Raw genomic sequence first — 114476 nt, 5'->3', positions numbered from 1 at the left:
CGCGCCCGGCGCCGGGTACTGGATTTGATACGTGTGCGGCGGAAAGCCCGAATAATCGTAGATCATGCCCGGCTTGGGGCTGGCCGAGACGAGAAATTGCGGCCCTTCCCAGTGCGCCGTGACCACCAGCACGGCTTTCGGGCGCGCGCCGATCTGGCGCGGGATGTCCTGCAGCGACGCTTCCAGCACGTCGTAGCGGCCGCCGAACTGCTCCTTCATGAAGGGCCACGGGCCGCCGCCGTGCGACAGGAAATAGGTGGGGAAGGTGTGCTCTTGCATGGCGGCTCCGGAGTGGAATGACTGATGCTATCGATGATAGTCATGCGCGCTCAGTTGATCAAGATCGCTATTATTGATATATCATTTCCATTTTGTTGATGATCGGATAAGCATGGATACCTTGCGCAGCATGCGCGTGTTTCGCGCCGTGGTGGAACTGGACAGTTTCGTGCGGGCCAGCGAGCGCCTCGATCTGTCGCCGGCCATGGTCAGCAAGCACGTGATGCACCTGGAACGCCACTTGGGCGCGCGCCTGCTGAACCGCAGCAGCCGCCACCTGAGCCTGACGGAAATCGGCAAGGTGTACTTCGAACAGTGCCGCGAGATGCTCGACAACCTCGACGAAGTGGAAGCGACGGTAGGCCGCACGACGGTGGTGCCGCGCGGCATGCTGCGCCTGAGCGCCCCCGTCTGGTTCGCCAACGCCATCTTTACGCGCACCCTGGTGGCTTACCGCAAGCGCTTCCCGGAAGTCACGTTCGACATCGATTTGAGCGGAAGAGTGGTCAACCTGGTGGAAGAAGGTTTCGACCTGGCCCTGCGCGTGAGCCAGGCGCCGTCGCCGGCCCTGATCGCGCGGCCCATCGGCAGCATCGCCTTTCACCTGGTGGCCGCGCCCGCCTACCTGGCGCGCGCGGGCCGGCCGCAGCTGCCGCAAGACCTCACGCAGCACGCCATGATCAGCTATTCCTTGTTGGCGAACGGCAATGAGCTGGCCTTCGACGGGCCGCAGGGACGCGAGACGGTGACGTTTACGCCCGTGCTGCAATGCAATAACGAAAGCCTGCTGCACGCGGCCGCGCTCGACGGCATGGGCATCGCCCTGCTGCCGTCGTGGCAAACGGATGACGACCTGGCGGCGGGGCGGCTGGTGCGCCTCTTCGACGATTTCAAGCTGGCGGGCGGCAAGGTGTACGCCGTCTATACGAGCCGCCGCTACCTGTCCTCGAAGGTGCGCACCTTCATCGACTTCCTGGCCGATGAAGGGCGCCTGGGGGCCTGACTAGGCGATTGAACGCCTGACGTCGATCAGCGCGAACAGGCGCGCGCTGCGCATCCACGCCAGCGCCAGCGCCGCCAGCTGCGTGACCAGCAAGCCGGCCGCGATGGCCAGCGGACCGGGGCCGGCCAGGTTCAGCCGTGCCACGCCCAGCAGCGCATACAGGGCCAGTCCCAGCACGGTGATGACGAGGTAGATGGCCAGGCAGGCCAGCGGACGCCGGCGCAGCATGCCGAGCCCGCGCCACCAGGCCTTGACGGCCGAGGTGCGGCGCCGGTCGACGGCCAGCGCCGCGCGGCCCGCGTCGAGCGTGGCGCAGGCCAGCAGGAACAGCACGCCCGCGAGCAGCAAGGCCAGGTGACGGGCCAGGTCGGCGTCGGCTTCCAGGATGGCTGTCGCCGCATGCTTGTCGGCCAGTTTCAGCGCGCCGGCGCCGATCGCCAGCGCCACGCCCAGCGGTACGATGCTCCACAACAGCATGCGCAGCATGCGGCCGTATTCGCTGAAGGCGCCCGTCAGCAGGGCACCGAAGCCGGGCGGCGCAGGGGCGCGCGCGGCCGTCACCACCAGGCCGCTCAGCAGCGGCGACAGCAGCAGGGTCAGGACGATGGCGGCGATGGCGGCCTGGCTGATGGCGGCCCCGTTGCGGCTGGCATTGGCGGCCAGGTCGGCCAACGTCATCAGGTCGAGCCGCTGTGCCAGCGCTGCCGCATGCACGGCCTGGTCGAGGCTGGCGCTCAAGGTGCGCCAGACGGGAATGACGGCAACGATGGTCGGGATCAGCAGCAGGCCGGCCCACAGCAGCAGCAAGCGCCATTGCAGGGCGGCGCGGCTGGCGCGCGTGGTCAGGGTCAGGCCGCTGGCCCGTGGCGTGGAAGTGGCGCTCATACGATGGCGATCAGGGAAAGCAGGTATTGGAAGGCGGCGGCGATATCGAGGCTCCAGCGCCGCGCGGCGGACGTATCGGCTTTCAGGGTGCGGCTGTCATCGAGCTTGTTGACGTCGAGGTAGTGCACGCGGTCGGGATCGAGTTCGGCCGAGACGGCCTTCACGGGCTTGCTCCAGGTGTAGCGCTGCCACAGCTGCTCGTTGTCCCACACCACGCGTTCGGAACTGCCGTCGGCGAATTTCACCAGCAGTACCTGCGGCACGGGCGCGCCGCGGCGGCGCAGCACCACGCTGGTCAGATAGGGATACGGTCCCGTGCCGGGCTTGGCGTCCGGGTGCGCCTTGTCCCATGCCGCGCGCACCTTGTCCTCTTCTTTTTCCAGCGCCTCGGGCGTGCGTTCCACGCGCTTGCCGTTCACCAGCGCCAGGCCGGCCAGCGGCGTCTGCTCTTCGCTAGTGAAGCTGCCGATGCGGTCGTCGATATTCGCGCTGGCATGGACTTGCTGCGCGAAGACCTGTTCCACGATGCGCCGCTGGCCCGTCGCCTCGGCCAGCGCTTCGCGCAGGTCGGCCACGCTGGGGTGGCGGAATTTCCACTGTTCGTAATAGGCCTTGAAGCCCCGTTCCATGGCCTTGCTGCCGATGCGCGCTTCCAGGTCGCGCAAGGTGGTGGCCGTGCGGCTGTAGACAGGCCCCACGCCCTGCAGGCGGTCCCACGCATTCTGGCCCAGCGGGTCGGCCGCATCCTCGCGTGGCGCGGCCATGCGTTCGGCCTCGAAGACCTTGAAGGCGGGAGCGAAGCCCAGGCGCTTGAGCAGGGGCGTGGTGGCGTGGATGTCCTGGCCGCGCGCGCGCAGCATGCGCTGGTCCCAGTACTCGTTCAAGCCTTCGTCGAGGATCGGTTCCTCGAATTCGTTCGAGGCCAGGATGCCGTAGAAATAGCCATGGCCGAATTCGTGGATGGTGACGAAGTCGAGGCCGAATCCGGCCAGGGTCTTCGGCTGCAGGCTGGCGAAGCTCGAGGCCGTGATGAAGGTCGGGTATTCCATGCCCCCCGCTTCGGCCGCATTGAACGGCGGGATCACCACCGTCAGGGTCTTGTACGGATACGGTCCCAGGGTACGCGAGAAATATGTCAGCGAGTCTTTCGCCGCCTGCAGCGCGGGGGCCGCGTTCGACGCATACTCGGGCGGGTACAGCACCTTGATGACCACGGGCGGGCTGCCAGGGCCGCTCCAGCTGCCCGTCAATGGCGCTGCGCTGCGCTTGTCGGCCGTCCAGGCGAAATCGTGCACGTCGCCCTGCACATAGTGGTGCGTGAGCATGCCGTTTTTCTCCTGCGGCGCGCCCTGCAATTCACCGGTGGCGCCCACCGTGTACTCCCTGGGCACGGTCAGCTTCACGTCGTAGCGGCCGAAGTCGGCGTAGAACTCCGAATTGAGGTGAAATTCATGCGCGTTCCAGCGCGGCGCGGTGGCGCCCCGTTCGCCGGGCAGTTCCAGCACGGCGATCTTCGGGAACCACTGGCCCACCAGGTGGAAGCTGCCGAAATAGCCGGTGCGCGCGATGACGCGCGGCAGCTGGTCGAAGAAGCGCATGTCGAGCGTCGTCTCGGCGCCTGGCGCGACGGCCTGCGGCAAGTCGACGCGCACCACGGTGCGGTCGGTGGCCGGGCCGTTGTCGGGCTGGACGAAATGCCAGGGCGCCGTGGCTCCGTTCTGCGTCACGCTGCGCAGTTCCATGTAGCCCCACTCGCCGTCGCGCGTGCCGACGCCCGAGCGAAAGCCCGTATCGAACTTGCGCTTCTCGGTAAAGAAGGTCGAATGCTCGCCCTCGAACGCGTTCAGGTACAGGTGCAGGTACACGCTGCTGACGGCTTGCGCGCTGCGGTTGCGCCAGCGCAGTTTCTGCCGGCCGTCTATCGTGTGCTTGACGGGATCGAGCGTCGCTTCGATCTGGTAGTCGACCACGCGGTCCGACAGGGGCGCTTGCGCGCCCGTGCGTGCGCCGCCCCAGGCGTGGCTGGCGCTGGGCGTGGTGACGGCGGCCGCATGCGGCGAAGCGAGGGCGATGCCGTCGGCCGACGGCGCCGGCGGCATGGGCGCGCTGGCCGGCTTGCCCTGGTCCGGCTGGGCGAACAGATCGGCCTGCAGGGCCAGGCCGGCCAGCAGCAGGGCGGCGATGGCAAGGGCTTTGAACTTGCCCGGGAGGGGGACAATGCGGCGGCGCGGCGTGCTACGACTTTCCATGCGTGACTCCCACAGTGACTTGTTGATTTTCAAATGCGGTCGGCTGCGCCCAGGATCGCCGGACGCTCTCGTTAATATACCTGTAAAAATTACAAATAAGCAATGAATTATGCTGGCAGCCCAGCCCGCTGTTGCGGCGCCGCGCGCCGTGCGTATAATGATTCGCTTTTGCCATCCTCCTACTACCGTGCGTTCGCGCCCAGGTAGCGCACCCAGCTTTCCGCCATGATGCCTGCCCCTTCCGCCCTGACCATCGCCGCGCGCATCTTGCTCTTGTGCGCCCTGGCCATGCCTGCGTGCGCGCAGGACGGCGCGGATGGTGGCGCGGCCGGCGTCACGCACGGCGACTTGTCCGCCGAACTGGCGCAGGGCGGCCAGCACAGCATGCGCGGCGCCCTGTCGCGCGACCAGGGCGGCATGTCGCTCGACGTGGCCATCGATGGCCTGCGCAATGGCAATTACCGCGATGGCAGCGTGTTTCACCAGCGCGGCTTCAACGGCGGCGCGGAATGGAAGCTGCGCCAGGGCCGCTTCGGCTTCAGCGCCGACCAGCTGAACCAGGACACCCGCTATCCCGCGCCCGAAGCGCCGTTCCTGGCCTTGCTGGCGGCCCGCCCGGAAGACCTGTACCGCTATGAGGTGCGGCGCGCCAGCACCTTCGTGCAGCGCTATGTGGGCAGTTTCGAGCTGGGCGTGGAACTGTCGCAGCGGGAAAAGCGCGCCACGGCCCACTATGCGGGCGAGGACGGCAGCATCGAATCGACGTACAGCAGCCGCCGCCGCCAGCTGGCGCCGCGCCTGCGCCATTACGGCAAGGTGGCTGGCGTGGGCACGGACACGGAAGTGGGCCTGGACCTGATGCAGTGGCAGCGGCGCTCGGGACGCGCGGGCGATGCGCAGCGCCGCCAGTACTCGCGCGCGCTGTTGCTGCGCGAAGAGCTGGCCTTCGGCGGCCTGTATGCGCCGCGCCTGCTGCTGGGGCTGCGGCATGAACAGTTCCAGCTCGACCCGGCCGACATGCCCGCCAGCGGCAGCGACTGGGAAAACCAGAATGCGTGGGACTTGCAGGGCAGCCTGCAGCTGCGCCCGCAGCTGAGCGTGTACGCCAGGGCCGCGCGCAGCTACCGCATCGATGACGATGGCTATACCCGCGCCGGCTACCGTCCCCTGGCGGGGCAGCTGCGGCGCGAAATGGAAGTGGGTGCCACCTTCGGCGACGCGGCGCGCAGCGCTTCCGTGCGCGTGTTCAGCGAGCGCCTGAGCAACCAGATCGTCTTCGACCAGAACCTGGGCCAGCTGGGCTTTGCGGGCAACCTCGACCCCTCGCGCCGCGCAGGCATCGCCATCGAGGCCGGCATGGCGCTGGCGCGCGACTGGCGCCTCGACGCTCAGCTGCGCCAGGTGCATGCGCGCTATGACGATTACGCCTATGACGGCCCGGACATCGCCCTCGTGCCGAAAACCCTGGCCAGCCTGCGCCTGTACTGGACGGGGCAGCGCGGCGCCAGTGCCGACGTGGGCGTGCAATGGCTGCGTGCCCTGCGTTACGGCCCCGATTTCGCCGGCAGCTGCCTGGCGCAAGTGCCTGCGTTTGCCACCGTGGACGGGCGTTACGTGCGCAAGCTGGGCGCGTGGGAGCTGGAGCTGGCCGGCAGCAACCTGGCCAACCGCCGCCATTACGGCGATGCGCCGGGCTGCCGCTCCAGCATTTACCTCAACGATGCGCGCCAGTTGCGCGTGGCCGCGCGCTACCATTTCTGAGGCACGGGCACGGCGGCGCTTAAGAGCGGCTTAATCGGGCGCAAACGGAGCGCGCAAAAGCGCCTTTTTTCCGCCCGGGCTTCATCGCCCGGCGCAAAAAGTGGTAATCTCGCCCCGTTCACGACCACTTATGATGAAGGATTATTATGCGTTTTCTGCGTTTCTTGCGTCCCCTGCTTGCCGCCGTCACCCTGGTGGCGGCCACCGGCGGCGCCATGGCGGCCGATACCGGCTTTACCACGCTCCCGACGCCAGTGCGCACGGACACGGGCAAGAAGGTGGAAGTGGTCGAGTACTTCATGTACTCGTGCCCGCATTGCTACGCGCTCGATCCGCTGATGCACGACTGGGTCAAGAAGCAGGGCGACAAGATCGCCTTCCGCCGCATCCACCTGGCCTTCTCCGGCCCGAAGGATCCGCAGGCGCACGCCTATGCCACCCTGGAAGCGATGGGCCAGCTGGACCAGTTCCACGACAAGATCTTCCGCGCCATCCACGTCGAGCGCAACCGCCTGAACCGCGATGACGCCATCCTCGACCTGCTGGTGAAGAACGGCATCGACAAGGCGAAATACCTGGACATGTTCAATTCGTTCGGCGTGCAGACCAAGCTGAAACGCAACGAGCAGCTGATCGCGGCCAGCAAGATCGACAGCGCGCCGACCATCGTCATCGACGGCCGTTTCGTGACGTCGCCGGCGCAGTTGTCGCGTCCGGGCCAGTCCGAGCCGCAGACCCAGGCGGCGACCTTGCGCGTGATGGATGAACTGGTGGCGCGCGTCCTGAAAGAGCGCGCTCCCGCGCCAGCGAAGAAGTAACACTGGAGAACACCATGAAACAGCTGCCCTGGACCCTGTGCGTGCTGGCCCTCGCCCTCGTGGCGTGGTTGTCGATTGCCATCGTCAACGTGGAAAACCAGCGCAATGCGCTGGCCAGCAAGGCTTGCGTGGACCCCGCGTTCAAGAACGAGGTCGATGCGAAATGCCTGGCGTCCGTGCAGACGCGCGATCACTGGTGGCAGCACCTGACTTACGCCATGACGCATTTCCGAAATTGAATGCGCCTGCCAGAAAAACCCGCCTTGCGCGGGTTTTTTTTCGTCCGCGTATGATGATGTGACAACCACCAAGGAGGGACAATGAAGGAAGTGATCCTGATTACGGGCAGCAGCCGCGGCATCGGTGCGGCGACGGCGCTGCTGGCGGCGCGCCAGGGCTATGCCGTCTGCGTCAACTATGTGCGCGATGCGCAGGCGGCCGGGGAACTGTGCGCGCGCATCGTGGCGGAGGGCGGCGAGGCCATCGCCGTGCAGGCCGACGTCAGCGAGGAAGCGGACGTGGCGCGCCTGTTCGATGAAGTCGATGCGCGCCTGGGCACGCTCACGGCGCTGGTCAACAATGTGGGCGTGCTGGAGCAGAAATGCCGGCTGATCGACATGTCCGCCCAGCGCCTCGAACGCGTGCTGCGCACCAACGTGATCAGTTACTTTTTGTGCTGCCAGCAGGCCGTGCGGCGCATGTCGACGGCGAGCGGCGGGCAGGGCGGACGCATCGTGAATGTCTCGTCGGTGGCGGCGCGCATCGGTTCTCCGGACGAATACATCGATTACGCTGCCTCGAAAGGCGCCGTCGATACCCTGACCCTGGGCTTGGCGAAGGAAGTGGCGGCCGAAGGCATCCGCGTCAACGGCGTGCGGCCCGGCATCATCTACACGGACATCCACGCCTCGGGCGGCGAACCGGGCAGGGTGGCGCGCCTGGCATCGTGCGTGCCCATGCAGCGCGGCGGCCAGCCGGAAGAAATCGCCGACGCCATCCTGTACCTGCTGGGGCCAGGGGCGACGTATGTGACGGGCAGCATCCTCGACGTGGCGGGCGGGCGCTGATTTTCAACGCATTTTCAACTTATTTTCAACTCTTGCAAGCAATTGCTTCAAGTGCGGGGCCAATTATCAAGCAGGACAAGCGAGTCCAGAATGGCGGTGTGCCATATGCACGCCGATCAACTCATTTGGAACCACCATGTCCACTTTTGCTCCCGCCATCCTGGCCCTGTCCCTGCTGGCCGCCGCGCCAGCCCATTCCGCCATCAATCTGCCCATGCCCGCCCATTTGTCCGGCGCGCAAGCCGACGCCGCGGTGGCGCTGGCCGCGCGCCGCTATGCCGCGTTCTGGGAAAGCGGCGACCCGGCCGTGGCGCGCCTGGCGCTGGCCGATGATTTTACGGACCGCACCTTGCCTGCCGGCCGCCCGCAGGGATTGGCCGGCCCGCTGCAGGCGTCGCAGGTGTTCCACGCGGCCGTGCCGGACTTGAAGGTGGCCATCGAGGAGATGCTGGTGGCGGGCGACCGGGTGACTTTGCGCCTGCATTTCACGGGCCGCTTCACGGGTGTCTTCCCTACGCCGCAGGGACCCTTGCAGGGGCAGGGCCAGGCCATCGATTTCCATGCGTTTGATCTGTACCGTGTCAATGCGCAAGGGCGCATCAGCGATAACTGGCACCTGGAAGACAACCTGACCTTGCTGCGCCAGCTGGGCGTGCTGCCGCAGTAAGGGCGGCCGTCAGGCTTGCAGCGCGGCGAATTGCTGCACGAGGAAGTCGGCCAGCAGGGCGACGCGCGGCGGCTGGAAGCGGCTGCGCCGGTACAGCAGGTTCAGGGGGACGCTGTCGGCAAAATAATCGTCGAGCACCGTCTGCAAGCGCCCCGCGCGCAGGTCGTCGCCGATGTCGAGCAGCGATTTGTAGGCGTAGCCATGGCCGGCCACGGCCCAGCGGCGGATGATTTCGCCGTCGTTGCTGTGCCAGTCCCCCGGCAGGCGCAGGCTGTGGCGCTTGCCGTTTTCGCGATAGCGCCATTCCTGCGGCGCGCCGTCGCCGGCCGTGAGCACGAGCGTGGGCAGCTGTGCCAGGTCGCGCGGCGCGGCCGGCACGCCCACCTTGGCGGCCAGCGCGGGCGCCACGCACACGACGCGCCGTCCCCGGTGCAGCAGGCGCGCCACCATGTCGCTGTCGGGCAGCTCGCCGTAGCGGATGGCCAGGTCGATATCGTCCTGCACCAGATTGGCCGTCATGTCCGTCAGGGTCAGCGCATGGCGCAGCTGCGGGTGCAGCGCGGCAAAGCGGTCGAGCATGGGCAGCAGCAGCTGGCGGCCGATGTCGGACGGCGCCGAGATGCGTACCACGCCGCGGACGGCGCCGCCGCCCGCGTGCAAGCCGTCTTCGGCCTGCGCCAGCAAGTCCAGCGCCTGTTCGCTGTACTGGCGGTAGTGCAAACCTTCTGCCGTCAGGCGCAGCTGACGCGTGGTGCGCTCGAACAGGGTGGCGCCCAGCGCCGTTTCCAGGCGCGCGATGGCGGCGCTGGCGGCGGCCGGCGACAGGCCGTGCTTGCGGCCGGCCGCGGAAAAGCTGCCCAGCACCGCAGCGTCGAGGAACAGGGCGATTTCCGCCAGGCGTCCGGCGCCGCCGCGCATCATGCCGGGTGCGCCGCCGCTGGTTTCGGCGCCGGTGCCGAATGGGGCGTGATCACCACGGTGCAGGTGGTGCCGGCTACCAGGACCTGATTCCTGTCTTGTTCATCTATGTGGATGCGCACGGGCACGCGCTGCGCCAGGCGCACCCAGTTGAAGGTGGGATTGACGTCGGCCAGCAGTTCGCGGCCCGTGGCGGCGTCGCGGTCGGTGATGCCGCGCGCGATGCTCTCGATGTGGCCGTGCAGGGTGCCGCCGCTCATCAAATTCATTTCCGCCTTGTCGTCCTGCGCCAGCATGCCCAGCTTGGTCTCTTCGAAGTAGCCGACGACGTAGTACGAGGCGCTGTCGATGACGGCCAGCTTGGGCGCGCCGACGGCGGCGAAATCGCCCTTGTGCACGTTCAGGTTCGTCACGTAGCCGCTGACGGGGGCGCGCACGGTGGTGCGTTCCAGGTTCAGTTGCGCCAGCGCGCGCGCGGCCACGGCGGCCTGCACTTGCGACGAGGCCGAGCTGGCGGCGTAGGCCGCGCTTTCGCGGCTTTCCGTCGAGATGATGCTGGCGTCGAGGCCTGCGCGGCGCTGCGCTTCCTTGCCGCGGCGGCCCATTTCCGTTTTTTGCGCGGCCAGCACGGCGTCGGCCTGGGCCAGTGCGCTCGCATAGCGTTCCTTGTCGACGACGAACAGCACGTCGCCTTTTTGCACCACCTGGTTGTCGCGCACCAGCACGTCCGTGACGGTGCCGGCCACGTCGGCGCTGATGTTGACGATGTCGGCCTTGATGCGGCCGTCGCGCGTCCACGGCGACTCCATGTAGCGGTCCCAGACGGTCTTGCCTATCCACAGGGCTGCTGCCAAGAGCAGCAGGGTGATTGCATAGCGTGTCAGTTTGCTTACCATGTCGGCAGCCTTTCCTTGATTGGGTTGAACAGTTTTTTTTATTTGTAAAGCGATAGAGCCAGCGCGCCGAAGATGGCGATGAAGATGCACAGCCGCGCCAGCGACGGGTGCCATACCATGCGGTACACGCCCAGCCAGCCCAGCACGCGGTCGAGCAGGGTTTGCAGGCCGATGCTGAGGATGAACAGGGGCAGCAGGGTAGGAATCAGAATTCCGAACAGGGCGAATTCACGCGGCATGGTGGTCTCCGGCGCCAGGCGCCATGTGGTCGAGTAATGAGGTGTAGATCGAATGCAGGTCGGCCAAGGCCGTCTGCAACCGTGCGCTGCGTTCGGCTGTCGCTTCCGCTTCCGCTTGCGCCGCGCGCACCACGGCGCCCGCCTGCAGGGTGGCCGCCAGCGCCGCCTGCAGTTGCGCATCGCCGCGCGTGCGCAGCCAGGCGGCGATGCCGTCCACGCACTGCTGCAGCGCATGGCGCGTGGCGCCCGGGCGGGCGGTCGCGATCAGTTCGCGCAATTCGATCACGGAATGGCCGATCTCCAGCAGGGTCAGGGCCTGGCGCACGACGGCGCGCGTGGCCTCGCCCGGCGCCGGCCCGGCCGCCGCATTGAGCTGGCTGAGCAGGTCGCGCACGCGGTTGTCGAAGCGGTGCTTGACTCGTCGCGCCGGGGCCGTGCACGCCTGCAGCGCTTCGCGCCACAGGGCCGGGCCGATGTGGTCCTTGTGCCCCATCGTATGTTCGGGCAGCAGCACGGCAAACACGAGGGCGGCCAGCATCAGGCCGACGATCAGCGCCATGCCCGTGTTCAAAAAGGCCGCGCCGTCGACGTGCATCAGATTCGTCGGCGCCATCTGCGTGATGAAGGTCGACACGCCCAGGCCCACGCCCAGCTTGGCGGGATTCGTCATCAGGTACAGGCCGACGGCGAGGAAGGGCGCAAAGCTGAGTACCAGCATGGGGAAGCCGTCGCCGTGCACCAGCACGAAGTACACGCAGACGAGCGACAGGGGCATGGCGATCAAAAAACCCGTCAGCACTTGCCGGATCATCAGGATGGGGCGCGGCGAGGACGAGGCCAGCGCGCAGAACACGGCCGCCATCAGCATCGCCGTGCTGGCGTAGGGCCAGGCGAGGAAGTAGGCGCCCAGCGCCAGCAGGGCCAGGCTGATGCCGGCGCGCGCGCCGCTGGCGAGCACCAGCGCGGGCGGCGTCTTCGGCGCATATGCCTGCGGCGTGCTCACGTCGAGCGGCGTGTCGTGCACGAGGCTGAAATACACTTCGTGAAAGCGGCTCATGTCGCGCGCGAAGCGCTCGAGCAGCTCGCAGACGGTGTCGAAATCGATGCGCTGCGCATGCGCGATGGCCGCGCCGTCGATGTCCGCGCGCGCCTGCGCCAGCGCCGTCTGCAGATGCCGCTGCATGGTGTCGAGCGAGTCTTGCGAAGGCGTCGTCTGCAGCGCCTCGGCGACGATGGCGTACAGGGGTGCGCAGACCTGCATGACCTGGGTTTCGCCATCGCGCTGCAGGCGGTCGAACAGACGGTGGAAGGTATAGAAGGTGGTCAGCGCCGTCATGAAGGTGGCGTTGAAGGCGTGCAGCTTGCGGTTTTGCGCGCGCACGTGGCTCACTTTGCTGGTGACTTCGAACAGCGCAGCCGAGCGCCCCAGTTCCAGCGCCGCCACGTCGGCGGCAAACTGCAGATGCGTCAGTTCCACCTGGGCCGGCGTGAGCTTTTGCTGCAGCACGTCATGGCAGAAGGCGAGGAATTTGCCGTAGCGCGCCTGCACCGTGCGCATCACCTGCGTGCCCTGGTGGCGCGGCAGCAGCACGCTGGAGACGGCGGCCGAGCAGATGATGCCCAGGCCCACTTCAGCCACGCGCGTGACGGCCAGCGAGAACACCTGCATCGGCTGTTCGATGGCGGGCAGCACGATCATGCAGGCCGTGTAGCCGGCCAGCACGTACACGTAGGACTGGGCGTTGCGGTGCAGGGCCGAGCCGCTCGTGCACAGGCCCACCCACAGGGCCAGGCCGGCGAACAGCAGCACGGGCTGCTGCGGGAACAGGCCGATCAGGGTCAGCGCTGCCGTGCAGCCGAGCAGAGTGCCGCACAGGCGGTAAAAGCTTTTTTCCAGCACCATGCCGCTGCTGGGCAGGGCCAGGATGATGGTGGTGGTCATCGCCGTGCTCGGCGAATCGAGGCCCAGGCGGTAGGCCAGCCACAGCGCGCAGAACGCGGCGATGAGAGTCTTGCCGACGTAGATCCAGCGTTCGCCTTCCGTCGCGCGCCAGTCCTGCAGCGCCATCGCCAGCCAGTGGGCCGCCCGGTTCAGGGGGCCATATGTGGGTTTTGTTGCTGTGGCTGGCGTCATCGATAGGCTATCAGTTCTGGTTGTTGAGATTGTTCAGGTTGCGCAGCTGGCGCATGTACAGCTTGTCGAGCACTTGCAGCTCTTCTTCCGTGAACCCGTCGTACAGGGCCGAGGTTTCCTGGTACACGTCGGGCAGCGCCGTTTCGATCAGCGCGCGGCCCTTGTCGGTCAGCGAGATCATCACGGAGCGGCGGTCGCCGGGGCGCGTGCCGCGGTGGATCAGGCCGCGCGTTTCCAGGTCGTTGCACACGCGCGTCAGGTTGGCCGGCTTTTCATGGCACGCCATGCCCAGGGTGCAGGCGTTCGAGGTTTCGTCGTCCGTGCCGTACAGCACGGCCAGCACCATGTAGCTGGCATCGACCAGGTCGTGCTTTTTCAGTGCGGCATTGGTCAGGTCCTTCATGCCTTTTTGGATGTGGTACGTCATGCGCAGCAGGCGCATCAGTTCCATGGGGAAGCCTGGCATGCGCGTGCGGATGTTTTGCAGCCGCTTGGAGGTGGCGTCAAAAGCGGTCATGTCATATTCCTTCATGTGTGAATAAAGTTCCGATTGTATCTTGTTGGGCTAGGGCAATGCCAGGATTGCAAGCTTAGATGCCGCCTCCTAATGCATTCATCAAGGAAACGTACAGATCGAGCTCGCGCGCCCCATTTTGCGCCTGCTGCTGTTCTTCCGCCAGCAGCGCCACTTGCGTGTTGAGCATGGCGATGGCGTCGCTCATGCCCGCCTTGTAGGCTTTTTCCGCCAGGTCGCGCGCGCGCTGCGCCGTGGCCAGCGCCTGCACGGTCAGCTGATGCTGTTTGGCCAGCGACTGTGCGCGGGTGACGGCGTTGGCCACATCCGACATGGCATTGATGACGGTGGCGTTGTACTGCTCCACGGCACCGTCGTACACGGCCGTCTGGCTGCCCAGCTGGGCGCGCAGGCGGGCGCCGGCAAAGATGGGCAGGCTCAGCGCGGGAGAGGCGCCGCGGACCTCTGAGTTGGCGTCGAGAAAGTGGCTGAAACCGAAGGCCTGGAAGCCGGCGAACGCCACCAGGTTGACGTTAGGGTAAAACTCGGCCTTGGCCGCGTCGATGCGCTGCGCCGCCGCTTCCACTCGCCAGCGCTGGGCGGCGATGTCGGGACGTCGGCCGATCAGGTCGGCGGGCAGGGCGGCGGGAATGGCCAGCGGCTGGTCCAGGCGCAGCACGGGGCGCGTGAGCGCCGCGCCGGCCGCCGGCCCCTTGCCCGCCAGGGCCGCCAGCTGGTTGCGCAGCAGGGCCAGCGACTCGGCCGACTGCTCCAGCTGGCGCCGGCCGGCCGGCAAGGTGGTTTCGATTTGCGCCACGTCAATGTCCGTGCCGATGCCGGCCGCCTTGCGCTGGCGCGTGATGTCGAGGATGCGGGCGCGCTGCGCCAGGCTGCGCTCGATCACGTCCTGCAGCTGGAATTCGTATGACAGCTGGATGTAGGTGCGCACCAGCGCCGTTTCCAGGGCCAGGCGGGCCATCTGCGATTCGGCCGACGCCATCTGCACGTCGCCCAGGGCGGCGGACAGGGCGGCGCGGTTGCGGCCCCACAGGTCCAGGTCGTACGAGGCCGTGACGGTGGCCTGGTTGCGCCACGCGTAGTTGCCGGCCAGCGGCGCCGGCGTGCTGCCGTGCTGCGAATACAGTTCGCGGTTGATGGAGACGTTCGCGTCCGCCTGCGGGCGGGTCTTGTCCTCGGCCGCGCCGGCCAGCGCCTCGGCCTGGCGCACGCGCGCCTGGGCGCCGCGCAGGGTGGGGCTGTCGGCCAACGCCTGGTCCATCAAACGGTTCAATTGCGGGTCGTGCAAGTCTTGCCACCATTGCGTGCGCGGCCATTGTATGGCGGCGCTGGCGGCCGCATCCATGGCCTGGCTCGCCTGCAGCTTGTTGGCGTCGAGCATGGCCGATTGCGGCGCGATATGGCCCATGTCGGCGCAAGCGCTCAAGGCAAGGATCAGGCTGGCGGCAAGCAAACGGCGGTGCAGGGACATGCAGGGACTCCGGGAGAGGTAGTGTTGGGGGTGCTGCTGGGGTATCACAGCTCGCCGCGGGGAGCTTCGGGAGTGGCCCGAGTGCTGCGCCGCAACTGAGTTGTTACTGACTGAAACCGGCTGACTGGTTTCTTATTGCACGACGTGCTTGGCCGTTTGTGCGACATCAAAGTCCGCTTCCGTTTGCGGGATCAGGCCAGCCTTGCGGGCGGCGTAGAACTCGGCCATGACTTGTTCGCGCGTCACTTTGCTGGCGGCGGTGGCCGGCGTTTTCGGGTAGTCGACTTCGCTGGTGGCGATTTCGCCGGCGTTGCGGGCACGGATGTATTCGGCCGTGACGTCAGCGCGCGTCATTTGCTGGCTGGCAGCGGCAGGCGCGGCGCTCTGGGCAAAAGCCGAAGTGGCGGTGGTGATGGCAAACAATGCTGCGATGAGTGATTTGGCTTGCATGATAAGACTCCAAAATGTGCATGATGGCTGGGTGGATGGGCCGGATCGCCACTTACCGGTCGGTTCGGCGGCATGGCGCTGGTGGGCGCCGTGCCGCCGATGAAGCAGTTTCTGGATGAGAAGATGCTTACTTGGATTAACTATAGCAATGAATAGTACATTTGTGAAGTAAATTCTGAAAATAGTTGTGCGCCGCCGCATTTGCCCCTCGGAAAAGGTCGGGCAGCCGTGCGCCACTGGACTGGCCAGGAGAGTAAGCTGGTTTTTTTGTTAACGGGAGTCAGCCATGAGCAGCAGCACACTCGATCCGGACAATTTGCCCGTCACGCCCGACCGCGTTCTGGGCTCCGGCCATGGCAAGGGCGCGCTCGGTCCCAGCGACAGTTCCGACAGCGGCAGCGACATGCAGGGCGTGCCCGGCCAGGATGGGGAAGAACTCGATAACGACAGCGATGCGGCCGGCACGGGCGAACGGGCCGGCGTGGAGCCGCGCAGTACGGCGCCCGACGGCGGCGATATCGATGTCGATCATGTGGAAAGCCTGGCGCCCGTGCGGCCCGCAGAGGAGGGCGATGGCGAACCCGGCGTTCCCCAGGCGCCAGCGCCGCGCCCCTGATGCCGGCGGCCGGCCGCAAATTGCCGCCGTTCTGGCGCCATCAGCGTAAAATGCTGGCAAGGCGGCGTGCGCGCCGCCATGGCCAGCCGGCCGGCACAGGATAGGATGTCAGAGGATGCAAACGCAGATGTCGGAAGAGAAAGAAAAAGGCTTGATGTCGATGTACCGCGAGACGCGGCCGCGCGAGTTTTTTGGCGAAAAAAGTAACACCAATCACCTGGCCTGGAGTGCGCTGGTGGTCTTGCTGGCGCTGGCGTTCTGGCTGATCGTGGCCCTGGCGGCGGCGGAAAACCAGCGCTATGCCCTGGAAACGAAGGCGTGCCAGGATCGCGTGTTTCCGACGGAAATCGACACGTCTTGCCTGAAACAGGTCAAGTCGCGCGATCACTGGTGGCAGCACGTGGGCCACGCGCTGGTGAGGATGGGCGCCTGACCCGGGCGCACGCTGGCTGAACGATCTGGCGGAACCTGGCGGCGGCGAAGGCCGCCGCGGTGATGGAGCGATAGTGCGGGAGGCGCCATGCCACGCGATCACTCGCGCGAGCAGCCGCAATGGCTGCTCGCGCGCCACAGTGCCTTGACGGCGCGCCAGTTGCTGCGCGCCTATGGCTTGCTATGCCTGTTTTCCCTCGTCATTGCCGCCGCCTTTGCGCTGCGCGGCCTCTGGACCATTCCCGTCTTTTCGTTCGCCGAACTGGGCCTGGTGGCCGCCGCTCTGCTGCACTACCTGCGCCACGCGCGCGACTATGAACACATCGCCCTGCGCGACGGCGAGCTGATCGTCGAACAGGTCAGCGCCGGCCGCTGCCGGCGCCACCACTTTTCGCCATGGCGCACGCGCGTCGAAGTGCCGCAAGGGCCGCACCAATTGATACACATCAACGATATGTGTGATGCTACCCGTCATGTGGCGGTGGGCGTGTTCGCCACGCCCGAGCGGCGCCGGCAAGTGGCGCAGGAGCTGGGCGCGCTGCTGCCGCCCTATTTGGGCCCGTAAAACTGGAAAGTCTGTACTACCAGCAAGGTGGCGGGAAAGCCCGTGATGGTCTTGAACTCCTTGACGCCGGTAATCTTGTAGGCGCCGGCCTGGAACGCTTCGCCTTCCTCCCAGCTGTGATCCTTCATGGCAAACTGCAGCAGGCGCTTGTCGTTATAGCGGTAGCTGAAGATGGTGTAGGCGCCGACGCGGCTGGTGACGACGAAGCGTTCATCCTGCGCGTCGGCGATGAGCAGGATGCCCGGATAGCGCCCGATGCCGGCCTCCTCGTTCTGGATGCGCAGGATCACATCGGTAAAACTGCATTCGGCGTCGCGGATCTTGTCGCGCTTCGTGGCGATCTGCATGACCTCGTCGTAGCTCTTGTTATGCACGATCGACCATTGCGGCGAGTCGCAATAATTGGCCGCGCTGGCAGGGGCCGCACAGGAAAGCAGTAAACAGACGGTGATGGCAGGGATGGCTTGCATGGAACCTTGTCGCGGATGTCGTGGGAGGCGGCAGTCTACCTGCTGGCTGCCGCCGCCACAAGCGCGGGACGATCCTCAGGTGGCCCGCGACGGGCCTTCCCACAGATTGATATGGCCTTCGCGCGCCTGCACGTCGATGGCGGCCAGCTCGTCGGCCGTGAACGACAACTGCTGCAGCGCGGCCACGTTTTCGCGGATTTGCGCGCTGCTGCTCGCGCCGATCAGGGTCGAGGTGACGCGCGGATCGCGCAGCACCCAGGCCAGCGCCATCTGCGCCAGGGTCTGGCCCCGCTGCGCGGCGATCTGATTCAGCGCGCGCACGCGGGCCAGGTTTTCCGCGCTCAAGTGCTGTTGCGTCAGCGAACCGCCGCCGGGGCGGTTGACGCGCGCATCCTGCGGCACGCCGTCCAGGTATTTGTCGCTCAATAAACCCTGCGCCAGCGCCGTGAACGTGATGCAGCCCATGCCCTGTTCTTGCAGCGTGTCGAGCAAGCCGTCTTCCTCGATCCAGCGGTTGAGCATATTGTAGGCAGGCTGGTGGATCAAACACGGCACTTTCCACTCCTTCAGCAGGGCGGCCGCCTCGGCCGTCTTTTGCGGCGAATACGACGACAGGCCCACGTACAGCGCCTTGCCCTGCTGCACGGCGGTCGCCAGCGCGCCCATGGTTTCTTCCAGCGGCGTGTCGGCGTCGTAGCGGTGCGAGTAAAAGATGTCGACGTAGTCGAGGCCCAGGCGTTGCAAGCTCTGGTCCAGGCTGGCCAGCACGTATTTGCGCGAACCGCCGCCCTGGCCGTACGGGCCCGGCCACATGTCCCAGCCCGCCTTGGTGGAAATGATCAGCTCATCGCGGTACGGTAAAAAATCGTCGCGCAGCAGCTTGCCGAAATTGCTTTCCGCGCTGCCATACGGCGGGCCGTAGTTATTGGCCAGGTCGAAATGCGTGATGCCCAGGTCGAAGGCCGTGCGCAGCATGTCGCGCTGCGAAGCCAGATTGTTGCTGTCGCCAAAGTTATGCCACAGTCCCAGGGACAGCAGCGGCAATTTCAGCCCGCTGCGCCCGCATGTGCGGTATGGCATGCTGTCGTAGCGGTTCTCGGCGGCGTGATAGGTCATGGCGTCTCCTTGTAAATGAATCGCCTATTTTGGCGCAAAATCAAGGTGTGCGTGCGTGCGCCTTGCGCGCGGCGGGACGCGCCTTACAATGGGCGTTCAGGAATCTCGCAAGGAGCGGACATGGAAATCGAATTGAAATTGCTGCTGGCGCCACAGGACGCGCCCCGCCTGCGCGCCCACCCGCTGCTGGCGCAGACTGCGCAAGGTGCGCCGCAGGTGCTGCAGATGCACGATATCTATGTCGATACGCCCGATTTGCAGCTGTGCCGCCACCATGCGGGCTTGCGCGTGCGCCAGGTGGACGGGCGCTGGGTGCAAACGCTGAAGGCGGGCGGCACCGTCAACGGCGGCCTGCACAGCCGCCACGAATGGGAAGGCGACGTGCCGGGGCCGCAGCCGGATCTGGCCGCGCTCGACTCGGCCATCGGCCGCAAGCAGCCCATCCGCGCGCTGCTGCGCCGGGACGCCGTGCGCGACGCCTTGCAGCCCGTGTTTACCACGCGCATCGAGCGCACCGTCTGGCAGCTGCGCACGCCGCAGGGCGACCAGATCGAATGCGTGCTGGACCAGGGTGTCATTGAAAGCGGCGCGGATGGTGCCGATGGTGCCGATGGTACCGTATACAGTGTGCCCGTCAGCGAGGTCGAACTGGAATTGAAGCAGGGGCAAGCTTCCAGCCTGTTCGACGTGGCGCTGGCATTGCTGCAGGACGTGCCGCTGCAGCTAGGCCACATGAGCAAGGCGGAACGCGGTTACCGCCTGGCGGCATCGACCCCCTTGCAAGCCGTCAAGGCGCAACCGCTGGCGCTGGACGCGGCCATGTCGGTGGAGCAGGTGTTTGTGGCCATCGCCGGCAATTGCCTGGAACAGGTCAGCGGCAACCAGGATGGGGTGGCGGCGGGCGAGGATGTGGAAAGCGTGCACCAGATGCGCGTGGGACTGCGCCGTTTGCGCTCGGCGCTGGGCATGTTCAAGTCCCTGCTGGCCTTGCCGGACGCCTTGAAGGCCGAACTCGACTGGCTGGGCGGCGCGCTGGGCGAGGCGCGCGACTGGGATGTGTTGGCTGGCAATACCCTGGCGCAGCTCGATGGCGAGGCGCAGGCCGATGCGGCGGCGCTGGCACAGGCGGCGCACGCGCAGGCGCGGCTCAAGCACCAACAAGCCGCCCAGGCCGTCACCTCGGCGCGCTACACGGCCTGCATGCTGGGCTTGCAACGCTGGCTGCAGGCGCGCGCCTGGCGCGACGGCTGTTCCGCGCGCCAATTGCGGCGCCTCGATGCGCGCGTGTCGCCGTTTGCCCGCGCCACCCTGCGCAAGGACCAGCGGCGCCTGATGAAGCGCGGCAAGCGCCTGCTGCATGCCACGCCGCAGCAGCGCCATCAAGTGCGCATCGCGGCCAAGAAGACGCGCTATGCGACGGAATTCTTTGCCTCGCTGTTTGCGGGACGGGCCGTGAAACCGTATGTGGGACGCTTGTCGGCCTTGCAGGATGAACTGGGCTGGCTCAACGATGTGCAGGTGGCCGACCAGCTGCTGCAGCAATTGCCCGAAGTTCAGGCTGGCGAGGCCGACGAGGCTGACCAGTCCGCCCAGGACGGCTTGCGGCTGCACGCGGCCTTCGTGCGCGGCTATCTGGCGGCGCGCGCGCAGGCGGACGGCAGCGATGGCCGCATGCACAAGGCCTGGCGGCGCTTCAAGGCGGCCCGCTTGCCGGCCTGAATCCGCTTTTATCGGGGCGCGAGCCCAGGCCAGACTAGGCCAGCGGCCGCTGCAACTGGCGCTCGAGGATGGCCAGCGGCGATTTGTGGGGGGCGGCCATGGCGCGCACGGGCAGCAGCCAGGTTTGCTCGAGCGCATGCTGTCCCCGCAGGGCCGCGTGCGATACGGCGTCGCTGAAGACGATCCACGTCTGGCCCGGCGCGAATGCGTGGGTGTATTGCTCCACCTGCGCCTGGTAATCGAGATCGGCCTTCATGGCGTCGTGCAGCTGCAGCATGTAGTGATCGTAGGCCGTGCGCCGCGACTTGGTGATGCGCAGCCGGTGCAGCAGCGCCGCCAGCACGGGTTGCGGACGCTTTGCAAGGGGTAAAAAATGCTGCGCCACCTGTTCGAACGGCGCGCCCAGTTTCCACACGCGGGGCGCGCCGCGCGGATCGATGTTGGTGAAGACGCGCAGGATGCGCCGGCCCTGCGTGGGTGAGGAGGGGAAACTGTCGACGTGCAGGCGCGTATCGTCCTTGCGCCAGGACGTCACCCGGCCGGCGATTTCCACGGGGCGAAAGCTGCCCTTGCCTTGCTGCAGATGGGGAACATAGCCGGGCAGCAAGCCGGCCAGCAAGCGCTGCGTGTGCTGCGCATAACGTTGCATCAGCGCGGCCAGCAGGGCCGCATCGCAGGCATCGCCGTGGCCCCGCACGCCGCACGCCGGTTCCCAGCTGATGTTCTTGGCGCTGCTGGCGCTACCCACAGCGCCGTTCAGCAGCACATGCTCTTCCGGTTGCAGGGAAAAGCCCAGGCGGGGCAGCAGCACAACTTGCCCATCTTCGAGTGCCTGCAGCGCCGCCGCCTGCTGCGCGGCGCTGCCGCTGGCGTCCCACCGGTCCAGGGAAATATCGATGAGTTTGCTCATGGCACAAACGGGGAAACATCGGAGCGGCCAGTATGGGCGCTTGCCGCCCGCTCCCGTTTGCGCTGGCGCAGACTTACATCACAGTTTGCTGTTCTGGCAGCCGGCGCTCACGCATTCGCGCACGCGGTCTTGCAGGAATTGCGCGCGTTCGATGGTGGTCTTGGTGGCGCAATCGAGATTCACATAGAAACCCGACGATTCGCGTTTGGAGCAGGCGTCGTTGCGGTTGGCGATCCACGCCAGCTGGCCCGATTTCAGCTTTTGCTTGCCGCCGGCATCGAGCTTGGCGGCGAGTGTCTTGTAGTTGGCGTTGAGTTCCTTGTCCGCTTCCTGGTACACCTTGTTGAGGCAATACAGGCCGTCGAAGTCGTTGCGCGGCGTGTCGCAGGCCGAGTTGGCGAAGGCGGAACCGGAAGCAAACACGAGCAGGGCAAGCATGCATTTTTTCATGGCGGGCTTTCAGAAAGTGGTGGGGCAGGATCGGTGAGCAAGACGGCGCTCTTGCGCATCGTATAACATTTTCTCTCCCGCCCGCGGACGCTTGCGGGCGTGCTCCGTCAGCCCCGCCAGCGCCCTCAGTAGGCCAGGCGGCCCGGCACGCTCACTTCGATCTGCGTGCCGGCGCCGGGCCGGCTGTCGATGCGCAGGCTGGCCCCGATGCCGGCGGCGCGCTCGCGCATGCCGACCAGGCCCCAGTGGCCGGGCCGCTGGCCCGTTTGCGCCACGGCGTCATCGAGACCGCAGCCGTCGTCGCGCACGCGCAGGGTGAATGCCTGCTCCGCATAGTCGAGTTCCAGCACGATGTTTGCCGCCTCGGCATAGCGCGAGGCGTTGAACAGCGCTTCGCGCGCGATGGCATAGACCTCGTCATGCACGCGCGGCTGCAGGCGCCGGCAGCTGCCGCTGACGTGCACGGTGAAGGCGTGCGCGCGGTGCTCGGCCAGGCCCTTGCCGAATTGCTGCAGCGCCAGCCGCAGTTCGTCCGGTTCGGCCGAGGCGCGCAAATCCATGATCTGGTCGCGGCCTTCGATCAGCAGCTGGTCGGCCAGGTTGAGGGTGCCGTCGAGGCGCGCCCGTTCGCGCGTGCCCTTGGGCAGCATGTCCGCATGCGCATGGAACGACAGGATCAGGCCCTGCACGCTTTGCAGCAGGGTGTCGTGCAGCGAGCGGGCGATGCGCGAGCGTTCGGCCAGCCGCTCCTGCAAGCGTTCCTGCAGCCGTTCCTGCATGTTGCGCGTCAGATGGCGGATGCGCAGCACATAGCCGCCGTACAGCAGCAGCGCGGCGCCCAGCGCCAGCAGCACGACGAACCACGGCGTCTGCACGAAGGCGGGCGCGATGACGATGTCGAGCTTGGCTCCCTGCGTGTTCCACACGCCGTCTTCGTTGGCGGCCGTGACGTCGAAGCGGTAGCTGCCCGGTGCCAGGTTGGTGTAGTACGCCTCGCGGCGCCCGACCGCCTCTTGCCAGCCGGCGTCCACGCCCGCCAGCCGGTAGCGCAGGCGCACGCGTTCCGGCATCGACAGGCTCAGCGCCGTGAAGCCGATCTGCAGGGTCTTGCTGCCTTGCGGCAGCTGCAGCGGCTTGCCATCGTCGAGCGCGTAACGCGCGCCATTGGCCAGCAAGCTGTGGATCTGCACGGGCGGCGGCAGGCGATTGCGGCGGATATGCAGCGGGTCGAGCATGGCGATGGTGGCCGAGGTGGAGAACCACAGCTTGCCATCGGGCGCATGGATCAGAGAAGGCACGGGGCGCAGCTGCGAGGCATGGCCCTGCAAGCCGTCGAGCGCGTCGAAGTGTTCCGAGACGACGGCGCTGCCGTCCCGCATCCACGCGGCCAGGCTGGCGGCGCCGATATGGTCGATGCCGTCCGCGCCATGCAGCCACAGGTCGCCGTCCGGCAGGCGCACGATGCCCGACACGCCGCGAAACGCCGCGCCGCGCGCGCCGCGCAAGGTGTGGAAGCGCCCGGCGCGGTACAGGGCCACGCCGTTTTCGCCGCCGGCCCATATCGCGTCGCCATCGCGGTACAGCTGCAGCACGGTGCCCACCTGCAGGCCCTCGGCCGCGCCGAGCCGCCTGACGGCGCCCGCGCGCTGGCCGTCGGCCACCAGGCTGACCGTATTGTCGGCATGGCCCAGCCAGACGGTGCCGGCGCCATCGATCGCCATGGCCGTGGTCAGCACCGCCGGCAGGCCGGACAGGCCGCCGTTCGCGATCCATTTTCCTTCGCTCAGGCGAAACAGGCCGCCGCCGGAAAACGAGGCCCACAGGGCGCCCGAGCGGTCCTGCTGCAGCGCCTGCGGATCGAGTCCTTGCACGGGCGCTGTCACGCGCGTCATCGTGCCGTCGCGTGCGCGATGGTGCAGCTCCTGCTCGTTGCCCAGCCACAGCGTGCCGTCGGGCGCCCAGTGGCTGGCCGCCAGCGCCCCTTTCAAGATCACTTTTTTCATCCCGTCGGCCGTAAAGCTGCGCACGTCGCTCACGTAGTCGCCGATCCACACGTCGCCATCGGGTCCCGGCAGCATGCCAGGGTGGTCGAAGGGCACGGCGACGGGCAAGGTCTGCAGGCGGTTCGGTCGCAGCCGGTCCAGGCCCGTCGAGGTGCCGAACCACAGATTGCCCTCGCGGTCCTGGAACGACGTTTGCGGCAGCGGGCCGCTGATGCCGTTCTGGCGCGTCAGGCGCTGGGCCGGCAGACTGGGGCCGGCAGGGTCGAACTTGCGTTCGATGCCATCGGGTGTCATCAGCCACATGGTGCCGGCGCGGTCGAAGCGGATGCCGTTGCCTCTGGCGTCGGGCCGGATGGGCGCATCGCCGCGCGGCGCGCTGGTGCGCACGCGGTAGTAATTGCTGTGCGTGTCGACGGCCCAGATGGCGCCATCGGGCGCTTCATCCATGCTGGTGAGCATGGTGCGCGGCCAGGCATGGGAAAAGCGCGCCTGGCCCGGCTTGCGGAAAAAGACGCCATGCATGGTGCCCATCCACTGCGTGCCATCGCGCCCGAACAGGATCTGGTACACGCGCTTGTCGGGCAGGCCCACGTTGGCCGCTTGCGCGACGAAGCGGTCCGCGCCGGGCGCCAGGCGCGCCGCGCCATCGCGCGTGCCGACCCAGATGGCGCCGTCGGGCGCTGCCTCGATATGGAACACGGCGCCCGGCGGCAAGCCGTCCGCTTCGCGGTAGGTGCGCGCGCCACCCTGGCGAAAGACGCTGACGCCGCCGAGACGGTAGCCGACCCACACGGCACCGTCCGGCGGCGTGGCCAGGCCCAGCACATTGCTCGATGGCAGGCGGTGCCCGTACACGCTGTCGACGCGGTCGAAGCGCACGCCATCGTAGCGGTACAAGCCGGTGGCCGTGGCGATCCACAGCCAGCCATCCTTGCCCTGGGCGAATTTGAGCACGTCGACGGGCGCGCCTTGCAAGGCACCCCAGGCATTGTGGGTGTAGTCGGACAGCAGGGGGGCGGCCGCGCATGCGTGCAGGTGGCACGCCAGCAGGGGCAACATCAACAGGCGGCGCAGCAGGCGAGCGGACATCGGTGCAGAGGAAGATGGCGGTGGCAGGGCAGTGATTGTAGCGCAGCGCCCTGCTTTTCAGCAGGCGAAAAAAAACCTGCGCGGGATGGCGCAGGCTTTTTTCGCCCTACGTTGACAAGGACCGCTTACGCGAAGTTCTTGGCAACGAAGTCCCAGTTGACCAGGCCCCAGAACGTTTCCACGTACTTGGCGCGCAGGTTGCGGTAGTCGATGTAGTAGGCGTGTTCCCACACGTCGCAGGTCAGCAGCGGCTTGTCGCCGGTGGTCAGCGGGCAGCCGGCGTTCGAGGTGTTGACGATGTCGACGGAACCGTCGGCTTTTTGCACCAGCCAGGTCCAGCCCGAACCGAAGTTGCCCACGCACGATTTGGTGAATTCTTCCTTGAACTTGTCGAACGACGACCATTTGGCGTTGATCGCGTCAGCCACGGCACCCGCAGGCGCGCCGCCGCCGGCCGGCTTCATGCCGTTCCAGTAGAAGGTGTGGTTCCATACTTGCGCCGCATTGTTGAAGATGCCGCCCGACGATTTCTTGATGATCTCTTCCAGCGACAGGTTCTCGAACTCGGTACCCTTGATCAGGTTGTTCAAGTTGGTGACATACGCCTGGTGATGCTTGGCATAGTGGTATTCCAGGGTTTCTTTCGAAATATGCGGCGCCAGAGCGTCCATTTCATACGGCAGTGGTGGCAGAGTATGTTCCATGTGATGTCCCTTTATGGTGAGTATTCGGAGTCTACCGGCCTGCGGCCGGAGGGTTGAGCCAAGCTTGCTTGAAGCAGGCATTCTTGCTGAACGAGCCACTATTGTAAAGCGGATGCGCCATTGCTGCAGATTCCGCCACGCGTCGCGGATGCGGGTGGCGTAGTGATTCTCGTTCAGCGTCAGACCTAGCGAACACGTCGGGTAGTTTCCCTGACGATCAGTTCCAGAGGAGGTATCGCCGCCTGCACGGCTTCGCCATTGATCAGCCCCAGCAGCGCTTCCGTGGCGATGCGGCCGATGTCGTACAGGGGCTGGTGGATGGTCGTCAGCGGCGGCGTCGTGTAGGACGAGCCGGGCAAGTCATCGAAGCCGACGAGCGAGATATCGTCGGGCACGCGGATGCCCTTGCGGTACAAACACAGGCGCACTCCATAGGCGGACAGGTCGTTGGCGGCGAAGACGGCGCTGAATTGCTGCTGCGTATCAAACAAGTGGTTCATGGCCAGCATCCCGCTTGCCTCGTGGAAATCGCCTTCCGCCATCAGTTTCGGGTCGATGGCGATGTCTGCTTCGCGCAGCGCGCGTTGGTAGCCCGTCAGGCGCTCGGCCGCATCCGTGTTGTTGGCGGGCCCGGCCACGAAGGCGATGCGCCGGTGGCCCAGTTCGATCAAGTGGCGCACGGCCAGGTAGGCACCGTATTCGTTGTCGAGCTTGAAGCCGATGGCGCTTTTCGTTGCCAGCAGGCGGCCCGTCGAGACGATGGGCCGCTGCTGCGAGAAATCGAGCACGCTCTCGTCCGAGATGCGCCCCGACAGCAGGATGATGCCGTCGACCTTTCGCGCCAGCAGCAGACGGATGCGGTCCGCTTCTTCCTGCGCATTCCAGTGCCCGCTGACGATGACGGAGGCATAGCCCGTGTCCTTCAGCCCATCGTCGACGCCGCGCAGGCTTTCATCGAAGAAGGGGCTGGAAATATCCTGCACCACGATGCCGATGGTCATCGAGCGGCCCTTTTTCAAGCCCTGCGCCATCTGGTTCGGCGCGAATTTCATGTGCGCAATGGCCGCCAGCACGGCGTCGCGCTTGTCATCGGAGACCCTGGCCGTGCCGTTCAGGATGCGCGAGACGGTGCTGGGCGACACGCCGGCCTGGCGGGCGACATCGAGCAGGGTGGAAGGGGGAGCAGCGTGGGCGCTATCGTTCAAGGCGGTTCCTGGGTGTCAAGATGGCTGGTCGTCAGTGCTCTGAAAACCTTTTCATCGAAAGATTACCATAAATGCCCGCAGGGGGCTGTCGCTAGGGGTAGGTCGGCGTAGGTCGGGTTAGCCCTGCGGGCGTAACCCGACACATCACGGCCAGCAATGCGCCGGAACATGCCTCTGCCGCCAACAATATTGTCGGATTACGCGTTGAAACGCTAATCCGACCTACGCTTGAAAACGTTTTCACAAAAAACAACAGCGTCTCGACAGTTTGTATTTTCGCCTTTTTCATAGGAGAACACACGCTACGGCGTTCAGTTTTCCACGTTACCCTCAATAAAAATGACAACTTTTTCGGTTGACTTGATTTTCTTTGCGGTGTTAAATGGACACATGTTGTGAAAACGTTTTCAAGATAGAAGACGCTTAATAATCGGAGATGAAATAATGAAGTCAAGCATCCTTGGCGCCGCCCCTTTGGTAGCGCTGACCCTGGCCTGTGGCGTGGCCGCCGCGCCCGTCGCCGTCCCGCCGGCCGCACCGTTGCCGGCGCTGGCCCCGGCCACGATTACCGTCGCCTCGTTCCCCGACCTGGACCGCGCCGTGAAGACGGCCTTGCCCCTGTGGGAAAAGCTGTACCCGCAAGTGAAGGTCAAGCTGGTCAGCCTGCAGATCGACGACCACCATAACTCGATGACGACGGCGCTGGCGGCCGGCGCGCGCCTGCCCGACGTGATGGCCATCGACTTCCGCTACGTGGGCAGCTTCGCCGAGTCGAAGGGCATGGAGGATTTGCTGCAGCCGCCATACGGGGCAGGGCAGTACCGCGCCCAGTTCGTGCCGTTCACCTTCGTGCAGGCGACCAGTTCGCGCGGCACCCTGGGTGCCATGCCGGCCGACCTGGGACCGGGTACGCTGTTCTACCGCAAGGACTTGATGGACAAGGCGGGCATCAAGGAAGCCGACCTGACGCAATCGTGGGAGTCCTACATCGCCGCCGGCAAGAAGCTCAAGGCCGCCACGGGCACCTATCTGCTGGCCGGCGCCAGCGACCTGGCCGACATTGTTATACGCGCCAATCTGAAGGATGGCGAAGGCATTTACTTTGGCGACAAGGGTCAGGTGCTGGTCGACTCGCCCCGTTTCGTCAAGGCCTTCGAACTGGCGAAGGCGGCCAGGATCGCTGGCATCGACGCGCGCACCGTGGCCTGGACGGGCGAGTGGGCCGAAGGTTTTAAACGCGACAAGGTGGCCAGCCAGATGATGGGTTCCTGGCTCAGCGGCCACCTGGCCAAATGGCTGGCACCCGATTCCAAGGGCCAGTGGCGCGCGGCCAACCTGCCGGCCGGCGCGCTGGCGTCCTACGGCGGCTCCTTCTACGGCATCCCGAAAAAGGCCGCGAATAAAATCCAGGCCTGGGAATTCATCAAGTTCATGACCGTCAACAAGGATATCCAGCTGCACTCGCTGAAAGAGATCGGCGCCTTCCCCGCCCTGAAAGCGGCATATGCGGACCCGATGATGGACGAGCCGCAAGCGTATTTCGGCGGCCAGAAGACGCGCCTGCTGGCGCGCGACACGGCGGCGAAGATTCCCGTCATCCGCGTCGACAAGTTCGACGCCGTGGCGCGCGACATCGTCAACATGGAACTGGAAAGCGTGCTGGCGCAAAACAAGGATATCAAGACGGCCCTGGCCGACGCCAAGGCCCTGATCACCCACCGCGCGCGGCGCTAGGAGCAGCATGACTACCTCCATGCCTTGTACCGAGCGCGCCGCCGTCCCGGCGCGGCGCGCCAGGAAGCGTTTCAACATGAAGCAGTGGGCGCCATATATTTTCATTAGCCCCTTCTTCATCCTGTTCGCCGTCTTCAGCCTGTTCCCGCTGCTGTTTTCCATCTATCTGTCGTTCAACCAGTGGGAAGCGGCCAGCGGCGTGGAAGCCATGCAGTGGGTGGGCCTGGAAAACTACAAATACGCCTTGAGCGACCCGTGGTTCTTGCGCTCGCTGGGCAATACGCTGTGGCTGGCGCTGGCCTCGGGCGTGCCGCAGCACCTGGTCGCCATTCCGCTGGCAGCGTTCATCCACAACAGCTTCAAGCGCTCGCGCAACCTGGTGATCGGCATTTACTTTTTACCGTTCATCACCTCCAGCGTGGCCATCGCCATGGTCTTCAACACCCTGTTCTCGCGCGACTACGGCCAGATCAATGTGCTGCTCCAGTGGTGCGCCAGCCTGCCGCTGGTGGGAAGCCTGTTTCCGTCAGAGTCCATCGACTGGCTGGGCAGCTCGCTGTTCATCAAGCCGGCCGTCGCCTTCGTGATTTTCTGGCGCTACCTGGGCTGGAACCTGGTGCTGTACCTGTCCGCGCTGCAGGTGATACCGAAGGATTTATATGAAGCGGCCACCATCGACGGCGCCTCGAAACGCCAGCAGTTCTGGTACATCACCCTGCCGCAGCTGCGCCCCATGATCTACCTGGCCGTCACCTTGACCATCATGGGCAATCTGCAGCTGTTCGAGGAACCGTTCGTGCTGGTGGCCGAATCGAGCGGCGTAAGCCAGTCCGTGATGACGACGGCCATCTTCGTCTACAAGACGGCGTTTTCCTCAGGCGACTTCGGTACGGCGTCGGCCATTTCCTGGCTGCTGTTCCTCATCATCGCCAGCACCACTTGGGTGAATAACCGCATCTTCAGCCGCAATGAACGTCATGAACGCAAGGAGGCCCGATGAAAACTACGCGTTGGACGGCCTACGCCATGGTGGCCATCGGCGCCCTGATCATGGTCGCGCCGTTCTACTTCATGTTCGTCTTCGCCACGCACACGAGCGCCGAGATCTACAGCCTGCCGCCGCCGCGCTGGTTCGGCACGGCCCTGCTGAACAACCTCGAACTGCTGCAGGAGCGCCTGCCGTTCTGGCGCAATATCGGCATCAGCCTGTACGTGGCCTTGATGACCACCGCCCTGACTTTGTTCTTTTGCTCGCTGGGCGGCTATGCCTTCGCCATGTACGAATTCCGCTTCAAGCGGCCCTTGTTTACGCTGGTGATGGCCTCGATGATCATCCCGTCGTTCATGAACATGATCCCGACCTTCATGCTGATGGATTTCCTCGGATGGCTGGACCAGCCGCGCGCCCTGTACGTGCCGGGAGCGGCCGGCGCGCTGGGGATTTTCCTGATGCGCCAGTACATCGGCACGGCGATACCGAAGGACCTGATCGAGGCGGCGCGCATCGACGGCTGCGGCGAATTCGCCATCTACTGGCGGGTCGTGCTGCCGCTGATCGGCCCTGCCTTGGGCACCCTGGGCCTGATCACTTTCATCAACTCGTGGAACAATTTCATTACGCCGCTGGTCGTCATGCGCTCGGTCGAGAACTACACGATCCCGCTGGCCCTGCGCAGCATGCAGGCGCCGAACAACACGGAGTGGGGCGCACTGATGACGGGCGCGGCCATCGCCGTGCTGCCGCTGCTGCTGATGTTTTTTGTCGCCTCGAAGCGCCTGATCGAAGGCTTGACCCAAGGCGCCGTCAAAGGCTGATCCACACATTTATCTCAACCCCTCACACTGACATGACCACCATGCATAACGACGACATCGACACCAACTTCCCCGCCACCTTCACCTGGGGCGTGGCCACCAGCGCCTACCAGATCGAGGGCGCTGCCGCCATCGACGGCCGCGGCCCGTCCATCTGGGATACCTTCAGCCACACGGACGGCAAGATCATCGACGGCAGCAATGGCGACGTGGCTTGCGACCATTACCACCGCTACGCCGAGGATGTAGAGCTGATCGCCAGCCTGGGCGTCAACGCCTACCGCTTTTCCATGTCCTGGTCGCGCGTGCAGCCTGCGGGTTCCGGCGCCTGGAACGAGGCCGGCTTTGATTTTTACTCACGCCTGCTCGACGCCCTGGCCGCGAAGGGTCTCGATGCGCATCTGACCCTGTACCACTGGGACTTGCCGCAAGCCTTGCAGGACGAGGGCGGCTGGCTCAACCGCGCCACCTGCTATCACTTCGCCGCCTACGCGGCCGAGGTGGCGCGCCGCTTCGGCCACAAGGTCGCCAGCATCGCCACGCACAACGAGCCGTGGTGCACGGCCGTGCTGGGCCATGGCACGGGACAGTTCGCGCCCGGCATGGCCGATCCGGCCGCCGCCGTGCAAGTGTCGCACCATCTGCTGCTGTCGCACGGCCTGGCCATGCAGGCGATGCGCACGGTGAATGCGCCGGCGAAGCTGGGCATCGTGCTCAATCAATGGACGGCCACGCCGGCCACCGACAGCGCCCAGGACCGCGAACTGGCCGAACTCGAATATGCGCGCTCGGTGCAGTGGTATATGGACGCCATCTTCAAGGGCCGCTACCCGGCCCTGGCCCTGAAACACGCCGACGCTTCTGCTTTGGCTATCTTTGAAAACGATTTCATCGATATTAAACAGCCCATCGATTTCCTTGGCGTGAACTATTACACGCGCGCTTACATGAGCGCCGAGACGCCGCCGCGCAAGCCTGAATGCAAGCTCGGTGTCAACGACATGGGCTGGGAAACCTATCCGCAAGGCTTGACGGAACTGCTTGTGGGCCTGCACCGCGAGTATCGGCTGCCGCCCGTCTACATCACGGAAAACGGCATGGCCGTCGCCGACAAGCCCGTCGGCGGCAAGATCCACGACGAACCGCGCATCGAGTACGTGCGGCTGCACCTGGACGCCCTGCGCGCCGTGATCGCGCAGGGCATCGACGTGCGCGGTTATTTCTACTGGAGCCTGATGGACAACTTCGAGTGGAACTCGGGCTACGCCAAGCGCTTCGGCATGCTGTACGTCGACTATGCCACGCAGCAGCGCAGTTTCAAGGACAGCGCCCTGTGGTACCGCGATTTCATTGCCGCGCAGCGCGCGTCCCACGCACCGGCCCAGCTGGTCCTGGCCGGGGAGCACTGAGATGGCCGCCATCTCGCTGCGCGGCATCCGCAAGACCTACGGCGACGGCCCGGAAATCGTCAAGGGCCTGGACCTCGATATCCACGACGGCGAATTCATGGTCTTCGTGGGACCGTCCGGCTGCGGCAAGTCGACCCTGCTGCGCATGATCGCGGGACTGGAAGACATCAGCGCGGGCCAGCTGCGCATCGGCGACTTGCTGGCCAACGACGTGGCACCGGCCGAGCGGGGCATCGCCATGGTCTTTCAGAGCTACGCCCTGTATCCGCACATGACGGCGCGCGACAACATGGGCTTTGCCCTCAAATTGGCGGGCCAGCCGGAAGCCGAAGTGCGCGCCGCCGTCGGCAAGGTGGCCGAGATTTTGCAGATCACGCACCTGCTTGACCGCAAACCCAAGGCCTTGTCGGGCGGCGAACGCCAGCGCGTGGCCATCGGCCGCTCCATCGTGCGCCAGCCCAAGGTGTTTTTGTTCGACGAGCCGCTGTCCAACCTCGATGCGTCCTTGCGCGTGCAGACGCGCATCGAGCTGGCCAAGCTGCACCAGGAGCTGGGCACGACGATGATCTACGTGACGCACGACCAGGTCGAGGCCATGACCCTCGGCGACAGGGTCGCCGTCTTCCATGGCGGCCACCTGGAGCAGGTGGGCGCGCCTTTGGCCCTGTACCGCCATCCGGCCAGCCAGTTCGTGGCCGGTTTCATCGGCGCGCTGCGCATGAACTTTTTGCCGTGCGCCGCCGTCCCGGCCCTGGCCAGCCAGCTTGGCGGCGCGGCGGGCATGCTGGTCGGCATACGCCCGGAACACCTGCGCCTGGTGCCGCGCAACGAGGGCTACGGCGCCACGGTGACCCTGATCGAGCAGCTGGGCGATGCGCAGATCATCCACGCGACGCTGGAGGGAAGTTCGCATGCGGTGGCCATCAAGCTGCACGGCGAGGCGCGCCACGCGCTGGCACAGGGCAGCGCCATCGGCTTCGCGCCGGAAGAAGGCCATGCCTTTCTGTTCGACACGGCCGGGCGCGCCGTGGCCACCCATTGACCCCGCACGGAGGCGACATGACTTCAGATTGACACCCAAAAAATGTGCAGCAATAGCCAAAGAGCTATGTGATCATCATTCAACCAGCGGTACAGGAGACAACAACAATGCAACAGCTCAAACGCAATACCATCGCCCTCAGCCTGGCGCATGCGACCTTCGCCCAGTTCATCTTGCTGGGCAGCGGCGCCGCCATGGCCCAGGAGGCTGCAGCCACGGACGCGGCAAAACCACCGGCAGCCGAACAGATGGACCGCATCGTCGTCACGGCCACGCGCCGCAATACCTTTGTGCAGGAGACGCCGCTGGCCGTCACCGCCTTCAACCAGGACACCCTGCAAAACAACCAGGTCAAGGATCTGGCGTCGCTGGCCACGATGGTGCCCAGCCTCGTCGTCGAGCAGCATGGCGACTCGGGCGGCGTGCACGTCTACATGCGCGGCGTGGGCTCGGCCAACCACACGGAGCTGGGCGACCCGGCCGTCGCCTTCTATGTCGACGGCGTGTATTCGCCGCGTCCCCAGGGCGCCACGGCGCTGATGTACGACTTGAGCCACGTCGAGGTGGCGCGCGGACCGCAGGGCACCCTGAACGGCCGCAATTCGACGGCCGGCGCCGTCAATCTCGTCTCCGCCGCGCCAAACACATCGAAGTTCATGGGCTCGGCCGGCATCACCGTCGGCGACTACCGCCACCTGCAGACGCAGGGCATGATCAATATCCCGTTCTCCGACGACGTGGCGCTGCGCATCGCCGCCATCAAGGATAGCCACGACGGCACGGTGGACTTCCGCCGCGGCTCGAACGTCATGCCGGGCACGGCCAAGTATGGCGCCGGCGACCAGATGGGCGTGCGCGCCTCGCTGCTGTGGAAGTTCACGCCGCAGCTGCGCGGCACCTTCATCGCCGACTACTTCCTCGACCAGGGCGCCGGCAACGTCTACCTGGCGGCGGAACCGAAAACGGGCGAGAAGCTGCGCTCGGCCCTGATCGACACGCCGGGCACCCTGGACCAGTCGATTTTGACCTACAAGGGCAAGCTCAATTACAAGCCGACGGATGCGCTGGACTTCACGTACCTGGGCAGCTGGAGCCGCTACAAGCGCCAGAACAGCAATGATGCCGATGCGGGCCTGTTCCCCGGCTTCAAGTCGGAAAACCGCACCGACTGGGCGCAGTTCGACAGCTATTCGCACGAACTGCAGGCGCGCTCGGACGACGATGCGCCATTCCAGTGGGTGGCCGGCCTGTTCCTGTTCAACGAAAAGAACAAGGTGCGCTTCGATATCGACCGCAGCCAGATTTCGCAGGCGGCCGTGCAGCAGGATATCGCCAACGGCGCCGTGATCTTCGTGCAGCCCACCGTGGGCCAGTATGCGTCGTCCATGTCCTTCATCCAGGGCGACCGCCAGCTCAAATCGAAAGCCGTGTTCGGCCAGGTCAGCCAGCAGCTGACGGACCAGATCAAGCTGACGGCCGGCGCGCGCTACACGAAAGACCATAAATTCGACGTCGGCGGGCAGAACTGGGCTTGCCCGAACTGGCCCGCGAACACGCCGCTGGGCACCACCGTGCTGACTGCCGACCAGCTGCGCCAGCTGGTCACGCCGGGCACGGGCCTGGCCAACACGCACAATATCGGGCCCGGCGGCGCCATCACGGCCGCCGCCTGCGGCAATACGCCGGGCGACAATACGGCCGACCTGAAATACGGCCAGGCCACCTGGCTGGGCCGCATCGAGTACAAGCTGCGTCCGGACATTCTGCTGTTCGGCTCCGTGACGACGGGCTTCCATTCGCCGGCCATCGGCGACGGCGGCGCCACCACCAAGCCGGAAAAGCTGACCAGCTATGAAATCGGCTTCAAGTCGGATTTGCTGAACCGCGAACTGACCCTGAACCTCGATGCCTTCCTGATGAAGTACAAGGACAAGCTCGAATCGCAGGTGGTCAACAGCGTGCTGGCCAACTTCAACGCGGCTGGCGCCACCGTCAAGGGCCTGGAAGCGGAATGGGTGTGGCGGCCGACGAAGGTCGACCGCCTGACGGGCAACGCCACCTGGCTCAAAGCCGTGTATGACGACTTCATGTCGTGCGACGTCGATGCGGCGCGCGCGAATGGCCAGTCCTGCGGCTCGACGGCGCCATTGGTGAACGTGGGCGGCAGCACCATGAAGCATGCGCCGAAGTTTTCCACGACCGTCCAGTACGAGCATGATTTCACGGTGGCCGGCGGCCAGCTCACGCCGCGCGCTTCGGTGCATTATGAAACCATGTCGTACGTGGGCGCGGGCGCGTTCAACGGCGACGTGCCGGGCCATGCGGGCGTCAAGCGCCAGGAAGCCTACACGACCCTGGACCTGAGCCTGCGCTTTCAGCCGGCGAACAAGGCGTACACTGTGGAAGCGTTCGTGCAGAACGCCACCGACAAGGCGGTCAAGCTGGACGTCAATGAAATCTGCACGGACGTGGGCATGCCGTGCCAGCCCACGCAGCAGATCTACGGCGCCTTCTACAACGCGCCGCGCACGTTTGGCGCGCGCGTGTCGATGAAGTTTTAAATGGGGTAGTGTGAAAGGGCAGTTGCAGTCGCAGTCCACTCAGTAGGGGAAGGTGTTGGGCCGGGGAGCTCCCCCGGCCTTTTTTATGCCAGCGCTTATTCCAGCGTTGCCTGCACGCTGGCGATGCCGATCTGCGCGCTGCCTTCGGCCAGGCGCACGTTGACGTTCTGGCGCGCCTGCAGTTGCGCCGGCGAGCGCACGATGTTTCCTTTTTCATCGCGCAGGATCGCGTAGCCGCGTTCCAGGGTGCGCTGCGGATTCAACAGCTCCAGCTGCGCCGCCAGGCCGTCGAGGCGGTGGCGCCGCTGGCTGAGCAGCTGCGCCATGGCCGCGCCGCCGCGCCGCTGCGCTTCCACCAGGCGCGCGCGCGGCGCAGTGACGTCGGGCCGCAAGGCGGCCCAGCGGTTGCGCAGGCGTTCCAGTGCGTACTGCGACTGGTTCACGGGCGCGCGCGCCGCATGCGTCATGGCCGTGGACAGGGCCAGCAGCTGCAGGCGCTGCTGCTGCAGCTGCGCCTTCGGGTTGAGCAGGCGGCGGCTATGGCGGTCCAGGGTTTGCGCCGCGTCGTCGAGGCGGCGGCGCATGGCGCGGCGCAAGTCCGTTGCGTCGGCGCGCAGGGAAGCCATCCAGTCGGCGCGCGGCGTGGCCGCCAGTTCGGCCGCTGCCGTCGGCGTGGCCGCGCGCAGGTCGGCTGCGAAGTCGGCGATGGTGAAATCCGTCTCGTGGCCCACGCCGCTGATCACGGGCATGGAACAATCGGCGATCGCATGCGCCACCGCTTCATCGTTGAACGACCATAAATCCTCGATGCTGCCGCCGCCACGGCACACCAGCAGCACGTCGCACTCGGCCCTGGCTGATGCCGTGCGGATCGCGTGCGCGATCTTTTCCGGCGCCTGCTGGCCCTGCACGGGCGTGGGATACAGGATGATGGACACGTGCGGCGCGCGGCGCTGCAAGGCGATCAGCACGTCGCGCATGGCGGCCGCCTGCGGGCTGGTGACGATGCCGATGCTGCGCGCGAACATGGGAATGGCGCGCTTGCGTTCCTGGTCGAACAGGCCCTGCGCGGCCAGCTTTTCCTTCAGGCGCTGGAACGCTTCGTACAGGGCGCCCACGCCGGCGCGGCGGATGGCTTCCACGTTGATCTGGTAGTCGCCGCGTGCGCCGTACAGGGTGACGAGGGCGCGCACTTCGACCTTGTCGCCTTCGCGCGGCGTGAAGCCGGCGTACTGGGCGCGGCCGCGGAACATCACGGCGCGCACCTGGGCGCCATCGTCCTTCAAGGTGAAATACCAGTGGCCGGAAGCGGCGCGCGTGAAGTTGGAAATCTCTCCGGCGATCCAGGTCAGGGGGAACGAGCGCTCGAGCAGCCGCGCGACGGCCTGGTTCAGGGCGCTGACGGTCAGCACGGGCGGGGCGGCAAAGCCGCTGTCAGTCGGGGTGTCTGTCATCATAAAGCTGGGAGCGGGAAGGGAACTGTCCACATATTATCGGCGAGGTCATGCTTATGTCATATATCGTGCAAAACAACAAGTTCTATTTCTAAGTAATTGATTTCATGATGAATTCCCGTATGCCTGATTTGCGTGCACAGGGAAAAAATCCTTTAATATCAAGCACATCAGTGCAGCCCCTGCCACTTACGCACAAAGTTATCCACAGAAAGTGTGCGGAACTTTTTGCCTTGGACAAACGTGGCCGTGCAGGCCTCTTTATACCAATAAAAGTGCCTTGCTACATTTTTGCGCACGGAAATAAAGTGCATAGGAATCAAGCGCTTAGTATGCCATGCATGGCCTTGCGCACAATCTTATCCACAAAAAATGTGCAGAACTCCCGCGCGGCAGCGGATTTATCCACCGGAATGCCCATGGCATGGCTTGCCTGAATTTTACGCAGCATAAAAATAGCCATATAGATCAAGGGCCTAGCGTTCGACCGTGCGCCTTGCTCACAATCTTATCCACAGAATATGTGCAAAACCGCATAAACCGTTTCGCTTTTTCCGGGAGTTTTCCACGGCGCGAGCAGGTGCTTGCGCTGCCTTATTTTTCAGCATCGAAAAAAACTCCTTTAAAATCAATGCTCTTGCATGGAGTCAATCGGCTTGCTCACAATCTTATCCACACTTTATGTGTGAAACTGCTTTCGCCGTGGGAAACTGCCTTTTTGCAGTGAAATGTGACGCTGAAAACCGTGCTTTCCAGCCCTTGCTACATTTTTATGCACGGCAATAAAAATGATATAAATCAATGTACTTAGCGCGTATCTTTGCGCTTGCGCACAATCTTGTCCACAGATTGTGTGCAGAACTTTGACGGCCCATTTGCCGCCGATTGCGCGCCGTCTGCCACTTTTTTACGCATTGGTTTAATTTCTTTTTAAATCAATGACTTAATTGAATTCCATGGCTTTGCGCACAATCTTGTCCACAGTAAATGTGCAGAACTCTGCAAGTATTAATTTATTGACATTGACTACTGTCGATAAGCTGCTATGCCTGTATTTTGCGCAGCACGATAATTCCTATGTAAATCAAGGACTTGTGCGCTGGACTTCATGCTTGCTCACAATCTTATCCACACAAAGTGTGCAAAACTGTGCGCTGGAGCACCGGCGCGCCGCGCCGTGTGGACAAGTACCATGCAGGCACCACTTGCCGCCGGCGCGGCAACGCGCTACATTGCGCCATTCCTGCGCGCACGTGCCATCGGTCTTCGGCGCTCGGTACAATACAGGCTGTCCGGGCGGTCCATCGCCTTCCCTTTACCAGGAGTTTCTTTTGCTCGCTATATTTCAAGCCGCTGGCTGGCCCATCTGGCTGTTGTTGATCGCTTCCATCGTCGCCCTGGCCCTGATCATCGAGCGCCTGCTGTATTTGCGACGCGCCAAGATCCTGCCCCGCAAGCTGTTCGATGAAGTGGTGCAGGTATATCGCAGCGGCAAGATCACGCCGGACACGGTGGCCAAGCTGGAAGACAATTCGCCGCTGGGCGTGGTGCTGGCCGCCGCCTTGCGCAATGTCGACGCGCCGCGCGAAGTGATGAAGGAATCGATCGAGGAGGCCGGCAGCGGCGTGGCCCACACGCTGGAACGTTTCCTGACGACCCTCGGCACCATCGCCACCCTGGCCCCGCTGATGGGGCTGTTTGGCACGGTGGTGGGCATGATCGAGATCTTCGGCTCGCAAAACGCCAGCGGCTCGAATCCTGCCCAGCTGGCCCACGGTATCTCGGTGGCCCTGTACAACACGGGCTTCGGCCTGGCCATCGCCATGCCGACCCTCGTCTTCTACCGCCATTTCCGCGCCCTCGTCGACAGCTTCGTCATTGACATGGAGCAGCAAGCCGTCAAGTTCGTCGACATCGTCCACAGTGGCCGCAAATGAACTTCCGCAAAGGCAAGGGGCGTGAAGACCCCGAAATCAACCTGATCCCGTTCATCGACGTGCTGCTGGTGATCCTGATCTTCCTCATGGTCAGCACCACCTACAGCAAGTTTACGGAGCTGCAGATCACCTTGCCGACGGCCGACGCCGAGCAAGCGAAGGAGAAGCCGCAGCAGATTGACGTCACCATCGATGCCAAGGGCAATTACACGGTCAACCGCGAACCCATATCGTTCCGCGACGTGGCCGGCCTGGCCGACGCCCTGCAAAACGCGGCCAAGGCTGCCAACGGCGGCAAGGCGCCCGCGCAGACGCCCGTGGTCGTGGTCAACGCCGACCAATTCGCCATGCACCAGATGGTCATTCACGTGATGGAAGCGGCGCGCCTGGCCGGCTATGAAAAGCTGACGTTCGCGGCGCAGGCGGGCGGCAAGTAAATTCCCACCGTTACCGGCAACATAATTGGGGTCTGACCCGGCGGGTCAGACCCCAGCCCTTTACTCCTCACCGCATGCCCACATCCTCCCCCCCCAAGCTTGAAACCACATTGACCCGCGCCTGGTTGTCGCGCGGCCCGCTGGCGTGCGCGCTGTGGCCCGTTTCCCTGCTGTTCGGCGCCCTGAGCGCCGTGCGGCGCGTTTTGTACCGCGCCAACATCCTGCAATCGGCACGCCTGCCCGTGCCCGTCGTCGTCGTCGGCAATATCTTTATCGGCGGCACGGGCAAGACGCCGCTGACGATCTGGCTGGTGCAATCCTTGCGCGACGCGGGCATGCGCCCGGGCGTCATTTCGCGCGGCCATGGCAGCGCCGACCGTTCGCCGCGCGCCGTCACGGCTGCTTCCACGCCGCAGCAGGTGGGCGACGAGCCGCTGCTGATCTTCCAGCGCGGCGGCTGCCCCGTGATGGTGGGGCGCGACCGCGCGCAAGCGGGCAGGGCGCTGCTGGCCGCGCACCCGGACGTCGACGTGCTCGTCACGGATGACGGCTTGCAGCATTACGCCTTGCGGCGCGACGTGGAAATCGTGCTGTTCGACGGCCGCGGCGCGGGCAATGGCTGGCTGCTGCCGGCCGGCCCCTTGCGCGAATCGCCGCGCCGCCGGCGTGACGTGACGGTGATCAATGCGCCCGAGCTGGCGCCGGCGCTGGTGGACCAGGTCGCGCCCAAGGGCGGGCTGGTGGTTCAGATGCGGCTCGATGGCGGCGTGGCTGAGCGCTTGACGGACCGCAGCGAACGCATGCCGCTCGAGACCCTGGCGGCCGGCGGCCGGCGCATCGTGGCGGCGGCCGGCATCGGCAATCCGCAGCGCTTTTTCAGCATGCTGCGCGGCGCCGGATTGCGTTTTGCCGAGCTGCCCCTGCCTGATCATCACGACTTTCTCGACCAGCCATTTGCGGCACTCGACACGGATGTGATCTTGATCACCGAGAAGGATGCAGTAAAATGTGCGCAAATTGAATATCTCAAAGATGACCCGAGACTGTGGGTCGTCCCCGTCAGTGCGCGCATCGATAGCGCGCTGGCCCAACAAATTGTGGAGAAATGTCGTGGACGCTCGACTGCTTGATATCCTGGTCTGCCCTGTTTGCAAGGGTCCGCTTGAACACGATAAGAAGGCGCAGGAACTGATTTGCCGCGCCGACCGCCTCGCCTATCCTATCCGCGATGGCATCCCCATCATGTGGGCGGACGAAGCGCGCACCCTGCAAGACGCAGTGGAATAACGATGGCGTTCATCGTCATCATCCCGGCCCGCCTGGCTTCGACCCGCCTGCCGGGCAAGCCGCTGGCCGACCTGGGCGGCAAGCCCATGGTGGTGCGCGTGGCCGAGCAGGCAGCCTTGTCTGGCGCCGCGCGCGTCATCGTCGCCACTGACCATGACAGCATCCGCGACGCCTGCGCCGCGCACGGCGTGGAAGTGTGCATGACGCGCAGCGACCATCCGTCGGGCACGGACCGCATCGCCGAAGTGGCGCGCACGCTGTCTTTGCCGCCGGACGCCGTCGTCGTCAACCTGCAGGGCGATGAACCGCTGATCGATCCGGCCCTGCTGGCCGCCTGCGCGGCGCAGATCAGCGCCGCCGTCCCCATGGCCACGTGCGCCCATCCGCTGCATGACGTGGTCGACGCCTTCAATCCGAATGTCGTCAAGGTGGTGCTGGACAAGGCAAACCGCGCCTTGTATTTTTCGCGCGCCACCATCCCCTGGCACCGCGACGGCTTCGCGCAGTCGAAAGACAGCTTGCCGGCCGGCTACGTGCCGCTGCGTCATATCGGCCTGTATGCGTACAGCAATGCATTTTTGCAAACGTATCCCACGCTCTCCGCGTCGCCTCTGGAAGCGATCGAGGCGCTGGAGCAGTTGCGCGTGCTGTGGCACGGCTATGCCATCGCCGTGCACGTCACGGACTCGGCCCCGGCCGCCGGCGTGGACACGCCGGAAGATCTGGAACGCGTGCAGGCGCACTACCGCCACGCCACCTGAGAAAACGTCCATGGCTGCCTTGCCCTGAACGTTTTTCAGGCGCCGTGCGTGCGCGAGAAAAACTTTATGCGGGGCCTGCCACAAAAAACCACATTTTGAAACACCTGCTTCGCTAATTGCTGGCTTTGATCAATCAGGGCATAGCAATTCGACAGCAAACTGGCGTTCCGGGGATTTTTTGTGGTAAGTTTCGTAGGGAAAGATAGCCATAGCAACATCATCTAAAAATAATTACACATACCACCATCCAAAATCTGTTTTTTAGGAACTTTTCAATGCGTCTGATACTTTTAGGAGCACCCGGTGCCGGCAAGGGCACCCAAGCTAACTTCATCAAAGAAAAATACAATATTCCACAAATCTCCACGGGCGACATGCTGCGCGCGGCGATCAAGGAAGGCACCGAACTGGGCCTGGCAGCTAAGAAAGTCATGGATGCGGGCGGCCTCGTGTCGGACGACATCATGATCGGCCTGGTCAAGAACCGCCTGCAGGAAGCCGATTGCGCCAATGGCTACCTGTTCGACGGCTTCCCGCGCACCATCGCGCAAGCGGACGCCATGAAGGATGCCGGCATCAATGTCGACTACGTGCTGGAAATCGACGTGCCGGATGAGTCGATCATCGAGCGCATGGACGGCCGCCGCAGCCACCCGGGTTCGGGCCGCGTCTACCACGTCAAATTCAATCCACCCAAGGTCGACGGCGTCGACGACATCACGGGCGAGCCGCTGATCCAGCGCGACGACGACAAGGCGGAAACGGTCAAGAAGCGCCTGGACGTGTACCACAACCAGACCAAGGTCTTGCTCGGTTACTACAACGACTGGGCCAAATCCGGCCTGCCGGGCGCGCCGAAATACCGCCGCATCGCCGGCGTCGGTCCGGTCGAGCAAATCCGCGACAGCGCATTTGCCGCCCTGGCGGAATAAGCAGTATTGAAAAGCGGACCTCAGTGTCCGCTTTTTTTGTGCCCGCTTTTCAGGCAGACTGCAAGCATGGCTGTATGTCTTACGTTTTCGTAGTTGAAGTTTTTTGCAGGTCGTGTTTTCCTGGCTGCGCGCGCCTACCCGGTGCGGTCTGCAGCTGTCGGCAATGACGTCGGATAAAAACAGAAGGGGACGATATGGCAGCCAGTTTGTGGTTTGCGGTAGCCTGCGGCGTGGTCGCAGTCATCTATGGTTTGGTGTCGCGCAGCTGGATCCTGCGCCAGGATCCCGGCAACGCGCGCATGCAGGAAATCGCGCTGGCCATCCAGCAGGGCGCGGCCGCCTATCTGGCGCGCCAGTACCGCACCATCGCCATCGTCGGCGTGGCGCTGCTGATCGCCATCTATGTGCTGCTTGGCCTGCACACGGCGCTGGGTTTTCTGATCGGCGCCGTGCTGTCGGGCGCCTGCGGCTTCATCGGCATGAATGTTTCGGTGCGGGCCAATGTGCGCACGGCGCAGGCGGCCACCCTGGGCATCAACCAGGCGCTGAACGTGGCCTTCAAGGGCGGGGCGATCACCGGCATGCTGGTCGTCGGTCTGGGCTTGCTGGGCGTGACCCTGTTCTACTGGCTGCTGGTGACGACGGGCGCGCCAGGCCTCACCCAGCATGACCTGATCAAGCCCCTGATCGGCCTGGCCTTTGGCGCCTCGCTCATTTCCATCTTCGCGCGGCTGGGCGGCGGCATCTTCACCAAGGGCGCCGACGTGGGCGCGGACCTGGTGGGCAAGGTGGAGGCCGGCATTCCCGAGGACGATCCGCGCAACCCGGCCGTCATCGCCGACAACGTGGGCGACAACGTGGGCGACTGCGCCGGCATGGCGGCCGACCTGTTCGAAACCTATGTCGTGACCCTGATCGCCACCATGCTGCTGGGCGCGCTGCTGATGGCCGAAGCGAGCAGCACGGCCATCCTCTATCCGCTGCTGCTGGGCGCCGTTTCCATCCTCGCCTCCATCGTCGGCTGCTCGATGGTCAAGACGGCACCCGGGAAGAAGATCATGTCGGCCCTGTACACGGGCCTGTGGTGGGCGGCGGGCCTGTCGCTGGTGGGCTTTGCCGTGGTGACGTGGCTGCTGTGGCCCGACGACGCCATGCGCTACAAGATGCTGGGCGCCACCGTCGTCGGCATCGTCCTCACGGGCCTGATGGTCTACATCACCGAGTACTACACGGGCACGGACTTCAAGCCCGTGCGCCACATCGCCGAAGCGTCGACGACGGGCCACGGCACGAATATCATCGCCGGCCTGGGCGTGTCGATGAAGTCCACGGCGTATCCGGTGCTGGCCGTCTGCGTCGCCATCCTCGTCTCGTACCAGCTGGCGGGCCTGTACGGCATCGCCATCGCGGCCACCTCGATGTTGTCGATGGCGGGCATCATCGTCGCGCTCGACGCGTATGGCCCCATCACCGATAACGCGGGCGGTATCGCGGAAATGTCGGGCTTGCCCGACTCCGTGCGCGCCATCACCGACCCGCTCGATGCCGTCGGCAACACCACCAAGGCCGTCACCAAGGGCTACGCCATCGGCTCGGCCGGCCTGGCTGCGCTGGTGCTGTTCGCCGACTACACGCATGCGCTCGAATCCGTGGGCCAGCACATCACCTTCGACTTGTCGAACCCCATGGTGATCGTCGGCCTGTTCATCGGCGGCCTGATTCCGTACCTGTTCGGTGCCATGGCGATGGAAGCCGTGGGCCGCGCGGCCGGCGCCGTGGTGGTCGAGGTGCGCCGGCAGTTCCGCGACATCAAGGGCATCATGGAGGGCACGGCGCGGCCCGAATACGACAAGGCCGTCGACATGCTGACGGCGTCGGCCATCCGCGAAATGATCGTGCCCTCCTTGCTGCCCGTCGTGGTGCCCATCGTCGTCGGCATGCTGCTGGGGCCGGCGGCGCTGGGCGGCCTCTTGATGGGAACGATTGTGACGGGCCTGTTCGTGGCCATTTCCATGACCACGGGCGGCGGCGCCTGGGACAATGCGAAGAAATACATCGAGGATGGCCATTTCGGCGGCAAGGGTTCCGACGCGCACAAGGCGGCCGTCACGGGCGACACCGTGGGTGACCCGTACAAGGATACGGCGGGACCGGCCGTCAATCCCTTGATCAAGATCATCAATATCGTGGCCCTGCTGCTGGTGCCGCTGCTGCCGGCCACGGGCTGGCTGGCCGTCAAGGCGCCGGCACCTGTCCACGCGCCCGTGCCGCCCATCCTGGCGCCGGCGACACCCGTGCAAAGCTTGCCGGCGCAATAGACCGCGCCACTCCATGCAGCCCCGTGGCCCGCGCCGCGGGGCTGTTTGCATTTTCTGCAGGTGAAACTTTCCTGCACTCCATATCCTCGGCGTATCAAAAGTGAGCAATTGTTACGGCGCCTTTGCTTGTGCCGGCCCCTTGCCAATAATGGAGTGAAAAGGTGAGCTTCACAGTCTGGCAGGGAAGGCGGGAGGAAGTCATGGACAGCATCAACAGGAAGGGCGGCGCGCTGCTGGCGTTGCTGATATTGGGCGGTGTTGCCGGGTTGGCCCAGGCGGAGCCGGGCCGGCACGGCGGTTTCCACGGCCATCACGGCCACTTTCATGGCCATTCGCACGTGGGCGTCTGGGTGGGAGCGCCCTTGTGGTATGGCTATGGGCCGGGCTGGTATGGCGACCCGTGGTATGGCTATCCCTATCCGTATGGGCGCACGGTGGTCGTGCAGCCGCCGCCCGTCGTGCCTCCCGTTTACATCGAGCAGGGCGGCGTGCCGACGGCGCAGATGTGGTACTACTGCGCGCGGCCGCAGGGCTATTATCCCTACGTGAAAAATTGTAGTACGGCATGGCGTGCCGTGCTGCCGACCAGCGTGCGCTGACGCGGAGGTCAACATGAATACGAGAGCGTTAATGGGGCGTGCCGGCCTGCTGGCGCCGCTGCTGCTGGCTGCCTGCGCGGTGATGCCGGAAGGGCCGTCGGCCATGGTCTTGCCCGGCACGGGCAAGAGTTTCGAACAATTCCGCAGCGACGATCTGCAGTGCCGCGGCTATGCGCAAGGCCAGTTGGGCGGCAGTTCGGTGCAGCAGGCCAGCGTCGACAGCGGCCTGCGCAGCGCGGCGCTGGGTACGGTGCTCGGTGCGGCGGCCGGCGCCGCCATCGATGGCGGCCATGGCGCCGGCGTGGGCGCGGGCACGGGCTTGCTGTTCGGCGCGCTGGCAGGCACGGGCGCGGCGGACAGTTCCGCATATGGCATGCAGCGCCGCTATGACTACGCCTACCAGCAATGCATGTATGCGAGCGGCCACAAGGTGCCCATCGCCGGGCAGATGCTCAGCAGCGTCCCGGCCAATGCCGCCACGCCGCCGCCCGATGCGCCGCCGCCCCGTTATTAGAACCTTGAGGTCAGGCCGACGAACATGCGGCGTCCCGGCACGTAGTAGTCGACCAGGCCGTCGGCCATCGGTCCCTTCTTGAACAGGTTCTGCACGCCGCCGCGCACGGTCCACTGGGGCGTGAACTTGTACGACACGACGGTGTCGACGATGGTGTAGGCCTTGTCGGCCAGCTTGCCCGCGTCGAGTTCCTTGCCCGTGTACTGGGCCGACACTTCGCCGAACAGCTGGTCGTTGACTTGCCAGCCCAGCGCCGAATACCACGACAGCTTCGGCGTCGACAGCAGGTTGGCGCCCGTGGTCAGGTTTTTCGCCTCGGCCATGTAGGTCACGTTGTTACGCCAGTTCAGGTTTTTCGTCAGCGGGATATTCGCCGTCGCTTCCAGGCCGCTGGTGCGCGCTTTCTGGATATTCGTCATTTTGGTCCACCACTGCTTCTGGTAAAAACCCAGCGGCGCGTAGTCGATCTTGTTCTTGAAATCCGTGTGGAAGTACGTCAGGCCCACGTCCCAGCCATTCTGTTCCCACGCCACGCCGATCTCGCCGGCCGTGCTCGTTTCCGGCTTCAAGTCCGCATTGCCGGCCATGTAGCAGCCGCCCGTGATGTAGCCGAGCGGTTTGAGGCTGCCGCAACCGCGTCCGCCCGACTGCGTGGCCGCCGCCGGCGAGTTTTCCTTCAGGCTGGGGGCGCGGAAGCCTTGCGAGATGCCGCCCTTGATGGTCCAGGCGGGGGCCGGGTGGTACACGAGGTAGAGGCGCGGGCTGTAGTGATTGCCGAACTTGCTGTGGTGATCGAGACGCAGGCCGGCCGTGGCCGTCAGGTTGTCGCGCAGGAACAGCTGATCTTCCGCAAACAGGGCCGAGGTGGTGCCGGACAGGGTGGCGCCGCTCACGGGGTTGCCCAGGTAATCGGTGGGCACGGTGCCGATGGTGTCCGTATTCGTCAATTCCTGGTGCTTCCACTGGCCGCCCATCACCAGCATTTGCTCGATGCCGCCCCAGCCGACCCGTTTTTCCAGGCTGGCATCCAGCGTGCTGTCCTTGGATTTGGCCACCGTACCGACGACTTCGTTGTCGAAATCGTTGTGGTACAGGTTGACCACGGCCTTGCCGAAGTCCCAGCGGCCTTCATAGCCGATGCTGGCGCTCTTGCGTATCAGTTTGCTCGCGCCCCAGGCGCCGAACAGCGGGTAGCCGTCCGCGTCGAGCGTGGTCGAATCCGTCGATTGCTGCTTGCCGTAGCTGGCGTCCAGCGACAGGTTCTGCTTCTTGTCCAGCGCCCAGTTCAGCTGGCCCGAGACAGTCTGGTTGCGTTCGCCGCCGATGCCGCCCGATTTGCCGATTGCTTTTTCATCGGGATTCTGGCGCGTCTGGCCCACGCCCAGGCGCATGCCCACCGTGTCCGACAAGGGGCCGGCCAGGTTCACGCCCAACTGGTGCGCCGTGCCGCGGCCGCTGTCCTGCGGCTGCGTGTAGTTGGCCGTGGCCGAACCGTTCCACTTGCCCGGCACCTTGCGCGTGATGATGTTGATCACGCCGCCCATGGCGTCCGAGCCGTACAGCGACGACATGGGGCCGCGCACCACTTCGATGCGCTCGATCATGTCGGGCGAGATCCAGTTCAAGTCCTGGCGGCCCAGGTCGGGACGGTAGGCCGTGTCGGCCGAGCTGCCGACGCGCTTGCCGTCGACGAGGATCAAGGTGTATTTGTCTGGCAGGCCGCGCAGCTTGATCTTCGACTCTTCGCCCACGGGGCTGGTGCCGCCCGTCACGCCGGGGATGCGGCGCAGCAGGGTATTCAAGTCATACACGGGCTGGCGTTCGATTTCCTCGCGCGTGATGACGCTGATGCTGGCCGGCGCATCCTTGATGTCGATGGCCGTGCCTGATGCCGTGACGACCACCGTGTTCATGGTGGGATCGGCGGCCGCATTGCCTTCGGCCCAGGCGCTGCTGACGGCCAAGGAGAGCAGGCAGGGCAGAAGCAGAGTGGCGCAATGGATGGGGCGGGCGGGCGTAACAGGATGAATGAAGGCGGGACTGCGCTTGGTCATGGTGAACTTTCCGGATGTTGTTTTTTCCTGGCTGCCTTCCGGGTGGCTCGGGTATGAATGATTGAAAATGCAATAAACTGCGCTCCTATTCCGTGAATGAGAATAAGAATCGTTCTTATTGTAATGCCATCCTGGCAAGAAGGAAAGTGCTGAAAGGAAATAAAACACCGTTGCAGCGTGGACATGGCGGCTGCCAGCGTGTGCGTGTTACTCGCGCTGGCATCTGGCGCCGTGTGTGCCAATAATGAAAGCGGTATGATCGATGCTTGGGGAGGGGGCATGAAGACGATGACAAAAACCATGCTGGCGCTGGCCGGCGCCCTGCTGCTCGCTGGCGGCGATGCCTGGGCGCAGGAACCTGCTGCGTCCGATCAACTGCCCGTGTGCCAGCTCGACCCGCGCGACAGCGGCAAGCTCTCGGTGGAACCGTGCCGCCCGGCGCCGCCCGTGCAGCCGCGCCGTTCCGTGGCGCAGGTGATCGGCCGCATGCCGGCCCAGCCAGCGCCACCGGTCGTGCCCATGGCGCCGCTGCCGCCCAGCCCGGCCGCGCCCATGCCGCGCGCGCCGCAGCCCATCGGTTCATGCGACACGGGCGGTTGCCGCGACGCTGCCGGCGCGCGCTATAACGGCGCGGGCAACGCCACGCTCGATGCCAACGGGCGCATCTGCCACCGCAATGGCGCTTTCATGCAGTGTTTCTAAGGAGTCGGTGCCAGCGCATCGCGCTGCCATGCCGGAAGCAATAGGCAGGCCCTGTGCGTTGCCGCCGGGCGCCATGCATGCTGCCACGGCTCCATTTTCTAAATATTGATAAAAAACAAATATCAAGGATGAGTGGCCGGGATTTAATTATTGCTTTTTTGTATATACCATGAAACAATAACAATAAATATTTAATAATTTATTGTTGTCATCGTATTGTTAGCAATCCACAATGAAACCAGCCCATCTTCGTCTCTTGTTCGTCACGTTTTCCATCTGTGCCCTGGCTGTATTTTCCTGGTATTTTTTGGCAGGAAACGCACTGCTGGAGGCGGCCTATGACGGGCGCTCATGGTCGGTCCTCAATAAGGTACTGGGACACGCGGACCGCCACCCGCTGGCATTCTATATTCAGAAAATGGATGCCTTGGTAAGCTTTTACCTGTTGCTTTGGCTGGCATTCACCGTCACTGCCGCAGTGTTCCTGTATCGTTTGCATCGGCCCGCAGCAAAGAGCGACGATGGGCTCGACTACCTGTTGTTCGCCATTTACACCGCAGTGTTTGCCGGAATGCTCCTGCGTTTCGGCACGCAGGAAAGCTGGTACATGATCGATGACATTATGGCATTCAAAGGTACGCCGCCGTTCCAGCACCGCGTCATGTTCATTTTCCCGGCACAGGTCCTGCAGTACCTGTTCCCCCGCCTGGGCGCTATCGAGTGTTTTCTCTGGTCCCAGGTACTGGCCATTGTGCTGATGCTGTGGTCGGTCCGGCGTTTTGCGGCTCTCTTCATCCGACGAGACCTGGCCTTCGTGGCGCAGTTTCTGGTGTTGTGCATGTGGGCGCCCACGGTCACCTATTACACGTTTTACGATATCGGTATTATTTTTGTCTATTCCTTTTGCCTTTACCACCTGCTGCGCCGTGAAATGCTGCCCTATGTGGCGATGCTGGTGGCGGGAACGTTCAATCACGAGATAACGCTTTTCCTGATCGTGACGAGCGGCTTTGTCTTGCTTGGACAGATGAAGCTGCGCTCGCTGGCGGGATGGATCTTGCTGCAACTGCTGCTGTACGGCCTGGTGCGCGTACTGATGTTTTATGTGTTGCCAGCTCATCAGGCATGGGAGGGCGGCAAGATTGACAACAATATCAATCTCTTCCTGCACCATCCGCGTACGCTGGTACAGAACGTTGGCCCTTTATTGCTGTGGTATCTCGTGGCCGCCTGCGGCTGGCGCTATGCGTCGGCGCCGCTGCGGCGCTGCCTGATTATCCTGCCGTGTTTGCTGACCATGACCTTTATGGTGGGACAGTTCAATGAAGGGCGCCAGTTTGACGCGTTCATCCCCGTTGCCGTGGCATTCATGTTGTGCGCACTGAGTGCGCGTGTCGGTGCGCCAGCCATGCCCACGCTGGATCGGGACAGCGCCTGGTTGCTGTTACGCATGCCGGCATCCGGCACGGGAAGGTAATATCATGGCCGAACCGATGTTGCACGCGCAGGGTGAACAGAAGAGTGTACCGCTGGTGGTTGATCTCGACGGTACGCTGATCCATTCGGACTTGCTGTGGGAAGCGATTCTCATCTTTATCAAAGTGCGGTTCCTGCAGCTCTGGCGCTTGCCGTTCTGGCTATTTTCCGGCAAGGCTGGCTTCAAGGAAAAAATGGCGGACATGGTGGAGATCGATCCACAAGCCTTGCCGTATGATCAGATTTTGCTGGCCGACCTTGCGCGACAGCGCAGCGAAGGGCGCCAGATCATTCTGGCGACAGGTTCGCAGCGCCGTTTCGCCGATGCCATCGCCGTCCACCTGGGCCTGTTTGACCGCGTGCTGGCCACCGAGGGTGGGATCAATCTCACTTCGCACAACAAGGCGCATCAACTGAGCGAACTGTTTGGTGCCAGGGGGTTTGATTACATAGGCAATGCCAGTGTTGACGTCGCGGTATGGAATGCCAGCAACGTGGCGCTTTCCGTCACGCGCACGCCGTTCCGGCTGGCGGGTGGCGGCGCCACGCAGCCAGCGGGCACGCCGCGCACTGGGTGGGGCGCGCCCCTGCTCAAGGCAATGCGGCCCCGCCAGTGGCTGAAGAATCTGCTGGTCTTTGTGCCGATGCTGGCCGGCCATGCGCTGAATCTGCCGACTTTCCTGCAGGCGCTGGTGGCGTTTGTGGCTTTTTCGCTGTGCGCCTCTAGCGCCTATCTGCTCAATGATGCGCTCGATGCGCCCGATGACCGACGCCACCCCAGCAAGTGCCGCCGGCCCATAGCCGCCGGCAGCCTGCCGCTGCCCGTTGCCCTTCTGGCCAGTCCGCTGCTGGCCATCCTGGCGCTGGCCATTTGCGCACTGTTCGATCCGCTGCTGTTGCTGGCCGTGGCGATTTACTTCGCCACCACCCTCGCGTACTCGATTTACCTGAAGCGCTTGCTGATGGTCGATATCGTCACCCTCGCCATCCTGTATACCTTGCGCATACTGGGGGGCAGCGCGGCGACGCATATCGAACCGTCGTTCTGGCTGCTGGCCTTTTCCTTCTTTATTTTCCTTAGCCTGGCGCTGCTCAAGCGCTATAGCGAGTTATTCAATCTGGAGCGCCAAGGCAAGGAAAAGACGCGCGGCCGCAGCTATACGACGGCCGATAAGGCGCCGATCGGCATCATGGGCGTGAACAGCGGATTCATTTCGCTGCTGGTGTTCATGCTGTACTTTAATTCCCAAAATATCCTGGTGCTGTATGCGCGCCCTTACCTGTTGCTGGGTATCGTGCCCCTGCTGGTGTTCTGGCTGGGACGATTGTGGACGCTGGCCTTCAGGGGCGAGGTCAACGAAGATCCCGTGTTGTATGTGAGTAAAGATCCCGTCAGCCTCGTGGTCATCGCCGCCTGCATGGCGCTGGCGGTCGGCGCCAGCCTGTAGAATGTCGCACCCTCTCCCGAAACCGTACCCGAACTGCTACCGATGATGACTTCCGCTTCTGCAGGCTTCCTATGGTGCGCGCTGGCCTCAGTGGCCAGCGCGGCGGCCACCTTGCTGATCAAAATGTCCAGCCAGTATGGCAGCGGCCTGAATATCGTCCGCCTGCTGTGGCTGGGCGGCGCAGGGGGAGCCTATGCCCTCGGTTTCATCTGCTATGCGGTGGCGCTGGAAAAGCTGCAAATCAGCCTGGCCTATCCCGTCATGACGGCCATCACGATGGCGCTGGTGACCCTGATCGGCTGCTGCGTGCTGCAGGAAGCGCTCACCATGCCGAAAGTGATCGGCATTCTGCTGATCACGGCGGGTGCTTTCGTCCTGTCCCGCTGAGCGCTCCAACGCCGGCCTGCTCCGTTTATCCATAACTTTTGGCTGTGTTGCGCAAAAAATGGCTACAATTGTCGCCGACATTACGTTTACGTAAACGTAACTATGGCACCATGCAACCATCAGGCGCCGGGAACACGGCCCTTATCACTCAGGAGTTTTCATGCAGATTCAGGACAATGTATTCATCATCACGGGCGGCGCATCGGGTTTGGGCGCGGCCACGGCGCGCATGCTGACGGCAGCAGGCGGCAAGGTCGTGCTGGCCGATGTGCAGACGGAGGCGGGCCAGGCGCTGGCCGCTGAACTGAACGGCGTGTTCGTGCAATGCGACGTGACGTCGGAAGAGGACGGCCTGGCCGTGGTGGCTGCGGCCACCAAGCTAGGTACTTTGCGCGGCCTGGTCAACTGCGCCGGCGTGGCGCCGGCCGTGAAAACCGTGGGCAAGGATGGCCCGCATCCGCTGGCCCTGTTCCAGAAAGTCGTCAACATCAACCTGGTGGGCACCTTCAATATGTGCCGCCTGGCGGCCGACGCCATGGCGAAACAGGACGCGACGGCGGAAGGCGAGCGCGGCATCATCATCAACACGGCTTCCGTGGCGGCCTACGATGGCCAGATCGGCCAGGCGGCCTACGCCTCGTCGAAGGCGGCCGTGGTGGGACTGACCCTGCCGATGGCGCGCGACCTGTCGCGCAACGGCATCCGCGTGATGACGGTGGCGCCCGGCATCTTCGAGACGCCGATGCTGCTGGGCATGCCGGCCGAAGTGCAGGATGCGCTGGGCAAGATGGTGCCGTTCCCTTCGCGCCTGGGCAAGCCCGGCGAATACGCGCAACTGGTAAAGGCCATCGTGGAAAACGTCATGCTCAATGGCGAAACCATCCGTCTCGATGGTGCCATCCGCATGCAGCCCAAATAAGCGTGGCGTGATTTGATGTAGGATACCCCCGTATGGGGCGTACAGCCTTGCCTGGCTGTGCGCCCTTTTTTTATCGGAGAATCCATGATCGCATTGAAGCCGCTGGCGCTGAGCCTGACCTTGCTGGGGGCGCTGGCCGCCAGTCCCGTATTTGCCGAAGTGCCGCAAAAGGCGCCGGAAATCGCCACCGCGTATGCGGAAAAAAACGGCTGGGCGGCGCAGAAATTCATGGTCGCCGCCGCCAATCCGCTGGCCGCCGATGCCGGCTACCAGATGCTCAAAAAAGGCGGCAGCGCCATCGACGCGGCCATCGCCACTCAGCTGGTACTCACCCTGGTCGAGCCGCAATCGTCGGGCATCGGCGGCGGCGCCTTCCTGCTGTACTCCACGGCCAAGGGCGTGCAGGCCTTCGACGGGCGCGAAACGGCGCCGGCCGCCGCCGATGAACACCTGTTCCAGAATGCGGACGGCAGCCCCGTCTCGCGCGCCACGGGCGTGGTGGGCGGGCGCTCCGTGGGCGCGCCGGGCGTGCTGCGCATGCTGGAGCTGGCACACAAGGAGCATGGCAAGCTGCCGTGGGCGACCCTGTTCGGCCCCGCCATCAAGCTGGCGCACGGCGGCTTTCCCGTCAGCCAGCGCCTCAACGGCCTGTTGACCTGGGACCAGGCCCTGAAGCGCGACCCTGTCGCCGCCGCGTATTTCTATGACGGCGAGGGCAAGGCCTGGCCCGTCGGCCACGTGCTGAAAAATCCGCAGCTGGCGCGCACCTTGCGCGAGATCGCCCGCGGCGGCGCCGACGCCTTTTACCAGGGCCGCATCGCGCGCGACATCGCCGCCAAGGTGGCGTCGCACCCGACCAATCCGGGCAAGCTGACGGCGCAGGATATCGCCGGCTACAAGGCCAAGGTGCGCGAGCCCGTCTGCAGCGATTACAAGGCCTGGACCGTGTGCGGCATGCCGCCGCCATCGTCGGGCGGCATCGCCATCGCGCAGATGCTGGGCATCCTGGAAGTGAAGGATATCCGGCCATATGCGCCCGTCGACGGCGTGCCCGATGCGCAGGCAATCCACCTGTTTTCGGAAGCGGGGCGCCTGGCCTACGCGGACCGCAATCGCTACGTGGCCGACACGGACTTCGTGCCGCTGCCTGGCAAGGGCGTCGCTTCGATGCTCGACAAAGCCTACCTGGCGCAGCGCGCCGCCCTGATCGGCGAGAAATCCATGGGTAAAGCCTTGCCCGGCACGCCACCCGGCATGCAGGTGGCGTGGGGCATGGACAATGCCCTGCAGCGCCCGTCGACGTCGCACCTGGTGGCCGTCGACGCTTTTGGGGGCGGCTTGTCGATGACCACCAGTGTGGAAGACGCGTTCGGCTCGCGCCAGATGGTCGACGGCTTTTTGCTGAACAACCAGCTGACGGATTTCTCGTTCGATTCGCGCGATGCCGATGGCCCGATCGCCAACCGGGTCGAGGCGGGCAAGCGTCCGCGCAGCGCCATGTCGCCCACCCTCGTGTTCGAGAAGGGCACGCACAAGCTGGTGCTGGCCACAGGTTCCCCCGGCGGTTCGTCCATCATCAATTATGTGGCCAAGGTCCTGGTCGGCACAATGGACTGGGGCTTGAACGTGCAGCAGGCCATCAGCCTGCCCAACTTCGGCAGCCGCAACGGTCCGACGGAACTGGAAAAGGGCCGCGCGCCGGCCGCGCAAGTCGAGGCGCTGCAGGCGATGGGCCACGAGGTGCGCGTGATTGAGCAGAATTCCGGCCTGCAGGGCATCATGCGCCTGAATGCGCATGGCAAGGATTTCTGGTTTGGCGGCGCCGATCCGCGGCGCGAAGGCATGGTCCGGGGCGATTAGGGGCACCGGACCAAACCTACTGCGCGTCGGTATAGGCGGCCTGCGATGCTCACCGTACTAGAGTACGGTTGCGCTTCTTAGCCACCTCTCCCTTCCGCTCGCTACGGTTTTGTCCGGCGCCGTGACGTGGGCAGTCTGTCTGGATGTTGTTCTGCACACTTTGTATCATCCTTTTCCGGTGCACTCAGTAACTTCCAAACTTTTCCACAAAGTATCAAGACCCTGCTAATCTGCCAGCATGGGAATGCAAAATAAAACAGGCTTGATACTCACGGGAGGGGGCGCCCGTGCCGCCTACCAGGTGGGCGTGCTGCAGGCGATTTCGGCGATTCTGTGGGAAGCGGGTTGGGCGCCGGCGCGCAACCCGTTCGACATCATCTGCGGCACCTCGGCCGGCGCCATCAACGCCACGGCGCTGGCTTGCCGCGCCGATAACTTCGGCGAAGGCGTGCAAAAGCTGCTCGACGTGTGGCAGCACATCGAAGTCGAGCAAGTGTATCGGGCCGATTCGCTGGGCGTGATCCGCTCGGGCGCGCGCTGGTTGTCCTTGCTGTCGTTCGGCTGGCTGCTGCGCCAGTGGCATGCGTCGCCGCCCAATTCCCTGCTCGACAATACCCCGCTGGTCAGCCTGCTGCACCGCATGCTCGACCTGCCGCGCCTGGACGCGGCCCTGGCCGACGGCTTGCTGCATGCGCTGGCCGTGACGGCGTCGTCGTATTCGGGCAGCCGCCACATGACGTTTTATCAGACGGCCGGGGATATCGCGCCCTGGGTGCGCACGCAGCGCCTGGCCTTGCCCGACCAGATCGGCGTGGAACACTTGCTCGCCTCGGCCGCCATCCCTTTTATCTTTCCCGCCGTGCCCCTGTACGTGGGCGGCCAGCGCGAATACTGCGGCGACGGTTCCATGCGCCAGCTGGCGCCGATCTCGCCGGCCATCCACCTGGGCGCGAACAAGGTGCTGGTGGTGGGGGCGGGGCGCATGACGGAACCGGCACCGGCCGCGTCGGAAGCGGCGCGCTACCCGAGCCTGGCGCAGATCGCCGGCCACGCGCTGTCGTCGATCTTCCTCGACGGCCTGGCTGTCGACATCGAGCGCCTGAACCGCATCAACCTGACCTTGTCGATGCTGCCGCCCGAACTGCTGGGCAAGACGGCCTTGCGGCCGGTGGAATTGCTGGTCATCGCGCCGTCCGAGCGGCTCGACGCCATCGCCAGCCGGCATATCGGCAGTTTGCCGCGTCCCATCCGCACCATGTTGTCGGGCATCGGCGCGGCCGAAGCGCGCGGCGCGGCGCTGGCATCGTATTTATTGTTCGAATCGACGTATACTAACGAGCTGATCCGTCTTGGACAGCGCGATACGCAGGCCCGCAAGGACGATGTACTGGCGTTTTTTGGTTCTTGAGACGGCCCCCGGAACAGTTGCCGGAGTTTCGCGTTTTTTTTGACAGGACGATTGTGCTGGTATTTCGACGTGTTTGCGATGTTGCCTCACTGTTAATTTTACTGCTGGGCGGCTGGGCCATGGCGGCGCCTGCGCCCACCCTGCGTTTCGACCAGCTCAGCGTCGACCAGGGCCTGGCGCAGGAATCGGTGCTGGCCATCGCCCAGGACCGGCAGGGCTATATGTGGTTCGGCAGCCAGTCCGGTCTGAGCCGCTACGACGGCTACCGCATGGTCGTCTACAAGAATATCGAGGGCGACAAGACCAGCCTGGCCGACAACTGGGTCGGCGAGCTGCATGTCGATAGCCAGGGCCAGCTGTGGGTAGGCACCGACAATGGGCTGGACCGCTTCGACGCCGCCAGCCAGACCTTCATCCATTATGGTCCCGGCGAAAAGAGCAAGCGCGGCAACGGCAACCGGCATATCCATGCCATTCTCGACGATGGCGCGCGCGGCTTCTGGATCGCCACCTCGGACGGCTTGCAGCATTTCGACCCCGCCACGGGCGCCTTCCGCACCTGGCACCATGAAGAAGGCAACCCGCACAGCCTGGGCGACAATGAAATCAAGGCGCTGGCGCTGGACGCGCAACAGCGCCTGTGGATCGGCACGGTAACGGGCCTGGACATGCTGGCGCCGGGCAGCGAGCGCTTCGAACATTTCGCCGTCGATGCGACGCCCGGCTCGAAGTACAACGTGATCCAGTCGCTGCTGGTCGACCGCCAGCAGAACCTGTGGATCGGCACTATGGCCGGCGCCGAGCGCTGGCGTCTGGGCGGCGCCGGCCAGCCGCCGCAGGCAAGAGTGCGCTTCGGCGAGAAACATGGCTTTTCCGCCATCCGCGTGGCCAGCCTGTACCAGGATGTCGACGCCACCGTCTGGCTGGGCAGCAATGCCGATGGCCTGTTCCGCTGGCTGCCCGACAGCGACACCTTCCTGCAGTACCGGCACCAGACGGGCGACAAGTTCAGCGTCGCCGACAACCAGCTGTCGTCGCTCTACCGCGACCGCGCCGGCACCTTCTGGGTCGGTTCCTGGTACAACGGCGTGAGCCGGGTCGACCTGGGCAGCGGCGGCTTTGCGCGCATGGCGCGCGCGCCCGGCGACGTGGGCGCGCTGGCGGACAAGAAAGTGCGCGCCGTGGCCGACGCGGGCAATGGCAAGCTGTGGCTGGCCACCAAGGGCGGCCTGAAACTGTACGACACGCGCGACGGCAGCTCGCGCCTGTTCGACCTGCGCAGCGCACCCGGCATGTCGCGCGACGAGCAGGTCACCACCCTGTACAAGGCGCCGGACGGCGTATTGTGGGTGGGCGGCTCGACGGGCTTGCACCGCTTCGATCCGGCACTGGGGCGTTTTTTTACCATGCGCTTTGCCGCCGGCGACCCGAACAGCGACACCATCCGCAATGTCGTGAGCGACCGCAGCGGCATGCTGTGGGTCTCGACGCGGGGCGGCGTGCACCGCTTCGATCCCGTCAGTCGCCGTTTTACCACGTACCGCCACGACCCGGCCGATCCGAACAGCCTGTCCGACAACATGGTGCGGCCCGTGCTGGAAGACGGCAAGGGGCGGTTGTGGATAGGCTCCTTCCACGGCCTGGACTTGCTGGACCGCGCCAGCGGCCGCTTCCGCCATTTCCGCCACGATCCGCAAAACCCGCAGAGCCTGAGCCACGATGAAGTGCATTTCCTGCACGAAGACAAGCGCGGCGTGCTGTGGGTGGGCACGGCCAATGGCTTGAACCGCATGGACGTCGACGCCAAGGGCGGGATCCGCTTCCGGCGCTTCCTGCGCAAGGATGGCATGGCCGATGACGCCGTCGCCAGCATCCTCGGCGACGACAACGAACAGCTGTGGCTGAGCACGAACAGCGGCATCACGCGGCTCGACATGCGCAGCGGCCTGTTTCGCAACTACGACAGCGCCGATGGCACGGTGGAAGGCTCGTACTTCGACGGCGCGGCCTTGCGTGCGTCGGACGGCACCATGTATTTCGGCGGCTTCAACGGCATGACGGCGTTCATGCCGCAGGATATCCACGACAACCGCGTGCCGCCGCTGGTGGCCGTCACGGAACTGCAGATCTTCAACAAGCCGGTGGCCATCGGCCGCGGCGAGTTCGCGCATGTGCTCAAGAAGGCCATCGACCATACGCGCGAGTTGGTGCTGACCAGCCGTGAAAGCGTTTTTTCGCTGGAATTCGCGGCCCTGCATTTCGCCGCGCCCCAGCGCAATATGTTCGCCTACCGGCTCGAAGGCTTCGACCAGGACTGGGTCATGACGGATGCGGGGCGGCGCTTTGCCACCTACACCAACCTCGACGCGGGCAACTATGTGTTTCGCGTCAAGGCGGCCAACAAGGACGGCGTGTGGAACGAGAGCGGCGCCACGCTGGCCATCACGATTTTGCCGCCGTTCTGGAAGACCTGGTGGTTCCGCACCCTGATGGCGCTGCTGCTGCTGGGCGCCGTGTATGGCGCGTACCGCCAGCGCGTGCGCGCGCTGCGGCGCCAGCAGAACGAGCTGGAAAAACTCGTCGGCGAACGCACGGCCGAGTTGCAGAGCAAGGAAATCGAGGTGCTGGCCCAGTCGGAAAAGCTGGCACAAGTCAACAGCAGCCTGACGAAAAACGAGGAAAGCCTGCGCCAGGCCAAGCGCAAGGCCGAGGATGCGACGCGCCAGAAGTCGGAATTTTTGGCCAACATGAGCCACGAGATGCGCACCCCGCTGGCCGGCGTGATCGGCATGCTGGGCTTTGCCCTGCGCGACGAGCAGCTGCACGACGCCACGCGCGAGCAGATCCTGCGCGGCCAGGCCAATGCCCAGTCGCTGCTGGTGATCATCAATGACTTGCTCGATTTTTCCAAGATCGAGGCGGGCAAGCTGAGTATCGAAAACATCGATTTCGCGCTCGGCGCGGCCATCGAGACGGTCGTCACCCTGTTCGAGGAGCAGGCGGCCGCGCGCAGCATCGGTTTCTCCATCGATTTCGCGCCCGACCTGCCGCCCTTCGTGGTGGGCGATCCGACCCGCTTGCGCCAGGTGCTGGTCAACCTGGTCGGCAATGCCTTCAAGTTCACCCAGCGCGGCGGCGTCAGCGTGTGTGTCGAGCGGGCCGGCGTGGCCAGCGGCAGCGGCGGACGCCGTGTCAACCTGATCCGCTTTAGCGTCAGCGACAGCGGCATCGGCATCGATGCGGACGCGATGGCGCGCCTGTTCCAGAAGTTCGAGCAGGCCGATGCCAGCACCACGCGGCGCTACGGCGGCACGGGGCTGGGTCTGGCGATCTGCCGCCAGCTGGTCGAACTGATGGACGGCGAGATCGAGGTGGCCAGCACGCCGGGGCAGGGCAGCACGTTTGCCTTCACCTTGCCGCTGGCCGACGGCGTGGCACCGCCGCTGGTGCCGCAGGTGGCGCTGGCGCCGCACAGCCACCAGTTGCGCGTGCTGTGCGCGGAAGACTTCCCGACCAACCAGATCATCATCCGCGTCATGCTCGAAGAACTGGGGCACCGGGTCGACGTGGTCGCCAACGGCGTGCTGGCGGTGGCGGCCTGCGTGCATACGCGCTATGACCTGATCCTGATGGACGGGCGCATGCCGGAGATGGATGGCGCCACGGCGACGCGTCTGATCCGCGTGGGCGGCTGGCCGGACCAGCCCGTGCGCGACCAGGAACTGATGATCGTGGCCCTGACGGCGAACGCCAGCGAAGAAGACCGCAGCCGCTACTTGGGCGTCGGCATGGATGATTTCCTCAGCAAACCGGTGGACGAGGCGGCGCTGCATGGCTTGCTGGCGCGCGCCATCGAGCGCCAGCTGCAGCGCGGTTTCATGTTGCCGCGCATGCCATCGAACGCGCCGCGCGCTAGCGCGCGGGGGCAGGCGGAACTCGACGCCCTGTTCGGCGTCGCGCCGGCCATCCCGGCGGCGGCGTCCGCCCAATCCATCCGCAGTGGCGAACTGCAGCGGCGCATCCGCGTCGCCTTTGTCGCCGACCTGGAAGGGCGCCTGCGCGAACTCGACGATGCCCTGGCGGCGCAGGACCAGGACAACGCCGGGCGCCTGTTGCACGGATTGAAGGGCAGCGCCGCCTATCTCGACGAAACGCAGCTGCACATGCTGTGCACGGAAATGGAGGAGGCGGCCGATGGCGGGCGCTGGACGCAGGTGGCCCTGCATTTGCCGCAATTGCGCGCACTGTTGACGCAAATAGCCGTTTCGGGCAAGGAAATGTAAAATAGGCAATTCCTGCCGTGGAGCGCGCGGCGAAACTGGGTAGAATGCGGCCAGGCACTCTGACGCTGCCGCCAATGGAGAAAGCAATGAAAGTACTGGTGGTTGACGACGATGTCGTGTCGCGCATGGTATTGATGCATCTGATCGACAGCTGCGGCGTGCACGATATCGTGGAAGCCGAAGATGGCGCGGCGGCGTGGGAGCAGCTCGAAGGCGGCTTGCGCCCCGCGCTGTGCTTTTGCGACTTGCGCATGCCGCGCCTGTCAGGCATGGAGCTGCTGCAGAAAATCCGCTCCGACAGCGCGCTCGACGCCATGCCGCTGGTGCTGGTCTCGTCGGCCAATGACCACGACACGGTGCGCGACGCCGTGCAGGCCGGCGCCGCCGGCTACATCGTCAAACCCTTTCAGCCGGAGCAGGTGCGCCAGCATATCGACGCCTGCTTTGACGTCTGCGCCTTGCCGGCCGAAGCGCCGCGCGACACCTTGCAGCGGCTGGGCATCGACGGCGAACGCCTGCTGGCCTACTTGACGGGCTTCCAGGGGCAGATAGTCGCCGCCAGCGAACAGGTCGACGCCTTGCTGGCGCGCGGCGAACCGGCCCAGGCGCGCCAGCAGCTCGAACGGCTGCACCTCGGTTGCCGCACCCTGGGCTTGCATGGTGCGGAAGCCGGCATGAGCGCCTTGCTGCAGTCGGCCGTGCTCGATGGCGAGCAGATACAGGCGGCCCTGGCCGCGCTGGCGCGCAGCGCGGCGCAGCAGGCGCGTTTGCTGCGCCAGGACGGCGCCGACTGATACACCATAACAAAACCTACTGCGCGTCGTGATTTGCGGCTTCCGATGCTCACTGTGCATCCGCACAGCTCCGCTTCTCGGGTCAACGGGGGCGCCGAGCCTCCCATCCGCTCGCTACGGTTTTGTTAGGTGTGTTGAAATTGCTGTTTCTGCTTGCTGGAAAAATACTTTAGGTTTAAAGTATCTGCTTCCGGGCCTTGTGCACGCGCCCGTCACCAGCCAGGATGAGCATGAGCAGCGACCCTTCGCCTACCACCGCATCTCCCCAGGACGACTTTGCGCGCGCGCACCTGCCGCCGCGCGCACTCTGGCCGCAGCTGTGCCTTGATTTGCCCGAGCTGCAGTATCCGCCGCGTCTCAATTGCGTCGCCGCGCTGCTCGATGCGGCCGTGGCCAACGGCGGCGGCGAGCGCACCGCCATCCTTGCCGACGGCCAGCGCTGGAGCTACGCCGATCTGGCGCGGCAAGTCGACCGCATCGCCCACGTATTGCGCGCCGACCTGGGCCTGATCCCCGGCAATCGCGTGCTGCTGCGCGGCGCGAATACCCCGATGATGGCCGCCTGCCTGCTGGCCGTGCTGAAGGCCGGCTGCATCGCCGTGCCCACCATGCCGCTGCTGCGCGCGCGCGAACTGTCCACCATCCTGGCCAGGGCGGAAGTGAACGCCGTGCTGTGCGCGCAGGGCTTGCGCGGGGAGCTCGACGGCTTGCCAGACTTGCCGGCCATGCTGTGCTTTGGCGCCGCCGATGCGGAACTGGAACGGCGCATGGCGGCCCACGATGCGCCATTTCCCGCGCACGACACGGCGGCCGACGACGTCTGCCTGATCAGCTTTACTTCGGGCACGACGGGCGTCCCCAAGGGCACCATGCACATGCAGCGCGACCTGCTGGCCATCTGCGACTGCTTTCCCCGTTCCATGCTGCAGGTGCGCGCCGACGATATCTTCATCGGCACGCCGCCGCTGGCTTTTACTTTTGGCCTCGGCGGCCTGCTGCTGTTTCCCCTGCGTTTTGGCGCGGCCACCGTGCTGCTGGAAAAACTCACGCCCGAGACCCTGCTGCGCGCCATCGCTGCCTATCAGGCCACGATCTGCTTCACGGCGCCGACTTTTTACCGCCAGATGGCGCCCCTGGCGGCCGGCCACGATTTGAGCAGCATGCGCTTGTGCGTGTCGGCAGGCGAGGCGCTGCCGCTGGCCACGCGCGACGCCTGGCAGGCGGCGACGGGACTGGCCATGACGGACGGCATCGGCGCCACTGAAATGCTGCACATCTTCATTTCCGCCACGGGCGAGGGCATCCGCCGCGGCGCCATCGGCAAGGCCATTCCCGGCTACCAGGCATGCATCGTTGACGATGCGGGCGTGCCGCAGCCGCCCGGCGTGACGGGCCGCCTGGCCGTGAAGGGCCCCACCGGCTGCCGCTACCTGTCCGACCCACGCCAGCGCGAGTACGTGCAGAACGGCTGGAACCTGACGGGCGACACCTTCGAGATGGATGCCGACGGCTATTTCTATTACCGCTCGCGCAGCGACGACATGATCGTCTCGGCCGGCTACAACATCGCCGGCCCGGAAGTGGAAGAGGCGCTGCTGCGCCACCCTGCCGTGGCCGAATGCGGCGTGGTCGGGCGCGCCGATGCCGAGCGTGGCCAGATCGTCGAGGCGCACATCGTGCTCAAGGATGGTTTCCAGCCCGGCGACGTGCTGGCGGCCGAATTGCAGGACTTCGTGCGCCAGCAGATCGCCCCGTATAAATACCCGCGCGCCATTCGTTTCTTGCCTGCGCTGCCGCGCACGGAAACGGGCAAGCTGCAGCGCTTCAAACTTCGCACGGACACCCCATGAATATCGTCTGCATCGGCGGCGGCCCCGCCGGCCTGTATTTCAGCCTGCTCATGAAAAAGCAGAACCCGGATCACCGCATCACGGTCATCGAGCGCAACCGCCCGTACGACACGTTTGGCTGGGGCGTGGTGTTTTCCGACCAGACCCTGGGCAACCTGGCCAATGCGGACGAGCCGACGGCGCGCGCCATCCTGCAGGCGTTCAACCACTGGGACGATATCGAGATCCACTTCAAGGGCGAGACTGTGCGCTCCGGCGGCCATGGCTTTTGCGGCATCGGCCGCAAGCGCCTGCTCAATATCCTGCAGGCGCGCTGCGAGGAACTCGGCGTGCAGCTGGTATTCGAGACGGAAGTGCTGGACGACCAGGCCATCGCGAAGCAATACGATGCCGGCCTGGTGATCGCCAGCGACGGCTTGAACAGCCGCATCCGCACGCGCTATGCGGCCAGCTACCAGCCCGAGATCGACCAGCGCCATTGCCGCTTCGTCTGGCTGGGCACGCGCAAGAAATTCGAGGCCTTCACGTTTGCCTTCCGCCAGACGCCGCACGGCTGGTTCCAGGCGCATATCTACCAGTATGACGGCGAGACCTCGACCTTCATCGTCGAAACGCCCGAACACGTGTGGCGCGCGGCGGGACTGGACGCCATGAGCCAGGAAGAGGGCATCGCCTTTTGCGAAGCGTTGTTCGCCGAGGAACTCGATGGCCACGGTTTGCTGAGCAATTCGCCGCACTTGCGCGGCTCGGCACAGTGGATCACCTTTCCCCGCATCGTCTGCCGGCAATGGGTGCACCGCCAGGACGGCGTGCCCGTCGTGCTGATGGGTGACGCGGCCCACACGGCGCATTATTCGATAGGCTCCGGCACCAAGCTGGCGCTGGAAGACGCGATCGAACTGGCGCGCTGCTTCGGCAAGCATGACGGTACGGATGCTGCGCTGGCCGCCTACCAGCAGCTGCGCGCCATTGAGGTGCTGAAGATCCAGAGCGCGGCGCGCAATTCCATGGAGTGGTTTGAAAACGTCGAGCGCTACAGTGCCATGGAAGCGCCGCAGTTTGCCTATTCGATGCTCACGCGCAGCCAGCGCATCTCGCACGAAAACCTGCGCCTGCGCGATCCCGCCTACGTGGCCGGCTATGAATCGTGGCTGGCGCGGCGCGCGGGCGAGCAAGCCGGCGTGGACATGCTGGATCAGGCCTTGCCGCCCATGCTCACGCCTTTCCGGCTGCGCGGCGTGCTGCTGAAAAACCGCATCGCCGTCTCGCCGATGGCGCAGTACAGCGCCGTCGACGGCGTGGCCGGCGACTACCATCTGATGCACCTGGGCGCGCGCGCCATGGGCGGCGCCGGCCTCGTGTTTGCCGAGATGACGTGCGTGTCGGCCGATGCGCGCATCACGCCCGCCTGCCCCGGCATGTACAGCGAAGCGCACACGCAGGCGTGGCGGCGCATCGTCGATTTCGTGCACGCGAACAGCGATGCGAAGATCGCCCTGCAGCTGGGCCACGCGGGCGCGAAAGGCTCGACGCGGCCCATGTGGGACGGCATCGACCAGCCGCTCAGGGAGGGCAACTGGCCGCTGGTCTCGGCCTCGGAACAGCAATACCTGGCCGGCGTCTCGCAAACGGCGCGCGCGGCCACGGAAAACGACCTAGCGCGCATCGAACAGGACTTCGTGCGCGCCACGCTGGCCGCCGCCGTCGCCGGTTTCGACTGGCTGGAACTGCATTGCGCGCACGGTTATCTGCTGTCGAGTTTTATTTCGCCGCTGACCAACCGCCGCACCGACGAATATGGCGGCAGCCTGGAAAACCGCTGCCGTTATCCCTTGCGCGTGTTCCGCGCCATGCGCGCGGCGTGGCCGCAGGATAAACCGATGAGCGTGCGCATCTCGGCCCACGACTGGGTCGATGGCGGCATCACGCCAGATGATGCGGTCGTCATCGCGCGCCTGTTCAAGCAGGCGGGCGCGGACCTGATCGACTGTTCCTCGGGCCAGGTCAGCAAACTCGAACGGCCCGTCTACGGGCGCATGTTCCAGGCGCCGTTCGCCGACCGCGTGCGCAACGAGGCGGGCATCGCCAGCATGGCCGTCGGCTCGATTTTCGAAGCCGACCACGCCAACAGCATCATCGCCGCCGGCCGCGCCGACCTGTGCGCCGTGGGCCGCCCGCACCTGGCCAACCCGGCCTGGACCCTGACGGAAATGGCGCGCATCGGCTACAGCGGCGCCGGCGCTGGGAACGGCGCAGCCTGGCCGAAACAGTACCGGCCGGGCCAGCAGCAGCTGGAACGCAATCTGCAGCGCGAGCGCCAGCTGGCCGCCGCCAACACGGGTCTCACCCCGCAACAGGTGGCCGCGCGGCTGCTGGAGGGATGGACATGAACAAGGAAGCATCGATGGACGCATTATCAGGAAAACATGCGCTGGTGACGGGCGCCGGCAGCGGCATCGGCCTGGCCTGCGCGCACGCCTTGCTGGACGCGGGCGCAAGGGTCACCCTGGCCGGACGCGATGGCGCGCGGCTGGCGCGCGCGCGCATGCAGCTGGAAGAGGCGGGCCACGCGGGCAGGGTGGCGATCTGCGTGCTCGACGTGGCCGTGGAAGCGTCCGTGCAGGCGGGCTTCGCGCAGGCGGCCGCGCATTTCGGCCGCATCGATATCCTGGTCAATAACGCGGGCCAGGCGCATGCTGCGCCTTTCGGCAAGACGGACGCCGCCATCTGGCAGCAGATGCTGGCCGTGAACCTGACGGGCGTGTTCCACTGCTGCCAGGCGGCCATGCCGGCCATGCTGGAAGCGGGTTGGGGGCGCATCGTCAACGTGGCGTCGACGGCGGGCCTGAAAGGTTACCGTTACGTCAGCGCCTATGTCGCCGCCAAGCATGGCGTGATCGGCCTGACGCGCGCGCTGGCGCTGGAAGCGGCGCCGCGCGGCGTCACCGTCAACGCCGTCTGCCCCGGCTACACGGAAACGGAGATGGTGGCGCAAGCCGTGCAGAACATCGTGCGCAAGACGGGGCGCGGCGAAGACGCGGCGCGAGCGGAACTGGCGGCAGCCAATCCGCAGCAGCGGCTGGTGCAGCCGCGCGAAGTGGCCGATGCGGTGGCCTGGCTTTGCCTGCCCGCGTCGTCCGCCATGAATGGACAATCGATCGCCGTCGCCGGCGGCGAAGTCATGTAACCGAATGAAGATCATGGACAAAGAAAACGAAAATGTGCAGGACGAACCCGTGCTGGATCTGGCCAGCCGGCTGACGCAGGACCACCACCAGTCGCTCAAGCTGTGGCTGCGCATGCTCTCGTGCACAGTGAAAATCGAAAACGAGGTGCGCACGCGCCTGCGCGCCACCTTCGGCATCACCTTGCCCCGCTTCGACTTGATGGCACAGCTCGAACGCTTTCCCGAAGGTTTGCGCATGGGCGAACTGTCCAGGCGCATGATGGTCACAGGCGGCAATATCACGGGCATCACCGACCAGCTGGAGCAGGAAAAACTCGTGGTGCGCGTGGTCGACCCGAAAGACCGCCGCTCGTACAGCGTCAAGCTGACGCCAGCGGGCCGGCGCGCGTTCGACGAGATGGCGCGCGTGCATGAGGGCTGGATCGCCGAACTGCTGCACGGCGTGACGCCCGATGACAAAACCCGTTTGATCGACCTGCTGTCGCAGATGAAACAGCACTTGAATGAACACGATCGTGACACCATCGATAAATAAAGGAAGCACCATGCGCCATCTACCGGGCCAGCCGCAAGACCTGCCAGGCAACCGCGCCAGCCTGACCGGCTACGCCGCGCGGCATTTTCTGTTTTCCGTCGAAGGCGGCGTGGCCACCTTGACCCTGCACCGGCCCGAGCGCAAGAATCCGCTCACCTTCGATTCGTATGCGGAGCTGCGCGAGCTGTTCCGCGCGCTGGCGCATGCGGACGACGTCAAGGCCGTGGTCATCACGGGCAGCGGCGGCAATTTCTGCTCGGGCGGCGACGTGCACGACATCATCGGACCGCTGACGCGGCTCGACATGCCCGGCCTGCTGGCGTTTACCCGCATGACGGGCGACGTGGTGAAAGCCATGCGCGCCTGTCCGCAGCCCATCGTCGCCGCCATCGACGGCATTTGCGCGGGCGCCGGCGCCATGCTGGCGCTGGCTTCCGATATCCGCATCGGCACGGCGCGCAGCAAGACGGCCTTTTTGTTTACCCGCGTGGGCCTGGCCGGCTGCGACATGGGCGCCTGCGCCTTGCTGCCGCGCGTGATCGGCCAGGGCCGCGCCGCCGAATTGCTGTACACGGGGCGCTCCCTGGCCGGAGCCGAGGCCGAACGCTGGGGCTGGCTTAACCGTCTGGTCGAGCCGGAAGAACTGGCCGAGGCGGCGCAGCTGTTCGCCGCCGGCCTGGCCAGCGGCCCCACCTTCGCGCACGGCATGACAAAAAAAATGCTGCAGCAGGAGTGGAACATGGGCGTCGACGAAGCCATCGAGGCGGAAGCGCAGGCGCAAGCCATTTGCATGGCCACCAACGATTTTCACCGCGCCTATCACGCCTTCGTGGCGAAAGAAAAACCGCAGTTCGAGGGCGATTGAGAAGATGAACAAGACACGCGACACCACTTACCTGGACTGGCCGTTTTTCGAAGCGCGCCATGCGGAACTTGAGCGTGACCTCGATGCGTGGGCGACGCAGCACCTGGACGACGAGCATGGCGGCGACGTCGATGCGGCTTGCCGCGCGCGGGTGGCGCAACTGGGGCAGGGCGGCTGGCTGACCTACGCCACGGGCACCGATGGCCAGATCGACACGCGCGCCATTTGCCTGATGCGCGAAACCCTGGCGCGCCACGACGGCCTGGCCGATTTCGCCTTTGCCATGCAGGGACTCGGCTCCGGCGCCATCGGCCTGTTCGGCAGCGCCGGGAACAAGGCGCGCTATTTGCCGGACGTGGCCAGCGGCAAGCGCATCGCCGCCTTTGCCCTGTCCGAGCCGCAGGCCGGCTCCGACGTGGCGGCCATGGCCTGCGCGGCGCACCGCGACGGCGACGACTATGTGCTCGACGGCGAAAAGACGTGGATTTCGAACGGCGGCATCGCCGACTTCTACGTCGTCTTTGCGCGCACGGGCGAGGCGCCAGGGGCGCGCGGCATCAGCGCCTTCATCGTCGACGCCGACAATCCGGGGCTGGAAATCGCCGAGCGCATCGCCGTCATCGCCCCGCATCCGCTGGCGCGCCTGCGCTTTGCCAATTGCCGCGTACCCGTGTCGCAGCGCCTGGGCGAGGCGGGGCAGGGCTTCAAGGTGGCGATGGCCACGCTCGATGTGTTCCGCACGTCGGTGGCCGCCGCCGCACTGGGTTTCGCGCGGCGCGCGTTCGACGAGGCGCTGCGCCACGCGACAAAGCGCCAGATGTTCGGCCAGACCCTGGCGGACTTCCAGTTGACGCAGGAAAAATTGGCGCAGATGGCCACCGGCATCGACGCGGCCGCGCTGCTGACCTACCGCGCCGCCTGGCAGCGCGACCAGGGCCGCAAGGTGACGAAGGAGGCCGCGATGGCCAAGCTGACGGCCACGGAAACGGCGCAGCAGGTGATCGACGCGGCCGTGCAGCTGTTCGGCGGCATGGGCGTGGTCAGCGGGCACCCGGTCGAGCGCCTGTACCGCGAAATCCGCGCGCTGCGCATCTACGAGGGCGCCAGCGAAGTGCAGCAATTGATCATCGCGCGCGAACTGCTGCGCGAGGCGGCGGACGCATGAACGGCAAGAACAACGAGGAGAACACAATGCAAGTGCTGCAACCAGCGGGATGGGCCAGGCCGCGCGGCTATGCGAACGGTATTGCCGCCAGCGGACGCACGGTGTACGTCAGCGGCATGATCGGCTGGGATGCGCAGGGCCAGTTTCATACGGACGATTTTGCGGGACAGGTGCGCCAGGCCTTGCAGAATATCGTCGCCGTGCTGGCCGAGGCCGGCGCCTTGCCCGAGCACATCGTGCGCATGAACTGGTATGTACTGGACAAGAAGGAATATGTGGCGGCATATCCACACATTGGCGTTGCCTACAGGGAAATCATCGGCAAGCATTTTCCAGCCATGACGGCGGTGCAAGTGGCGGGACTCATCGAGGACAGAGCGAAGGTCGAGATCGAAGTGACGGCCGTGTTGCCTGAATGAATTATTTTTGTCAAAATTATATTTTTTGAGCTAAAATAAGAAATATAAAAACAATATCTGCTATGTTATATTTGGCAACCGGAAAATACGCCGGCTTCAAATACTGACAGTCGAGGCAGATGATGCACAATAATTTTAAGGCGGTAAGAAGTGTGGTGCTGGCCCTGGCCGGTATGGGTGTTTGCCTGGGCGCGCAGGCCGGAACCGGCACGTCGCTACTCTCTCCCGGCTATCAAACGCAACTGGAAAGCTGGCTTGGCGAAGGCCGCCTGGCGCTGACGAATATCTACAGCAAGGCGGCGGGCGACACCTCGCTCGATTTTCACAAGGCCTCCGATGGCAAGGGGCGCACGTTTTCCGTCATGGAAGCGACCAATGCCTCGGGGCAAACCTGGCTCGTCGGTGGCTATAACCCGCAAAGCTGGAGTTCGACCGATGGCATGCATGTGACCATGGAAGATAGCCAGCGCACAGGTTTCCTGTTCAATCTGACAGCGGGTTTCATGCTGCCGCAATTGAAGCAGTATTTCAGCGGCGATGGCATCGGCAAGGATCAGACCTACAATCAGGAAAATTATGGTCCCACCTTTGGTGTCGGCCATGATCTGTATGTACCGCAGGACTTGACGCACGGCGGCTATTCTTCCCTTTACACCTACAATTACCGTGGACACCCGGCGAGCGGGATCAGCCTGATCGATGGTTCCAGTTTTACGGTACCGAACATTACGTACGGCGCGATACAGGTGTTTACCATCAGTGCGGTGCCGGAGCCTGCCACTTATGGCGTGCTGCTGGCGGGGCTGATCTTGCTCGCTGGCATGCATTTGCGTCAGCAGCGGACAAGCTTGCGCGCCCGCAGCTGAATGCTGCAGTCGCGCCGATATCGGATACGCTTGCGCGTGCCGCGGGAGCGGTGCGCCATGTCGCCTGCCGCGCCCTCGTTGCCGGAAAATTGATTGATGGCCATTAGCTCATCGGCAGTCGCCGAGGCTTGATGTTGTCGTATGAGCAACCACCCACGCTTGGGATTTTGTAGTGTTATTTAATACCTTTTCATTTTTCCTCATTTTCCTTCCGCTGGCACTGCTGGGCTACTTTGTCCTGTCACGCTATTCGCTGCGCCTGTCCATCATCTTTCTATTGCTGGCATCGGTTGCATTCTATTGTTACTGGGATATCGCCTTCCTGCCCTTGCTGGCCTTGTCGATCTGCACCAACTTTGCCGTCGGGCGCGCCATTTCGCTGCACCATGGACAGGGCCGCCTGCGCCGGGCAAAGCTGTGGCTGATCGGCGGACTCGTCTTTAATCTGTCCCTGCTCGTCTTTTTCAAGTACTTTGACTTCCTGTTGAGCAATATTGCCGCGCTCACGGGGGCGCCCATAGAGCCCATCGGGATTACTTTGCCCATCGGTATTTCCTTCTTCACCTTCACGCAAATCGCCTATCTAGTCGATTGCCATGCCGGCAAGGTCAAGGACTATCAACCTGAAAGCTACGGCTTGTTCGTTACGTACTTCCCCCACCTGATTGCCGGCCCCATCCTGCATCACAAGGAGATGATGCCGCAGTTCTCGGAGCCGGCCCGGCACGTTCCGCATCGCGGGCGGCTGGTGGTGGGCCTGAGTTTCTTTACCATCGGCCTGTTCAAGAAGGTCGTCCTGGCCGATGGCGTGGCCCGCTTCGTAGGGCCCGTCTTTGACCTGCATCATCAGCACCTGAGCATGCTCGAAGCCTGGGCCGGAGCGCTGGCCTATACTTTCCAGTTGTATTTCGATTTCTCGGCGTATTCCGACATGGCCTATGGCTTGTCTTATATGTTCGGCATCGTCTTGCCCATCAATTTCAACTCGCCATACAAGGCGGCGTCCATCATCGATTTCTGGCGCCGCTGGCATATCACCCTGTCCAATTTTCTGCGCGACTACCTGTACATTCCGCTGGGCGGCAATCGCAAGAGTGCGTTCTTGCGCTACCGCAATCTGTTGCTGACGATGCTGCTGGGTGGACTGTGGCACGGCGCCAATTGGACGTTCTTGCTGTGGGGCATGTTGCACGGTATTTATCTGATCATTAACCATGCCTTGCGGCACATGCTGGGCGGGCGTAGCAACTGGGCGCTGCGCCTGGGCGGCGCCTGCGCCACCTTCCTGGCCGTGGTTGTGGCCTGGGTCTTCTTCCGCGCCAATTCGGTGGGTGTGGCGCTGGACGTGCTGCATGCGATGTGGGGTGGCACTCTGACGCCGGCCATGCGCGAGACCGTGTTGGGCATGAACCGCATCATGGAGCTTGGCAGTTGCCTGTGGTGGCTGGGCGCCTGCGCCGTTATCGCTTTCTTTTTGCCGAATGCCTATGACCTGCTGGGCCGTGGCTTGCGTCTGGAGCAGGAAAACCGTCTGGAAGGCGGGCGCGGCAACTTGTTGCTGGGTGCCTTGCTGTTGTTGTGCCTGTTCTTGCTGTCGATCAGCGAGACCCGTGGCGTATCCGAATTTCTGTATTTTAACTTTTAAATCATCATGCGTTCATCCATTACGATAGGAATCGGTGTGCTGCTGATGGCGCTGGTGCTCGAGGCTGTGTTGCAGTGCCTGCCGGTGTCGTCCGGCTTGCGCCTCGCGCAAAGCAGTGCAAGCATGCCGCTCAGCCGTTACTTGCCCGGGCAGGAGTATGTGTATTCGCATGGCTGGGCATTGTCGAACGCGCGCCGCGGTGTCACCAACGGGCAGGGTTTTGCCAATTCCGCCGAGTTCAAGCCGGATCCCGCCGTGCTGGTGCTGGGCGACAGCTTTGTCGAAAGCCTGATGCTCGACTACCCCGACACCCTGCAGGGGGAGCTGGACCGCATGCTGGGCGGGGCCGTGGTGTCGGCCGCCAGTTCGGGCAACGGCTTGGCCGATACGCTCGAGATGCTGCGCCATTATGCGCCGCGCCTGCATCCACGCAACGTGGTCGTTCTGATCGATTCGGGAAATCTGAACAACCTGCTGTTGCCCGCACCACGCAGCCACAACCAGTTCGTGGCCGGCCCTGATGGCGTGCGGACGGTCCATGTCGACTATGTCGAATCAAAGCTCAAGCGCTGGCTGGCGCACTCGGCCCTTGTGCGCTATACCTATTACAACCTGAAGCTGCCGGACTGGATATCGTCGCTGCGACGCGCAGCTCACGCGCCAGTGGCCGACGATACCGGGGCGGCGGCGCGCGACCAGATGCTGGCCTACTATTTCGCGCAGATCAAGGCGCTTCCCGGCGCCGCCGACTGGCAAATGGTCTTTGTGGTCGATGGGGAGCGCAACACCTTGTATGAGCCGAAGAAGGGCAAACCGTCGTGGCACGGCGATGACCGCCAAGTTTTCATGGCGCAGGCGAGGCAGCATGGCCACGTCGTGGTCGACATGCAGCCCGTGTTCGAGGAGCATTGGCGCGAGCATGCCGAGCGGCTCGATTTTCTGCCGATGGATGGCCACTGGAACAAGGTGGCGCATGGCTTGGCGGCGCAGCATGTCATGCCCTTGCTGTTGCCGGCCGGGCAGCCATAGCCGGGAGCCGCGCGCCACGCCAGCCGGATTTTCCGTTGCGTACCAGCGTCCGCTATGTCCACGGTGCGCGCCACCCTGTATAATGCCGCTGCGCGTGTCGCCATCGTACAATGGATAGTACAAGGTCCTCCTAAGACTTAAATGCAGGTTCGATTCCTGCTGGCGACACCACATTCCACGCAACGCGCGCCGGTGGCCTGAGTTCATGCTGGCTGCAATGTACTGGTGGTGCCGAGTTGTCGGTACAATGCGTGCTTCATTCATCCAATCGGCAGCTGTTTGGCGCACCACGCGGTGCGCGCGAGGCGGCGCCCGTACACCTTTACTCATTATGGCTGTCATTTCTCTTTCATCGGCGCAACTTGCGTTCGGTCACGTCGCGCTGCTCGATCACGCGGAATTTTCACTGGAAACCTCGGAACGGGTCGGCTTGATCGGCCGCAACGGCACAGGCAAATCCTCCTTATTGAAAGTCATTTCGGGCAAGTTCAAGCTCGATGATGGCCTGTTGGTGATGCAGCAAGGCATCAAGATCGCGTACGTGGAGCAGGAGCCGCAATTTGACCCGGACATGTCTGTCTTCGACGCCGTCGCTTCCGGCATGGGCGAATCGCAGGCATGGCTGAAGGAATACGATGCGCTGACGGGCCAGTTCGGCCAGGGCAATGACGACGAACTGATGGAACGCATGCACGACATCCAGGTCAAACTCGATGCGGCCGATGCGTGGAGCTTGCCGAACAAGGTGGAAACCGTGCTCGACCGCTTGAACCTGACGGGCGACATGCTGATGAAAACCCTGTCCGGCGGGATGCAGAAGCGCGTGGCGCTGGCGCGCGCGCTGGTGTCGGCACCGGACGTGCTGCTGCTCGATGAGCCGACCAACCATCTGGACTTCAGTTCCATCCTGTGGCTGGAAGGTTTGCTGCGCGACTTCAAAGGCAGCGTGCTGTTCATCACCCATGACCGCTCCTTCCTCGACAACGTTGCCACGCGCATCATCGAACTCGACCGCGGCCGTTTGCTGTCGTATCCGGGCAACTTCACGGCTTACCAGACGCGCAAGGCGGAGCAGCTGGAAATCGAGGAAGTGGAAAACGCCAAGTTCGACAAGTTCCTGGCGCAAGAAGAAGTGTGGATACGCAAGGGCGTCAAGGCGCGCCGCGTGCGCGACGAAGGCCGCGTGCGCCGCCTGGAAGCGCTGCGCCTGACGCGCAATGCGCGCCGCGAGCAGCAGGGCCAAGTGAAACTGGACGTGTCGGCCGGCGAACGCTCGGGCAAGATCGTGGCGGACCTGGAAAACGTTTCGAAGATCTACGGCGACAAGGTCATCGTCAAGGATTTCAGCGCCACCATCTTGCGCGGCGACAAGGTTGGCCTGATCGGCGCCAACGGCGCCGGCAAGACCACCTTGCTGAAAATGATTCTGGGTGAAGAGCAGTCGGACACGGGCACAATCCGCCTGGGCACCAAGCTGCAGGTCGCGTATTTCGACCAGATGCGCACGCAGCTGAACGAAGAGGCGAACCTGATGGAGACCATCGCGCCTGGCAGCGACTGGGTCGAGATCAATGGCCAGCGCCGTCACGTGATGACGTACCTGAACGACTTCCTGTTCGCGCCGGAACGTGCCCGTTCGCCCGTCAAGTCGCTGTCCGGTGGCGAGCGCAACCGTTTGCTGCTGGCGCGCCTGTTCGCCAAGCCGGCCAACGTGCTGGTGCTCGATGAGCCGACCAATGACTTGGATATCGATACCCTGGAATTGCTGGAAGAGTTGCTGGAAGAATACACCGGCACCGTCTTCCTCGTCAGCCATGACCGTACCTTCCTCGACAACGTGGTCACGCAGGTGATCGTCGCCGAAGGCGAGGGCAAGTGGCGCGAATTCGTCGGCGGCTACACGGACTGGGAGCGCGTGCGCACCTTGCCGATCGCCACGGCGCCTGCCAGCAAGCCGGCCGTGAAGGTCGAAGCCGCCGCACCCGTTGCCAAGCAGAAAAAGCTCAGCTACAAGGAGCAGCGCGAGCTGGAAGAGTTGCCGAAATTGATCGCCAAGCTGGAAGACGAGCAATCGGTGCTGGCCGCCGAACTGTCGCATCCGGACTTCTACAAGAAGACGCCGGCCGAAGGCAAGCGCCTGAATGCGCGCGTGGCCGAGATCGAAGGCGAACTGCTGGAAGCGCTGGAAAAGTGGGAGCAGATCGAGGCGCGCAGCAATGCCTGATTAGTTTCTTGCATACCCTGTTGTAATTTAAGTTAGGATTACTTGCCACGGCAACGGTTCTGCTTGATATAATTATATAATTATATTTTTTATATCGGGGGATGCATGTTTGTTATCAAAAACACGCGCTCCGGACCACGGCGTCCGGCGCGTGGTTCCACCTCCGGTGCGCATCGGCATGTTTGACCGCGCCGCCTTGCCCCGGGTAGCGCCATTCCTGGCCTACCTCTCCTTTATCTTCATCGCCGACATGCTGGGCCGGGCCGGCTTTGCCGCGCAGGATTTGCGCTGGCTGTACGCCGTCAAGATCGGCGTCGTGCTGGGCATGTTGTTGTACTGGCGCCGCAGCTATACAGAACTGGTCTGGACAGGGCTGGGTGCGCGCGCTATTGCCGTCGCCATCTCCGCCGGACTTGTTGTTTTTTTGCTGTGGATTAATTTGAATGCGGGCTGGATGAGTATCGGCAGCGCCGACGGTTTCGATCCCCGCAATGACGGCAGCATCGAGTGGACGCTGGTGGTGCTGCGCATCGCTGGCGCGGCGCTCGTGGTGCCTGTGATGGAAGAGCTGTTCTGGCGCTCCTTCCTGCTGCGCTGGATCGATGCCCCGGACTTTCTGAAATTTAACCCGCGTCTGGCGAGTGCAAAGGCCTTTGTTGTCAGCGTGGTACTGTTTGGCTTCGAACACAATTTGTGGCTGGCCGGGATCGTTGCCGGTGCTGCTTATAGCTTGCTGTACATGCGCAGCCAGAACCTATGGTCGCCGATCCTCGCGCATGGCGTGACAAATGGCGTACTGGGCCTCTGGATTGTTTCCGGTGGACACTGGACTTACTGGTAATATTGCCAACTAACTGTTTGCTCTTTCAAAGACAATGCCCATGTTGAATTCCCCGCCAAAAAGCCTCCGTAGCCACCCATGTCTGCCGCCTGGCATGCCGCTCATGTCTATCTTGCGTGCCGCTTGCGTGCTCGTGGTCGGAGGTGTGGCCAGCTCGTCGGCAATGGCCGCCTGGAGCGATACCATTTCCCCGTTCCTGGCGACCTCGTATTCCTATGACGACAATCTGTTGCGCCTCGACGACAATGTTCCCGGCTATAACGGTCCCCGTTCCGATACGTCGCGCCAGATACAGGCAGGTTTTCTCGTCAACCGGCCGATCGGGCGCCAGGTGCTGACGGGGCAGGCCAAGTGGTCGCGCGTGTCGTTCCAGCATTTTGACCAGTTCAACTACAGCGGCAAGGATTTCCTGGCCGATCTTGAATGGCATCTAGGCAATCATCTCGATGGCCACGCGGGCGCCCTGTATTCGCAAACTCTGACGCCGTTCAGCGATTTCCAGAGCACTGAACGCAATTTGCGTACGCGTCAGCGAGAGTACGTCGATGGCGGCTGGCGTTTCCATCCGAGCTGGCGCGTGCGTGGCGCTTACAGCCGTGAGCGCTACTCGTATGACTTGTTGTCGCAGCGCATGTCCAACCGTGAAGAAAAAGCGACGGAACTGGGGCTTGATTATTTGCCTGCAAGTAATAGTCGTGTCGGCGTGCAGTTGCGGCATATCAATGGCAGCTATCCGAATCGCGTCAACGGCGGCCAGTTCGGCGTCGACGATGGCTATACCCAGGATGAGATCAAGGCGAATATTTATTGGAATTACAGTGCGATTACCCAAGTGCAACTCTTGGGTGGATGGGTGCGCCGCAGCCATTCCTTTTATTCGGGGCGCAATTCGAGCGGCGCCAACGGGCGCATCGTGGTGAACTGGGCGCCGCTGGGCAAGGTGCGTTTCACCGGTTCCCTGTGGCATGAGTATGGAGTAGTGGAAAATGCGCTGATTTCGAGCAGCCTGAATAATGGCGCCAGTGTTGCCGCCGCCTGGGATATCACGTCCAAGGTTCGCATGGATGCGCAACTGCGCCGCGAGAAGCGCGACTTTTCGGCCGCCAGCGGCCTGGTATTGCCCGTCGATGTCAGCGACACCTCGCATACCGAATCTCTGGGACTAACCTATGCTCCGCAGCCGAATATCCAGCTGGGTCTGAACGCCTTCCGCGACACGCGCAAGGGCGCACCTATTATTAATACTGGCAGTTTCCGCGCCAAAGGCGTGTCGTTCAGCGCCAGTGTCCAGTTCTGAAGAGCACTATGACGGTTAATGATATACCCTTGATTTCGTTCTTTCAGCGCATACTCGACCCATTGATTATCATGGGTACGCTGTATCTGTTGTCCGCCTTGTCAGGTTCCCCCTTTACTGGCTATTCGTTGGTATTGATGATCCTTGCGTTCTTTATTTCATCATCCGTATTCCAGTATGTCGATCCCTATCGTACCTGGCGCAGCGGTCGGATGCTGGCCTATACCCGCGATATTTTTGTCAGCTGGGGCATCACAGCCCTGATTCTGGTATTCCTGGGTTCGGCGACAGGACTGGCGTTTCATTTCGACCGCGAACTGGTGCTGGCCTGGTTTCTGCTGACGCCATTCATATTGCTGCTCAGCCATCTGGCTGCGCGGCGCATGGTGGCCGATCCCGGGCGCGACAGCGAAGTGCGCTCCGTCGTCATCATTGGCGCCAATGATGCCAGCCTGAAGTTTGCCGCCACCGTCGAGCGCAATCCGAATCTGTTCATGAGCGTACGGGGCTTTTTTGACGACCGTACCGATGACCGCTGGCCCGAGAAAATGCGTGAGCCCATGCTGGGCAAGATGGCCGATATCGCCGCCTATGTGCGCGAACACAATATCAAGATGATATTCATCAGCCAGCCCATTTCGGCGCAGCCGCGCATCCGTAAAATGCTCGATGAACTGCAGGATACGACGGCGTCCGTGTACTTCTTGCCGGATATTTATATCTTCGACCTGATGCAGGCGCGTTTCGACAATGTGGGCGGCATGCCGGTGATCGCCATCCGCGAGTCGCCGTTTACCGGTTTTAACAGCATGGTCAAGCGGGGCAGTGACATCGTGCTGGGCTTGCTGATCCAGATCATGCTGTTACCAGTGATGTTGGTCATCGCCATTGCAGTCAAGGTAACATCGAAAGGCCCCGTGATCTTCCGCCAGCGCCGCTACGGCCTGTATGGCGAGGAAATCATCGTCTATAAATTCCGTTCGATGACGGTCAGCGAGGATGGCGACAAGGTAGTGCAGGCCACCAAGAACGACCAGCGCGTGACGCGCGTGGGCAGCTTCTTGCGCCGCAGTTCACTCGATGAGTTGCCGCAGTTCATTAACGTGCTGCAGGGACGCATGAGCATTGTCGGGCCGCGTCCGCACGCCGTGGCGCACAATGAGCAGTATCGCAAGCTGATCAAGGGCTATATGCTGCGCCACAAGGTCAAGCCGGGCATTACCGGTTGGGCCCAGGTGAATGGCTTGCGCGGGGAGACGGAGACGCTCGACAAGATGGAGGCGCGCATCCATTTCGACCTTGACTACCTGCGCAACTGGTCGCTGTGGTTGGACTTATGGATCATTTTGCGCACCGTCAAGGTGGTGCTGAAGCGCGACAATGCGCATTGAGCGCGCATTGATGGCGGGCCGCCACACCGGACTTGAATATTTTTTGCAGAGATTTAATACGCGTTAAAATGGCGCAATCATGCGAGATGTCCAATAGCCGGTTCCTGGAGCCGGCCGAACAGTGATTCGATGAGCCAGACGACCCTATGAGGCAAGCACGGCGACATGATGTGCACGGTGACATGCTCCGCCTGCCTGACGGCGGGCCAGCTAGTCGACCATGGCATGCGCGCCATGCCCGCTGGAACCTCGCCCTGCCAGCATGGCGTCGGTCTGCTGTTGAACAGCGGCAGACCTCAAGGCACCGGCCCCATTCCTGCCGCTTTCCCATGTTTGCCCGCCTCCGATTATTGTGCGGCGTAGTGCAAGTGCCCCTCGCTACGCAATAAATATTTTCCTGTGGAAATTATTTATTGAGGCATCGCTATTGCAAGGCTTGTGTTTCTGATGAAACAGTTGTTTTTAAGATCTTTTAATAGTTTTTTAAGCAAATATTTCCCTAGTAAGCTAGTACACTGTGTATCATATTTATAATATTGACAATCATGTGGTCGCAAGCCCATAATTTCAATCGAAATCTGCTTTTTTTGACAATGTTTTGTTGCCAAGTGAGTTATCATCACGTTCACAAAATTATCAGCGGATTTCCTTACCTGAACTGAAGGAGTCATTTTGAACCAAGTGCAAATCGCCCGTGTGTCTTCGAGCACGTCCGCCATGCCTTCCCGTCTGCTGTGCGCAGGCCTGGTTGTGCTGGCCGTCGCAGGATTGTCTGCTTGTGGCAATAAAGAAAAAAAGCCCGGCCAGGCGCTGGCGAGTGTAAATGGGGAAGAAATCACCGTCCTGCAGCTCAATGAAGAGATGCAGCGCGCCAATGTTCAGGCGCCGCAGCAGGAAGCGGCGAGCAAACAGTTGCTCGAATCGCTGATCGACCGCCAGTTGCTGCAGAACGAGGCGGCCAAGGACAAGACGGACCGCGATCCCAAGGTGGTGCAAGCGATCGAACGCGCCAAGGCGCTGATCGTCGCGCAAGCCTATATGCAAAAGCGCATCGGTACGATCGCCCGCCCCACCAAGCAGGAAGTGGAAGAGTACTTCCAGAAGAACCCGCAATTTTTCAGCGAGCGCAAGCAATTCGACATGCGCGAACTGGTGATTGCCAGCGCGGACATGAACGACCAGTTGAAGGCGGCCATGGATAGCGCCAAGACGCTCGACGACGTGGCTGCCTGGCTCGAGGCGCATAAGGTCAAGTTCGCCCGTACACAGTTGTCGCGCACCAGCGCCGACCTGGCGCCCGAGCTGAGCGCGAAATTGCTGTCGATGCCGAAGGGCCAGTTGTTCATTATCCGCGAAGGAGACCGCACCTTGCTCATTTCCCTGGCCGATATCCGCGACAATCCCGCGACCCTGGCACAGGCTGCACCGCAGATCGAACAATTTTTATTCAACAAGAAAAACAAGGATGCCGCCGATGCCGAACTGAAGCGTCTGCGTGCCGCCGCCAAGATCGAATACCTGGGCAAGGACGGCCCCCCGGCCGCCGCATCGGCAGCGGCCAGCGCCGCGGCTCCGGTACCTTCACCTGCTTCGGCGGCCCAGGCAGCACCGGCGAAGAGTTCCTCGGAAGCAAATGATCGTGGCGTTGCTGGCTTGAAGTAAGTCGCAGCATTTTAGGTAAGTAACTCTATCAATGGAATAAGCGAATCATGAAACGACTTTTGATGTGGTGCATGGCCACTCTGTTGGCCTTGAGCGCCGGCTTCGCCGGTGCTGCCGATGTACAGCTGGGCGCCGGCGACGTATTGAAAATTTCCGTCTATGGCAATCCCGACCTGGCGCTCGAAACGCGCGTCAGCGAGGCGGGTGAAATCACCTTCCCCCTGGTCGGCAATGTGGCCCTGGGCGGTTTGTCGGTCTCGGCAGCGGAAAAAAAACTGGGCGGCTTGCTGGAAAGCGGCGGCTTCCTGCGCAAGGCACAGGTCAACATCATCGTGACGCAGCTGCAAAGCCAGCAAGTGTCGGTGCTCGGCCAGGTCAACCGTCCTGGGCGCTATCCGATTGAAGGCAAGCGCAGCCTGATGGACATGCTGGCCATGGCTGGCGGCGTCAGCCAGGACGGCGGCGATGCCGTCAGCCTGATTCGCAAGCGCAACGGCAAGACGACGCGCGAAATCGTCGATATCGTCGAGATGGTGCGCTCGGCTGACCTGAACCGCGACCTGGACGTGGCTGGCAACGACGTGATCTTTGTCGAGCGCGCGCCGCGCTTCTATATCTACGGCGAAGTCCAGCGTCCGGGCGCCTTCCGCCTCGAGCGATCGATGACGGTGCTGCAGGCTTTGTCCGTCGGCGGTGGCCTGACGCAGCGCGGCACCGAGCGCGGCATTCGCATCAAGCGCCGCGACGAGGCTGGCAAGCTGGAAATCATCAACGCCAAGCATGATGACCTGCTGCAAGTTGACGATATGGTGTACGTGCAGGAAAGCCTGTTTTAAGCCTGTGTCCGTATCTTTCCGGCGCAAGCCGGATGTTTTTCATTCTGTGTTGAGGTTTTCCCATGAATTTGTCACAGCTCCTACTGATCCTGCGTGCGCACAAGAAGTTGATCTTGGTCACGCTGCTGGTCACTGTTCTCGGCACGCTGTCGGTCAGTTTGCTCTTGCCTAAAACATACAAGGCGACAAGTTCGTTGCTCTTGAACTACAAAGGGGTCGACCCGCTGACGGGCCTGGCCATGCCGGGCCAGTTGTTGCCTGGTTTCATGGCGACGCAAATCGACATCATCAGCAGCAAGAACGTTGCCTTGCGCGTCGTCGACCATTTGAAACTGGCGGAAAGCCCGGCCGTGATTGCGCAATTCAATGAGGCGACCGAAGGCAAGGGCGGCACCGTGCGCGACTGGCTGGCCGATCTGCTGCTGAAAAAAGTGGAAATCGTGCCATCGCGCGAAAGCAGCGTGGTCGACATCAGCTTCAAGGGCAGCGACCCGCAGTTCGTTGCCGCCGTGGCAAATGCCTTTGCGGACGAGTACCAGAAGACCAGCATCCAGCTGAAGGTCGATCCGATGCGCCGCGTCTCGACGTATTTCAGCGAACAGACCAAGTTGCTGCGCGATAACCTGGAAGTGGCACAAAGCAAGCTCTCCAAATACCAGCAGGACAATGGCATCGTCAGCGTCGACAACCGTCTCGATGTCGAATCGAATCGCCTGAATGACTTGTCGGCGCAATTGGTCATGGCGCAAGGGCAGACGATGGAAGCGTCGTCGCGCCAGCGCATGGCGCAGGGCAGCAATGGCATGGCCTCGCCCGACGTGTCGTCCAATCCGCTGATCCAGAACTTGAAGATTGGCCTGGGTAACGCCGAAGGCAAGCTGGCCGAAATCGCCCAGCGCCTGGGCCGCAACCACCCGCAATACGAGAGCGCCAAGGCGGAAGTCGACAAGCTGCGCGCCGACCTGCGCGAGCAGCTGGCCAATACCTCCAGCAGCGTTGGCAACAATGCGCAGATCCTGCAGCAGCGCGAAGCGGCGGTGCGCGCCGCCCTGCAGGCGCAAAAAGCCAAGGTGCTGGAATTGAACCGTACCCGCGATGAGATGGGCGTATTGATGAAAGATGTCGAGAGCGCCCAGCGCGCCTTTGACGTGACGTCGCAGCGCCTGTCGCAAACGCGCATCGAGGGCCAGGCGGAGCAGTCGGATATTTCCGTGCTCAATCCGGCTGTGCCGCCGATCGATCCTGCCGGTCCACGCGTGCTGCTCAATACCTTGCTGTCGATTTTCCTCGGCACCTTGCTGGGCGTGGGACTGGCCATCGTGATCGAGATGCTGTACCGCCGCGTGCGTTCGGAAGCCGACTTGCAAGAAACGCTGCAGATTCCCGTCTTCGGCGCCATCGACTGGAATGCCCGCAAGTCGCCGCGCAAAAAAGGTGTGTTGAACGGCATTCTGCCGCGCCGCCTGCGCTTACGTTAAAACATGGATATGACGATGAACCAAGCCGCGCTCCCCATTTCGATGAACACCGTGCCACGTACCGGCGACTCCAGTATTGGCGGTCTGCTGCTCGAGTCGGGCAAGATCACGCCCGAGAACGCCGAGCGCGTGCTGCGCATGCAAAAGGAACTCGGCATCCGCTTCGGCGAAGCGGCCCTGCGCCTGGGCCTGATCACGGAGGCCGACATCCAGCAAGTGCTGGCACGCCAGTTCGATTATCCCTACCTACAAAAAGGCGAGGGCAAGTATTCGGAGCTGCTGGTGGCTGCTTATGAACCGTTCAGCCCGCAAGTGGAAACGCTGCGCGCGATCCGCAGCCAGGTCATGCTGCGCTGGTTTGCCCGTGGGCACAAGGCGCTGGTGGTGCTGGGCGGTGCATCCGGCGACGGTGCCAGCCTGTTTGCGGCCAACCTGGCTGTCGTGTTTTCGCAGCTGGGTGAACGCACCCTGCTGGTCGACGCCAACTTGCGCAATCCGCGCCAGCATGAAATTTTCGATGTTCAGACGCGCCAGGGCTTGTCCGACATACTCGCTGGCCGTGCTCAGCTCGACGCCATCACCAAGGTCGAATCGTTCGTCGATCTGTCCGTGCTGGGATCCGGTACACTGCCGCCGAATCCGCAAGAGCTGCTCAGCCGTAGCTCGTTTGCCAACCTGAACACGGAACTCGAGTCGCTGTTCGACATCGTCATCTATGACGTGGCCGCGTATGCGCTCGGTTCCGACGCGATGGCCATTGCGGCCCGTGCCGGTGGCGTGCTGATCGTGGCGCGAAAGAATCAATCCCTGTTGAGCGACATCAACGCCATGGCCGAGCAGATCGTGCAGAGCGGTGCCAAGGTGGTCGGTTCCGTGATGGTGGATTTCTAAATGAATACCCAAGCCAAGCGGTGGTCGGGCCTGAACTTGCAGCAATGCAAGGAATACTTGCCAGAATGGCTGCCGTTGGCCATCGGACTGCTGGCCATGTACATTCCGTCCTTTGCCGGCCTGTTTGGCGGCATCTGGGCGACGGAAGAGCAGGCGCACGGTCCCATCATCCTGTTTTTGTCGCTGTGGCTGATCTGGCGCAACTGGCCCGACATGCTGGAAAAAACCCGTGGCAGCGAACCCAGCGCGCTGGGCTGGGGGGTGCTGGCCATCGCCCTGGTGCTGTACGTGCTGGGCCGTTCGCAACATATCATCGCCTTTGAAATCGGCTCCTTCATCTGGATGCTGGCAGCCGTATTGTTGCTGAAGCGGGGCTTGCGTGCCTTGAAAATATTGTGGTTCCCGTTCTTCTTCATGCTGTTCATGGTGCCCTTGCCGGCCCAGATCGTCATCATGCTGACGATGCCGATGAAGATGGCCGTGTCGTACGTGGTCGAGCACCTGCTGTTTTTTGCCGGCTATCCGATCGCCCGCACGGGCGTGATCCTGCAGATCGGCCAGTACCAGCTGATGGTGGCGGACGCGTGCGCCGGCCTGCAGACCTTGCTGTCGCTGGAGGCGCTGGGCCTGTTTTACCTGAATGTCGTGCGCCACACGTCGGCACTGCGCAATATCGCACTGGCTATCCTGATCATCCCGATCTCGTTCTCGGCCAACGTCGTGCGCGTCATCGTGCTGACCCTGATTACCTATTATTTCGGCGATGCCGCGGGGCAGGGCTTCCTGCACGGTTTCGCCGGCATGGTGCTGTTCATTACGGCGCTGATCCTGATCCTTTCTGCCGATACCCTGCTGCAATGGATCGTTAAATTGCGTGAGCGTAGAGTGTCGGGGAGCCAGGCATGAAATCGATGATCAATTCCGTCAAGGTCAGTGTGCTGGCCGGCATCCTGATGGTGGCGTCGGCCGGGCTGGCCAAGCACTTGACGCCCAGCGTCAAGATCGCCGACAGCAAGAGCCAGTTCCAGCTCGCGGACATCATCCCGGTGGCCTTTGGCGGCTGGACCATCGACACCACCATCATTCCGCTGCAAGTCGATCCGGAAACCCAGGCGCGTCTGGACAAGATATACAACCAGACCTTGTCGCGCACGTATGTCGATCCGCAAGGAAACCGCGTCATGCTGTCGATCGCCTATGGTGGCGACCAGAGCAGCAATATGGCCGTCCACTTGCCGGAAGTCTGCTATGGTGCACAGGGCTACGAGGTGCAGAAGTCGGGCCGCAGCGAGCTGCGCACCGATTACGGCACCTTGCCGGTGAAACATCTGTATGCCACGAATGGCCCACGCCAGGAACCGATCACCTACTGGATTACCGTTGGCGACAAGGCGCTTACTCCCGGCCTGGACCAGCGCATGCAGGAATTGCGCTATGGCTTGAGCGGGGCGATTCCCGATGCCATGCTGGTACGCGTGTCGAGCATCGACAGCGATACGGGCGCCGCCTACGCAATACAGGAAGGCTTTGTGCGCGCCATGTTGTCGGGCATGAAGGCGCAGGACCGTGCGCGCATCATCGGCAACTTCCATGGTTAAGCGGAGCGCGCCGGCGCTGCCTGGCCGTAGCCCCGATATTTTTGTCGATAGGAATTGCCATTAACCTTACGTTGCAGCGCCAGTGCGCCTCCTCCTGTCCTGCGTCGCGCCATGTCTGCCAGCGCTGACGTCAAGACACGCGCGGTAAGCGCCGTCAAATGGGCCGCGCTCGGCACGGTGACGCGCTTCGTGCTGCAGATGGGCGTGCAGATCGTGCTGGCGCGCCTGCTGGGGCCGGAAATCTACGGCCTGTTCGCCATGGGCTTGCTGGTCATGACACTGAGTACCTTCCTTGCCGATTTCGGCTTTGCCTGGGGCCTGGTGCAAAACCAGCAATTGCATGACGACGACATCCGTTTCGCCTTCACGTGGCAATGCTTGTCCGGCGCGGCGGCCATGCTGGGCCTGTACCTGCTGGCGCCGTGGATCGCCGCCTACTTCAAGGAGCCACGGCTGGTGTCCATCGTTTGCTGGCTGAGCCTGACGTGCCTGCTCAGCGCGATGACGGCGCCCAGCAGCAACCTGCTGCGGCGCCAGCTCAATTTCCGCTGGCTCAATATCGCGCAGATCCTCAGTTATGCGCTGGGCTACCTGTGTGTGGGCATTCCGCTGGCACTGATGGGCGCTGGTGTCTGGACCCTGGTCAGTGCCTGGCTGGTACAGGCGCTGAGCTTGCTTATCCTGACATATTGCCGCAATCCCCATACGCTGCGTCCATTGCTGTGGTACGCGGGTGCGCGCCGCTCGACGCATACGGGCAGTACAGTATTCATTACCAACCTGAGCAACTGGTTCTTGAACAACCTCGATCGGGTTTTCCTGGGGCGCATCCTCAATGCCCACGCGGTTGGGGTATATGCGGTGGGTTACAACCTGGCTAACACGCCCAATTCGCTGTTCCTCAGCGCCCTGCAGCCAGCCTTCCTGGCGGCCGGTGCGCGCTTGCAGGACGACGTGGCTGGCTTGCGGCAGGCGTACCTGTCCGTCATCGCGGCCACCTGGATCGTCATCGGTCCCGTCTTCGTGGTGTTGGCCTGCCTCGCCGGCGACCTGATCGCCACCCTGTACGGCAATGCCTGGCGCGAATCGAGCCGCGTGCTGACGGTGTTGGCGCTGGGCATGCCCGCCTACGTCACGTGGGGCATGTCGACGCCCATCTTGTGGAATACGGGCGGCAAGCACCTGGAAGCGCTGCTGCAGATGCCGCTGATCGTGCTGGCGGGTATCGCACTCTGGCAGTTTTCCAGCCTGGGTGTAGTGGTGGTGGCCGCCATCGCGTCAGGTACCTTGCTGGCGCGCGCGCTGGTGATCGGCATGACGGCATGCCTGCGCTTGCATTTGGGCATAATCGACTTGTGGCCCAGCGTCTGGCGCTCCGTCGTGCTGATGCTGCTGGCGGCGGCCGGCGCCCATGGCGGCTCACTGCTGGGGCATGCCATCGGCCACGGGCCGCTGCCTGCCTTGTTGTTTGGCTCTCTAGGTGGCGGCGGTCTGTGTTTGCTGGCCGGTTTGCTTCAGCCACAATTGCTGGGACGGCGTATCGTCGACCTGCTTGGACGCTTCAGTCCGCCGGTGCCGGCACGGGTCGGTGTTTATCTTCGTAGTAAATGTTCAGTATGATGAGATTGATATGATTGAATTTATTGGCGGCTTGGTGGTGTTGATCGCCGCAATCCTGGTCGTGGCGGGCATGGCTTTGAGTGCCCACTGGGGACACAAGCGGGAATTGGGGTTGATGCAATATATTGCGTACCCGATTTTCCTGACCTATGCCTTGACCATTTTCTTGTCGGGCCGCGACCTGGCTTTTCCAGATGATGTGCTGGCCATTGTCGTCAACAAGAGTTCCATCGTTTCTTGGCTGGGCCGCCTGAGTTCGGTATTTCTGATCTTCTCATGTGGCGAGCGCATATTGCGCTACGTGCTGAACTCTGGAAGCGAGCACAAACGCATGCCCGGCATGCTGCTGTTTGGCTTCTGGATTTTTTACGCGAGCAATACATTGACCCCCGCCCTGTTCGGCATGTATCCATATTTTTCCCATGAATTCCTGTATGCGCTGCTGGCTTGCCAGGCGGCCCTGATGGCCAATACCAAGGCCGACGTGGACGCCATGACGGTTGTGCTGCGCAATGCCCTGCTGGCGTTGCTTGTCGCCAGTGCCGCTTGCATCGTATGGAAGCACGGTCTGGTAATGAGCACGAACTACCACGGTCTGGTACCAGGCCTGAAGCTGCGCTATGCTGGGCTGACCAGCCACGCCAACAGCCTGGGGCCATTGTGTGTGCTGTTCATGCTGTGCCTTTGGTATCGGCCTTTCAAAAATGTCTGGCTGATGCGCGGTGGCTGGATGCTGGGCGGCATCAGCCTGCTGCTGACGCAGTCGAAGACTAGCTGGATCGCCTTTATCCTGTCGGTGGTGGTGCTGGCCTGGTATAGCCGCCGCGATGAAATCAACGCCCGCATTCAGGATTTCCGGCGCCCCCATCTACCAGTATTATTAATACTGATGATGATGTTTGGCGGCGCCCTGCTATGCTTGATTTTCATGTTTGGCGGCGGCGGCGACAAGATTGCGCGCTTCTTCACGACCCGCGACGGCGCCGAACTGATGACCTTTATGGGGCGCGATCAGATCTGGCAGATCGCCGTCGAAGAGTGGCGCAAGAATCCTGTGTTTGGCTACGGACTGAATATCTTCGATGAGGCTTTCCGCAACAGCATCGGCATGCCGTTCGCCACCCATGCTCACAGCCAGTTCTTCCAGAGCCTGTCGAGCGCCGGCAGCGTCGGGGCGTTTGGCCTGCTTTTCTACACGCTGGTGATCGCTTATTTCGTCGCCAATACCGTCCGGGCCAGCCAGGGGCTCTCGCTGGCGCTGTTTATCCTGCTCATTTGCAAGTCGATCAGTGAAGTGCCTCTGTCGCTAGCCAGCATGAGCCCTGATTTGCCGATTCATATGCTGCAGCTGGCGGTGCTCGTCCGCTACTATGTACCGGCTGCACAGCAGCGGCGTGAGAAAGCCTTGGCACGGCGCAATATGATGGAAGGGAGTTTGTCTTGATGTTGTGCTCCGTCATTATCCCACTATATAACAAGGAACAATATATCGTCTCGGCGATCGCCTCTGTGATGTCGCAAAGCCACCAGGATTTTGAAATTGTGGTCGTCGACGATGGCTCGCGCGATGGCGGCGCCGCTCTCGTGGAAGCGATGGACGATCCGCGCATACGCTTGATCCGACAAGCGAATGGAGGCGTGTCACGCGCGCGCAACGTGGGTATCGCGGCCTCGCGAGGAGAGCTGGTTTGCTTCCTCGACGCCGATGATTGGTATGCTGCAGATTTTTTATTGGCAATTGTTTCCATGTACCAAAAGTATCCGGAAAACAGTTTTTTTTCTACATCATTTTTATGCATGAACGATCCATCCGATGGCCTGCTCGACCAGGTTGCCGATGCGCGGTTTGAGCCGATTAAGAATTTCTATGCCTACCGGGCAGCCCACGGAGTGTTCTATTGCACTAACTCGATTGCCGTGCCGCGCCGCCATTTAATGTCCATGTCTCAATGTTTTCCCGAAGGCGATCAGTTTGGCGAGGACCAGGATTTATGGTTCCGCCTGGCCGAGCGCCTGCAGCTGGTCTTCACGCCTGCCAGACTTGTAGCATATCGCACGGATGTGGCTGGCAGCCTGTGTGCCGTGCATGACTTGCGCACCTTGCCACAGGTATTTTTTCGGTTGGAGCAGCGCGCCCTGAGCTTGCCTGCCGGCGACCCATCGCGCCCGGGCGCCTTGAGCATCGTCGCCGATGCGCGCATCAAGGTGGCGCGCTATGCTTTGCAGGATGGGCGCCGTGGCGATGCCTTGGTGGAATTATGCAAGGCATTGCGCGGCGGCATGTCGATGCGCTGGCTGGTGACTTTCGTCATGTGTACCGCTGGCAACGCTTCTTTGCTAAAACGGTGGGAATTGTGGCGCGAATTGAAGCAGAGCAACTAAAGTCATAGTAACCGAAAGTACTTTCGGTATAATGGACATTGCGCCCATGCAGTGTTGAGGACTTGCAATTCACGAGTCCTTTTGCTCGAGGCGCGCCGCTCCGTCTTGAGGGAAGGCGATTATGCAAAATGAAGCTGCCCCAGAAAAGATGTCATCCTATCTCATGGAGGCTATAAGCATGAAAGCCGCTAAACGTACCTTGCTATGCAGCGCAGCCTGGCTGCTGTTCCCTTATAGTCATTATGCGCGTGCCGACTGGGCCCAGTCGGCGGATGCACTGGTCGTGAAGGCGATGCCGACGAACCGCCAGCTGCAGGCGCAGAACCCGCCGACATTTACGTGGGCGCCCTACTCGGCGACTACCACTTCCTATACGCTCGAGATCCGCATCGGCACCACCGTGGTGCGCACCTATACGAGCAGCCGCAACTGGTATTTGCCCAGCGAGCCGCTTCCTGTCGGCAGCTATACCTGGCGCGTGCGCCCCACCGTCAGCTCGGCATGGTCGGATGACCGCGCCTTCGAGATCGGTGGCAGTTCCAAGCAATTCATTTTGCCGGCCAATGATGTCTTGCGCGCCAATATCCTGAAACGTCCGCGTCCGCGCGGTTTGCCTGCCAGCTTGCCGGTAGCGAGCGCCTGGACCGCTGCCATGAAGGCAGAACGGGGCCCGGCCTTGCAGGGGATGAGCAATGAAGTTGTCCTGCAAACGACCAATGTCGCGCTGCCGTCCGACGCCAACTGGCCCCTGGTTGCCAGCAGCGTCATGACTGCTGCCTATGCGGCGCAGATGACGTCGGTACGTACTTCGATCGTCTTGAACAGCCGCCAGCTCGAGGCCGCCGCGCTGATGTTCCGCCTGACGGGCGAGCAACGCTTTCTGACTGAGGCCTTGCGGCGGGGGGATGCCCTGACGGCGCTCAATCCCAATGGGCCGACCAGCTATGTCAATCAGGCGCAGGGCAGCCGCTCTATTGCCCTGGCGTTGAGCAAGGCGCTTGACAGCCTCGGTTCCAACCTCGACGCGACCCGGCGTGCTGTCTGGATGGCGATGGTCAAGACGCGTACGGCCGTTATCTACCAAGAGCTGCTGAGCAACAATGGTGGTATCGAACAGAAACCTTACGATGCCTTCACGGCTACCAATATCGGTTTTCTTGCCGGTATTTCCGCGCTGGTGCTGGGCGAAATCCCGGAAGCGACCACGTGGTTCGACTTTTCCGTACGCTACTTCTCGGGTTCCTTGATGGTATGGAGCGGCCCGGAGGGCGGTTTTTCGGAAGGTACGGCCTACGCGGAGTTCAGCGCGGATAACGCCTTGCAGATATGGCAGCCCTTGCTGCAGGCCAGCGGCATCGATTTGTTTGCCAAGCCGTGGTCCGCAGGGCTGGCTCGTTTCTTCATGGAATTTGTTCCGCCCGGCGCCAAGACACATATGTTCGGCGATGCGCAGGAGATTGAGCCGGTGTACCGTTTGCTGAAGGCCTATGTATCGCGCTTTGCTACGCCGGAAGCAGCCTGGTACGTCAAGAATATCACTGTGAACGAGGACATGCTGACCTTGCTGCAGGCGCCGTATCCTATGCCTGTATCGACCGTGACGGAAACGCCGCGGCCGCCGGCCAATGGCGCCCTTTTTCCCAGCATCGGCTGGAGCGCGATGCACAGCAATCTTGCTGATTTGAAACGCACTTCCGTGTATTTCAAATCTACGCCCTATGGTTCGTTTTCGCATAGCCATGGCAATCAAAATTCCTTCGTGCTGACGAGCGCCAATGTTCCCCTGCTGATCGAGACGGGCTGGTATGACTGGTTCGGTTCGCCCATGCACACGACATGGTATCGCCAGTCGAAGTCGGCTAACACGATTACTTTCGATGGCGGCGTCGGTCAAATGGTGGATGGCTACCGCGAAACCCTGGTGCGCAACGGCGCCATTACGGCCTTTTCCACGACACCGTCGGTGGACTACGTGGAAGGCAATGCGACCCCCGCTTATGGCGGTGCGTTAAGCCTGGCGGTACGGCAATTGTGGTACTTGCGCGACAGTGATGCCATCGTCGTGCGCGACAAGCTGGCTGCGCCTGTCCAGCGCAGCTTCGAATGGAATTTTCATGCGGCAGCACCAATCTTGGTAGATGGCAGCGGCAATATTTCCATCGTCAACCAGGGCCGCTCCGTGTGCATCAAGCCGATAGCCGATCCGGGGGTGCGCTATGAGAAACGAACAGGGCCGCCACCAAAGGCGGGTAGCTACGAAGAGCACGGCGCCCTGGTACGCACGACCAGTGCCAGCAGCGGCGAATTCCTCGTCCTGCTCGACGTTGGGTGCAAGAACTTGCCCGTAAGTATCACTGCAACGGCAACCGGCAGGCAATTGACAGTCGGCACGCAGAAAATCACCATCGCCAACTGATTACCTGCCGGCATGTCCAGTAAGCCGCTTGCCTTCAAGGCAGGCGGCTTTTTTTATGCCCTGTTCATAGCGATGCAAGCAGGAAAATCAGTTAATCATGGTATTATTGCAATAAATGCATTTATGTTATGAAGAGGTTCACTTGATGAGTACACCGGTAGCTGCAGCCCAGGACAATGCTTCGACGCTGCGTCTCTTGCAATTGGTTCCCGAAGCCTTGCCTACGTTCCGCGTGGACGTCACTACCTTGTTTGGCGACTACCTGCCGCGCCACGGCATCGAATGCGAGCTGGTTGGCAAGCCCGTGCTTGGCGTATTGCCGGACCGCAGCGAAGGAACCCGATTCGCGCGCGTCAGGACAAGTAGCGCGCAGGGCGGGCGGCTGCGGAGGGAAGGGGCTTTTTTACTCACCTGCCTGAGTGCCTTGCTCAAGGTCAACCGCGCGACCTGCGACGTCATCCAGGTGCGCGACATGGTGTCGATCGGCTTGCTGGCGCTCGTCATTGCCCGCCTCAAGGGCATTCCCTTTGTCTTCTGGGTTTCCTTCCTCATGTGCGAGGCGCGCATTGCCAGGGCGCGGGCACAATTGGCGGCGCATGGCGGCTTGCGCAATCGCCTGATATTACTCAAAGGTTTGTTGGAGGAGTGTCTGCTGTACCGCGTCGTGTTACCAAGGGCGCAACACGTCTTCGTGCAAAGCGGGGCGATGCTGGAGATGATGCTGGAGAAGGGCATCCCGAAATCGCGCCTGAGCGCGGTACCCATGGGCGTCGACACGCAGGTGCTGGCCGCTGCGCCTGTGCAGGCGGAGCGTCCGCAAGGGTGGCAGCATGGACCGTTGATCGCCTATCTTGGGACGCTTGATCCCAGTCGCCAGATCGGACGCATGATCGAGGCGCTGGCCAGCGTGCGCGGCACCTATCCTGATGCGCGCCTGCTACTGATCGGCAGCGCCGGTTCGCCAGCGGAAACGGCTGCGCTGCAGGCACAGGTGGACGCTTCCGGCTTGGGCGCCGCCGTGCGCATTACCGGCTGGCTGCCATCGCGGCAAGCCTGGGCCTTGCTGGCCAGCGCCGATGCCGCCGTATCCTATTTTCCCCGTGGCTTGATCCATGACACCTGTTCGCCCACCAAGTTGCTGGAATACATGGCGCTGGGAATGCCGGTGGTGGCCAACGACAACCCCGATCAGGTACGCGTTCTCAAGGAGAGTGGCGCTGGCTGGCTGGTCGACAGTTCGACGCCGGCGATGGCGCAGGGACTACTCGACATCCTGGCCGATCCGGCAGCGGCGCGTGCCCGCGCGGCCAGCGGCCCGGGGTATATCGAGGCGACGCGCAGCTATCGCGTGATCGCGTCGGCCGTTGCCGCACAGTACCGGCGCCTGGTGCGCCGCTAGCGTTACTTCAGGCAGCGGGACGCCGGATCACGAAGCGGTGCTTGCCGTTCGCCTGCACCAGGAAGGGCGCGTTGTGAATGAAGTCCAGCTGCTCAAATGCCAGCGATGCGCCGATGCGTCGGCGATACTCGTCGTCGAGCGCCTGCCTGCCATTCGCTGTGCCATGCAGGTTGATTTCCAGGCGCTGCTCGTCGAACACCACTTGAAACGCGTGAATATGGGGGTCTTCGCGGAAAAGGTGGGTGAAAAATTCTGAATGGACGGCCGCGCCGTGCGGGTCGACCACCATGTCGTTCTGCCGCCCGCCGACTTCATCGATCAGTGGCAGGCTGCGGCCGCACGCGCACAGCCGGCTCGACATGCGCACCAGATCCCCCGTATCGCAGCGCGGCAGAAACATCGCGCGATTTGCCATGTCCGTCGAGATCAGCCGCCCATCAGGCAAGATTTCCGCGTGGCTACGCGACGAGATTAGGTGGAAGCCGTCGCGGTGCTCGCATTCGAAGGCTGAAACCCCAGCTTCGTTGCAGCCATACTGGCTGTAGCATGGCACGCCAAAGGCGGCTTCGATATCGGCCCGCATGGCCGGCGTCAGTACTTCTGCCGTACACACAATGCCGCGTAGCACGTGGTGCAGGCGCTGGCCAGATGCCAGCCTGTGCCGGGCCAACCGGTGGACGGCCGAGGCATAGCCGTACAGCAGCCGGAAGCCGCCCTGGCTCAGGTTAGCATCATATTCATCCATGCGTGCTGGCGACATGTCGAACGCGGACAGGACGCTGACATTCAGCAAGCGGTAGTAGATGCGCTGTTTGTAACCGGTGCCAAACAGGGAGGAGCCGGCAAGAAAAGCCACCTTGTCGCCCAACTGGTAGCCGGCCGCTTCCCAGGCGAGGAAAATGCCGGCCCACAGGTAGGACTGGGCTTCATTGCCTGTGTAGTACACCAGCGGTTCGCCCGTGGAGCCACCTGTTTTCTTGCGCACGACCTTGCCCTTGTAGTGGGGGTTGATCAGTTGTTCGCGATGGGTATTGATAAAACGCTTGTCCAGCACGGGCAGCGCTTCAAAATGGCTGACGTCGCGGAACAGGGGCAGGGCGTGCCGCATTGCATCAAAGTAGTCATTGAGCTGACTGCGCTCCCTGGCCTGCATGGCGGTATGGTCATCGTATTGCCAGTGGCGCAGTGTCTTGAGCAAGCCGATCGAATCGGTGCCGCGTGCAAGGTCGATCAATTTGTAGCGCAACGCTAAAGTCATTCTTGTACTCTCTATTCTTGCGCCGCACGGGAACGCTGTCCCCGTATGTGCAGCTAATTGCGTGTCTCGGGTCGGGTGTTGCTAGTCTGCACGCCGAACCTGTGATTCTTCCGTGCATGGCATGACAATTATTCATAATACAATATTTTTTTGACTGCTGTATGCATTCTGACGTATCCAGGCAAAGATGTCGCGTTCCGCGATTCGATTGAAAAAGTTAATTTTAAAGAAGTATTTTTGTTGTACAATAGTCACTCTTTATAAGCACAACAATAACAGTTTTGCTGTGGTGCAAAATGTATCGCGTGCGCGCTACGGGAATATGTGAGAATAAAAAAAATGCAATGGTTGTCGTAGTCCGACATGTACTGGATAAAAAATTTGGGGGCTGGATGAAGGCTGGATGCAAGGTACTGATGGTAGGCACCCATCCTGGCGGAAAGGGCGGCATCGCCACCGTTGTCGCTGTGCTGCAACAACAAGGTTTTTTTAAAGAGAACGCGGTGCGCTATATCGCCACGCATGCGCAAGGGGGGGGCGTGCGCAAGCTGGGCACGGCCATTGGCGCCGTGTGCACGGTAGCCTGGCTGTGTCTGACGCAGCGTCCGGCCATCGTGCATGTGCATTCTGCGTCGCGCGCCAGCTTTTACCGGAAATCATTGATATTGCTCACGGCGAGGCTGTTGGGCCGCAAGACGATCTTTCATTTGCATGGCGCCGAATTTCGGCAGTTTGCGAATGTCGAATCGGGCCCGCTGGCCCGCTGGTGGATACGCCGCACTCTGGCCAGCAGTTCCATGGTGGTGACCCTGTCGGAAAGCTGGAGCGGTTTCTTGCGTGAACTGGCGCCGACGGCCCGCCTGCGGGTGGTGGCCAATTCGGTCTCCATGCCGGTGCTGCAGGAGCCGGCGCGGGAAGAGGCGGGACGCATTCTGTTTCTGGGAAGGGCCGAAAAGCGCAAAGGCATCTTTGAATTGCTCGACGCTATTGCGCTGCTGAAGCAGGAGTATCCTGAAGTCATGCTGGTGATCGGCGGTGACGGCGACCTCCAGGAGATCGCGCTGACGGTAGAGCGCTTGCAGATCGGCGCGCATGTGAGCATTCTCGGCTGGATTGGCACGCAGGAACGCGACGAGCAATTGGCCCGCGCGGCGGTATTTACTCTGCCATCGCACGACGAGGGCTTGCCTATGTCGATGTTGGAAGCGATGGCCACTGGCAAGGCGATAGTCGTGACACCGGTCGGTGGAATTCCCGAAGCCGTCTATGACGAGGTCAATGGCTTGCTGGTGCCGCCGGGCGATGTTGAGGCGCTTGCCGCGGCATTTAGCCGTTTATTGACGGATATCACGCTGCGCCGCCGCATCGGAGAGCAGGCGCGTGCCACCGTCGCCGAGCGTTTTAGTACGCAAGTGGTAATGGCTCAGCTGGCCAGCCTTTACCGGGAGCTGGAAGGACCGGCGGCGCCGTAGCCAGGTGATGGATAGGCTTGCTGCTGGAGCGTAATGCCGCTGTCAGGATGGCCAGGTATCTGCCTGGCAAATATTGAATTTTTTGAAGGTTTTGTTATGACAACAATTGCAGTGATTGGCCTGGGCTACGTAGGCCTGCCCTTGGTCGTGGAGTTTGGCAAGCTGGGGCGTACCATTGGCTTTGATATTTCCGTCGAGAAAGTTCAGTCTTGCCAGCGCGGCACGGATCCCTCGCGCGAACTGAGCGACCAGCAAATGGCCGCGGCCGTGCAGGCCGAGTATTCGTCCGAGCCGCAAATACTGGCCGAGGCCGATATTATCATCGTGGCCGTGCCGACCCCCGTCGACCAGGCCCATAATCCGGACTTCTCGCCCTTGATCGGCGCCAGCCGCACGGTGGGCCAGTACCTGAAAAAGGGCGCCATCGTCGTCTATGAATCGACCGTGTATCCGGGCGCGACCGAAGAGGTGTGCATCCCCGTGCTGGAAGAGGTCTCCGGCTTGAAGTGGAAGCAGGACTTTTTTGTCGGCTATTCCCCCGAGCGTATCAATCCGGGCGACCGCAAGCATATGTTGACGAATGTCATCAAAGTGGTCTCGGGCGATACGCCGCAGACGCTCGAACGCGTTGCCACCATGTATGAAAGCATCGTCGAGCCGGGTGTGCACCGCTGCTCCAGCATCAAGGCGGCGGAGGCCTGCAAGGTGATCGAAAACACCCAGCGCGATCTGAATATCGCGCTGATGAACGAGTTGGCGATCATTTTTGACAAAATCGGCATCGATACGTCGGAAGTGCTGAAGGCGGCCGGCACCAAGTGGAATTTCCTGAAGTTCTCGCCGGGCCTCGTGGGTGGCCATTGCATCGGGGTCGACCCGTACTACCTGACGCACAAGGCGGAAATGCTCGGCTATCACCCGCAGGTGATTCTGGCCGGGCGCCGCATCAACGATGGCATGGGCAAGTATATCGCCGAGCAGACCATCAAGAACATGATCGCCTCGGGCAGCTACATCAAGGGCGCCCGCGTCAACGTGCTGGGCCTGACGTTCAAGGAAAACTGCGCCGACCTGCGCAATTCCAAGGTGGGCGACGTCATCCGCGAACTGAAAACCTACGGCGTGGAAGTATTCGTGCACGATCCATATGCGGAACAGGAAGAGGCGATGCACGAGTATGGCGTGCGCCTGTTCAGCTGGGAAGAACTGCCGCGCGCCGACGCGATCGTGGCGGCCGTATCGCATCAGCAATTGCTCGACCTGCCGGTGGAAGAGTTGCAACGCAAGCTGATCAAGAGCGGCTGCTTCATCGACGTCAAGGCGTGTTTCGACCAGCAGGCGCTGGAAGAGGCAGGCATCAAGGTCTGGCGCCTGTAAGGGCCGGCGCCGCGCAGCAGCGCGGCATCTTTTTTCATTGTTGCAAGGGTAATTCATGCGTATCTGGTTTGAACTGACCAACTCGCCGCACATCAATATGTTTGCGGCCATGATCCGCGAACTGGAACGCGAACACGAGGTCGTGATCACGTGCCGGCCGCTGGCCAATACGGTCGAGCTGCTCGACTTGCATGGCTTTAAGTACACGGTGGTGGGCAAGCATTACGGCGGCCAGCTGTCGGCCAAGCTGTTTGGTTTCCCCGTGCGCGTCTACCAGCTGTGCCGCTTTTTGAGCGGCAAGAAAATTGACGTGGCGATCTCGCAGAGCTCTTTCCATTCGCCGGTGGCGGCACGCCTGATGGGCATCCGCTCCATCTACATGAACGATAACGAGCATGCGGCAGGCAATATCCCGGCGTTCTTGTTTGCCAACCGCATCATGGTGCCGGAGTTTCTCGGCATGGAAAAACTCAAGAAGCAGTGGGCCAATCCGCGCAAGGTCTTGCATTATCCGGGCGTCAAGGAAGGGATTTACCTGTGGGAACTTGATCAGCGCCTCGGCGCCAAGGGAGTGCAGCAGCGGGCAGGGCGCGCGCGGCACGTGGTGTATATCCGTCCGGAACCATGGACGGCCCAATATTACAAGGGCAGCCGCAACTTCCTTGATGAGTTGCTGTTGGGTATGAAAGACCGGGTCGATATCGTGTTATTGCCGCGAGGAAAAGAGCAGGGCGTGCATTACCAGGATCCCAAGTTTGCTGGCGTGCGCGTGGTCACCACTGCCCTCGACATCGCCGATATCGCGCCCGATTGCGACCTGTTCATCGGCGCCGGCGGCACCATGACGCGCGAGATGGCCGTGCTGGGCATTCCCACCATCTCCGTTTACCAGGATGCCTTGCTCGACGTCGACCGCCACCTGCTGGAGGTAGGTGCCTTCGAACACCGGCCCGACCTGACGGCTGCGCAGGCGCTGGCCTACCTGGACAGCGCCACGCAGCAACCACCGAATCGCAGCTTGCTGGAAAAGGGCCGCGCCGCGTATGACCTGGTCAAGCGGCAGCTCGTCAACGGCTAAATTTGATTAACAACATACGGGACGATGGCGGCACGGGCCGTCAGCGTCCCGGCAGCGCTAAAGGACAGGACAATATGATACGCCTCGCAGTAGTAGGCTTGGGCAAGATGGGCTTGTCCCATCACTCGATGATCAATGCACATCCCGGTGTCACGCTGGCGGCCGTCTGCGACGCCACCGGCTACATGCTCGACATCCTGGGTAAATATACGGGCGTCAAGACCTATACGGACTTCGACCTCATGCTCAATGAACAGGAACTCGATGCCGTGATCATCGCGACGCCGTCCAGCATGCACGGCAAGATGGTGCTGGCCGCGCTGAACAAGAATATTCACGTGTTTTGCGAAAAGCCTTTCTGCCTCGATACCGAGGAAGGCGAGCAGGCGACCCGCCTGGCGGCGGAAAAAGGCCTGGTCAACCAGGTCGGCTACCACTACCGCTTCGTCGGCGCCTTCCAGGAGGTCAAGCGCCTGCTGGACCTGGGTGTGATCGGTGAAGTGACGCATATGCTGGCCGAGGCCTATGGCCCGGTAGTGCTGAAGCCGAAAGGCTCCACCTGGCGTACCCAGCGTTCGGAAGGCGGCGGTTGCCTGTATGACTATGCGGCCCATCCGCTGAACCTGCTGAACTGGTATTTCGGCGCGCCGCGCGGCGTGGGCGGCTCCGTACTCAACAAGATTTTCTCCGCTGACACGGACGATGAAGTGTTTTCCACCCTGTATTACGCCGATGGCAAGAGCGCCCAGCTGTCCGTCAACTGGAGCGACGAATCCTACCGCAAGATGTCGACGAAGATCAGCGTGTGGGGCAAGAATGGCCGCATCACCGCCGACCGCCAGGAAGTCCAGGTCTACCTGCGCGACGCCAGCGGCGCACCGGAAGGCTATGGCGAAGGCTGGACCGTGCGCAATACCACGGAATTGACGGAACCGGTCGACTTTTACCTGCGCGGCGAGGAATACTCGGCCCAGCTCGATTACTTCGTCCGTTGCATCGTCGACAAGCGCGCGGACGACAATGTCAACTCGTTCGCCTCGGCGCTGGCGACCGACCGCGTGATCTCGATGCTGATCGCCGACGCGGAAAAAGGTCCTGGCGTGCTGTCCGGCGATGCCTTGCCAGAACAGCCGAAAAAGAAAAAAGGTTTCTTTTTTGGCCGCTGACATGCCGCGCAGCAGGATTTCGATACGAAATATGAATGGAGCAGGAAATGGATCAACTCGATCGTTTGTTATTTGGTGATAATCAGTTCTTCGGTGTGAATCATATGTCGGAGGAAAAAGCGCGGGCCCAGGCCATGCGTTTCCAGGATATCAAGGCCGTTATCAGTGTGCTCGATAATGCTTACGATGAAGGGGTGAAATCCTTCATGTGCACGACCCATGACCGTATCGCACAGGTGTGCGATCACATGCGTGCCGACCCGGTGCGCTACAAGGACTTCAAATTCATGCCTTGCATGCCGTATGCCCACAAATATGCGAATGCCGTCACGGAAGACGGCATCATGGGCGCGCTCAAGCGTTTTACGCCCGATGAAGGCTTCCTGAATGCCGCCCTGCGTGGCGGCAAGGCATTGGCGACCAAGGATATCGAAGGCATCATTACCCTGCTGGTGGATGCGGAAATGAAGATGTTTGCCGGCCTGAATACGCCCGTGATCTTCCTGCAGAACGTGGTGGTCGACCTGCTGCTGGGCCTGGGCTTCAAGGACGCCTTCTCGATCTTCGCCAACCACGTGCGCAAGCGCTACAACGCCGAGCCCGGCTTCATCACGATGAACCTGCCGATGCTGCTCGACGTGCTCGAAGAGCAGGGCATCGACAATCCCATCGTCTGCTCGAACATCAACAAGGTGGGCTTCCGCATGTCCGGCGGCTTCGATGCCTACCAGAGCGCCTTGCGCGACCGCAAGTTCCGCGCGATCGCCATGTCCGTCTTCGCCTCGGGCGCGATCGCTCCCGAAGAAGCGATCGAATGGGTGTGCCAGCAGCCGAACATCGAATCCATCGTCTTTGGCGCCTCCAGCCGCGGCAATATCCGCAATACGCGCGAACTGGTGGACCGCTACTGGCCAGTGGCACAGGGGGAGGCATCATGAAGACGGTCTACCTGGTGGCCGGCGCACGGCCCAATTTCATGAAGATCGCGCCTATCGTGCGCGCGTTGCAAGGCCATGCGCGCCTGGCATTCAAGATCATCCACACGGGCCAGCACTATGACCGCGAGATGAACGACGTGTTTTTCGAAGAGTTGGGCATTCCCGAACCGGACGTCTTCATGGCGGCAGGCGGCGGCACGCACGCGGAACAGACGGGCAAGATCATGCTGGCCTTCGAACAGCTATGCAAGGCCGAACGGCCTGCCGCCGTGCTGGTGGTGGGCGACGTCAATTCCACGCTGGCTTGCTCCATCGCGGCGAAAAAGCTCGGCATTCCCGTGGCACACGTGGAGGCCGGCCTGCGCAGCGGCGACATGGGCATGCCGGAAGAGATCAACCGTCTCGTGACGGACAGTATCTCGGACTGGTTCTTCGTTACCGAGCCGAGCGCCGTCGAGCATTTGCGGCGCGAAGGCAAGCCGGATGCCGCCGTGCATTACGTGGGTCACGTAATGGTCGACAACGTGCTGTACCAGGCTGAAAAGCTGGGCCGCGAATCGCCGCGGCAATTTGAGGCGTCGGCCTTCAAGGCGGCGCACAGCGGCGCTGGAGCCCGCTATGGCGTGGTGACCCTGCATCGTCCGAGCAATGTCGACAGCGCCGAAGACATGCGCAAGGTGGCTGGCGCGCTGGTCGAGATCGCCGCAGAACTACCCCTGATCTTTCCCGTGCATCCGCGTACGCGCGCCAACCTCGACAAGTTTGGCATCGACCTGGGGCCGAACATCACGCTGGTGGGGCCGCAAAGCTACATGGCCTTCCTCGACCTGTGGAAGGATGCGGCGCTGGTGCTGACCGACAGCGGCGGCTTGCAGGAAGAAACTACTGCGCTGGGCGTGCCTTGCATCACCATCCGCGAAAACACGGAGCGTCCCATTACCGTCGACGAGGGCAGCAATGTCCTGGCTGGCACGGATCCGCTGCGCATCGTGGCCGAGGCGCGCAAGGTGCTGCGCGGCGAAGGCAAGCAGGGCCGCCGTCCGTATCTGTGGGATGGCCAGGCCGCGCAGCGCATCGTGGCGCAACTGGACCAGGAACTGGCATAGGCAGCGGCAGGCAAGGGATAGGCTGAAAGAGGATTGGACGGGCGCACAGGGCGGACATGGATAGCGCCGCCCATGCGCTTGCAAGATGGCCGATGGCTGGCGATACGCCGGCCGGGCGCCGCATCCACCCCAAACAACGATGGAAAGCGATCGACGATGAAAGCAATGATACTGGCTGCAGGCAAGGGCACTCGCGTGCGCCCTCTGACCTATGATTTACCGAAACCGATGATACCCATCCTGGGCAAGCCGGTGATGGCTTACCTGGTCGAGCATCTGTCCCGTTACGGCATTACCGAAATCATGGTCAATGTCAGCTATCTGCATGAAAAAATCGAGGAGTATTTCGGCGAGGGGCACCAGTTCGGCGTGCAGATCGGCTATTCCTTCGAAGGTTACACGAATGACGCAGGCGAAGTCGTGCCCGAGCCGCTGGGGTCGGCAGGCGGCATGAAGAAGATCCAGGAATTCGGTAACTTTTTCGATGAAACCACCATCGTGCTATGCGGCGATGCCTTGATCGACCTCGACATCAAGTCTGCCCTGTTCGAACACCGCCGCAAGGGCGCGCTGGCGTCCGTCATCACGCTCGAAGTGCCGTGGGACAAGGTGTCGAGCTATGGCGTGGTGGTCAGCGATGCCGACGGCCGTATCCGCGCCTTCCAGGAAAAACCGGCGCAGCCTGATGCGTTGTCCAATTGCGTCAGCACGGGCATCTATATTTTCGAACCCGAAGTGCTGGAACTGATTCCCAGTGACCGGCCGTTCGATATCGGCTCGGAACTGTTCCCCCTGCTGGTCGAGAAGGGATTGCCTTTCTATGCGCAAAAACGCAACTACAACTGGATCGATATCGGCAGCGTCAAGGATTACTGGGAAGTGCTGCAAAGCGTGCTGATGGGGGAAGTGGCCCAGCTGGACGTGCCCGGTATCCAGATCGACGACGGCCTGTGGGTCGGCTTGAATACCAGCATCGACTGGAGTGGCGGCACGCGCATCGAAGGCCCCGTCTACATCGGTTCGGGCAGCCGCATCGAGGCGGGCGCGACGATCATCGGACCGACGTGGATTGGCCACGGCAGTCACGTGTGCGCGGGCGCCGAAGTGGTGCGCAGCGTGCTGTTCGAGTACACGCGCGTGCTGCCCGGCGTGGTGCTCGATGAAATGATCGTCTTCAAGGATTACAGCGTCGACCGGGCCGGCGAGATGCGGCACGCATCGCAGTATGAGCCCGATGCCTGGGCCAATGCGCGCGACCGGCGCAACCGCCGGCGTGCCGAGATGTCCACGCAACTGCGCGCAGTCAAATAACCAGGAGCCCCGACATGAACATCTATCCAGTGATCTTGTCGGGAGGCTCCGGTAGCCGTCTATGGCCGCTGTCGCGCCAGGCGCTGCCCAAGCAATTGTTGCCGCTGGTATCAAGCCAGACGCTGCTGCAGGAAACCGTGTTGCGCGTGCGGGACCTGGGCGATGTCGGGCTGGCGGTCATGCCGCCGCTGCTGGTGTGCGGCAATGAGCACCGTTTCATGGTGGCTGAACAGCTGCGCCAGGTCGGCGTCGCGCCGCTGGCCATTCTGCTGGAGCCGCTGGGACGCAACACGGCACCGGCCGTGGCGGTCGCCGCGCAATATCTGCTGGCGCACGATGCCGATGCCCTGATGCTGGTCATGCCGGCCGACCATCTGGTCGGCGACGTGGCCGCGTTTCACCAGGCGATCGCGCAAGCCGCGCCGCTGGCCGACGCGGGCGCGCTGGCCACCTTCGGCATCTTGCCGACCGCCGCCGAGACGGGCTACGGCTATATCCTTGCCGGCGCCTCCCTGCCTGGTTCGGCGCAAGGACGGCAGGTCGAGCGCTTCGTGGAAAAACCGGACTTGCCCACAGCCCGCGCATTTCTTTCCGATGGCCGTTACCTGTGGAACAGCGGCATGTTCCTGTTGCGCGCCGCCGCCTGTCTCGGCGAGTTGCGGATGCTGGAACCTGCCATGCTGGGGGACTGCGAGCTGGCCGTCGCGCACGGCTGCCGCGACCTCGACTTTTTTCGCCTCGATCCTGCCGCCTTTGCCCGCTGCCGCAGCGTTTCGATCGACCATGCAGTGATGGAACACACGCAGCGGGCCGTGGTCGTGCCGGCCGCCATCGGCTGGAGCGATATCGGTTCCTGGTCGGCCTTGTGGCAAGCCTTGCCCGGCGACGAGCATGGCAATGTCGTGCGCGGCGATACCTATCTCGATGGCGTGCACAATTGCCTGGTGCGTGCCGGCAGCCGCATGCTGGCCGTACTCGGGGTGGATGACCTGGTGATCGTCGAGACCGATGACGCCGTGCTGGTGGCGCACCGCGACCAGGTGCAGCGCGTGCGGCAGGTGGTCGAGCACCTGGAGCGGCATGCGCGCACGGAACACGTCCAGCACCGCCTCGTGTACCGGCCTTGGGGCAGCTACGAAGGCATCGATATGGGCGAGCGCTTCCAGGTCAAGCGCATCGTCGTCAATCCCGGCGGGCAACTGTCGCTGCAGATGCACCATCACCGCGCCGAGCATTGGGTAGTCGTGCGCGGCACGGCCCGGGTCACCTGTGGCGAGACTGTCAAATTACTGACGGAAAACGAATCCACCTACATTCCCATCGGTATGACGCATCGCCTGGAAAACCCCGGCAAGCTGCCGCTGCACCTGATCGAGGTGCAGACCGGCAGTTATCTGGGAGAGGACGATATCGTGCGCTATGCCGATGCCTACCAGCGCGCCTGAGGCTCAGGGCACGCGGTGCATTACGTCCGGCGTGCAGCCGCTCTTGACGACCTTGCCAGGGTTGCCCACCACGATGGAATACGGCGGGATGTCTTCCGTGACGACGGCGCCGCCTCCGATGCGGCTGCCGCGCCCGATGGTGATGCCGCCCGTGATGATGGCGTGCGGGCCGACCCACACCTCATCTTCCAGGGTCGGGTAGCCGGTGACGCGCTGGCCATCCCTGGCAATGCGGTCGCGACGGCCCAGCGTGACGCCATGGAACAGCGTGACATTGCGGCCGATGACGGCACCCGGGCTCATCACCATGCCCCAGCCATGCGTGAGGGCAAATCCGGGGCCTATCTGCGCCCTCCAAGGGAAATCCACCCCCGCCTGGCTGGCCGCATAACGATGCACGAGCTTGCAGAATGGAAGAAATACGGGCCACAGGCCGCGCGCCTGCGATACCGCCTGGCAGAGGCGGGCGGTGGCGACGACACGGAAGGTTCTACTGCGCAAGATTTCCTTGAAGGTCAAGGGCCAGCTGCTGCGACCGAATAGCCGATACGTGTCTGCCTTTAATGCTGTCCAGGTTGTCATACATTCACCACGTCTTCCCTCCTGTTGTCGTTGGTACTGATTATATCTTTACTATGTTTGCGCACGCCACGGTAACAAGCCGGCATCCGAATTTGATGCTATAAAGAAACTATTTATTAAAAAAAGAATAATCAAATAAATTGCTTTATGATATTATTCTTCTTGGTTAAATTAATTCAATTCCCGTAGGCAATTTATTGTCTGCAATTACGTTTGGTGGAATCGCATGAAGAAACATATTTGCTCAGCTGTGGCCACCGTGGCATTTGCCGGTGCCGCCCTGTTTTCCCAGGCAGCAGCCGCCGCCGTTGTCGACATCAGCTCCGTGCCGACGGCCGTGACGCTGGCGAATGGCGGATCGCTGACCTTTGGCGACAAGTTTAAATCCGGCAATAAAGACAACTTTTTCAACGACCACTTCACGTTCAACGTGGCACAGTTCAGCAATGTGAGCCTGGTGGTCACGTCGACCAGCACGAGCGCGGCGAATGGCTTGAACCTGACGGGCCTGGGCCTGTACGACAGCGCCAATCACAGCCTGTTGCAGGGCGCGCAGGTATTGACGGGCAAGGATGACAAGTGGACCTTGTCTTTTGCCAACCTGGCGGCCGGTTCCTATTACGTCAAGGTTAGCGGCAACCTCGTTTCGGGCGCGGGCGCCACCTTCAGCGGCAACGGCAGTCTGGTGTCGGCTGTGCCGGAACCGGCAAGCTACGGCATGCTGCTGGGTGGCCTGGGTCTGCTGGGCTTCCTGGCGCGCCGCCGCCAGAAGTCTGCCTGAGCATCGCTGCACCGCTTTCCTTCCGCATTTTTATCTTGCGGCCAGCCTGTGCCGGCCGCTGTTTCCTTGGTGAAAAGTATGAACAAAATTCTCAAATCCCTGTTCCTGGCGATCATGCTGGCCGGCAGCAGCCTGGGCGCGCAAGCCGCCCCCGTCGACATCAGCCACGCGCCTGTCGACCTGACGCAGGACTTGCTCGATTATTCGGGCAGCAACCTGTTCGGCTCGTTTACGCTGGCACCGGGCCAGTTGGCCGGCGTCGAGCACAATTTCTTCAGCGACAAATTCCTGTTCACCTTGACCGGTAGTAATGATTTTAGCGGCCTGGCCACTTCCCTGAAGCCCAGCCTGAACTCGGGCCTGACCTTGACGGGTTTCAGTCTGAAGAATGCCGGCGGCGTCGTCTTGCAAGGAACGCTGGACCTGTTGAACTTCACGGCGGCGGACCAGGCCTGGGTGCTTTCGTCGAACGCAGCGCCGCTGGGCGCCGGCGACTACTTCCTGGAAGTGAATGGCTACGTGGCCTCGGCGGCCGGCGGCAGCTATAGCGGCAACGTGTCCGTCAATCCCGTGCCGGAACCGGAAACCTATGCCATGTTGCTGGCAGGCCTGGGCCTTGTGGGTTTCATGGCGCGCCGCCGCAAGCAGCAGGCGTGATGGCCGTGGCGTGAACGGAAAAGCGGAGGCCTCGGCCTCCGTTTTTTTTTGCAGCGCTTCCGCGGCTATTTTCAAGGCTATAATTGTTGGCACAATGGGCGGCCGGCAAACGGCCGTTTTGATCAATCGCACGTGTATTTTTCCCGGTACCCCATTGCGTATTTCATTCTGTCTGTCGCTGGCATTGCTGGCCAGTAGCGCCCATGGCGCCGCACCCGGCTTGCAGCCGTCACAATTGGCCATCGTCATCAATGATGCTGAACCGAACAGTATCGAGGTGGGGGCGTATTACCGCCAGGCGCATGCCATTCCTGCCGCCAATATCGTGCATGTGCATATTCCAAACCGGCCGCGCAAGCTGAGCATGGACCAGTTCGCTCAACTGAAGGAGCGCATCGACGGCCAGCTGAAGCCAGGTATCCAAGCGGTGCTGATGGTATGGAGCGCGCCGTATGCGGTCGAATGCAATTCCATCACCTCGGCCTTTACCTTGGGATATGACGCCGGGCAGTGTTCGAAGAGCTGCGGCGCCGGCAAGCCCAGTACCTATTTCAACAGCGATACGGCCCAGCCATTCAGCCAGCTGGGCATGCGTCTGTCGATGTTGCTGCCCATCGATTTTGTCGAAGAGGCCAAGGCGGTCGTCGATCGCGGCACGGCCAGCGGTTTTGCCGTGCCGGCCGCCAGTGCCTATTACCTGAACACGAGCGAAGGCGCGCGCAACAGCCGCGCGGCATTTTTTCCACCGGCCGGAGTGGTGCGCCAACGCAAGCTGACGATCAAGAACATGAAGGCCGATGTGCTGGAAGGCGCACAGGACATCATGGTGTACCAGACGGGCATGGCGAAGGTGGACAAGCTCGATACCTTGCGTTTTCTGCCGGGCGCTCTGGCCGACCACCTGACGTCGTTTGGCGGCGATTTGCAGGGCACGGCGCAGATGAGCAGCCAGCGTTGGCTGGAAGCGGGCGCGACCGCCAGTTACGGCACCGTCAGCGAGCCTTGTAATTATTGGCAGAAATTTCCCAACCCCACGGTGCTGCTGCGCCGCTACCTGAGCGGCATGACGGCGCTTGAAGCGTACTGGGGCAGCGTCGCCTGGCCGGCGCAGGGGCTGTTCATCGGCGATCCTCTGGCGGCGCCCTACGCCAGCTTCCGCCGCTGACGGCATGCTGGCGTGATTGAAGGCAAAAAAAATGGCTCGTATGAGCCATCTTTTTTATGCCTTGCCGTTGCGGCGGCGGCCGATCCAGCTCAGCAGTCCCAGGCCTGCCAGCAACATCACATAGGTTTCCGGTTCCGGTACGGGAGGAATCGGCGGCACTACGACGCCATTGCCGCCAGTGCCGATCGCGCCGCCGCCGCTGCGGTCGAAACCGCCGCTGGCGCCGCCGCCGCCGACACCGCCGCCACCGGCCGGCGGCGCGATGCCGCCGCCAGACGAGACCAGCAGCGGTTCATACACGTCGCCGGCACGCAGGCTGCGGCCAGCTTGATAGCCACGGCCTTCGATGGCTGGTTCTTCCTGCGCATACACGAAATCGCGGCTGCCGAAATGGTGCTGGCCGGTGCTGGCCAGCAGGCTGGCATTGGCGCCGTATCCTGCATCGGCAGGCTGTCCCAGAGCGTTGGCCAGACGATGGTCATTGCCGGAAAATGCAGGCGTGCGCAATACCTGGTCTGACTCGCCGGTACCAAATTCGGGCGTCGAGCCAACACCGTCATTGCTGCGCGCGCCAAAGTTGACGAAACCATTCGCCAGGCTGCAGGCGCTGCTTGAACTGTCGGGGTTGAATTCGGCGCCCTTGCCACCGCCATCCGCATTGCCCGCTTCGCAGCGCTTGCTGTCCGCATTGGTCTGTGCCGCAACTGTCTGTGCCTGCGCCAATCCGGCCGTCATGAACAGGGCTGCCGCCATGGCGGCGCAGAAAACGGAGTATTGCTTGCGTGGTTTTAACATGGTCTATCTCTTCAGAATGCATGCGAGCGTCGCGCCGTGCGCTGTCCGTTCGTGATGCGATTAATATTGCTACCGGTAATGCGACCTTTGTGTGCATGGCCGGATGTGCATCCCAAGAGGCAAGCGAGGCTGGGGCCTGCTCTCATTGTTGCGAAGCTGGTTGTTGTTGTCAGGAACAAAATTTATTTGCCTGAAATATATCACATTTTTCCTGGCGGCGTCTTTTTGACTTGCCACACGGTGCCATATGTTGTTCATAAAATACGTTTCAGCAGGCATCGGAAATAGCTGACGGACGAGGCTTTACTCCATTCGGCTTAATCAAATGTCATCAAGTCGTCATCCCCGGCCTTTAATATGCAAATAACAAGTCTGAAATACTTTTGTTAATTGTGGCGCGCCGGCCCATCCTGCGGGACCGGCGCCATCTATTTACCGACCGGGATCCTCATGCACACCTCGTTTTCCCCCTTGCGCACGCCGCTGCGCCTGACCGTCATGGCTACCCTGCTGGCCAGCCTGTCCGTGCCGGCCCTGGCGGCTTCCGATATTGTCATCAGCCAGGTGTATGGCGGTGGCGGCAACAACGGCGCGCTGTATCGCAACGATTTTATCGAACTGTTCAACCGTGGCGCCAGCCCCGTGAACCTGAGCAACTGGAGCGTGCAATACGCGTCCGCCGCCGGTTCGAGCTGGGCCGTGACGGCGTTGCCGGCTATCGATTTGCAACCGGGCCAGTATTTGCTGGTCCAGCAAGCCAAGGGGACGGGCGGCACGCAGGACTTGCCCGCGCCGGATGCCTCGGGCAGCCTGGCCATGTCCGGTACGGCGGGCAAGGTGTTGCTGAGTAATAACAAGACGGCCCAGACGGGCACCAGCCCCACGGGTGCCGCCGTCGTCGACCTCGTCGGTTTCGGCACGGCCAACGGTTTTGAGGGCGCCGTCGCTCCCGCGCCATCGAATACCCTGTCGATCGCGCGGGCGAATGGCGGCTGCGGCGACACGGACGATAACAGCGTGGACTTCGCCGCCGGCAGCGTGACGCCGCGCAACACCGCCTCGCCGCTGAATGTCTGCGGCGGCCCCGTCGTGCACCAGATCATCACCAGCTGCCCGGCCAGCCTGGCGCTGGCGCTGGGCAGTGGCGGCAGCGCCGTACTGCGCGCGTCCGACGTCGATGGCGTGGTGAATGCTGCTACCTTGAGCTCGCCGGCCGTGGCCGGCATCAGCCTGGCCAATTTCAGCGCGGCCGGCGTGGCGGGCGAGAGCGCCAGCGTGAGCCTGCTGGTGGCCGCTGGCGTGCCGGTGGGCAATTATCCTGTCATCGTCCAGTTCGGCAACGACCAGCAGCAAACGGCGTCATGCAAGGTCGACGTGGCCGTGCAAGGCCTGGCCGCCATCAGCCACACGATTCCGCAAATCCAGGGCAGCGGTGCAAGCAGCCCCTACGCCAATTCCGTGCAGACGACCGAGGGCGTCGTCACCCTGAAGGTGGGCACGGGCTTCTTCATGCAGGACGCGGCCGGCGATGGCGACCCGTCTACGTCGGACGGCATCTTCGTGTACACGGGCGCGGCCGTTACCACCGTGCAGCCGGGCGAACTGGTGCGCGTGACGGGCACGGTGTTCGAATACACGCCGTCGGGCGCGAAAAATTCCTACACGGAATTGAAGGACGTGACGGCCATCCTCACGCAAAGCGCGGGCCACAGCATCGTGCCGAGCAACGTGACCTTGCCGAACGACAACCTGGCGGCCGTGGAAGGCATGCTGGTGCGTTTCACGCAACCGCTGACCGTCTCGCAAAACGCCTACCTGGGTGCGCGCGGCGAACTGACCCTGTCGGCGGGCCGGCGCGAAGTGCCGACCAACCGCTATCCGGCAGGCTCCGCCGAAGCGCAAGCCTTGATCGCCGCCAATGCGAACAACCTGATGGTGCTCGATGATGGCATTTTCGTCACGCCGCCGACGATACCGTATATCGGCCAGAACAACACCGTGCGCAGCGGCGACACGGTGGCCGACCTGACGGGCGTGGTGGATTTCGGTGCCATCGGCGGTGGCGGCGCCGCCTACAAATTGCAGCCGACGCAGACGCCGCAATTCTCGCGCGACAACCCGCGCACGGGCAGCCCGGAACTGCCGTCTGGTAACGTCAAGGTGGCCAGCGCCAATGTACTGAATTTCTTTACGACCTTTACCAATGGCAATAACGTGTTTGGCCAGACGGGGCAGGGCTGCACCGTGGGTTCGTCGACCACCAAATCGAACTGCCGCGGCGCCGACAACCTGGCCGAGTTCGTGCGCCAGCGCGACAAGATCGTGGCCGAACTGAAAGCCATCGATGCGGACGTGGTGGGCTTGATGGAAATCCAGAATAATGGCGAAACGGCCGTCACTTACCTGGTCGAGCAGCTGAACGCAGCCATCGGCGGCGTCACCTACGCCGTGGTGCCGAAGCCGGCCGCCACGGGCACGGACGCCATCCGCGTGGCCATGATCTACAAGCCAGGCAAGCTGGGTCTGGTGGGCGGCGCCCTGTCGGACGCCAACGCCATCAACAACCGTCCGCCGATGGCGCAAACGTTCAAGGCCGCCAACGGCGAGAAATTCTCGCTGATCGTCAACCACCTGAAATCGAAGGGCAGCTGCCCGTCGGGCGGGCTGGACGCGGACCAGAACGATAGCCAGAGCTGCTGGAACGCCACCCGCGTGCAGCAAGCGCAGCGGCTGGTGGGCAGCTTCGTGCCGCAGGTGGCAGCCGCCGCCGGCGACGCGGACGTGCTGGTCATCGGCGACTTGAATTCGTATGGCGCGGAAGACCCGATCCAGGTCATCACGGGCGCCGGATTCGTCAATGAACTCGAGCGTTTCGTGCGGCCGTCCGGCATGCCGTACTCGTACGTATTCGGCGGCCAGAGCGGCTACCTCGACCATGCCCTGGCCAGCGCTTCGCTGAGTCCGCAAGTGGCGGGCGTGGCCGAGTGGCATGTGAATGCGGATGAGCCGGAAGTGATCGACTACAACATCGACTCGGCCAAGCCGCAAGACCTGTACAACGCCTTGCCCTACCGCGCCTCGGACCACGACCCCGTCGTCATCAGCCTGGACTTGCAGCCCGCCTACCGCGACATCACGGCCGGCGTGGCGCAAGCCAGCTCGGGACTGACGTTCAACCGCGCGACGCAAAAGTACACGGGCACGTTCTCGTTCACCAACACGGGCGCGGCGGCCATCAGCGGCCCGTTCCAGGTGGTGTTCGGCGGCTTGCCGGCCGGCGTGACCCTGGCCAATGCCACGGGCAGCCATGCGGGCGCGGCCTATGTCACCGTCAACGCGGCCAGCCTGGCGCCCGGTGCGACGGCCTCGTTCGCCGTCAGCTTCACCAATCCGTCAAAAGTGACGATCAATTACTCGGCCAGCATCTTTGCCGGCAACTTCTAAGGACTTGACCATGTTGACAACGAAATTCAACCTTACCCTGCGCCGTGCCGTGCTGGCCGCCTTGCTCGCTGGCAGCAGCAGCCTGGCGCTGGCGGACCCGCTAGCCTACCGCGTGGAAATCGACACGAGCCAGTTCTCGGGCGCCGGTTTCCTCGACTTCGCCTTTATCGCCGGCAACAGCCCGGCGCCGGGCGCGACGGCCACCCTCAGCAACTTCTCCGGCGCGTTCGGCGCGCTGGCATCGCAGGAAGGCAACGTCAGCGGCAGCTTGCCCGGCACCTTGACCTTCGGCAATGGCGGCGCCTACAACGACTGGTTTCACAATGTGACCCTGGGCGGCAAGTTCGGTTTCAACGTCGTTTTCGGCGGCGACTTCCTGAACACGGCCGGCAACGCGGGCACGACGTTTGGCGTGGGCTTGCTCGACTACACCGGCACGTCCTACCTGGGCAATGTGAACGGCAACCTCGTGCAATTCGAATTGACGCCGCTCAATGGGGGCATTCCGGCGAGCATCGCCGGCAGCACGTATGCGAGCATCGCGTCGATCTCGGCCGTGCCGGAAGCGTCGGAGTGGATGATGCTGACGGGCGGCCTGGCGCTGATCGGTTTTGCCTTGCGCCGCCGCCAGCCTGTCACGCGCGCCTAGTTTTTCCAGTCGGAACACAGCGCGCCTGCGGGCCGCTGTGCTTCGCCTATTTAGTCGCAATAGCTATAAATCAGGAAACTAAATTGTATTGGTCAGCGTTTTACGCTTGATGCATAGTCAAAAACTTGTCGGGCCGTCTAGTTTTTCATGGAGGGCTGCCAACTTTTTCGGAAGGATGCATCATGCGCCGTCATATTTTGCTGCTCGATCCCGCGCCCGCCATGCAAGCCTTGTTGCTGCATAACCTTGAAGGTGCCGGCTACCGGGTCAGCTGCGCCCCGGACGCGCGCGGCGCGCAGGCGCTGATGGCCGTGGATGCGCCCGACTTGCTGCTGCTGGAATGGGAGTTGCCGGACGCCTCGGGTATTACCTTGCTGCGCCAGTTGCGCCAGGATGGCCAGCTGTGCGACTTGCCCATCATCATGGCCAGCGCGCGCGACAGCGAACAGGACAAGGTGCTGGCGCTGGAAAGCGGTGCCGACGACTATCTGTGCAAGCCTTTCGGTCCCCGTGAAATGCTGGCCCGCGTGCACGCGCTGCTGCGCCGGCGCACGCCATCGGCCTGGCGCCCAGGCGCAAACACGGCCGGCGCCACCGTCTTGCGGCTCGACCCGCATACGCTGCGCGTGACGGCTGGCAGCGTGCCCGTCAGCCTGGGCCGCGTGGAATTCAAATTGCTGCATTTCCTCATGGATCATCCCGGACGCGTGCATAGCCGCGCGCAACTGCTGGACCAGGTGTGGGGCCATGCGGCGTACCTCGACGAGCGCACGGTCGATGCCCACGTTGGGCGCTTGCGCCACGCGCTGCAGCCGGGCGGCTGCGGCCACCGCATCGAAACCGTGCGCGGCAGCGGCTACCGCTATCTGGCGTTTGATGCCGCCGTGTGCGCATGATGCTGCTGACGGGGCGGGAGCAGGAATACCTGCTGCACGCCATACTCGGCGCGCATGGCATCGCCGAGTCCGGCGATTTCTTTCTGTGGAGCCAGGGGCCGCTGCAAACGCTGTTGCCGCACGACTTATTAATGTGCGCGCAGCTGGGCGCCGACGGGGCCGTGCTGCGCAGCGAAGCCTGGCACAGCATCGTGCCTGATCACGCGCAGCTGCGCGAGCGCCACGGCCAGCTGGCGCGCCTGGCGCTGGTCTGGCGCGCGGGCGGACAAAGGGCGGGCGTCATCGACGGCGTGCTGGTGCACGGCAGCGTGGGTGAGGGGGGCGGCAGCTTTTTTGCCCTGTTCGCCATGGGAACCGTGGACGCGGCACGCCAGGCATACGCGCTGGAATTGCTGCTGCCCTACCTGCACCTGCACTGGCTGGCGCTGCCAGGCAGTACACGTGCGCCCCTGGCCGGGCCGGGCGCCACGCGCGCGGCCAGTGCGCGCGAGCTGGAAGTACTGCATTGGGTGCGCGAGGGGAAGAGCAATGACGAGGTGGGGCAAATCCTCGGCATCAGCGGCACCACCGTGAAAAGCCATTTGCAGCGCATCTATAAATTATTGGGCGTGAGCAACCGCACGCAAGCCGTCTCGCGCGGCATCGCGCTGCGCCTGCTCAGCCATTAACGCTGATCCTGTATTGTATTCTTGCCGTTGCCGCCGCCATCCTGCGTGTGTTCGATGCTGCCGGGCGACACCCGCGCCACGTCGGGGCTCGCTTGCAGGCGCGCCACTTCGTCCGCCGTCAGCATGGCGGCAAAGCCGTTGAAAGCCACCTTGTAGCGGTATTGCACCGGGGCGTCCGGTACCAGCGCCAGCACCGCGCGCTGCTGCGCTTCCAGCTGGGCCGTGTAGCGCCGCGCGGCGTCGCTGTTCGTATCGAGCCCATGTACGCCATCCGCCTGCGAGGCCAGCGGCGGGGCGCGCAATTGCACCAGATACGATAGCCGCGCCGCGGCGGCCTGCGCCGCGACAGGCAGCGCATGGACGCTGGCCATGCCGGCCAGGATGGCAATACTGAGGCGAAATGCGGACATGCAAGCTCCCTTGGCGCATGGCGCCCATGCGCCGATTGTACGCGCGTCGCGCAAAAAAAACGCGCCCCGCAGGGCGCGTTGTGTTACTGCCTGGAGCGATGCCGTTACAGCTTGGCATCCACCTTCACGTTGCGCTGGCTGGGGACGGCCAGCGGCAGCGGGTTGTTGGTCTCCACCGACAGCACGGTGGTGGACGCGGCCGCGTTGTTGCCATCGAGGAAGACTACGCCGCCCAGGTAGCGCTTGCCCGTTTCCAGGCCCGACCAGCTGACGCCGGCCGTGGCGCTGCCGCCCACGTACACCTTGCTGGGCAGGGTGGCTTTCAGGTTGCCGCCCTTGTCGGCTGTCGTGACGACGGCCGACGACAGGCCGAAGCCGGTCGACACGCCATTTGCCACTTCGTAGCCGATCACGCACACCTTGTAGCTGCCCGCCGCCGGGGTGGTCAAGGTAATAGACTCGTTCGAACCGGCCGTGGCCGAGGTGGCGACGGTTGCGCCGGTACTGTTGAGCAGCAGCAGGTCGAGGTCATTGCCGGCGCCCTCCGTGGTGTCGCGGTCGAAAATTTCGAAGCGCGCCACGACGGTGCTGGCGGGAATGCTGACATTGACCGCGCGCACGCCGCTGCCGCCCGCTTTGCACGCGGCAGCCATCTGTTCCAGCGTGTCGACGCTGCCCGGCGCGGCCTGGCTGATGGTTTGCTCGCTGCGCGCCACTTCCTTCAGGCCGCCCGTCGCCGCGCCCACCTTGCCGGCAAAGCCGGTGGACAGGGTCAGCGAACGCAGGCCGCTGACCTTGTCGGCCTGCAGCAATGCCGGCGACTGTACCGCGCGGCCCGAGCGGGCCGTGACGGGGCTGCGCACCGTGTGCACGCCGTCGCTCCACACGAGGGCGCCGTACTGC

Annotated in this window: 99 protein-coding genes and 1 tRNA gene (2 of these 100 only partly in view); 75 read left to right on the top strand and 25 right to left on the bottom strand. The window is 63.2% G+C overall.

Going from position 1 to position 114476, the window contains the following annotated elements; translation table 11 throughout:
• A protein-coding gene (locus tag AC1RBA_RS15395) for a DODA-type extradiol aromatic ring-opening family dioxygenase (protein ID WP_492418944.1) crosses the window boundary here: on the bottom strand, window positions 1–279 show its beginning. 558 nt of this gene lie to the left of the window's left edge; only the first 279 of its 837 coding nucleotides appear in the window; its start codon is at window positions 277–279; its stop codon lies off the left edge, out of view.
• 112 nt (window positions 280–391) lie between these two features.
• On the opposite strand from AC1RBA_RS15395, the gene AC1RBA_RS15390 reads away from it, so the two are divergent.
• Window positions 392–1282 carry a LysR family transcriptional regulator gene (locus AC1RBA_RS15390; protein WP_492418942.1) on the top strand — a complete coding sequence of 297 codons (891 nt, stop codon included), beginning with the start codon at window positions 392–394 and terminating at the stop codon, window positions 1280–1282.
• Here AC1RBA_RS15390 and AC1RBA_RS15385 read toward each other — a convergent pair whose 3' ends face one another.
• Complete coding sequence (locus tag AC1RBA_RS15385; protein ID WP_492418940.1) at window positions 1283–2167, bottom strand: hypothetical protein; 885 nt, start codon at window positions 2165–2167, stop codon at window positions 1283–1285. It lies immediately after the preceding gene.
• A complete protein-coding gene (locus AC1RBA_RS15380) occupies window positions 2164–4416 on the bottom strand; it encodes a M1 family metallopeptidase (RefSeq protein WP_492418938.1) in 2253 nt (750 codons plus the stop codon). The genes AC1RBA_RS15385 and AC1RBA_RS15380 overlap by 4 nt, the downstream gene beginning before the upstream one ends.
• 225 nt (window positions 4417–4641) lie before the next feature.
• Here AC1RBA_RS15380 and AC1RBA_RS15375 point away from each other — a divergent pair, with 225 nt between their 5' ends.
• From AC1RBA_RS15375 to AC1RBA_RS15355, 5 genes are all read left to right on the top strand, one after another.
• Window positions 4642–6177 carry a TonB-dependent receptor domain-containing protein gene (locus tag AC1RBA_RS15375; protein WP_492418936.1) on the top strand — a complete coding sequence of 512 codons (1536 nt, stop codon included), beginning with the start codon at window positions 4642–4644 and terminating at the stop codon, window positions 6175–6177.
• A 146-nt stretch (window positions 6178–6323) separates the two neighbouring features.
• Complete coding sequence (locus tag AC1RBA_RS15370) at window positions 6324–6995, top strand: thiol:disulfide interchange protein DsbA/DsbL (RefSeq protein WP_070219418.1); 672 nt, start codon at window positions 6324–6326, stop codon at window positions 6993–6995.
• A gap of 14 nt (window positions 6996–7009) precedes the next feature.
• Window positions 7010–7234, top strand: coding sequence for a hypothetical protein (locus AC1RBA_RS15365; protein WP_492418934.1), 225 nt, complete (start codon window positions 7010–7012; stop codon window positions 7232–7234).
• Window positions 7235–7315: 81 nt separating this feature from the next.
• The gene (locus AC1RBA_RS15360; protein ID WP_492418932.1) at window positions 7316–8062 is read left to right on the top strand and encodes an SDR family oxidoreductase; all 747 of its coding nucleotides are present in this window, start codon (window positions 7316–7318) and stop codon (window positions 8060–8062) included.
• Between the two features lie 136 nt (window positions 8063–8198).
• A complete protein-coding gene (locus tag AC1RBA_RS15355) occupies window positions 8199–8729 on the top strand; it encodes an ester cyclase (protein WP_492418931.1) in 531 nt (176 codons plus the stop codon).
• 9 nt (window positions 8730–8738) lie between these two features.
• Here the strand turns inward: AC1RBA_RS15355 and AC1RBA_RS15350 are convergent, their stop codons facing one another.
• The 7 genes from AC1RBA_RS15350 to AC1RBA_RS15320 all read right to left on the bottom strand — a co-directional run bounded on the left by AC1RBA_RS15350 (window position 8739) and on the right by AC1RBA_RS15320 (window position 15369).
• Window positions 8739–9650: a LysR family transcriptional regulator gene (locus tag AC1RBA_RS15350; protein ID WP_254679499.1), complete on the bottom strand. Its 912-nt coding sequence runs from the start codon at window positions 9648–9650 to the stop codon at window positions 8739–8741.
• Window positions 9647–10543: an efflux RND transporter periplasmic adaptor subunit gene (locus tag AC1RBA_RS15345; RefSeq protein ID WP_070289576.1), complete on the bottom strand. Its 897-nt coding sequence runs from the start codon at window positions 10541–10543 to the stop codon at window positions 9647–9649. The genes AC1RBA_RS15350 and AC1RBA_RS15345 overlap by 4 nt, the downstream gene beginning before the upstream one ends.
• Window positions 10544–10581: 38 nt before the next feature.
• Entirely contained in the window at window positions 10582–10782 is a 201-nt protein-coding gene (locus AC1RBA_RS15340; RefSeq protein ID WP_070224633.1) for a DUF1656 domain-containing protein, read from the bottom strand.
• Window positions 10772–12916 (bottom strand): FUSC family protein, encoded by a 2145-nt coding sequence (locus AC1RBA_RS15335; RefSeq protein WP_070289577.1) that lies wholly within the window; start codon window positions 12914–12916, stop codon window positions 10772–10774. Before AC1RBA_RS15335 ends, AC1RBA_RS15340 begins: the two co-directional genes overlap by 11 nt.
• Before the next feature lie 10 nt (window positions 12917–12926).
• On the bottom strand, window positions 12927–13433 hold the full coding sequence (locus tag AC1RBA_RS15330) for a MarR family winged helix-turn-helix transcriptional regulator (protein ID WP_070224646.1): 507 nt from the start codon (window positions 13431–13433) through the stop codon (window positions 12927–12929).
• A gap of 73 nt (window positions 13434–13506) precedes the next feature.
• The gene (locus tag AC1RBA_RS15325) at window positions 13507–14919 is read right to left on the bottom strand and encodes an efflux transporter outer membrane subunit (protein WP_070224632.1); all 1413 of its coding nucleotides are present in this window, start codon (window positions 14917–14919) and stop codon (window positions 13507–13509) included.
• Between the two features lie 132 nt (window positions 14920–15051).
• Window positions 15052–15369 (bottom strand): DUF4148 domain-containing protein, encoded by a 318-nt coding sequence (locus tag AC1RBA_RS15320; RefSeq protein WP_492418928.1) that lies wholly within the window; start codon window positions 15367–15369, stop codon window positions 15052–15054.
• Window positions 15370–15655: 286 nt separating this feature from the next.
• Between AC1RBA_RS15320 and AC1RBA_RS15315 the strand changes: the two genes are divergently transcribed.
• The 3 genes from AC1RBA_RS15315 (at window position 15656) to AC1RBA_RS15305 (ending at window position 16982) form a co-directional block, all read left to right on the top strand.
• Window positions 15656–15985 (top strand): hypothetical protein, encoded by a 330-nt coding sequence (locus tag AC1RBA_RS15315; RefSeq protein WP_409026984.1) that lies wholly within the window; start codon window positions 15656–15658, stop codon window positions 15983–15985.
• 115 nt (window positions 15986–16100) lie between these two features.
• Complete coding sequence (locus AC1RBA_RS15310) at window positions 16101–16418, top strand: hypothetical protein (RefSeq protein ID WP_070224630.1); 318 nt, start codon at window positions 16101–16103, stop codon at window positions 16416–16418.
• 87 nt (window positions 16419–16505) lie between these two features.
• Entirely contained in the window at window positions 16506–16982 is a 477-nt protein-coding gene (locus AC1RBA_RS15305) for a DUF2244 domain-containing protein (RefSeq protein ID WP_409026982.1), read from the top strand.
• Here AC1RBA_RS15305 and AC1RBA_RS15300 read toward each other — a convergent pair.
• Together AC1RBA_RS15300 and mgrA are read right to left on the bottom strand one after the other, a co-directional pair.
• Window positions 16967–17452, bottom strand: a complete 486-nt coding sequence (locus AC1RBA_RS15300; protein ID WP_492418926.1) for a hypothetical protein — start codon at window positions 17450–17452, stop codon at window positions 16967–16969. The two genes, AC1RBA_RS15305 and AC1RBA_RS15300, sit on opposite strands and share 16 nt — an antisense overlap.
• A gap of 75 nt (window positions 17453–17527) precedes the next feature.
• Window positions 17528–18568: an L-glyceraldehyde 3-phosphate reductase gene (gene mgrA, locus AC1RBA_RS15295; protein WP_070224627.1), complete on the bottom strand. Its 1041-nt coding sequence runs from the start codon at window positions 18566–18568 to the stop codon at window positions 17528–17530.
• A 120-nt stretch (window positions 18569–18688) separates the two neighbouring features.
• Here mgrA and AC1RBA_RS15290 point away from each other — a divergent pair, with 120 nt between their 5' ends.
• Window positions 18689–20287 (top strand): CYTH and CHAD domain-containing protein, encoded by a 1599-nt coding sequence (locus AC1RBA_RS15290; protein ID WP_492418924.1) that lies wholly within the window; start codon window positions 18689–18691, stop codon window positions 20285–20287.
• Window positions 20288–20321: 34 nt separating this feature from the next.
• Here the strand turns inward: AC1RBA_RS15290 and kdoO are convergent, their stop codons facing one another.
• The 5 genes from kdoO to AC1RBA_RS15265 form a co-directional block, all read right to left on the bottom strand.
• Window positions 20322–21197 carry a Kdo hydroxylase KdoO gene (gene kdoO / locus AC1RBA_RS15285; RefSeq protein ID WP_492418923.1) on the bottom strand — a complete coding sequence of 292 codons (876 nt, stop codon included), beginning with the start codon at window positions 21195–21197 and terminating at the stop codon, window positions 20322–20324.
• A 78-nt stretch (window positions 21198–21275) separates the two neighbouring features.
• Complete coding sequence (locus tag AC1RBA_RS15280; RefSeq protein ID WP_230503927.1) at window positions 21276–21635, bottom strand: lysozyme inhibitor LprI family protein; 360 nt, start codon at window positions 21633–21635, stop codon at window positions 21276–21278.
• Window positions 21636–21772: 137 nt separating this feature from the next.
• Complete coding sequence (locus tag AC1RBA_RS15275) at window positions 21773–24739, bottom strand: sensor histidine kinase (protein ID WP_492418920.1); 2967 nt, start codon at window positions 24737–24739, stop codon at window positions 21773–21775.
• Between the two features lie 125 nt (window positions 24740–24864).
• On the bottom strand, window positions 24865–25443 hold the full coding sequence (locus AC1RBA_RS15270) for a superoxide dismutase (protein ID WP_034751750.1): 579 nt from the start codon (window positions 25441–25443) through the stop codon (window positions 24865–24867).
• A 185-nt stretch (window positions 25444–25628) separates the two neighbouring features.
• The gene (locus AC1RBA_RS15265) at window positions 25629–26648 is read right to left on the bottom strand and encodes a LacI family DNA-binding transcriptional regulator (RefSeq protein ID WP_070312070.1); all 1020 of its coding nucleotides are present in this window, start codon (window positions 26646–26648) and stop codon (window positions 25629–25631) included.
• A 444-nt stretch (window positions 26649–27092) separates the two neighbouring features.
• Between AC1RBA_RS15265 and AC1RBA_RS15260 the strand changes: the two genes are divergently transcribed.
• The 6 genes from AC1RBA_RS15260 (at window position 27093) to AC1RBA_RS15235 (ending at window position 35209) form a co-directional block, all read left to right on the top strand.
• Window positions 27093–28382: an ABC transporter substrate-binding protein gene (locus AC1RBA_RS15260; RefSeq protein WP_492418918.1), complete on the top strand. Its 1290-nt coding sequence runs from the start codon at window positions 27093–27095 to the stop codon at window positions 28380–28382.
• Between the two features lie 7 nt (window positions 28383–28389).
• Entirely contained in the window at window positions 28390–29382 is a 993-nt protein-coding gene (locus AC1RBA_RS15255; RefSeq protein ID WP_492418916.1) for a carbohydrate ABC transporter permease, read from the top strand.
• Window positions 29379–30197 carry a carbohydrate ABC transporter permease gene (locus tag AC1RBA_RS15250; protein WP_492418915.1) on the top strand — a complete coding sequence of 273 codons (819 nt, stop codon included), beginning with the start codon at window positions 29379–29381 and terminating at the stop codon, window positions 30195–30197. The genes AC1RBA_RS15255 and AC1RBA_RS15250 overlap by 4 nt, the downstream gene beginning before the upstream one ends.
• Before the next feature lie 32 nt (window positions 30198–30229).
• A complete protein-coding gene (locus AC1RBA_RS15245) occupies window positions 30230–31606 on the top strand; it encodes a GH1 family beta-glucosidase (protein ID WP_099410404.1) in 1377 nt (458 codons plus the stop codon).
• A 1-nt stretch (window position 31607) separates the two neighbouring features.
• On the top strand, window positions 31608–32648 hold the full coding sequence (locus AC1RBA_RS15240) for an ABC transporter ATP-binding protein (protein WP_492418912.1): 1041 nt from the start codon (window positions 31608–31610) through the stop codon (window positions 32646–32648).
• A 107-nt stretch (window positions 32649–32755) separates the two neighbouring features.
• Window positions 32756–35209, top strand: a complete 2454-nt coding sequence (locus AC1RBA_RS15235) for a TonB-dependent receptor (protein ID WP_492418911.1) — start codon at window positions 32756–32758, stop codon at window positions 35207–35209.
• Between the two features lie 95 nt (window positions 35210–35304).
• Here AC1RBA_RS15235 and xseA read toward each other — a convergent pair whose 3' ends face one another.
• Together xseA and AC1RBA_RS15225 are read right to left on the bottom strand one after the other, a co-directional pair.
• Window positions 35305–36666, bottom strand: coding sequence for an exodeoxyribonuclease VII large subunit (gene xseA, locus AC1RBA_RS15230; RefSeq protein WP_492418909.1), 1362 nt, complete (start codon window positions 36664–36666; stop codon window positions 35305–35307).
• Between the two features lie 316 nt (window positions 36667–36982).
• Window positions 36983–37114 carry a hypothetical protein gene (locus AC1RBA_RS15225; protein WP_268993996.1) on the bottom strand — a complete coding sequence of 44 codons (132 nt, stop codon included), beginning with the start codon at window positions 37112–37114 and terminating at the stop codon, window positions 36983–36985.
• Window positions 37115–37994: 880 nt separating this feature from the next.
• On the opposite strand from AC1RBA_RS15225, the gene AC1RBA_RS15220 reads away from it, so the two are divergent.
• The 9 genes from AC1RBA_RS15220 (at window position 37995) to AC1RBA_RS15180 (ending at window position 45448) form a co-directional block, all read left to right on the top strand.
• The gene (locus AC1RBA_RS15220; RefSeq protein ID WP_070224614.1) at window positions 37995–38600 is read left to right on the top strand and encodes a MotA/TolQ/ExbB proton channel family protein; all 606 of its coding nucleotides are present in this window, start codon (window positions 37995–37997) and stop codon (window positions 38598–38600) included.
• Window positions 38597–39037, top strand: coding sequence for an ExbD/TolR family protein (locus tag AC1RBA_RS15215; protein WP_121668760.1), 441 nt, complete (start codon window positions 38597–38599; stop codon window positions 39035–39037). Before AC1RBA_RS15220 ends, AC1RBA_RS15215 begins: the two co-directional genes overlap by 4 nt.
• 74 nt (window positions 39038–39111) lie before the next feature.
• Window positions 39112–40167: a tetraacyldisaccharide 4'-kinase gene (gene lpxK, locus AC1RBA_RS15210; protein WP_492418907.1), complete on the top strand. Its 1056-nt coding sequence runs from the start codon at window positions 39112–39114 to the stop codon at window positions 40165–40167.
• A complete protein-coding gene (locus tag AC1RBA_RS15205; protein WP_010395789.1) occupies window positions 40148–40324 on the top strand; it encodes a Trm112 family protein in 177 nt (58 codons plus the stop codon). Before lpxK ends, AC1RBA_RS15205 begins: the two co-directional genes overlap by 20 nt.
• A 2-nt stretch (window positions 40325–40326) precedes the next feature.
• Window positions 40327–41085, top strand: a complete 759-nt coding sequence (gene kdsB, locus AC1RBA_RS15200) for a 3-deoxy-manno-octulosonate cytidylyltransferase (RefSeq protein ID WP_492418905.1) — start codon at window positions 40327–40329, stop codon at window positions 41083–41085.
• Between the two features lie 275 nt (window positions 41086–41360).
• Window positions 41361–42017 (top strand): adenylate kinase, encoded by a 657-nt coding sequence (gene adk, locus AC1RBA_RS15195; RefSeq protein ID WP_070224611.1) that lies wholly within the window; start codon window positions 41361–41363, stop codon window positions 42015–42017.
• 194 nt (window positions 42018–42211) lie between these two features.
• A complete protein-coding gene (locus tag AC1RBA_RS15190; protein WP_070224610.1) occupies window positions 42212–44335 on the top strand; it encodes a sodium-translocating pyrophosphatase in 2124 nt (707 codons plus the stop codon).
• A gap of 200 nt (window positions 44336–44535) precedes the next feature.
• Window positions 44536–44934 (top strand): hypothetical protein, encoded by a 399-nt coding sequence (locus AC1RBA_RS15185; RefSeq protein WP_492418903.1) that lies wholly within the window; start codon window positions 44536–44538, stop codon window positions 44932–44934.
• A 13-nt stretch (window positions 44935–44947) separates the two neighbouring features.
• Window positions 44948–45448, top strand: a complete 501-nt coding sequence (locus AC1RBA_RS15180; RefSeq protein WP_492418902.1) for a glycine zipper family protein — start codon at window positions 44948–44950, stop codon at window positions 45446–45448.
• Here the strand turns inward: AC1RBA_RS15180 and AC1RBA_RS15175 are convergent.
• Window positions 45445–47502: a TonB-dependent receptor domain-containing protein gene (locus AC1RBA_RS15175; protein ID WP_492418900.1), complete on the bottom strand. Its 2058-nt coding sequence runs from the start codon at window positions 47500–47502 to the stop codon at window positions 45445–45447. The genes AC1RBA_RS15180 and AC1RBA_RS15175 overlap by 4 nt on opposite strands.
• 279 nt (window positions 47503–47781) lie before the next feature.
• On the opposite strand from AC1RBA_RS15175, the gene AC1RBA_RS15170 reads away from it, so the two are divergent.
• The 35 genes from AC1RBA_RS15170 to AC1RBA_RS15000 all read left to right on the top strand — a co-directional run bounded on the left by AC1RBA_RS15170 (window position 47782) and on the right by AC1RBA_RS15000 (window position 92375).
• Window positions 47782–48204 (top strand): hypothetical protein, encoded by a 423-nt coding sequence (locus tag AC1RBA_RS15170; protein WP_492418898.1) that lies wholly within the window; start codon window positions 47782–47784, stop codon window positions 48202–48204.
• A 232-nt stretch (window positions 48205–48436) separates the two neighbouring features.
• On the top strand, window positions 48437–49681 hold the full coding sequence (locus AC1RBA_RS15165; RefSeq protein WP_139143015.1) for a hypothetical protein: 1245 nt from the start codon (window positions 48437–48439) through the stop codon (window positions 49679–49681).
• Between the two features lie 4 nt (window positions 49682–49685).
• On the top strand, window positions 49686–51128 hold the full coding sequence (locus AC1RBA_RS15160) for a UbiA family prenyltransferase (RefSeq protein WP_083287177.1): 1443 nt from the start codon (window positions 49686–49688) through the stop codon (window positions 51126–51128).
• 42 nt (window positions 51129–51170) lie between these two features.
• A complete protein-coding gene (locus AC1RBA_RS15155; protein ID WP_071650290.1) occupies window positions 51171–51515 on the top strand; it encodes a DMT family transporter in 345 nt (114 codons plus the stop codon).
• Between the two features lie 160 nt (window positions 51516–51675).
• Window positions 51676–52434: a 3-hydroxyacyl-CoA dehydrogenase gene (locus tag AC1RBA_RS15150; protein WP_070224603.1), complete on the top strand. Its 759-nt coding sequence runs from the start codon at window positions 51676–51678 to the stop codon at window positions 52432–52434.
• A gap of 84 nt (window positions 52435–52518) precedes the next feature.
• Complete coding sequence (gene ggt / locus AC1RBA_RS15145; RefSeq protein WP_492418897.1) at window positions 52519–54294, top strand: gamma-glutamyltransferase; 1776 nt, start codon at window positions 52519–52521, stop codon at window positions 54292–54294.
• Between the two features lie 238 nt (window positions 54295–54532).
• The gene (locus AC1RBA_RS15140; protein WP_070224601.1) at window positions 54533–55702 is read left to right on the top strand and encodes a patatin-like phospholipase family protein; all 1170 of its coding nucleotides are present in this window, start codon (window positions 54533–54535) and stop codon (window positions 55700–55702) included.
• Window positions 55703–55821: 119 nt separating this feature from the next.
• A complete protein-coding gene (locus AC1RBA_RS15135; protein WP_492418895.1) occupies window positions 55822–59985 on the top strand; it encodes a hybrid sensor histidine kinase/response regulator in 4164 nt (1387 codons plus the stop codon).
• A gap of 86 nt (window positions 59986–60071) precedes the next feature.
• On the top strand, window positions 60072–60779 hold the full coding sequence (locus AC1RBA_RS15130) for a response regulator (RefSeq protein ID WP_070312085.1): 708 nt from the start codon (window positions 60072–60074) through the stop codon (window positions 60777–60779).
• A gap of 230 nt (window positions 60780–61009) precedes the next feature.
• A complete protein-coding gene (locus AC1RBA_RS15125; RefSeq protein WP_492418893.1) occupies window positions 61010–62629 on the top strand; it encodes an AMP-binding protein in 1620 nt (539 codons plus the stop codon).
• Window positions 62626–65019, top strand: a complete 2394-nt coding sequence (locus AC1RBA_RS15120) for a bifunctional salicylyl-CoA 5-hydroxylase/oxidoreductase (RefSeq protein WP_492418891.1) — start codon at window positions 62626–62628, stop codon at window positions 65017–65019. Before AC1RBA_RS15125 ends, AC1RBA_RS15120 begins: the two co-directional genes overlap by 4 nt.
• Entirely contained in the window at window positions 65016–65816 is an 801-nt protein-coding gene (locus AC1RBA_RS15115) for an SDR family NAD(P)-dependent oxidoreductase (RefSeq protein WP_492418889.1), read from the top strand. Before AC1RBA_RS15120 ends, AC1RBA_RS15115 begins: the two co-directional genes overlap by 4 nt.
• Window positions 65817–65829: 13 nt before the next feature.
• Complete coding sequence (locus AC1RBA_RS15110) at window positions 65830–66351, top strand: MarR family winged helix-turn-helix transcriptional regulator (RefSeq protein ID WP_099410421.1); 522 nt, start codon at window positions 65830–65832, stop codon at window positions 66349–66351.
• Window positions 66352–66361: 10 nt separating this feature from the next.
• Complete coding sequence (locus tag AC1RBA_RS15105; protein ID WP_492418887.1) at window positions 66362–67216, top strand: enoyl-CoA hydratase family protein; 855 nt, start codon at window positions 66362–66364, stop codon at window positions 67214–67216.
• 4 nt (window positions 67217–67220) lie between these two features.
• Complete coding sequence (locus AC1RBA_RS15100) at window positions 67221–68381, top strand: acyl-CoA dehydrogenase family protein (RefSeq protein ID WP_492418885.1); 1161 nt, start codon at window positions 67221–67223, stop codon at window positions 68379–68381.
• A 26-nt stretch (window positions 68382–68407) separates the two neighbouring features.
• A complete protein-coding gene (locus AC1RBA_RS15095) occupies window positions 68408–68800 on the top strand; it encodes a RidA family protein (RefSeq protein ID WP_099410484.1) in 393 nt (130 codons plus the stop codon).
• 119 nt (window positions 68801–68919) lie between these two features.
• Complete coding sequence (locus AC1RBA_RS15090) at window positions 68920–69666, top strand: PEP_CTERM-anchored TLD domain-containing protein (protein WP_492418883.1); 747 nt, start codon at window positions 68920–68922, stop codon at window positions 69664–69666.
• Window positions 69667–69838: 172 nt separating this feature from the next.
• Window positions 69839–71311, top strand: coding sequence for an MBOAT family O-acyltransferase (locus AC1RBA_RS15085; RefSeq protein ID WP_492418881.1), 1473 nt, complete (start codon window positions 69839–69841; stop codon window positions 71309–71311).
• Between the two features lie 6 nt (window positions 71312–71317).
• The gene (locus AC1RBA_RS15080) at window positions 71318–72340 is read left to right on the top strand and encodes an SGNH/GDSL hydrolase family protein (RefSeq protein ID WP_492418880.1); all 1023 of its coding nucleotides are present in this window, start codon (window positions 71318–71320) and stop codon (window positions 72338–72340) included.
• Window positions 72341–72436: 96 nt separating this feature from the next.
• Window positions 72437–72511 (top strand) — tRNA-Arg (locus AC1RBA_RS15075).
• Between the two features lie 160 nt (window positions 72512–72671).
• Window positions 72672–74564 (top strand): ATP-binding cassette domain-containing protein, encoded by a 1893-nt coding sequence (locus tag AC1RBA_RS15070; protein ID WP_070224589.1) that lies wholly within the window; start codon window positions 72672–72674, stop codon window positions 74562–74564.
• A gap of 178 nt (window positions 74565–74742) precedes the next feature.
• Complete coding sequence (locus AC1RBA_RS15065; protein WP_070224641.1) at window positions 74743–75405, top strand: CAAX prenyl protease-related protein; 663 nt, start codon at window positions 74743–74745, stop codon at window positions 75403–75405.
• 103 nt (window positions 75406–75508) lie between these two features.
• Window positions 75509–76702, top strand: coding sequence for an XrtB/PEP-CTERM-associated polysaccharide biosynthesis outer membrane protein EpsL (epsL, locus tag AC1RBA_RS15060; RefSeq protein WP_492418878.1), 1194 nt, complete (start codon window positions 75509–75511; stop codon window positions 76700–76702).
• Between the two features lie 8 nt (window positions 76703–76710).
• Window positions 76711–78093, top strand: a complete 1383-nt coding sequence (locus tag AC1RBA_RS15055) for an undecaprenyl-phosphate glucose phosphotransferase (protein ID WP_070224588.1) — start codon at window positions 76711–76713, stop codon at window positions 78091–78093.
• Between the two features lie 717 nt (window positions 78094–78810).
• Window positions 78811–79755: an EpsD family peptidyl-prolyl cis-trans isomerase gene (locus tag AC1RBA_RS15050; RefSeq protein WP_070224639.1), complete on the top strand. Its 945-nt coding sequence runs from the start codon at window positions 78811–78813 to the stop codon at window positions 79753–79755.
• Window positions 79756–79817: 62 nt separating this feature from the next.
• Window positions 79818–80591, top strand: coding sequence for a polysaccharide export protein EpsE (epsE, locus tag AC1RBA_RS15045; protein ID WP_083287179.1), 774 nt, complete (start codon window positions 79818–79820; stop codon window positions 80589–80591).
• Window positions 80592–80653: 62 nt separating this feature from the next.
• The gene (gene epsF, locus AC1RBA_RS15040; protein ID WP_070224586.1) at window positions 80654–82069 is read left to right on the top strand and encodes a chain length determinant protein EpsF; all 1416 of its coding nucleotides are present in this window, start codon (window positions 80654–80656) and stop codon (window positions 82067–82069) included.
• A 15-nt stretch (window positions 82070–82084) separates the two neighbouring features.
• Window positions 82085–82960 carry a chain length determinant protein tyrosine kinase EpsG gene (epsG, locus tag AC1RBA_RS15035; protein ID WP_070224585.1) on the top strand — a complete coding sequence of 292 codons (876 nt, stop codon included), beginning with the start codon at window positions 82085–82087 and terminating at the stop codon, window positions 82958–82960.
• Window positions 82961–83866 (top strand): exosortase B, encoded by a 906-nt coding sequence (gene xrtB / locus AC1RBA_RS15030; protein ID WP_492418876.1) that lies wholly within the window; start codon window positions 82961–82963, stop codon window positions 83864–83866.
• Window positions 83863–84558 (top strand): exosortase-associated protein EpsI, B-type, encoded by a 696-nt coding sequence (gene epsI / locus AC1RBA_RS15025; protein WP_083287180.1) that lies wholly within the window; start codon window positions 83863–83865, stop codon window positions 84556–84558. Before xrtB ends, epsI begins: the two co-directional genes overlap by 4 nt.
• 111 nt (window positions 84559–84669) lie before the next feature.
• On the top strand, window positions 84670–86178 hold the full coding sequence (locus AC1RBA_RS15020; protein ID WP_492418874.1) for a lipopolysaccharide biosynthesis protein: 1509 nt from the start codon (window positions 84670–84672) through the stop codon (window positions 86176–86178).
• 10 nt (window positions 86179–86188) lie between these two features.
• Complete coding sequence (locus tag AC1RBA_RS15015; RefSeq protein WP_070224581.1) at window positions 86189–87622, top strand: O-antigen ligase family protein; 1434 nt, start codon at window positions 86189–86191, stop codon at window positions 87620–87622.
• A complete protein-coding gene (locus tag AC1RBA_RS15010) occupies window positions 87622–88560 on the top strand; it encodes a glycosyltransferase family 2 protein (RefSeq protein ID WP_070224580.1) in 939 nt (312 codons plus the stop codon). Before AC1RBA_RS15015 ends, AC1RBA_RS15010 begins: the two co-directional genes overlap by 1 nt.
• A 121-nt stretch (window positions 88561–88681) precedes the next feature.
• Window positions 88682–90976, top strand: a complete 2295-nt coding sequence (locus tag AC1RBA_RS15005; protein WP_227742126.1) for a heparinase II/III domain-containing protein — start codon at window positions 88682–88684, stop codon at window positions 90974–90976.
• Between the two features lie 145 nt (window positions 90977–91121).
• Window positions 91122–92375 (top strand): glycosyltransferase, encoded by a 1254-nt coding sequence (locus AC1RBA_RS15000; protein ID WP_175444759.1) that lies wholly within the window; start codon window positions 91122–91124, stop codon window positions 92373–92375.
• 7 nt (window positions 92376–92382) lie between these two features.
• On the opposite strand, the gene AC1RBA_RS14995 is transcribed toward AC1RBA_RS15000, so the two are convergent.
• Window positions 92383–93633, bottom strand: a complete 1251-nt coding sequence (locus tag AC1RBA_RS14995; RefSeq protein ID WP_492403617.1) for a phenylacetate--CoA ligase family protein — start codon at window positions 93631–93633, stop codon at window positions 92383–92385.
• A gap of 344 nt (window positions 93634–93977) precedes the next feature.
• Between AC1RBA_RS14995 and AC1RBA_RS14990 the strand changes: the two genes are divergently transcribed.
• The 8 genes from AC1RBA_RS14990 (at window position 93978) to AC1RBA_RS14955 (ending at window position 103526) form a co-directional block, all read left to right on the top strand.
• Window positions 93978–95105 carry a glycosyltransferase family 4 protein gene (locus AC1RBA_RS14990; protein ID WP_492418871.1) on the top strand — a complete coding sequence of 376 codons (1128 nt, stop codon included), beginning with the start codon at window positions 93978–93980 and terminating at the stop codon, window positions 95103–95105.
• Window positions 95106–95201: 96 nt separating this feature from the next.
• On the top strand, window positions 95202–96482 hold the full coding sequence (locus AC1RBA_RS14985) for a nucleotide sugar dehydrogenase (protein ID WP_070224576.1): 1281 nt from the start codon (window positions 95202–95204) through the stop codon (window positions 96480–96482).
• Between the two features lie 55 nt (window positions 96483–96537).
• Window positions 96538–97560 carry a DUF354 domain-containing protein gene (locus AC1RBA_RS14980; RefSeq protein WP_070224575.1) on the top strand — a complete coding sequence of 341 codons (1023 nt, stop codon included), beginning with the start codon at window positions 96538–96540 and terminating at the stop codon, window positions 97558–97560.
• Window positions 97561–97634: 74 nt separating this feature from the next.
• Window positions 97635–98726 carry a Gfo/Idh/MocA family protein gene (locus tag AC1RBA_RS14975; RefSeq protein WP_070289612.1) on the top strand — a complete coding sequence of 364 codons (1092 nt, stop codon included), beginning with the start codon at window positions 97635–97637 and terminating at the stop codon, window positions 98724–98726.
• Window positions 98727–98773: 47 nt separating this feature from the next.
• Window positions 98774–99664: a hypothetical protein gene (locus AC1RBA_RS14970; RefSeq protein ID WP_070289613.1), complete on the top strand. Its 891-nt coding sequence runs from the start codon at window positions 98774–98776 to the stop codon at window positions 99662–99664.
• The gene (gene wecB, locus AC1RBA_RS14965) at window positions 99661–100770 is read left to right on the top strand and encodes a non-hydrolyzing UDP-N-acetylglucosamine 2-epimerase (RefSeq protein WP_070289614.1); all 1110 of its coding nucleotides are present in this window, start codon (window positions 99661–99663) and stop codon (window positions 100768–100770) included. Before AC1RBA_RS14970 ends, wecB begins: the two co-directional genes overlap by 4 nt.
• Before the next feature lie 156 nt (window positions 100771–100926).
• Entirely contained in the window at window positions 100927–102081 is a 1155-nt protein-coding gene (locus AC1RBA_RS14960) for a nucleotidyltransferase family protein (RefSeq protein WP_070289615.1), read from the top strand.
• Window positions 102082–102095: 14 nt separating this feature from the next.
• The gene (locus tag AC1RBA_RS14955; RefSeq protein ID WP_070289616.1) at window positions 102096–103526 is read left to right on the top strand and encodes a mannose-1-phosphate guanylyltransferase/mannose-6-phosphate isomerase; all 1431 of its coding nucleotides are present in this window, start codon (window positions 102096–102098) and stop codon (window positions 103524–103526) included.
• Between the two features lie 3 nt (window positions 103527–103529).
• Here the strand turns inward: AC1RBA_RS14955 and AC1RBA_RS14950 are convergent, their stop codons facing one another.
• Entirely contained in the window at window positions 103530–104027 is a 498-nt protein-coding gene (locus tag AC1RBA_RS14950; RefSeq protein WP_240453560.1) for an LbetaH domain-containing protein, read from the bottom strand.
• 307 nt (window positions 104028–104334) lie between these two features.
• Here AC1RBA_RS14950 and AC1RBA_RS14945 point away from each other — a divergent pair, with 307 nt between their 5' ends.
• The 3 genes from AC1RBA_RS14945 to AC1RBA_RS14935 all read left to right on the top strand — a co-directional run bounded on the left by AC1RBA_RS14945 (window position 104335) and on the right by AC1RBA_RS14935 (window position 106711).
• A complete protein-coding gene (locus AC1RBA_RS14945; protein ID WP_070289617.1) occupies window positions 104335–104889 on the top strand; it encodes an FxDxF family PEP-CTERM protein in 555 nt (184 codons plus the stop codon).
• A gap of 78 nt (window positions 104890–104967) precedes the next feature.
• A complete protein-coding gene (locus tag AC1RBA_RS14940) occupies window positions 104968–105546 on the top strand; it encodes an FxDxF family PEP-CTERM protein (RefSeq protein WP_070224567.1) in 579 nt (192 codons plus the stop codon).
• 154 nt (window positions 105547–105700) lie between these two features.
• Window positions 105701–106711: a TIGR03790 family protein gene (locus tag AC1RBA_RS14935; protein ID WP_492418867.1), complete on the top strand. Its 1011-nt coding sequence runs from the start codon at window positions 105701–105703 to the stop codon at window positions 106709–106711.
• Window positions 106712–106765: 54 nt separating this feature from the next.
• On the opposite strand, the gene AC1RBA_RS14930 is transcribed toward AC1RBA_RS14935, so the two are convergent.
• Entirely contained in the window at window positions 106766–107506 is a 741-nt protein-coding gene (locus AC1RBA_RS14930) for a PEP-CTERM sorting domain-containing protein (protein WP_492418865.1), read from the bottom strand.
• A 450-nt stretch (window positions 107507–107956) separates the two neighbouring features.
• Between AC1RBA_RS14930 and AC1RBA_RS14925 the strand changes: the two genes are divergently transcribed.
• The 4 genes from AC1RBA_RS14925 to AC1RBA_RS14910 all read left to right on the top strand — a co-directional run bounded on the left by AC1RBA_RS14925 (window position 107957) and on the right by AC1RBA_RS14910 (window position 113163).
• Window positions 107957–110950, top strand: coding sequence for an ExeM/NucH family extracellular endonuclease (locus tag AC1RBA_RS14925; protein WP_492418863.1), 2994 nt, complete (start codon window positions 107957–107959; stop codon window positions 110948–110950).
• 10 nt (window positions 110951–110960) lie between these two features.
• Complete coding sequence (locus AC1RBA_RS14920) at window positions 110961–111599, top strand: NF038129 family PEP-CTERM protein (RefSeq protein ID WP_492418861.1); 639 nt, start codon at window positions 110961–110963, stop codon at window positions 111597–111599.
• A gap of 182 nt (window positions 111600–111781) precedes the next feature.
• The gene (locus AC1RBA_RS14915; protein WP_492418859.1) at window positions 111782–112495 is read left to right on the top strand and encodes a winged helix-turn-helix domain-containing protein; all 714 of its coding nucleotides are present in this window, start codon (window positions 111782–111784) and stop codon (window positions 112493–112495) included.
• Window positions 112492–113163: a LuxR C-terminal-related transcriptional regulator gene (locus tag AC1RBA_RS14910; RefSeq protein WP_492418857.1), complete on the top strand. Its 672-nt coding sequence runs from the start codon at window positions 112492–112494 to the stop codon at window positions 113161–113163. Before AC1RBA_RS14915 ends, AC1RBA_RS14910 begins: the two co-directional genes overlap by 4 nt.
• On the opposite strand, the gene AC1RBA_RS14905 is transcribed toward AC1RBA_RS14910, so the two are convergent.
• Window positions 113160–113573 carry a protease inhibitor I9 family protein gene (locus AC1RBA_RS14905; RefSeq protein ID WP_492418855.1) on the bottom strand — a complete coding sequence of 138 codons (414 nt, stop codon included), beginning with the start codon at window positions 113571–113573 and terminating at the stop codon, window positions 113160–113162. The genes AC1RBA_RS14910 and AC1RBA_RS14905 overlap by 4 nt on opposite strands.
• Window positions 113574–113677: 104 nt before the next feature.
• Window positions 113678–114476 carry the 3' portion of a S8 family peptidase gene (locus AC1RBA_RS14900; RefSeq protein WP_492418853.1) on the bottom strand. The gene runs 2354 nt beyond the window's last position, so the window shows 799 of its 3153 coding nt (coding positions 2355–3153); the start codon falls outside the window, past its right edge — the gene reads right to left on this strand; it ends in the stop codon at window positions 113678–113680.

It is taken from the genome of Janthinobacterium sp. GW823-FHT03B06, from assembly GCF_058796955.1.
This window is presented reverse-complemented; position numbering and strand designations above follow the sequence as displayed.

What these genes read in the sequence shown, in the direction of transcription:
- AC1RBA_RS15340 (WP_070224633.1), bottom strand. Translation starts at nt 10,782, where the DNA reads ATGCCGCGTGAATTCGCCCTGTTCGGAATTCTGATTCCTACCCTGCTG.
- AC1RBA_RS14940 (WP_070224567.1), top strand. Translation starts at nt 104,968, where the DNA reads ATGAACAAAATTCTCAAATCCCTGTTCCTGGCGATCATGCTGGCCGGC.
- AC1RBA_RS15070 (WP_070224589.1), top strand. Translation starts at nt 72,672, where the DNA reads ATGGCTGTCATTTCTCTTTCATCGGCGCAACTTGCGTTCGGTCACGTC.
- AC1RBA_RS15375 (WP_492418936.1), top strand. Translation starts at nt 4,642, where the DNA reads ATGATGCCTGCCCCTTCCGCCCTGACCATCGCCGCGCGCATCTTGCTC.
- AC1RBA_RS15155 (WP_071650290.1), top strand. Translation starts at nt 51,171, where the DNA reads ATGATGACTTCCGCTTCTGCAGGCTTCCTATGGTGCGCGCTGGCCTCA.
- AC1RBA_RS14930 (WP_492418865.1), bottom strand. Translation starts at nt 107,506, where the DNA reads ATGTTAAAACCACGCAAGCAATACTCCGTTTTCTGCGCCGCCATGGCG.
- kdoO (WP_492418923.1), bottom strand. Translation starts at nt 21,197, where the DNA reads ATGAGCAAACTCATCGATATTTCCCTGGACCGGTGGGACGCCAGCGGC.
- AC1RBA_RS14970 (WP_070289613.1), top strand. Translation starts at nt 98,774, where the DNA reads ATGGATCAACTCGATCGTTTGTTATTTGGTGATAATCAGTTCTTCGGT.
- wecB (WP_070289614.1), top strand. Translation starts at nt 99,661, where the DNA reads ATGAAGACGGTCTACCTGGTGGCCGGCGCACGGCCCAATTTCATGAAG.
- AC1RBA_RS14955 (WP_070289616.1), top strand. Translation starts at nt 102,096, where the DNA reads ATGAACATCTATCCAGTGATCTTGTCGGGAGGCTCCGGTAGCCGTCTA.
- AC1RBA_RS15190 (WP_070224610.1), top strand. Translation starts at nt 42,212, where the DNA reads ATGGCAGCCAGTTTGTGGTTTGCGGTAGCCTGCGGCGTGGTCGCAGTC.
- AC1RBA_RS14925 (WP_492418863.1), top strand. Translation starts at nt 107,957, where the DNA reads ATGCACACCTCGTTTTCCCCCTTGCGCACGCCGCTGCGCCTGACCGTC.
- AC1RBA_RS15305 (WP_409026982.1), top strand. Translation starts at nt 16,506, where the DNA reads ATGCCACGCGATCACTCGCGCGAGCAGCCGCAATGGCTGCTCGCGCGC.
- AC1RBA_RS14985 (WP_070224576.1), top strand. Translation starts at nt 95,202, where the DNA reads ATGACAACAATTGCAGTGATTGGCCTGGGCTACGTAGGCCTGCCCTTG.
- AC1RBA_RS15280 (WP_230503927.1), bottom strand. Translation starts at nt 21,635, where the DNA reads ATGCTTGCCCTGCTCGTGTTTGCTTCCGGTTCCGCCTTCGCCAACTCG.
- AC1RBA_RS15140 (WP_070224601.1), top strand. Translation starts at nt 54,533, where the DNA reads ATGGGAATGCAAAATAAAACAGGCTTGATACTCACGGGAGGGGGCGCC.
- AC1RBA_RS15175 (WP_492418900.1), bottom strand. Translation starts at nt 47,502, where the DNA reads ATGACCAAGCGCAGTCCCGCCTTCATTCATCCTGTTACGCCCGCCCGC.
- AC1RBA_RS15010 (WP_070224580.1), top strand. Translation starts at nt 87,622, where the DNA reads ATGTTGTGCTCCGTCATTATCCCACTATATAACAAGGAACAATATATC.
- AC1RBA_RS15310 (WP_070224630.1), top strand. Translation starts at nt 16,101, where the DNA reads ATGCAAACGCAGATGTCGGAAGAGAAAGAAAAAGGCTTGATGTCGATG.
- AC1RBA_RS15320 (WP_492418928.1), bottom strand. Translation starts at nt 15,369, where the DNA reads ATGCAAGCCAAATCACTCATCGCAGCATTGTTTGCCATCACCACCGCC.
- AC1RBA_RS15000 (WP_175444759.1), top strand. Translation starts at nt 91,122, where the DNA reads ATGAGTACACCGGTAGCTGCAGCCCAGGACAATGCTTCGACGCTGCGT.
- AC1RBA_RS14920 (WP_492418861.1), top strand. Translation starts at nt 110,961, where the DNA reads ATGTTGACAACGAAATTCAACCTTACCCTGCGCCGTGCCGTGCTGGCC.
- AC1RBA_RS15350 (WP_254679499.1), bottom strand. Translation starts at nt 9,650, where the DNA reads ATGATGCGCGGCGGCGCCGGACGCCTGGCGGAAATCGCCCTGTTCCTC.
- AC1RBA_RS15015 (WP_070224581.1), top strand. Translation starts at nt 86,189, where the DNA reads ATGATTGAATTTATTGGCGGCTTGGTGGTGTTGATCGCCGCAATCCTG.
- ggt (WP_492418897.1), top strand. Translation starts at nt 52,519, where the DNA reads ATGATCGCATTGAAGCCGCTGGCGCTGAGCCTGACCTTGCTGGGGGCG.
- AC1RBA_RS15185 (WP_492418903.1), top strand. Translation starts at nt 44,536, where the DNA reads ATGGACAGCATCAACAGGAAGGGCGGCGCGCTGCTGGCGTTGCTGATA.
- epsL (WP_492418878.1), top strand. Translation starts at nt 75,509, where the DNA reads ATGTCTATCTTGCGTGCCGCTTGCGTGCTCGTGGTCGGAGGTGTGGCC.
- AC1RBA_RS15260 (WP_492418918.1), top strand. Translation starts at nt 27,093, where the DNA reads ATGAAGTCAAGCATCCTTGGCGCCGCCCCTTTGGTAGCGCTGACCCTG.
- AC1RBA_RS14905 (WP_492418855.1), bottom strand. Translation starts at nt 113,573, where the DNA reads ATGTCCGCATTTCGCCTCAGTATTGCCATCCTGGCCGGCATGGCCAGC.
- AC1RBA_RS15105 (WP_492418887.1), top strand. Translation starts at nt 66,362, where the DNA reads ATGCGCCATCTACCGGGCCAGCCGCAAGACCTGCCAGGCAACCGCGCC.
- adk (WP_070224611.1), top strand. Translation starts at nt 41,361, where the DNA reads ATGCGTCTGATACTTTTAGGAGCACCCGGTGCCGGCAAGGGCACCCAA.
- AC1RBA_RS15050 (WP_070224639.1), top strand. Translation starts at nt 78,811, where the DNA reads ATGCCTTCCCGTCTGCTGTGCGCAGGCCTGGTTGTGCTGGCCGTCGCA.
- AC1RBA_RS15370 (WP_070219418.1), top strand. Translation starts at nt 6,324, where the DNA reads ATGCGTTTTCTGCGTTTCTTGCGTCCCCTGCTTGCCGCCGTCACCCTG.
- AC1RBA_RS15300 (WP_492418926.1), bottom strand. Translation starts at nt 17,452, where the DNA reads ATGCAAGCCATCCCTGCCATCACCGTCTGTTTACTGCTTTCCTGTGCG.
- AC1RBA_RS15250 (WP_492418915.1), top strand. Translation starts at nt 29,379, where the DNA reads ATGAAAACTACGCGTTGGACGGCCTACGCCATGGTGGCCATCGGCGCC.
- epsI (WP_083287180.1), top strand. Translation starts at nt 83,863, where the DNA reads ATGAAATCGATGATCAATTCCGTCAAGGTCAGTGTGCTGGCCGGCATC.
- epsE (WP_083287179.1), top strand. Translation starts at nt 79,818, where the DNA reads ATGTGGTGCATGGCCACTCTGTTGGCCTTGAGCGCCGGCTTCGCCGGT.
- AC1RBA_RS15120 (WP_492418891.1), top strand. Translation starts at nt 62,626, where the DNA reads ATGAATATCGTCTGCATCGGCGGCGGCCCCGCCGGCCTGTATTTCAGC.
- AC1RBA_RS15235 (WP_492418911.1), top strand. Translation starts at nt 32,756, where the DNA reads ATGCAACAGCTCAAACGCAATACCATCGCCCTCAGCCTGGCGCATGCG.
- AC1RBA_RS15390 (WP_492418942.1), top strand. Translation starts at nt 392, where the DNA reads ATGGATACCTTGCGCAGCATGCGCGTGTTTCGCGCCGTGGTGGAACTG.
- AC1RBA_RS15325 (WP_070224632.1), bottom strand. Translation starts at nt 14,919, where the DNA reads ATGTCCCTGCACCGCCGTTTGCTTGCCGCCAGCCTGATCCTTGCCTTG.
- AC1RBA_RS15165 (WP_139143015.1), top strand. Translation starts at nt 48,437, where the DNA reads ATGAAACCAGCCCATCTTCGTCTCTTGTTCGTCACGTTTTCCATCTGT.
- epsG (WP_070224585.1), top strand. Translation starts at nt 82,085, where the DNA reads ATGAACCAAGCCGCGCTCCCCATTTCGATGAACACCGTGCCACGTACC.
- AC1RBA_RS15245 (WP_099410404.1), top strand. Translation starts at nt 30,230, where the DNA reads ATGACCACCATGCATAACGACGACATCGACACCAACTTCCCCGCCACC.
- AC1RBA_RS15110 (WP_099410421.1), top strand. Translation starts at nt 65,830, where the DNA reads ATGGACAAAGAAAACGAAAATGTGCAGGACGAACCCGTGCTGGATCTG.
- AC1RBA_RS14990 (WP_492418871.1), top strand. Translation starts at nt 93,978, where the DNA reads ATGGTTGTCGTAGTCCGACATGTACTGGATAAAAAATTTGGGGGCTGG.
- AC1RBA_RS15380 (WP_492418938.1), bottom strand. Translation starts at nt 4,416, where the DNA reads ATGGAAAGTCGTAGCACGCCGCGCCGCCGCATTGTCCCCCTCCCGGGC.
- AC1RBA_RS15115 (WP_492418889.1), top strand. Translation starts at nt 65,016, where the DNA reads ATGAACAAGGAAGCATCGATGGACGCATTATCAGGAAAACATGCGCTG.
- AC1RBA_RS15385 (WP_492418940.1), bottom strand. Translation starts at nt 2,167, where the DNA reads ATGAGCGCCACTTCCACGCCACGGGCCAGCGGCCTGACCCTGACCACG.
- lpxK (WP_492418907.1), top strand. Translation starts at nt 39,112, where the DNA reads ATGCCCACATCCTCCCCCCCCAAGCTTGAAACCACATTGACCCGCGCC.
- AC1RBA_RS15125 (WP_492418893.1), top strand. Translation starts at nt 61,010, where the DNA reads ATGAGCAGCGACCCTTCGCCTACCACCGCATCTCCCCAGGACGACTTT.
- AC1RBA_RS15225 (WP_268993996.1), bottom strand. Translation starts at nt 37,114, where the DNA reads ATGCTGCGTAAAATTCAGGCAAGCCATGCCATGGGCATTCCGGTGGAT.
- AC1RBA_RS15170 (WP_492418898.1), top strand. Translation starts at nt 47,782, where the DNA reads ATGAAGACGATGACAAAAACCATGCTGGCGCTGGCCGGCGCCCTGCTG.
- AC1RBA_RS15150 (WP_070224603.1), top strand. Translation starts at nt 51,676, where the DNA reads ATGCAGATTCAGGACAATGTATTCATCATCACGGGCGGCGCATCGGGT.
- AC1RBA_RS14960 (WP_070289615.1), top strand. Translation starts at nt 100,927, where the DNA reads ATGAAAGCAATGATACTGGCTGCAGGCAAGGGCACTCGCGTGCGCCCT.
- AC1RBA_RS15130 (WP_070312085.1), top strand. Translation starts at nt 60,072, where the DNA reads ATGAAAGTACTGGTGGTTGACGACGATGTCGTGTCGCGCATGGTATTG.
- xrtB (WP_492418876.1), top strand. Translation starts at nt 82,961, where the DNA reads ATGAATACCCAAGCCAAGCGGTGGTCGGGCCTGAACTTGCAGCAATGC.
- AC1RBA_RS15100 (WP_492418885.1), top strand. Translation starts at nt 67,221, where the DNA reads ATGAACAAGACACGCGACACCACTTACCTGGACTGGCCGTTTTTCGAA.
- AC1RBA_RS14980 (WP_070224575.1), top strand. Translation starts at nt 96,538, where the DNA reads ATGCGTATCTGGTTTGAACTGACCAACTCGCCGCACATCAATATGTTT.
- mgrA (WP_070224627.1), bottom strand. Translation starts at nt 18,568, where the DNA reads ATGACCTATCACGCCGCCGAGAACCGCTACGACAGCATGCCATACCGC.
- AC1RBA_RS15360 (WP_492418932.1), top strand. Translation starts at nt 7,316, where the DNA reads ATGAAGGAAGTGATCCTGATTACGGGCAGCAGCCGCGGCATCGGTGCG.
- AC1RBA_RS15365 (WP_492418934.1), top strand. Translation starts at nt 7,010, where the DNA reads ATGAAACAGCTGCCCTGGACCCTGTGCGTGCTGGCCCTCGCCCTCGTG.
- AC1RBA_RS15020 (WP_492418874.1), top strand. Translation starts at nt 84,670, where the DNA reads ATGTCTGCCAGCGCTGACGTCAAGACACGCGCGGTAAGCGCCGTCAAA.
- AC1RBA_RS15090 (WP_492418883.1), top strand. Translation starts at nt 68,920, where the DNA reads ATGATGCACAATAATTTTAAGGCGGTAAGAAGTGTGGTGCTGGCCCTG.
- kdsB (WP_492418905.1), top strand. Translation starts at nt 40,327, where the DNA reads ATGGCGTTCATCGTCATCATCCCGGCCCGCCTGGCTTCGACCCGCCTG.
- AC1RBA_RS15270 (WP_034751750.1), bottom strand. Translation starts at nt 25,443, where the DNA reads ATGGAACATACTCTGCCACCACTGCCGTATGAAATGGACGCTCTGGCG.
- AC1RBA_RS15180 (WP_492418902.1), top strand. Translation starts at nt 44,948, where the DNA reads ATGAATACGAGAGCGTTAATGGGGCGTGCCGGCCTGCTGGCGCCGCTG.
- AC1RBA_RS15215 (WP_121668760.1), top strand. Translation starts at nt 38,597, where the DNA reads ATGAACTTCCGCAAAGGCAAGGGGCGTGAAGACCCCGAAATCAACCTG.
- AC1RBA_RS15355 (WP_492418931.1), top strand. Translation starts at nt 8,199, where the DNA reads ATGTCCACTTTTGCTCCCGCCATCCTGGCCCTGTCCCTGCTGGCCGCC.
- AC1RBA_RS14995 (WP_492403617.1), bottom strand. Translation starts at nt 93,633, where the DNA reads ATGACTTTAGCGTTGCGCTACAAATTGATCGACCTTGCACGCGGCACC.
- AC1RBA_RS14910 (WP_492418857.1), top strand. Translation starts at nt 112,492, where the DNA reads ATGATGCTGCTGACGGGGCGGGAGCAGGAATACCTGCTGCACGCCATA.
- AC1RBA_RS14945 (WP_070289617.1), top strand. Translation starts at nt 104,335, where the DNA reads ATGAAGAAACATATTTGCTCAGCTGTGGCCACCGTGGCATTTGCCGGT.
- AC1RBA_RS15055 (WP_070224588.1), top strand. Translation starts at nt 76,711, where the DNA reads ATGACGGTTAATGATATACCCTTGATTTCGTTCTTTCAGCGCATACTC.
- AC1RBA_RS15160 (WP_083287177.1), top strand. Translation starts at nt 49,686, where the DNA reads ATGGCCGAACCGATGTTGCACGCGCAGGGTGAACAGAAGAGTGTACCG.
- AC1RBA_RS15095 (WP_099410484.1), top strand. Translation starts at nt 68,408, where the DNA reads ATGCAAGTGCTGCAACCAGCGGGATGGGCCAGGCCGCGCGGCTATGCG.
- AC1RBA_RS15065 (WP_070224641.1), top strand. Translation starts at nt 74,743, where the DNA reads ATGTTTGACCGCGCCGCCTTGCCCCGGGTAGCGCCATTCCTGGCCTAC.
- AC1RBA_RS15290 (WP_492418924.1), top strand. Translation starts at nt 18,689, where the DNA reads ATGGAAATCGAATTGAAATTGCTGCTGGCGCCACAGGACGCGCCCCGC.
- AC1RBA_RS14915 (WP_492418859.1), top strand. Translation starts at nt 111,782, where the DNA reads ATGCGCCGTCATATTTTGCTGCTCGATCCCGCGCCCGCCATGCAAGCC.
- AC1RBA_RS15315 (WP_409026984.1), top strand. Translation starts at nt 15,656, where the DNA reads ATGAGCAGCAGCACACTCGATCCGGACAATTTGCCCGTCACGCCCGAC.
- AC1RBA_RS15330 (WP_070224646.1), bottom strand. Translation starts at nt 13,433, where the DNA reads ATGACCGCTTTTGACGCCACCTCCAAGCGGCTGCAAAACATCCGCACG.
- AC1RBA_RS15135 (WP_492418895.1), top strand. Translation starts at nt 55,822, where the DNA reads ATGGCGGCGCCTGCGCCCACCCTGCGTTTCGACCAGCTCAGCGTCGAC.
- AC1RBA_RS15005 (WP_227742126.1), top strand. Translation starts at nt 88,682, where the DNA reads ATGCAAAATGAAGCTGCCCCAGAAAAGATGTCATCCTATCTCATGGAG.
- epsF (WP_070224586.1), top strand. Translation starts at nt 80,654, where the DNA reads ATGAATTTGTCACAGCTCCTACTGATCCTGCGTGCGCACAAGAAGTTG.
- AC1RBA_RS15240 (WP_492418912.1), top strand. Translation starts at nt 31,608, where the DNA reads ATGGCCGCCATCTCGCTGCGCGGCATCCGCAAGACCTACGGCGACGGC.
- AC1RBA_RS15345 (WP_070289576.1), bottom strand. Translation starts at nt 10,543, where the DNA reads ATGGTAAGCAAACTGACACGCTATGCAATCACCCTGCTGCTCTTGGCA.
- AC1RBA_RS15255 (WP_492418916.1), top strand. Translation starts at nt 28,390, where the DNA reads ATGACTACCTCCATGCCTTGTACCGAGCGCGCCGCCGTCCCGGCGCGG.
- AC1RBA_RS14975 (WP_070289612.1), top strand. Translation starts at nt 97,635, where the DNA reads ATGATACGCCTCGCAGTAGTAGGCTTGGGCAAGATGGGCTTGTCCCAT.
- AC1RBA_RS15080 (WP_492418880.1), top strand. Translation starts at nt 71,318, where the DNA reads ATGCGTTCATCCATTACGATAGGAATCGGTGTGCTGCTGATGGCGCTG.
- xseA (WP_492418909.1), bottom strand. Translation starts at nt 36,666, where the DNA reads ATGATGACAGACACCCCGACTGACAGCGGCTTTGCCGCCCCGCCCGTG.
- AC1RBA_RS15275 (WP_492418920.1), bottom strand. Translation starts at nt 24,739, where the DNA reads ATGTCCGCTCGCCTGCTGCGCCGCCTGTTGATGTTGCCCCTGCTGGCG.
- AC1RBA_RS15335 (WP_070289577.1), bottom strand. Translation starts at nt 12,916, where the DNA reads ATGACGCCAGCCACAGCAACAAAACCCACATATGGCCCCCTGAACCGG.